We start from the raw sequence: 115,343 nt of genomic DNA on the forward strand, positions 1-115,343 counted from the left end.
AATTGGCAAGTAGAACGAAGACAACGTAGATAAACAATTCAAAGTCTGTTCATTAAGAAATTTATTTGAACCTTGACTTTTGAGTATAGACAATAAATTTTCTTTCGTTTTGCTGTATGCAGTTCATTAATGGTTACTTAAATTATTGGCAAAATTAGATAGTTAGGAGTCGATAGTTATGATTCATTTTTCTCCATCTGTCTATCTTGTGATTTATCCATTTCGCCAACGATTTATAGCTCTTAAATATGCTGCAATTGGAATTTGATAAACCTCAATACAAATCCAAAGAATAATTGCTAAATGTAACAAAAAAGTTAATATAGTCCAGATATATGGCAGCCAGGTAATAAATTCATGGGGAGTGGGGGGAAAATTGTAAGCGACTATGCCAATTAAAGTGGTAGGTAGGAAAATAAATGCGATCGCAGCTAGCCCATAGCCCCAACCGAGTTCCACACCTTCTAATTGAGCTTCTGTCCAACTAAAACCATTCCAACGCCAAATCAATGGCGGTTGTCTGGAAGGCATTTTTAGTTGCTGCTGTTCTAGATTGACAGTAAAAATTTCTTGGCAGAAGTCACAAGCCATAGCTTCCATCAATGGCATACGAGTAATTTTACCAACTCGACAGACTGGGCAAGGGTAAGCGCCTTGGTAGTCGAAAGATGTAGCTAAAATTTTGGAACGACGCATCATAAAACAGAAGTAGGCTAGTAATGTAATTGAGTTGCTGCAACAGTTAGCAGTTACGGGCTAAGTAAAGAGGCATGGGAGCAGGGAGCGGGGAGCAGGGGTGAGAATAAAAATATTCTCGGACTATATTTGGATAATTTATTTTCTGGGAGTCTTTAAGAGCGGACAAAGAAGGAGAGAGCTTCTTACCCATGCTCCACTTCTATACGAGAAGCTACGCGTAGCTTGCTTCCACGAAGTGGTACGCTCCGCACAGAGGAAAAGGGCTTGCTCCCCCTGCTCCCAGCCCCCTGCCCCTTTTCCTCTTTTGATTATTACCTCCATAGCAGAATAATATATTTGCCAGTTTTGTAAGTTGCGGAATTGTCAAATTTTTGAGACTTCAGCAATTCCCATAGCCATCACCTAAAAATATTTGTCAGCTTATCTAAATCTTAATAGTTACAAGTCGGTGACAGGACAACCCATAACCTAGGGATGATTTGGAGAGACGCGATTAATCGCGTCTCTCCAAGAGTTAAAAGTTATTCCCCTTGTCTCCTTGTCCCCTTGTTCCCTTAACGAGCAGCTTTTAACCGCACACGACAAGACGAGGTCTTGACGTAAAGAACTGTGTCTGTTATCGTGGCTCTTATATTAGGTTTACATCGGTTTACATCAAAAATTATCTAGTTAAGTACTGTAATGATTTTCAGCAGCAAATCCTATTTTTATTTTTGGCAAAAGGCGGTTCACCGGCGGTGAATAGTTTCCTAATGGAAACCGCCAGGTGAACCGCAGAGCAACCTCTGCGGTTTTTGTTTTTTCAGGAGTATCTCGTCGTCATGATCTATTGCGGTAGCTGGTTTTATAGCTTTTACTTTTGGCCCAGAGCAAGTTCCGGGTAAATAGCGTCATGTCGATTCATCACAACGCACCCGGAACTCACAAGATGAGATTCCGGGTTTTTTGTTATCCATCAACCTCATAATCCAAACACAAGGAAAATTTCACCATGATTAATGCTCAACTCGCCGCTCAATCCCATCCTAGCCACCAAACAATTGTCAAACTCTCAGAAACAGTTAGTTTCGGTGGTGAGGAATTAGTGATTATTGGTGGCCCCTGCACAGTGGAAAGCTTAGAACAAATGGAAACAGTCGCCCAAAAGTTAGCGGCTGCACCTGTACAGGCTTTGCGTGGTGGTGTCTACAAACCCCGCACCTCTCCCTACGCTTTCCAAGGTATGGGAGAAGCAGGATTAGAAGTTTTGGCAGAAGTGCGATCGCGTTACAATATCCCAGTCGTCACAGAAGTGATGTCAATTGCTCAAATTGAAGTAGTCGCGGCTCATGCTGATATGCTGCAAGTTGGTAGCCGCAATATGCAAAACTTCGACTTACTCAGAGCTTTGGGACAAGCTGGGAAGCCAATATTACTCAAGCGCGGACTGGCGGCGACAATTGAAGAATTCGTCATGGCTGCTGAATATATTTTGAGTCACGGTAATCCGGATGTGGTGCTGTGCGAGCGAGGTATCCGCAGCTTCGATAATTACACCCGCAATGTACTGGATTTAGGCGCAGTAGCAGCTCTCAAGCAAATTACTCACCTACCTGTGATTGTAGATCCATCCCATGCTGTAGGTAAACGGGAATTAGTAGCACCTATGGCTAAGGCTGCTATAGCTTGTGGTGCAGATGGCTTAATTATCGAATGTCACCCAGAACCAGAAAAATCTGTATCTGATGCACGTCAAGCCTTGTCTTTAGAAGACATGGTGAATTTGGTTACAAGTTTAAAGCCTTTAGCCGCAGCAGTTGGACGCAATATTTCCGATTTAGGGGTGGGTGTAAAATCTGCTCCTATTTTTTGCGCGGTGGCGTAAGGTGGGGAAGGGGGAAGGAGGAATGGGTAATGGGGATTGGTAATTGGGGTTTGTGAGAGGGAGCGGGAAACAGTGTATTATTTTGAATTTTGAATTTTGAATTTTGAATTGATTTGTCTCCCTCATCCCCTCATCGCCAATTAAATAGGAATTTCAATGACAAACCTAGCACCTTGCCCTAAAGAAGATACACAATTTAATTTCCCACAGTGTTGCTCAACTATAATTTGATAGCTGATGGAGAGTCCTAAGCCAGTACCGGAACCAACTGGTTTAGTAGTGAAAAAAGGATTAAATATTTGGGATAATGTGGCTTCATCCATACCCAAACCATTATCTATAATTGAAATTCTGACTGCTTTATTATCTGCGACTGGGGATTGGGTAATTGGTAATAAAAATTTCTCCTCTGCTGATCTTTCTCAGCCTACATCCCTATTAGTTCGCCAACAATTTCATAAAGTTTCCAGTTTTATCAATATAGCCACTATAGACATCTTTCTCGTCAATTTTGACGAGAGCTACTCCTTCTGAAAAAGGTTCAGCTTTGTCATATTCCATCCGGACAACAAGTTTCCCTGTGGTATCAATGTAGCCGTATTTGTAACCCATTTTAACAGCTGCCATTCCTTCAGAAAATGACTCCACCCAATCAAATTGAACCTTGAGAGTATTTTCTGTTGATGTACTTATCTCAGTATAATTATTGATGCGCCGATGACTAAATGTATTCTTTTTAATTTCTTTTGGGTCTAATTTTCCGGCGGGTTGAGAGTAAACACCAGATTTGAGAACGGTAGCTAAAGCATAATTATCTTCTCGTAAACCTTCATAGAAAAACATAACTTCTCCTTGAATACCAAGACAACGATTAGTTTTGATGGCAGTTTCTAAATATTCTGGAGTAATTTTATAGGTACTTTTCTTTAGAAGGATAGCTGGAATTAGTTGTGGCAATTTCTGTTGGGTAAATTGCTTAGATATTACCTTATCTATGCCTGTTTGATAAAGGTTCAATTCTTTATCATATATCTGTGGATGAATTAAATCGACTAATCCCCAATCAATCCAAGTTTGCGAATCTTGGAGGTAGTTTTCATAACACCAAGGATAATTATTTGGCGACATAGAAATAATTAAGTCGGGGTTGACATTAATTACTGCACGATAGAGGCGGTGTAAAAAATGGGAAAGAATATCCGCCCGCCATATTACCCATTGTCGCCATTGTTGTCTCCATTCTGAATCTTGCCAGAGTGGATCTAGTGGTTCTTTTGGATCTAGAGGATTTCTTCTTTTTGGCGGTTTTGGTGGTGATTGACCAAACTCATCTTGATAGCGTTTAATAGTTTTTTCATCATAACCACCTTCCATAGGAAAAGCAGGCAAGTGATCGTCTCCTTGTATGCCTGCAATGCCGTCACCATACTTATTTACAACTTCTAAAAATATACTTAATATAAATTCTTGAACTTCGGCATCGAGGGCATTTAACCAATAATAATCATTAACAACTAGGGGTTTACCATCAACACTATAAGCTGCCCATTGAGGTTTTGCTTGAATAATTTTTCCGCCATCTCCTTTATAAGAACTCATAAAGCCATATTCAAACCAAGGAATTACCGCAATATCAAATTTTTTGGCTTCTGTAATTAGTTCTTGTAAAGGATCTCTATTTTTAAATTCCTGCCGAGGTTTTATCTCTATGCCAAATTTTTCTTTCATTACTTGGCTAGGATAATTAGTTGAACCTTGATTCCAGACAACGGGAAATACAACGTTAAATCCAGTGTCGGCGAGAAATTTGATCGCCTCGGCAATATTGTCTTTAGAGTCTAATACTTTACTATCTGTTGTAGTGAGCCAAACGCCGCGAATTTCCATAAATGATATCGAGTTTGATGCTTGGCTTGGGGTTTGATTTTGGATATTCGTGCCAATTACCAATTACCCCTTACCTAATCTTCAAGTAGCAAATTTACCATGTTCAATACGGCGGTGTGATGAGAATTATAGAAGAACCAGCTTAAAAGATTCTAAAGATTGCACCTATGGGCATAGGGCATTGGTAATTGTGAGAGGCAAGAGAGAACAGGGAACAGAGAATTTCTGTGATATTTAAGCCCCGTCACGACCTACCACCTCTAGGCGGGAATCTCTCAAGGGTAGGTATTTTGTATTTGGCAATTTTTTGGCTATTTCAGCCGATGCTTGAATCCTGGCCGACTTGAAGGGAAGTGCCGTCGCGTTGTAGCAAGTGGCATTGCGTTATGGCTATGAAAGGATTTGGGACACAGAGACAATAGAATCGCAGGGTACCTCTGCATGGATGGTAATGAAAAAATATTTATGCAAGTGATGAACAATGAAGAATTTAAAGCACTTGTATTTGAAAAATTACTATCCAGTATTTATGAAACTCTCAACAGCGAACAGTCAGAATAGTCATATACAGATTGGCATTACCCACAAAAGTTATCTGATATTTGCAACAGTTAACTTTTCTCTAAACCAGCGTCTTTAAGCCAATAGACCTAACTTTTTACCGTTGTCTTTAGCTAAACGAATTAAGTTCTGTCTCTGCTTTGATTCAATTCCGACACGATTACAAAAATTAGTGATTGTTTGGGCGTGTAAACCAATAGCTTTACCACGTAACTGATTAAATTTAGCTTTGCCCATCCATTCACGGAACAATATTACTAATGGTGCAAACATTTTTTATCTCTCCTGATTGTCAAAGTTATTTGTAAATAGTTAGTGAATATGTAGATATATGCGGTGGCGATTAGCTAACGCCGCAAGCAACCAAAACTAATGCGGTGACTAATAAAGTAGCGACTCCAGCCTGGAAACTATAACTACGTTGTTCCTCATTTGAGGGATAGTCTGCGTAGTAGATTTGGGGTTCGTTTGCATAGTTGTTGAGAATGCCGTCTTCGTTAATGGTGGTGTACATAGTTTTTTGCGCTCGTTAACTTATGTAAATTAATGTAACGAAATTGTTACGAATTGACAAGAAGGCTTGACACAGAAAAACTTATACCTCCGATAAAAGATATTTATAAAAGTGAACAAAAAAAATCCCTAGCTGAAAGCTAAGGATTGACAAGCAACTATGTCCAATGTGCGTTGGTAGCAGCGAAGGTTAGGACAGGGGTTAAAAACCTTTACCCTTTACCCCTTACCCTGCCTTCCTTTTAAGCAAAGCGCCAGCGACCAACTGTACCATTATCTAAATCAACAAAGTATAAATTACCGTCTGGGCCTGTGTTAATTTGCACCACGATTTGAGCATTCATAGCAAAGGTTTCCACTGATGTGACATTGCCAAGGGAATCGAAGCTGATATTGCGGACAATACCTTGACCCAAATCATTGAAGAACAAGTCTCCCCAATATTGTTCGGGAAATGCAGTGCCACTGTAAACATCACCCATGACGATCGCATTAATTCCGGTAATGCTATGGTTAAGGGCATAAATGGATGGTGTTGTAGTTTGTCCACTCGCATAAAAGGCTTGGGATTGGGGTAAATCTTTGTAGCCACTAGTCTGGAGGCTAATACCACTACCACCTTCATAGTAGGGCCAACCATAGTTTGCTCCCGGGCCACCTGCATTGATTTCTTCCCACTGTGTCCAACCTACGTCACCGATATAAATCTGTCCAGATTCAGGAGAGATGGTAAACCGGAAGGCGTTCCGCAATCCATATTGGTAAACCTTAGAACGGTTACTGTTAGGATCTCCGTTGTAGAAGGGATTGTCTGCTAAACCCTCACCAGTAATCGGGTCAATCCGCAAAATTTTACCAGATAAGTTATCAATATCTTGGACACGATATGTCCGCCAGTCAACTTGGTTGTAGGAAGTTCCATCGCCATTGCTGATATAGAGTGCGCCATCTGGGCCAAATCTCACAGTCCCAACGGTGTGGGTTGTGCTGTCAGCAGCCAGGAAATCTTGGATATTTTGTCCATTTGGCAAAATACCAGCTGGGGCTGCGTTAAAGTCTACGGTGCTGTTAACAAATGCATTGAAATTGTTCCAAGTACTATTTTTACCCAACAAGACAACTTCACTACCAGGTATAGCGGTGGTGTAGTTGGTACTAGGATCAGCCGTGACTCGAATGAGGCGGGCGGCGCGATTACCTTCTTGGTCTGGCCCTGCTAAACCACCGTTTTGGTAAACTTCTGGAGGATCGTAAGTAAAGGCCAAGTAAACATAAGGATTGTGAATAAAATCGGGATGAACAGCAATATCTAACAAGCCGCGATCGCTGACATTATTAACTTGGCGAGATATATCGATAAAGGGAGTTGCCAGTAAAGCACCATTTTTGAAGACTTTGACAACTCCACTCTTTTCCGCCACAAACATGAGTTGTCCATCAGGCAATTGTCCAGCAGGTGTCCAGTCTATTGCTGTTGGTTGTGCTAACCCAGCGATTAAAGTGTCTGTATATAGTTGACGCGAATCTGGTAGCGGTTGTGCTTGGTATAGTTGCTGGATTTCTGCTGCCCCTAACGCCGTATTATAAATTCGGACATCGTCAATTTGTCCTTGGAAGTAGTTATCAACTCTGCCTATATTGAGTTGTTGCGTTGTCGTTGGTTTACGTCCAGCAAAGTCATTTGTAGAGTACACTTCCTGGCCATTCACATAAGCCTTGTATGTGGTACCGTCAAATGTAGTTACCACATGGTTCCAGGCATTGAGTCTCAACACATTTCCTGTGGTAAAGGAGTTCCAGTTATTACCATCTCCAAACCCAGCATGAATTTGTATTTGGTTATAAACCCAAATCCCTGGATAACGTTGGTTATTGCCAGTACCGGGTGGCTGATATCCTAGAACGCCATAATAGCCATTATTTGTAAGGTTAGAATAAATCCATACTGATTCTGTAAATGTGCCATTACTTAAATTTAGAGTGGGGTTGCTTGCTATATCTACGTAGTCATTAATGCCGTCAAAGTTTAAACTGTTGGGATCGTTAAAGTTCAACAGTGGTACTTTTGTAGTTGGGCCAGTGGGTGGGGCAATGTTGACGTGGCTACCGTTGTTATTAAAACCGGAGGAATCTACGACAGTAGCACCAATAGTACTTTCATCCAATTTCCAATAGCCTACTAATCCTGAGATATTCTCGTTGTCTACTATCGTAATTTGAGCAGTACGAGGTGCTAATAAACTTGCGCCACCAGTGATGTTATCAATTGCCAAACCAAAAGTTTCATTTGGTTCTGTCAAATTATCATCCAAGATAGGAATGACAATAGATTTGCGGGTTTCACCAGGAGCAAATATTAGTGTCCCTGTTTGTCTGATATAGTCTGCGCCGGGAGTAGCGGAACCATCAACTGTTTGATAGTCAACGGTGACAGTGCCTTCGCTTCCTTGTTGTCTGAGGACGGTGACAGTAGCAGTGCCATTACCTTCATTGACGGTGATCGTACTACTTTCCAATCCAATGACACCAAGTCCGGGGGTAGGAGTCGGAGGGGGAGGTGTGGGTGTAGTTTGCTGGGCCAGGGTGCTAATTTCCGCGGCACTGAGGGCGCGGTTATAAATTCGCACATCGTCAATTTGCCCTTGGAAGTAATTATCAACGCGTCCAATATTTAGTTGTTGAGTCGCAGTTGGTTTGCGTCCAGCAAACTGAGTAGTAGTATAAACTTCTTGGCCATTGACATAGGCTTTATAGGTAGTGCCGTCAAAGGATGTGACTAGATGATTCCAAGCATTGAGCTTGAGTACATCACCTGTGGTAAAAGAGTTCCAATTGCTGCCATCGCCAAAACCAGCATGGATTTTTCTTTGGTCGTAAACCCAAATACCAGGATAGCGGTCAGAATTTGAGTTACCTGGCTGATAACCAATCACGCCATGATAGCCATTATCTGTAATTTGCGAATATATCCATACAGATTGGGTGAATTTACCAGCACTTAAATTGAGGCTAGGATTGCTCGCTATATTTACATAATCATTTACGCCATCAAAGCTTAAACTGCCGGGGTCTGTAAAGCTGAGGCTAGGAACATTTGTTGATGGGCCGCTAGGTGAGGCGATATTGACATGGTTACCGTTATTCTGAAAACCAGAGGAATCAATGACGCTGGCACCAATAGTAGTTTCATCTAACTTCCAATAACCCACCAAACCGGGATTATTTTCGTTATCTATAATTGTGATTTCCGTGGTTTGGGGTGCTGATAACGTTGCACCACCAGTGATATTGTCAATGACAAAGTTAAAAGTTTCATTTGCTTCTGGCAGTGTGTCATCCAGAATTGGAATTGTGACAGACTTGCTAGTTTCACCAGCAGCAAAGGTCAGTGTGCCTGATTTACTGGTATAGTCTGTACCAGCAGTAGCATTCCCATCAACTGTATGGTAGTTAACGGTGACAGTGCCATCACTTCCCTGTTGCCTCAGTACAGTAAGAGTAGCAGTGCCATCAGCTTCATTGACTGCGATCGCATTATTTTGCAGAGTAATTACACCAGGCTTGGGAGTTGGGGATGTAGATGTTCCCATCTGTGCGAGGGTGCTAACCTCTGCAGAACTCAGGGCACGATTATAAATTCGCACATCGTCAATCTGCCCTTGGAAGTAATTATCAACACGTCCAATATTTAGTTGTTGAGTCGCTGCTGGTTTACGTCCAGCAAACTGAGTAGTAGTATAAACTTCTTGCCCATTGACATAGGCTTTATAGGTTATGCCATCAAAGGATGTGACTACATTATTCCAAGCATTAAGCTTGAGTACATCACCTGTGATAAAAGAGTTCCAGTTACTACCATCGCCAAAACCAGCATGGATTTTTCTTTGGTCGTAAACCCAAATACCAGGATAGCGTTGACTATTTCCGGTTGTTGGTTGATAACCAATCACGCCATGATAGCCATTGTCTGTAATTTGCGAATATATCCATACAGATTGGGTAAATATGCCACCATTCAAATTGAGGCTAGGGCTACTTGATACACTAACGTAGTCATCCACACCATCAAATCGTAAAGCACCGTTAACCTGGCCTGTAGACCACTGGGGATTAGGATTATTTACCAGAGTGCCATTGTTATTTTGAATAGTATCAGTTGCAGTTAAACCGCTATTTTCATTAAATTGCCAACGCGCAACTAAACCATCATCAATAGCAAGGTTAGCACCATCATAATTAGCAATAGCAGCTTTGTTTAATACATCAAGACTTTCAAGGCTACCAGTTGCTACTTCTAAATTCCAATCTCCTCCGAGTTTAGAATTACCTGTGAGGCTATTGGAAGCAGCAATATCCGCGCCAGTTAATTGACTCAACTGTTGGATAAATAACTCTCCTTCTGCACCTGCGCCCACATTACAGCCGTAGAATAATACATCAGTATCGGCAGTAAAAGCATTACTCCAACTTTTGAGCGCATCGCTATATAAGCTGAGGTTTTGGGAATTCAAATTTATATTGCCAATTAATACATCTCCTACATTTCCGTGGGAGACAATATGTACACTGACAACGTTTTGATAATGCGCGAGTACATCTGCAATTTGTGCTACACCATCACGGGTAGGGTCGAGTGTAAACAACTGTGCATTACTAAAGCTTTGAGTCAGGCTAGAATTGTTAGCCAGCGCAGCATCAATAAAAACTAAATTTTGGCTGTTAGATAACCCAGCATTATTTAAAGAAGTGTATGTTCCCTGAACCAAAGAATTTGACTCTATATTTGGAGAATTTAACATTTTATTTTTAGTAGATCTAACCTCAATGAGTCCAAAAACATAATTAATTTTTGGACTCATTGCTGTTGGGGAAGGGGAAATGGGAAAAATTTTGGATTTATTGCTGTGTTTTAAAAAAATAAAGAAGGCAAAAGAATAATGCACTCATGAAAGTTGTTCATGGTGCAATAGTATTTGAAATCAAACTTTTTAAGACATCAAAGCATTACTAAATGATAAAAATATATTAGTGGTTCATGTGCAATTCAATATCGCAGAACATGAATATATGTCATGGCTGTGCAACCAGATAATGATTTGTTAATTTGGCAAAAATAGTTTTGTAGATATACGCAGCAACAGCGATATTTAACTCATGAATTAGAGAATTGTGCTTTCAGTCCTTCTACTGATTAAGTAATTATCATTGGAACCTATGTTTATCTTTGATGTCAATTTCTGTGATGGCTTTTATTGAAACATTCACATTTATCCTACTTTTTTGCTATAAAAATTAAATTCTTTTGAAGACAAGCTCAAATTCACCATAAAAAATACGTATTCATGTTCAGCTTGTCTGACGAATATTTGTCTAAATAAAAAGATTATTAAAAGATTATTTAAAATTTAATTATTGGTGGCTATAAGATTAGTTGTATGCCAAATAAAGCTTTTACAAACATAAATTTATTTAAAAGCAAGATATGAAGATAAACTTTATGTTTGTGAGGCTATTTATACTTTTTGTAAATGATGCTTGCTATAAAGTAAGTAAGAGCAAAACTATTAGCGATCGCTTTCTGATTACTGGGTAGCTAATTGGTATTGAAGTTAAATGAGACAGGTAGGTAGGATACCCAACGACCGCAAAATTTAAGATACAGAATCTCAAGGTAACAAGAAGAAAAATCCTAAGTTGGATGTGGAATATCGCACTATCTTTTAGACTAAGGGCAGCAAACTTGTTCAAACTGCCTTAGGAAGGTGGACTTTGTGACAGAGAATCATCATTTAACCTCTAACCTTCAGGATATGTCGCGTCGGGAATTGCGAGATTTAGTGCGAACTCAGTTACAAATGCTGTTGGAAGAGGGAGATTTACGAGGGGCTAAAGCAATTTTGGTACCTGTACAGCCTGCGGATATTGCTGAGGCTATAGAAGGTTTACCAGAAGCAATGCACGCTTTAGCGTTTCGTTTGCTTTCTAAGGATGAGGCGATCGCAGTTTATGAATATCTCGACTACAGTATTCAAGAACAGCTACTGGAGGAATTGAAAAGTCAGGATGTGCGGGACATTGTCGATAGAATGTCACCAGACGATCGCGCTAGGTTATTTGATGAACTCCCTGCAAAAGTTGTCAATCGTTTGCTAGAACAACTAAGTCCGGCGGAACGCACAGCCACAGCACAACTCTTGGGTTATGAAGCTGATACTGCTGGACGGATCATGACTCCAGAATTAATCTCTCTGAAAGAGAATTTTACGGTATCCCAAGCTATTGAGCGAATTCGCCGCCTCGCTAAGGCTAGCGAGATGATTTATTACCTTTACGTCACCGATGCTGCTAGACATTTGACGGGGATTGTTTCACTGCGGGAATTGGTAACATCCCAACCGGATCAAGCGATTGGCGAAATTATGACTCGTGATGTGGTATTTGTCCACACCGATACAGATCAAGAAGAAGTCGCAAAGTTGATTCAACGATATGACTTTTTGGCGGTACCTGTGGTTGATCGAGAACAGCGCCTTGTCGGGATTATCACCGTTGATGATGTGATTGATATTTTGCAACAAGAAACCACTGAAGATATTTATGCCTTGGGTGGTGGTGTGCAGTCAGGGGGTGATAATTACTTTCAGATGAATTTAATGGAAGTGGCACGCAAACGAGTTGTCTGGTTATTTGTCTTATTAATTACTAATACTGTGACGGGGACAATTATTAAATCCCAAGAAGATATTTTGGCTAAAGTCGTTACCCTGACAGCGTTTATACCCTTATTGACTGGTACTGGCGGGAATGTAGGGGCGCAATCTTCTACGGTAGTTATTCGAGGGATGAACACCGAAGAAATCCGGATGTTAGGGCCATTGCAGGTAATTGCACGAGAAGCGATCGCGGGTGCATTATTAGGTGCCATGTTAGGTACAGTCGCCACCGTCTGGGCTTACTTTCTCCAAGGAAAATTAGAAGTTGCGATCGCAGTAGGAACTAGTTTGGTAGCTATTTCTGTTTTGGCTTCTATTTCTGGTTCCGCACTACCGTTTTTATTTCGCTTACTCCGCCTCGATCCTGCTTTAATGTCTGCACCATTTATCACCACAGCAGTGGATGTTTTAGGTGTTTTAATCTATTTCAACTTAGCGCGGGTAATTTTAAATTTATAAAATTTGAGTAATTATAGTAAATTAATTTTCGTCGCACTGTACTAAAGAAATATACCTGATTTCCTCTATTAGATATATGTATTATGTAAGTTCGTAAGTTAGCTTGAAACCAGTAGATTTTAAAGGTGATAAAAATGTTGAGAATATTAATATCAATTCTGATGTTTGTATTCTTATTCTTGTTCGTAACTTCTCCCTTTGCTGCCTTTGCTGGTTTAATGCTGATCTTGTTCATCGCAGGTGCTATCGTGTTATTAGGAAATATTTTCCAAGCGCTTCTGGGTACTGATGGGAATAGTTAGTAGAGAATTATTTCTTTTTGAGGCAGGAGACAGGATAGAAAATAAGATTTTTTATTTTTACAGCATATTTCAGGTAAATAAGGTATATGGGTCAATACGCTTGGGTTAAGCTCATTAGCAATTGATTTTTCAGTTATTCAAGAAGCCAGAAGAATTGGGGGATTCTCCCCCAAACCCCCGATTGGGTGACGGTTGCGTCCCCTAAACCCCCTCCAAAATTATTATTCGGTTTTTTGTTGAGTAACTAGTTTTTTAGTTTTGTTAGTAATTAATTTTCTATGGGTAGGAGCAAAGCAGTGCCTTATCCTGACAATTATCTGTACTTTAATTCTCTAGTTGTGTATCTTATTGAGTTGCAAAATGCTGTATATAAAAATCAGAAATTTGAGTGGATAAAGAACAGAGAAATAAAAATTTGGATAAAAAATAAATTCTCACAAAGATTGCGAAAAATATGTAGGCGCACAAAAATTTTGTGCCATCACGAATTATTTAATGTCTCGCGAACATAATTTAAATTGGCAAAAAATCCAAAATCTAAAATTGTTTGACAGATTCCTACCCTGCGGAAAGGCTGATAAAAATTTCTAAGCTTTCAATTATGATAATTACCCATTACCCATTACCCATTACCCATTACCCATTACCCATTACCCATTACCCATTACCCTTTAATCTCTCATTAATCCATCTAACAAAACAGCAATCATTTCATTAACAATAAATTCCTTTGGTGCAGCATTAGCAAATGTAGTGGCAAAAGGCAGACTTTCGATTACAGACAGAAAGAATCCTGCTAGTAATTGGGGACGTACATTGCGAATTTCACCCCGTTGTTGTGCTTGAGCAAATATTTGACAAATTGGGTCAAAAATGCATTCAGATGAGCAAGCAGATAACCTGGCAGTATTTTCTGCATCTAACAAAGGCATATCTGTATGTACCATGCTCAAAAAATGGATGGGAGGCTGAGAGATAAACCACGCACCAACTGCAGATAATTGCGATCGCAAATTATCCTCATTTTCACTGATGGTTTGCTGTAAACCCAAGCGATGGCGTTCAAACATTCGCTCGGTGACGGCTACAAAAAGTTGCTCTTTGCTGGGAAAATGATAGTACAAAGAAGCCTGACGGATACCGACTGCCTGAGCAATATCCCTCATTGTGACTGTATTGTAGCCTCGGGTGTGAAATAGGTGTTCTGCTTCATCAAGAATGCGTTCTCTTCCACTAGATGAGACTTGTTTTGGAGAGTTGCGATCGTCTGGCACTCCCAAACCTACCTAACGTTTAGTAGTCAACTTTTAAATATTATATTACACTGTCATCTAAAGGATGAAGTGTGAAGTATGAAAGCTGAAGTCAAGAGTTTTCTCAAGCATCAATGCATTAAATATGATTTTGGCATTTATTTTGTAAAATAATCAGCTGATTTTTGCATCCAAATTTCTAGATTGATCGTCTGTAGTAAAAATAGCCTGAACTAGCAAATGTGAGGGTAAATTATTGACAAAAACAACCTTAAGCCATGTATAGCAATCCTAAATGCAATATTTAGCTTTTGCATCAAGGTTTTTGCAAGTCAACACCCAAAACGAATATTTTTACACCTGCAATAGGATGGCTATAGTTTGTCCTTTCCTCACGAAATTAAGCTGCTGAGGATTAACACTGAAATGGGAAAAATACTCCATAAAAAAGGCTAGCTAATAGCCATGATTTCATGCCAGTAATTTATCATCAAGAGTTAATTCTGTAACCAAATGAGCCAATTATCGAATTTGCCAGAATCATCGCCTATTTCCCGCCGCACACTGCTCAAGTGGTTCGGTATTGGTGGTATCGCTGGAGTAACTGGATACTCTCGTTTCAGTAAGCCACAACCAACTGTTTTTCAAAGAGATACCCTAAAGTTACCAAGAATATTAAATCAACCAAAAACTGTAGTAGTAATTGGGGGTGGATTAGCAGGTTTAGCCTGTGCATACGAATTGAGTCAGAGGGGATTTATGGTGACACTTTTAGAAAAGTCCCCTCAACTCGGCGGCAAAATTGCTAGTTGGCAAATTGAGGCCGTTGGTGAAAAATTTATGATGGAACATGGTTTTCATGGCTTTTTTCCCCAGTACTATAACCTGAATGGTTTAGTGACAGAATTGGGGATTAAGGATCATTTTCAATCATTAAACTTTTATGCAGTAGTTTACCGCGATCGCAAATATCAACCCGAGGTATTTCGCCCCAGTCGTTCAGCCTTTCCTTGGAATATTATAGATTTAGCGATCGCATCTCCCAATCGTTTGCAGTGGGGGATTAATTTAGTTAATTTCAAACATTTACAAGTTTTTCAAGCGATTACGGGTTTTGAGCGAGAAAAGAATTACCAACGTTTTGATAATATATCTGTTGCGGAATGGGTAAAATCTGAATTTCCCCAAGGGTTATACGATTTATATTTTCTACCTTTTGCTAAATCGAGTTTAAATGCACCAGATTTAATGAGTGTGGGAGAATTGATGCAGTTCTTCCATTTTTATTTTTTTGGTAATCCAGAAGGGTTAGCTTTTAATGGTACTAAAGACGATATGGGAACTAGTTTAGTTCAACCTATCGCTAAGTCAATTATCAGCAACGGTGGTAAAATCATCACTGGTGCAAACGTGAGTGAAATTGCTGCTGTTGAAGAGAAGTTAAACTCTCTAAAATATTTTGTAGGTAGTAATAACAATAGCGTTCCTTTTTGGGTAAAGAAGAACTCAGTTGTTACTGATGAAAAAATCGAATATTTTGGTGCGGCTGATGAAGTATTTGCAGCAACCGTTGGGAGTAAAGAAGCGATTTCACTTACCTGTACCCATCAAGGTTGTACTGTGAAAAAAGCTGAGGATGGTAAATTCCATTGCCCTTGTCATGGTGCGGTATTTGCGGCTGATGGCAAAGTTTTAAAAGGGCCAGCGCAACGAGATTTATCTAAGTTTAAAATAGCGCAAAGGCAAGATACAGAATTACAACTAATAGCAGCTAATCAAACATCATCCTCCCCAGAGACAATTACCGCTGATTATTATGTCTTTGCGACTGATGTACCGGGAGTACAGCAACTATTTAAACGGATGAACGGGGATGTCGAGGAAAAAGTGCGATCGCAAGTGGCAAATTTAAGCATCGCCGATCCATTTGCAGTGTGTCGTTTTTGGTTTGATCGCGATTTTGAATGGGAACAAAGCAATTTTACTTCTCTATCTGGCTACCAGCTAACTGATAGCATTACCCTGTATCACCGCATTCAAGAACAATTTATTGACTGGGCACAGCGTACAGGTGGTAGTGTGGTAGAATTACACGCCTACTGCTATAAAGAAAAAGAATTTCCTACTCAAGAAGCATTGTTAACTACTTTTGAGCAGGAATTATACGAAATTGTCCCGGAATTAAAGCAAGCAAAAATTCTGCATCGAGAATTAGTTAATCAGCATAACTTTTCTGGATATCCACCTAATAGTTACGCAGAACGTCCCGAAACTAGCACCAGTGTTGCTAATTTAATTTTTGCTGGTGACTGGGTAAAAATGCCATTTCCTTGTGGATTGATGGAACGCGCTGTGAGTAGCGGTTTATTAGCAGCCAATGAGATTTTATCGCGTGAAGGGTTACAGAGGCGATCGCTTTTGTCTGTGAATCCAGAGGGGTTACTGCAAATTTAAGTTGATTTGTGAAAATTTGCGGTGTTTAGATTCCTGACTTCTGTGAGAAGTCGGGAATCTAAATTTTGCAGTCATGATTTATGACTATATCTAAATACAGTTAAGTTCAGAAAATTCATTAATCACAAAACCAAAAAGCTAGTTACTCAACAAAAAAACAGAATAATAATTTTGGAGGGGGTTTGGGGGACGCAACCGTCACCCAATCGGGGGTTTGGGGGAGAATCCCCCAATTGAGCTGGCTTTTTTAATAAGTGAAAAATCATATCTATTTAGCAGAATTTAACCCAATTACCCCAATAATTATCAACGCTATAGACATGAGTTTTATACTACTAGCAGATTCGCGGAAGAAAATAATACCAATCAGTGCAATTAATGTAGTTCCTAAACCAGCCCAAAAAGCATAAGCAACACTCACATCAATTTTTTGCAAACATAAAGTCATACAAGTAAAACAAAGCCCATAACATATAAAAATTGATACTGAAGGAACAATATTAGTAAATCCCTCGGACAACTTCATGCAAGTTGTACCTACAACTTCAAAAATTACTGCTCCAATCAAGTAAAACCAACTAATTGACATATTGATAATAAAGGCTGGGTGAGGCTGGATGATAAATAAGAGCCTTTTATTATCTCTACTAAAAAGATAAAAATCAATAAGTAAAAATATTGTGATTAATTATATAAAATCACCTGTATCAATATACTTGTAGCAATTAAATATCAAGTAGTATAGCGTAATCATTGACTGCTGTATGTATATTTTAAAAACTCAAGAGGAATACTATATATTTGCGGCTTCTTTAACCAAGATATAATTATTTAGGTTGTGCTATTTATCTGAAGGTGGAGATAAATAAGTATGAAAATCTCTCGTTTAGTCATTAGTTTAGCAAGTGCGATCGCCTTTTTAACCGCGACTGGTTACGGCTACGTGTTTATTTTAGGCGCGCCGCAATTAGATGCACCGAAAGCACAAGCAAATACAGGGTTGGAGTTTCAGCTAAAAAGCTTTAACTCCCAAGCAATGGGACAAGTCCGCAACTATGGGCTAATTTTACCGCCTGACTATCGCCAAAATACCCAAAAGCGTTATCCTGTTATCTTTTTATTACATGGTGGACATGATAACGAACGTGCTTTTGCGGATAAATATGCACTGTTAGACGTACTACATGAACTTTATCAAAGTAAAAAATTAGCCCCATCAATTGTAATTACACCTGATGGTAATGACAATCGTGGTTCTAGTCCTTTGTACGATCCAGATTATTTTGATGGCCCTAATGGCAAAATTGGTACTTTAATCGGTTCGGAATTAGTCAAAGTTGTCAAGTCAAATTATCGCACTTTAAATAATCCGCAATTTTGGGCGATGGGAGGTGTATCTTCTGGAGGATGGGGAGCATTTAATATCGGGTTACGCTATCTGAATAACTTCAATGTTTTGTTTAGCCATTGTGGTTATTTTACAGATAATAGCGGCCCCCAAAATAGCCCCGAACAAATTGTGCAAAAATTAGCTATTCCTGAGCAAAAGCGATTGCGAGTGTATCTTGATTCTGGACGTAGCGATGTGGAATTTTTAGCTTCCACTCAAGCTTTTCACAAGACTTTAGATAAATTAGGTGTTGCTAATGTATTCTATGCCTTTCCTGGCGGGCATGGTGTATCTGGTGAAGATTTTGGCTGGAACTATTTTCACAAACACCTAAAAGATTCGCTTTCGTATGTAGGGAAACAGTTTAATAATGCAAAATTTAAGAATAGTAAATAAAGAAATACTTTAACAAACAATTATAGGATTCATGTTTGAGTTTTAAAGCAACCTAAGTACGCTTTTATTTCTTCCCGGTTTCCTGTTCTCCTACTAAACAAATAATTTCTGAAATTAAGAGGTATTTATAAATCATGGATGGTGCGTTACGGCTAAATTTAATTGTCTCTGTGTGCCAAATCCTTTCATAGCCGTAACACACCCTACTGTTCTAAACACTTGAAATCCTGACAAAAGCCAAAGGACAAATGACAGCCTCAGCCATTTATCTTTAATTTTGCCGACCTACTTAACTCATCATCAATGAAAAATGACTTCTAAATTAAAAACCAAAATCGGACTGAGGATTGCAGCTTTTCTCACAGCTTTAGTCGGATTAGTCAACTTGGTTTCTGCTGTTACGCCAACATTACCTGAACGCAGTCATTGGTTAAAGCAATTATTACCCTTTGAAATTCGCGCTAGTGGACATATTTTTGCAGCTTTAACTGGGTTTGCATTATTAGCATTGGCAACAAATTTATTGCGGCGAAAACGTATCGCTTGGTTACTGACAATTGGTTTATTAGTAATTTCTATTATTAGTCATTTAGTCAAGGGTTGGGACTATGAAGAAAGTATACTTTCTGGTATATTATTGGTGCAATTAATCTCCATGCGCCATGTATTTACTGCTCAGTCAGACCGTCCTTCAATTGCACGGGGAGTTAGGGTATTATTAGGCGCTTTACTATTTACTTTGGCATACGGCACAATTGGATTTTACTTGCTGGATGGCAAATTTTCGGTGAATTTTGATTGGCAAGATGCAATATTTCAAACTCTCGCCATGTTTTTCACAGAAGATAATGCGGGATTGCAACCCAAAACTCGATTTGGCAATTTTTTTGCTGATTCAATTTATGTAATAGCAGCTTGTACGTTTATCTATGCATTAGTCATGCTATTACAACCAGTTTTTCTGCGTGATTCCGCAAGCCTAAACGAACGCCGTAAAGCTAAAGAAATTGTCGAAAAATATGGGCATTCTTCTTTAGCAGCTTACACCTTATTAAGTGATAAAAGTTATTATTTTAGTCCTTCAGGTCGCAGTATCATCGCCTATGTTCCCAAAGGTAGGGGTGCGATCGCATTGGGTGATCCCATTGGCCCCATAGAAGAACGTCAAGAGGTAATAGCCGCTTTTGGGGAGTTTTGTCAGCGTAATGATTGGTATCCCGCTTTTTACCAAACCTTACCCGATGATTTGGATATTTACATTTCCCTGGGTTTTCGGGTACTCAAGATTGGTGAAGAAGCGATAGTAGATCTGGAGACTTTTACTTTACAAGGTAAAGCTGGTCAAAAATTTCGCTCTGCAATTAATAAGTTGACAAAACTAGGATATGAAGTCAAGTTTTACCAACCACCAATTGCTGATGAATTATTACGTCAGCTAAAACCTGTAAGTGATGAATGGTTGAAGATGGTACAAGGTTCAGAAAAAAAGTTTTCTCTGGGTTGGTTTGACGAAGCCTATTTACGAGATTGTGTAATTGCTGTAGTTTACGAACCCCAAGGAAAAATTACTGCCTTTGCCAATATTGTGCCAGAGTATCAAAATAATGAAGTTACTTTGGATATGATGCGCCATCGTCCATCAATGGAAAATGGCACAATGGACTTTTTATTTAGTTCCATGCTCCAGTATTTTAAAGAGAAAAATTACGATAGTTTTAATTTTGCACTTTCTGCTTTAGCTGGTGTAGGTGAAACTCCAGAATCACGCCGTTTAGAGAAAGTATTAGGCTATCTCTACGAACATTTAAATCGCTTCTATAACTTCAAAGGTTTACACGCCTACAAAGAGAAGTTTCGTCCCCGTTGGGAACCACGTTATTTAGTTTATCCCAGTTTGAGAAGTTTACCCGATGTAGTTGTGGCATTAATTCGTGCCGATTCAGGCGATCGCCTTCTCGATTATTTCAAACCTGGTGCTTAATTTAATACAGTTCAGATAATAATTAACCGCCAATATACGCCGATAAATCCAATTTATATTATTATCATTTCTACTTCTATTTTCCCTCCTTACGCAAATATTTTCAGGAATCAAAGCTAATTTCTATATATCATTTAATTGGTGCATCAAACTTGGTTGTATCAAAAGCATATTTCTATAACTTTTGTGACCAAACTTAGAATATAAGCTCAATGAAAATTCATGAAAATTATTTACGTTAAGTTTTTGTGTGCATCTTAAGTAAACAGCAACTTCAATGAGAAAATTTGGACTTATCGTCTCAACAAATTTACTGAAGATATGGACGATCGCAAAAAAGCTCTCCAGTCTCTTGCTAATGCCCGTTGGCGAGTATCCCTGCTGCTGAGTGGAGCCATGATGGTGATTTATTTTGGCTTTATTCTGCTAATTGCCTTCAATAAACCATTATTAGGTTCATTAATCTTGCCAGGACTTAGTCTTGGCATTTTGCTAGGTGCATTAGTAATTGTCTGTGCATGGATATTGATTTTTCTTTATGTGCGCTGGGCGAATACTAAATACGACGATCGCATCGCTAATCTGACACGTAAGTAAGCGCCAATAACTCGTTCTCTATCAAAAAATCAAATTTGTAATCAAATATGGGCATCAATAGTTTGTGGTACAACTTCCCACTAGCTGTAGATAATCTTACCAATTTGGGGCACTTCAACCCGTTGGCGATCGCGTTTTTCATCTTGTTTGTGGCGACTTCCCTGGGTATTACCTATTGGGCGGCAAAGTTAACTAAAAGCACCGTCCACTTCTACACAGCCGGAGGTAATATCAGCGGTTTCCAAAATGGGCTAGCTTTAGCTGGTGACTTTATGAGTGCAGCTAGCTTTTTAGGAATTGCTGGGTTAGTCGCCCTCAATGGCTTTGACGGCTTAATTTATTCCATCGGCTTTTTGGTAGGCTGGCCGATTGTCATGTTCCTGATAGCCGAACCACTCAGAAATTTAGGTAAATATACTTTCGCTGATGTCGTTGCTTATCGCTTACAGCAAAAGCCTGTACGGATTGCAGCGGCAATTGGTACCTTAGCAGTCATCAGCTTTTATTTAATTGCCCAGATGGTAGGTGCAGGGGAACTAATTAAACTACTATTTGGCTTTGAATATGAATTAGCCGTAGTCATCGTTGGTGGCGTAATGATGGCTTATGTGATTTTTGGAGGGATGATTGCTACTACCTGGGTACAAATTATTAAAGCTGTTTTATTGTTAGGCGGAACAATATTGCTAGCGATTTTGGTACTAGCAAAATTTGGTTTTAATCCCCTGAATCTCTTCGCCGCCGCTGCTGATAAGTACTCTGGTGTATTAGCCCCAGGTAAGCAAGTTTCCGATCCCCTAGATGCGATTTCTTTGGGGATGTCGTTAATGTTTGGAACTGCGGGCTTACCCCACATTCTCATGCGATTCTATACAGTACCCGATGCGAAAGCAGCGCGGGTTTCTGTGACTTACGCCACGGCTTTTATTGGCTTTTTCTATCTCCTCACCTTTATTCTCGGCTTTGGGGCAATGGTACTAGTAGGTCAAGATGCCATCAAGCAAATTGGCACTGGTGGTAACATGGCTGCACCGATGTTAGCCGAATTTTTAGGCGGTGATGCCTTCTTAGGCTTTATTGCGGCTGTTTCCTTCGCCACAATTTTAGCGGTAGTTGCAGGTTTAACACTTTCTGGAGCAGCCGCATTGTCCCATGATTTGTGGGTAAATGTCGTGCGCGGCGGTCATGCTAACGAATCAGAACAGCTGAAAGTCGCTCGTGGTGCCACAATGCTGTTAGGTGCATTAGCCATATTGCTAGGTATTTTGTTTAAGGGACAAAACGTAGCTTACATGGTGGGTTTAGCATTTGCGATCGCAGCTAGCGCCAACTTCCCCGCCTTACTGTTATCAATGCTGTGGCGACGCTTCACTACTAACGGTGCTGTAGCCAGTATGTTAGTAGGAACCCTCTCTTCTTTAGTGCTGATTTATTTCTCTCCCACAATCCAAGTCACAATCCTCAAACACGCGACAGCACCTTTTCCCTTAAAAAATCCTGGCTTGGTGACTATTCCCCTAGCATTTATTGTGGGGATTGTCGTCTCCCTTCTCTATAGCGAACAAGAAGCAGAAGAAAGATTCGCAGAAGTAGAAAAGCGCATCGACCTTGGTTCCCAAAGTTGAAATGTTTGCTTAGAAATTCAGGGATTATTTATGAAGGGATGGGAAAAACTCTCATCCCTTTAGAATATTTGTCAATTAGCAACCAAAAGAATGCTCTCAGTTCCCATTTCGTAAATTTTTTTAGCAAACTCTTGTTTGCGATTCTTGAATAAACTACAAATCTATATATAGATAAAATACAATGCATATCATAGATTTATTCAATCATTGATGAAATATCACACCATTGATGAACTCCTGAGTAATAATCAGTCTTGGGTTGCAGAAAAACTAGCTCTAGACGCAAATTACTTTAACAAGCTGTCAAATGGGCAAAAACCTCCTTTTTTGTACTTAGGTTGTTCTGACAGTCGGTTACCCCTGACCAACTTTACCCGCACAGAACCCGGAGAGTTGTTTGTACATCGCAATATTGCTAATCAAGTTTCGCTCACAGATTTAAACTTCTTAGCGGTTTTAGAATATGCGATTTGCCATCTTCATGTGGAACACATTATTGTTTGCGGCCACTACGATTGCGGTGGGATTAAAGCTGCGTTAGAGGGAAGAACCACCGGCATTATTGATAACTGGGTAAATCCCATTCGGGAACTTTATCTGCAAAACCAAGAAGAGATAGACGCTTTACCAACCAGAGAAGCGCGTCTGAATTTTTTAGCAGAAATCAACGTCCTAGCTCAGGTAAAAAATCTCTACCACACTCCCATCTTGCGGAAAGCACTCCACGATCAAAACGCCCCTAGCATTCATGGTTGGGTACTAGACATCAAAACAGGGCTAATCAAAGACTTGCATGTCTCAACTTTACAATGGCAATTAACTTCATCTTCCTTGTTGTCTAAACTGCCTTTAGTTACTATGTCTGAGATGCATCCTACAGATGGGGTTGCGGGTTGTTGTTGCGAACAAGCCAGTGAGTTAGGTTTATCTACAGTTGAAAATTAGGTTGGAGATTGGGGACTGGGGAATAGGGATTGGGGATGAGGGGAAGCAGGGGAGAAATTTCCATTACCAATTACTAATTACCCATTACCAATGACCAATTAGCAATGACAAATAACAGTCAGATAACCTTGATATTTATTATCAAGTCTGAGTATCCCTGCTGATTTCCCACGATTTATCTACTGACAAATAGTCTAGTAACTATTGGCGATCGCTCGTCAAATTGTAGTAGAAAAACATGGTGGTAGCTTAAATGTGTGGTCTGAGTTAGGTCACGGAACTGAGTTCACAGTCCAAATTCCCATCAGTCTTCATTCTTGACTTTCAAAAATGAATGAAAATCGCTTCCTCTGGGTTCCAATCAGCACCTTGACAGAACTCATCCACCCAAGAAGAGACAGTAGTAGCATTACTAGGATGTGAAAGTTTGACTTTCTTGGGTATGGGTGGTAACTGCACCTTCAGAGATTTACCATTGCTAGGACGCTTGATAGTCACACCAAGAGATTGCAATGTTTTTTCATTGACAGATAAGTAGGTAGGCTGGAGTTGCGATCGCTCTGGTTGCTGTTCAGGTAAAATCTCATCTGTGGGTTTTTCAGCAACTAGCGTTGTAGCATTAGACTCTCCACTCACCGCCGTAGCCACTGCAACCGATGATTCCGGTTGGCGATCGCGAACTACGCTATTAGTTGTAAAAGATGGTACAGCAATGTTTGTGGGAGTGCGATCGCTCAGGAACGGTTCGGAATTGAATACTCTTGTAGGAGATTCAGAAGTTACTGCTAAATTCTCAGTAGCTAATAATACAGGCTGCAATTTATCCTGAATTTCTGCTAAAGGTTCAGCAGAAAATTGGTCAGCAACAATAGCATCCTCTTTATTAATTAAATCTAACTCTTTGTCAGGATTGAAGTTCAAACCCAATGCCCTAATTATTTCATCAGGGTTATTATTGAGTTCCATAATAAAATCAAGTATCTGATCAAACTCTGGTTCTAAAACCGATAGAGTAGCCAACATAAAACCCGATGAAGGTCGGCGCAGACCATCATAAGTAGCCCAAATCCGCATTTTTACTAACCAGGGCCGGTTTTGTTGATAGTAACTCAGCCACTTCATTTTTAACGATTGACGTAGCTGCTGAATGTTCATTGGCTTCCTCACTTAAGTCAACAAAGAGTGCAGACTTGATATTTTTAAAACAGATTTATACCTGGGGATGAAACCGATAATAAAGCATCTGCTGGACTCTTTGATCACCAATTAAATGTTGTTCTACCAATAGAGGTACTTCGCTTGGTTGAACTCGGCTATACCAAACCATCTCAGGTAATACCAGTACCATCGGCCCGCTACCACATTGTCCCAAACAGCTGCTACGTGTAACGACAACACCGGGAACGGGTAAAGCAGCAAAAGCCGCTAACACATCTGCTGCACCTTGTTTTTTACAGGTGCGGTTTTGACACACCCGCACGCATTTTGGCACAGCAACAGGATCTATTGTCGGGAACTGTGGGTGAGTAGTATTTGACATGGAAATTGGGGACTGGGGATTAGGGATTGGGAAGATAATTAATTATTTTTGACTCTTGTACAGACGCGATGAATCGCATCTCTCCAACAGACGCGATTCATCGCGTCTCTACAATTTTTAACTAATCTACGGAAAGTCCTTTAGAGGCCAGCCATTCGCGGTTGAATATGCGGGACTGATAGCGGGAACCACTGTCACAGAGAATGGTAACGATGGTGTGTCCTGGGCCTAACTGCTTGGCTAATGCAACAGCCGCAGCCACATTAATCCCTGTGGAACCACCCATTAACAAACCATCTTTTCTCAGCAATTGGTAAACTACTCGCAAAGCTTCTGGGTCATCTATCTGGATTGCATCGTCTGCGGGTGCGCCTTCCATATTAGCTGTGATGCGACTGTTACCAATCCCTTCAGTGATGGAATTACCTTCCATCTTGATTTCACCTGTTTTAATGTAGCTGTAAAGTCCGCTACCAAGGGGGTCAGCAACAACACATTTAATTGCAGGATTCTTTTCTTTTAGGTAAAGTGCGACACCAGCAAATGTCCCACCAGTACCAGTTGCAGCTACCCAACCATCAATTTTCCCGTCTGTTTGTGCCCAAATTTCTGGGCCTGTGGTTTCATAATGGGAATTGCGGTTAGCTAAATTATCAAACTGATTTGCCCAAATCGCATTGTCTAACTCCGCCGCAATTCTGCCAGATAGCTTAACGTAGTTGTTGGGGTCTTTGTAAGGAACAGCGGGAACCGGACGAACTTCTGCACCTAGTGTTGTGAGTGCGTCTATCTTTTCTTGGGACTGGGTATCAGGAATAATAATTAGGCATTTGTAACCTTTGGCATTGCAAATATGCGCCAAACCAATGCCAGTATTACCAGCTGTACCTTCAACTACTGTACCACCAGGCTTGAGTAAACCTTTCTTTTCTGCGTCTTCAATAATATACAGTGCAGCCCGGTCTTTAACGGAACCACCAGGATTGAGAAATTCGGCTTTAGCTAAAATTTCGCACCCTGTTTCTTCACTAAAGCTATTGAGGCGAATCAGAGGTGTGTTACCAACTGTGCCTACGAAGCCATGTTTGATATCCATATTTAAGCGTACCTAAATTATTTTCTATAAAAATTTTGGCGTATACTGGCGGCAGTATTTATAGTTTTTTTAAGCCTTCCATATCTAATTTTAGCTTGCAATCCTATTTGAAACTTTTCCCAATCCCCAATCCCCAGTCCCTAGTCCCCAATCCCCAATCCCCAGCAAAGTAGCGATTATACCGAGGCTTTATAAATTTTAGTAAAATAAAATACATCTATGTGACATGATTACTTAAATCATGTCATTGTCCTAGACGGAGTGGACAGTAATGGAAAGCGATCGCAATCAAGAACTGGAACAGCGCGAACGTGAACTTCGACAACGAGAAGTAGAATTAAGACTCCGGGAAATGGAAGCAGAAATTAATCCACCTGTTTATAAAACTGTTAAGCATCAGCCGGAAAAGCTATCTCAGCCGTTGTTGAAAAATATCATGCTGGGTGCAAAGTTGTTTGCTGTTGCTGTAGCGGTGCTGGTGGCGGTGAGAATCGCCGCAGCTTTGGCGGGGATGATTATGTTCGCTGCGCTGGTGTGGCTAGTTTACAAGCTGTTTCTGGAATCTTCTAAAAATAAACCTTAATTAGGGTATGAATCTGATGAGTAATCAAGTTGCAACTGATCAATTTATCAACGATTTAGAACGGGTTGCACAAGTGCGATCGCAGATGGCTGATTGTTTAAGTAAACTTGCAAATACAATTAATCAAGCTGAATTGGTTGGGGAATCTTCCTCAGGAAAACTCAGCCTAGAACGAGATATTGAAGATATTGCAGCAGCCAGTAAAAATCTCAAGCAAGGTGTATTTCGTCTGTTAGTTTTAGGCGATATGAAACGCGGTAAAAGTACGTTTCTCAATGCTTTAATTGGGGAGAATTTATTACCTAGTGATGTAAATCCCTGTACCGCAGTCTTAACTGTATTGCGCTACGGGGCAGAGAAAAAAGTCACAATTTATTTTAATGATGGGAAAAGTCCCCAAGAATTAGATTTTCAAAGCTTTAAATATAAATATACTATTGACCCTGCTGAAGCCAAAAAATTAGAACAAGAGAAGAAACAAGCATTTCCTGATGTTGATTATGCTGTAGTTGAGTATCCTTTAACGCTATTAGAAAAGGGTATTGAAATTGTTGATAGTCCAGGGTTAAATGATACGGAAGCGCGTAACGAATTATCTTTGGGTTATGTAAATAACTGTCATGCTATCTTGTTTGTAATGAGAGCATCACAACCTTGTACTTTAGGCGAACGGCGTTACTTAGAAAATTATATTAAAGGTCGAGGCTTAACAGTATTCTTCTTAGTCAATGCATGGGATCAGGTGCGGGAATCATTGATAGATCCTGATGATACAGAAGAGTTAAATGCCGCAGAGAATAGATTACGACAAGTATTTAAAGCGAATTTAGCAGAATATTGTCATGTAGATGGTCAGAATATTTATAGCGAGAGAGTTTTTGAGCTTTCCTCAATTCAAGCGCTAAGAAAAAGATTGAAGAATCCGCAAGCGGATTTACAAGGAACTGGCTTTCCAGAATTTATGGGAGCATTAAATACTTTCCTCACCAGAGAACGTGCGATCGCAGAATTACGACAAGTCAGAACTTTGGCGAGACAAACTTGTAATCACACCCGCGAAGCTATCGAAAGACGCTTACCTTTACTGGATAAAGATGTTAATGAATTGAAACAGAGAATTGAGTCTGTAGAACCGGAGTTTAACAAACTGACGAATATTCGCGATCAATTCCAAAAAGAAATTATCAATACTAGAGATACACAAGCAAGAACAATTTCAGAATCTTTTCGTAGCTACGTTTTAAACTTAGGGAATACCTTTGAAACCGATTTCTTGCGCTATCAACCAGAATTAAACTTACTTGACTTACTCAGTAGTGGTAAACGAGAAGCATTTAATGCAGCGCTGCAAAAAGCCTTTGAACAATATATCACTGATAAATTTTCGGCTTGGACTTTAACGGCTGAAAAAGATATTAATGCAGCTTTTAGAGAACTTTCTCGCAGTGCTGCACAGTATGGCGCATCCTATAGCCAAGTCACAGACAAAATTACCGAAAAATTAACTGGACAACAAGTAAAAGTTCATTCTACAGGTACGCCAGAAGATGATAAATCTCCTGGTTGGGCAAAATGGGCGATAGGATTGTTATCCTTATCACAAGGAAATTTTGCAGGTGTCGCCTTAGCTAGTGCAGGGTTTGATTGGAAAAATATCTTATTAAATTACTTCACTGTAATTGGTATTGGCGGCATAATTTCGGCAGTAACAGGGATTTTTCTCGGCCCTATTGGATTTGCATTGCTAGGCTTAGGAATAGGTGTTTTACAAGCAGATCAAGCACGTAAGGAATTAGTCAAAACTGCGAAAAAAGAATTAGTGAAACATTTACCACAAGTAGCCAACGAACAATCTAAAACTGTATATGATGCAGTGAAAGAATGTTTTGACTCTTATGAACGAGAAGTTACTAAGCGCATTAATGATGACATCACATCTCGCAAAGCGGAATTAGATAATTTACTCAAGCAAAAAGCCTCACAGGAAATCAATCGTGAAAGTGAATTGAAGAGGTTAAAGAATTTACAAGAAGCGGTGATAGAAGAATTGCGAAAGATTGAAGCTGCTTACAGCAATTTATTAGCTTACTATAGCTGAGATAATTTCCTTTGCTTTGAATTTAATTACCCAGATACCCGACTTTTTTAAGAAGTCGGGTATCTACATCCAAGGAAACGAGAAAATAGGTAAATATGCAACCACAATACCAAGATTATAAAGAGCTAATCAATTCTCTAAAATCTGCATCTACATTACTAGGTTTAGATAGTAAATCACAACTACATCAAGATATAACTGCGATTTCTGATTATCTAGCTAATCCTAACTTTCAGATTGCGGTATTTGGCCCTTTTAATCATGGTAAATCTACGCTGCTCAATGCCATATTAGGAAATCGCACTTTACCAATAGATTTAATTCCCACTACTGGCGCAGCAATTAGCGTTAAATATGGGACTGATTTACAAACTCGCATCATCTTAACAGATGGTACTGAAATCGAGCGCGATGGTACAGAAATTTTGCAGCAGTTTGCCATTTTGGATGGTAACAGACAGATGCGCCAAGATGTTGCATCTGTAGAAGTTTTTTGTCCTCATCCTTTTTTAGCAAGAGGTATAGAATTACTGGATTTACCTGGTACAAATGACAGAGAAGCACAAGATAATTTAGTCCGCGATCGCCTGCTGACTACAGATTTAGTTATACAATTACTTGATGCGCGCAAGTTAATGACTTTAGGCGAACGCGAAAACCTGCGAGATTGGCTATTGGATCGGGGTATTAAAACCGTTATTTTTGTGGCTAATTTTATTAACTTACTCGAACCAGACGAGCAGCAGCAAGTGCAAAATCGTTTGCTATTTGTTGCAGAAAGTTTTCGCGCCGAATTACCGCCAGGGTTTAGTAATTTATATCGTGTGGATGCTTTACCAGCGTTAAGAGCTAGATTAAAAGGAGATGTGGCTCTAGCTACTAGTAGTGGGTTAACTACCTTTGAAGCAGCTTTGCAAAATATTGTGGGTATTTTACAACAAAATCGCGGTAGTGTACGCTTACCCAGAGTACAGGCGATCGCATCTCAAATTCAATTAAGTTTAAAAGCTAAAATTGACCCTCTTCTTAGCGAAGTTAGCTCTTTTGATGACAAACAAACCGCTAAAATTGCAATTAAACAAAAAGCTGAAAATCTTATTCAGCAAGGTTTAAATAAGAGTATTGCTGATTTACGAACTTGGCTAAATTTAGACTCATTACTTAAAAAATATCAAACTGATGCCACAGTAGCAATTGCTGAAAATAATTTTAAAACTTGGCAAACAGATACCTTAAAAAAAGACTTAACAGAGTTACAACGCTCGATAATGAAATGGCTATATCAAGCTTATGAATTTTTTCAAGAACAAAGACCAGAAGATTTATTGATTACCTTACCCAGCGAACCCCAAATTAATCTACCTCCTAAGCCAAACAATAGCAATGATTTAAGTGAAACTGGGACGGTAGCAGTTGGTAGTGGTATTGGCTGGTTATTAGGTGGGCCTGTTGGCGCAGCCGTATTAGGAAGTATTTCTTATTTATTAAATAAAAATATTCAAGATGCTGACGATAAATCAGCCAAGGAATCCTATCATCAGCAAGTTGCTCAAATTTGCATAAATGCAACTGAAGATTATTTCACTGAATTCAGTAAGCAAGGATTAGCAATCTTAGCTGAATATGAACCAAAAGCTAAAAAAATAATCCGCTTTGTAGGTAGTCAAGAACCACTAGAAATTGCTAATAAGCGGCAAAATTTACAGCAGTTGCAAAATAATTTTAATCAATTACTGCAAGAGTTAAATAAAGCTAAGATACCTGCTAATTATCAACCTTATCGAGAAATACCAAAATACACGCCATATACCCCACCAGCAGAACCAGAACAAAAGACTTACGCAAAAAAAGTGAATGATTCTGCATCCTCTACATATCGCAGTTCTACTCACCGCGTTAATACTCCTCCCCCACCCAAGGCTTCAGCATCTCCCAATCCAGCCGAAGTAGAAGCAAAATTTCGCAATTGGGAACTCGATGAAGAAATAGCGCGGATGAAAGCAGAAATGCGTTCTCCGGGTTATCAAGCTAACAAACAAAGCAATACAAATCAAAATAACAATACATCTCAGCAGCCTAAAACTCAAGCGGAAAAAGACAAGATTACTCGCGCTTATTCAGTTTTAGGATTGCAAGCTGGTGTTTCATTAGCTGAGATAAAACAAGCTTACAAGACTTTAGTTAAAAAATGGCATCCAGATTTATTTGTTAATCAGCCACAATTACAAAAACAAGCTCAAGAAAAAATGCGGCTAGTTAATGAAGCTTATACAATTTTGTCAGAAAAATCTCAATAAAATTATAATATTTTGGATAAAAAGTTATACTACCAAACCTTACTCATATTCAAAACAAACCCAGGTAACACAGCATTGCCGCTAATAGTATTAGGATTATCTAAACATTCTGCTGGGTTACCAGGACGATAAATATAAACTTGACGATGTTTGCGATCAATTAACCAGCCTAACTGTACCCCAGGTTCTCTCATATATTCTTCCATCTTGTCCTTGAGAGGTTGAAGATTATCGCTAGGCGATCGCAATTCAATCACAAAATCTGGACAAATAGGCGCAAACTTTTCTTGTTGTGCAGATGAAAGACTATTCCACCGTTCCAATTTTATCCAAGAAGCATCCGGGGATCGATCTGCACCTGTTGATAACTTAAAGCCTGTACTAGAGTCAAAACAAATACCTGTACCATCTTGTTCTGACCATACATATAATTGACCAGCTATATTGAAGTTACGATTCCCTGATTCTGAACCCGTAGGTGGCATAATCGATATTTCTCCCAATTTATTACGCTCAATGCGTAAATCGCGATTCACCTGACAAAACTCAAAGAATTGTTCGTCTGTCATTTGCATTGATGGCGGAATTTGCAACACCAAGGGAGATGAGAACATAATGCTTACCAGACTAACTTTTATCTTTATTCTGACCTAAACAAGCAAAGGCGCAAAGTTTTACCTTCGCGCCTTGACAGCAAAAAGTTTGAAGTAATAAGACTTACTTGTTAGGCTGAGGAGTCAAGCGCAGATAGGGTTTAACTACCTCGTAACCTTTGGGGAATTTTTCCTTCAATACTTCTGGATCTTTAAGTGAGGGAACAATTACAACCTTATCCCCGTCTTTCCAGTCAGCTGGTGTCGCCACACTGTAATTATCTGTCAATTGCAGAGAATCAATTACCCGCAACAGTTCATCAAAGTTGCGTCCTGTGCTAGGAGGGTATGTGAAACTCAGGCGTAGCTTTTTATTGGGATCAATAACAAAAACAGATCGCACTGTCACTGCTGCGTTGGCATTAGGATGAATCATATCGTACAGGTCAGAAACCTTACGATCTGCATCTGCCAAAATTGGGTAGTTGAGAGTAGTGTTTTGGGTTTCTTCAATATCACCCACCCATCCGTTATGGGATTCTACATCATCAACGCTGAGAGCGATCGCTTTGACATTGCGCTTGTCAAATTCTGGTTTCAGCTTGGCAACTGTACCTAGTTCAGTGGTGCAAACAGGTGTATAGTCAGCAGGGTGTGAAAACAGCACAACCCAGCTGTCACCTGCCCATTCGTAAAAATTTATGTCGCCGTGTGTAGAGGCTTGCGTAAAGTTGGGTACTGTATCACCTAGACGGAGAGTCATGAGAACTTCCTGTAATTAGAAAGGCATTAAGTATTCTACTATGTGATCGTCACATAAAACCCCGGTTCACCAATCGGGTTAAGTGCCTGGTAAAGAAATGTGATTTTACGTAATTTCGTGTAAAGAAGCTCAATAAAAATAGGGCATGGGGCATTGGGCATAGGGCATGGGGGATATGGAACAACGTTGTTAACGCAGAATTTGCTGGTATGTCGAAATCATTTGACGAGCGATCGCATCCCAGCTGTAATGTTGTAATGCATATTGCTGGGCGTTGAGTCCCCGACGCTGGCATTCTGCGGGGTTTTGCAAGGCTGTTTGTAGTAAATTGACTATTACCTGTACATCTAACTCCCCAACCCATCCCGATTCGCTTTCACTTACCTGGTGACAAATATGCACCTGATCGGAAATTACCACAGGTATCCCGGCTACCATCGCCTCAGCCACCGCAATGCCAAAGTTTTCATAGTAGGAAGGCAAAACGAAGACATCAGCAGCTTGTAGTAAAGTAGCTTTTAACTCACCTGTAACGAAACCTGTAATTGTAGTGTGCGATCGCAGTGGAGAATTTTGGATCTGAGAAATGATACTTTGTTCATAATCTGGATCTTGGGGATTTGTCCCAGCTAAGACAAAGTGAAAATTACAACCAACAGCTAACAGCTTTTCTAGCGCAGGGATTAACAAATTCAACCCTTTTTTGGGGTCAATTCGCGACATGAATAATATTACAGGTACATCCTGGGGAATCTCCAATTTTTGCTGATGTGTTGCTAATTTTGGCGAAACCACACCCAAAGGAATCACCAAATCTTGCGTCGCTACTCCAAATCTGGCTGATATTTTTGCTTCTTGATGACTAGTAAAATGAATAGCCGCTGCACCAGCTAAATTTTGACGTTCAATAATTGCGGCATAAATCTGTTTTAATAACTTTTTCTTGCGTAAATCAGATGGATCGAGAGTGCCTAAAGGACGCAAAATATAAGGTAACTTTTGCTGACGGCAAATAGTTGCAGCCGCACTACTAACAGGAGAAAATAAAGCATGAATATGGGCTATATCATAATCACGAGCGTGACGTTTTAACCACTTAAGTAAATCTAGCGAAAACTTATAACGACGAAATGGCGCACAACGGAAATAGATAATTTCATAACCATCTTGTTTTATTGCTGCATTTAAAGGAACATCCAGAGGTTTTTGTCCAGTATCGCCATTACTATCAGTTGTAATTACCGTAACTTCCACCCCTTCCTTTGCCAAAGCAGGAGCTAACCCTAATACCATTTGACTAGGGCCGCCATAAATAAGAGAAATAGAAGGAACAATATGTAATACTTTCATAATTTTATCCTTAACATAAATAGCTCTGATAAAACCTCCGCACCCCTTTGCGTTAAAAAATAAAATTCAACAATCTCTAATAAAATACATTTCAGTTAAGAAAATTAATTAATAACAAAACTAAAAAACTAGTACAACAAGGCAAAAGTAAAAATTCAAAAGTAAAAAGAAAGAATACTTATACCACAAGCCTTTTAACAATTACAGATTGTCTGTTTCTCTTACAAAGTTTGGCGGGACGGAAACCGACACCGCCAACTTTGCGCTATTTACGCCCCAGAGTACTAGTTACTCAACAAAAAAAACAGAACAATAATTTTGGAGGGGGTTTGGGGGACGCAACCGTCACCCAATCGGGGGTTTGGGGGAGAATCCCCCAATTCTTCTGGCTTCTTTAATAAGTGACAAATCAATCGCTAATGAACTTAACCCAAGCGTATTGATCTCTAATAACTCTTGACAAGTTCTCGATAAAACTCTAATTGCTGCTGTGCCAAAGCCTTATTTGTATATTTATCCATTGCTTTCTCATAACCCATAGCCCCAACTTTCTGCCTTAAATCCGGATTATCAATTAATTGCGTTAAGCAATTAGCTAAAGCTTGAACATCACCTTCTGGAAAAATCAAACCAGCATCCCCAATCACATGAGGAATTTCGCCAGAATTGGAACCAATCACAGGCACTTTACAAGCCATCGCCTCAATAATCACATGACCAAATTGTTCTTTCCAGCCAGCCGCAGTTAAGGTTTTAAATTTGTAAGTGGTTTCTGATGGTAGTACCAAAGTATCCATTAAATTGATATATTGTGGTACAACATCGTGGGGAACACTTTCAATGATTATAACTCTATCTTGAATCTGATTTTCTGCGGCTATTTTCAGGATTTCTGCCTGTAAATTTCCTCGCCCCAGCAACAGTAATTTCCAAGGTTTATTTTTGATAGATATTAATGCTTGCAACAGAGTTAACAACCCCTTTTCTGGTACGAATCTGCCTACAAAACCAACTACAAATTCATCGGGAAAAATCCCCAATTTAGCTGCTAACTCTGGTTGACTATGGGGAGTAAAAACACGTTCATCTACACCCAACTGTGGCATCACCTTAATCAGACCCTGGTAGCCTCGCTGTCGTAAAACTTCTGCCCCATCCTGATTACCAGAAATAATACCGTGGCTATTATCTAAATTAAATTTTTCTAATAAACCAACTGGAAATTTGAGTTCATACGGCAAATTCCACCAAGTAAAAAATATATTTTTCGCCTGCAAACCCAAAATTTTATTTAAAATAATCATCTGAGTATAAGCCAGTCCCCTAGAAGCTTGCTCTACTTGAATAACTTGAGGACGAACCTGCTTTAACAAAGCGATTAAATCAGCCCCAAATGTGAGCAAGCCTTGATGATTTTGGCTAAAATTAGAAACTGGGACTATTTTAAATGTCCCTTCATCCCTATATTCAGTTTCAATAACTTTATTTTGTACACCACCAGGTCGCCAACTTTTAGGAACAACAACCGTTACTTCAATTCCAGGTTCTAATTGCGATAAAGCGCGTAACTTTTCACAGTTTAAATCTACAATATAAGTATGACTAGCAACTAAAATTTTCATATTTCATTTAATTAATAAACGTAGGGTGCGTTAGCGACAGCGTAACGCACCATCAACTATTGGAATATCGCCCTAACACACCCAACAAATTGGAGATTTTTTCAATAGGAATTCTCTATATCTGCGTACCCTACGGGAAGCCGCTACGCGTCTATATCCTCTTCCATCAGCGGTTAAAAATCACTAAAACTCCGGATCAAGCCGACTGTAAATTTGCCCATCATTCCATAATGATTGAATCACAGTCCCCACAGCCTTGAAAAAACCCAAAATATAGAAAAAGCCACGAGTCGCGATTTTGATGGGAGAACCGCTTTTATGACAAGGAGGTCGCCCTAGTACGTGACAATCAAATAAACGGGCGTAGAGACGTAAAGCTTGGCTAACGGTCAAGTTTTTCAACCCCAGTAAAAAATGATTGTGGTAGAAAGTGAGTTGATACTGGAGCGATCGCATACTAATATCATGACAGCCTCCAGTTTCTTCACCCAAATGCACTAAATCGGCTTCTGGGTCGTACCAAATCTTATACCCTGTCTGTCGCACCCGCAAACAAAAATCCGATTCTTCCCGTACCGCACTACCGCGAAACCTTTCGTCAAATCTCAGCCCATATTTAGTAAAAATTTCCCGCCGGAAAGACATATTACAACCCCTCGCGGTTAATACTTGCTGGGGTTTGATGGTGTGAACTAAATCTATGTGATACCAAGCAATTCCAGGATCCATTGCTTGGGGAGGTAAATATTCAATTTGCAAATCTCCCCCAGAATCACCTAATTTCATTCTGTCAAATACTCTGCCAGCTACAGCCCCCACCTCTGGATTTTGCACATAGTTTTTCACATGGGCTGATAAAAAGCCAGGTTTTAATTGGACATCATCATCAATAAATAAAATTATTTCACCTTCTGACCGCCGCACCCCATAATTTCGCGCGCCTGGTAAACTCGCCCAATCTAAGCGAAACCATTTAATTTTACCTGCTGTTGCCATTTCTTCCAGATAAGCTTGAATTTCTGGTTCATGCTTTGGGGTTTGGTCTACAACTATGACTTCAAAATTGCCATAATCTTGTTTGAGAACATCTGCAATACTATCTCGTAAAGCTTCTTCACGATAATAGGTAGGGATAACAATAGAAATTAAAGGTAAATCACTCATATTTTTATATAGAAAATAACCTTTTAGTTCAAAGCTGCGGCTTCTGCATACAAATTATCAAATAACTCATTTTGCTTTTCGGCATTATGGTTATTTTTCATTTGATTTAATGCACCTGTACTAATATATTCATAATGTTCTTGTTTATCTGTTCGCTCAAGAAAATGTAAGATTTTCTGCAATGCTTGCTCTGCTAAATAATCATAGGTGCTATTGACAATTTCCCAATATTCATCAGTCTTAGTTTTTTCCCCATGTAACCAATCATTCCAATGCCGAATTTCATTTAGTGGTAATTTTAAGTGATAGCCATTTTCCCCATCATGAACAAACTCTGGTAGGGCACAGATATTAGTAGTAATCGCCGGAGTTGCAACCGAAAATCCTTCGATGACACTATAGCCGTAGGTATCATGTAAGGTAGCTAAAATTTGAAAATGACTTTGGGCTAGTAAATCTAAAACTTTTTCATTGGGAAGGCTTTTGTGAAAAACCACATTATCCAAATCCAATAGTTTTAAATCTGCTGTATATTTTGACTGGTCAGGAAAATCTGTAGGTACTCCAGAACCACATCTTAAATTAGAAATGATATGTACCTTAATAGGTAACCCTAAAGACTCAGCTTTTTTAGCTAATCTTAAAGCAACAATTCCACCTTTTCTCGCCAAATGGTTACCGACAAATATCAGTTCAATTGTTTCCCCATCTTTATAAGTTTTAGGTTGACTAGCTTTAATTGCAAAATTAGGATGAATAACGGCTAATTTATTTTTTAATTCTTCGCTAATATTCCATTCTGCAACGCGATTTATAAACCTCATTTTAGCATAATCAGAGATGGCAATGATTTTTTGACAATTTTTTAGTGCTAAACGGTTATTTAAAATTGGATAAGCTATTTCTTCTAATTTATTTTTGGGATTTCTATATAAAAATCTATGGTCTTCAAAAGTAACGAACCAAGGTTTATTTGTATATTCAATTCTATTGAAAGCGTGAACAACTTGAAACTTTTTCCAGAAAGGCTGCCAATAACTAAAGCTATTTAAGGGATACCAAATTTTTTCTAAAGGATATCTTCCGGAGGGAAATTGTTTAGGGCGAATTAATATATGTTGAGATTGGCGCGGCAGGTTAGGAGTACTGAGATGTTTTTCTCCTGCTATAATTACTTTTGCCATTTTTGATATATTAAAATTAAGAATTATTAGTCAAACTGAATCTAGCCTAGTCTACAGTTAGGTATCTGCCATCAGGGAGTTTACGGGAGTGTTCTAAGTAGTTCTTCGCAGTGATTTTGAGGAGGTTTAGGAACGAACCGCAAAGTACACAAAGTACACAAAGAAAGAAGGAAAAGAAGGGAAATAGAACAGTTAACTCACCGAGTAAAATTAATGGGACAAATTACTAGTACCGCAAGGCGGAAGTCAAAAGTGAAAAGTCAAAAGTGAAAAGTCAAAAGTCAAAAGTCAAAAGTGAAAAGTCAAAAGATTTATATATCTGGGCTTTTGACTGTTTTAAACGGTAGCTTTATTTACGCTATGTTGTACTAAGTAAATTCTACCTTGACATTAATTTGGCAATTATAGAGGACGCTTTTTATTTACTTGATTCTGTGCTTCACTACTTGCTTTTTCTTGTTTATCTATTAGTGGTAATTTAAACAGAACTCCGGCATAAAACCAGTAATAAACAGCAACCGGATCGACATCTAAAGGATAATAGTAAGTGTTGTAACTAATAAATAAGACAAATACCCACAAAGCAGCAGCATGACTGCGTAAATTCCGGTTTTTGATGGAACGATATGTTTTAAAGGCTGATGTTGTAAGGGCGGTGACTAAACCTAAAAACCCCAACACTCCAACAATTCCTACTTCATACATTACTTTAGGATAGTAAGTTTCTATGAGTTTGGTAGAACCCATAGAACGAGCAGAATTAGTAGCCCTTCCCAAGCCATTTCCTAAAGGGCCAACATTTTTCAAGTTGTCTTCAAATTGCTGAATAATAAAATCTTGGGGTGGTGAAGCTTCCCAACGGCTGGTAAAACTCTCGGTTCTTTCTTGAACTACAGCCGGGTTAGTAACCATTGCAATCCCCAGAATTACAGCTAATCCTATACCAATGGGAATAAAGCGTTTGAGGTTGGCAATTTGACCAGTTAAAAATAGCAAAGCCACAAAACAAGTTGGGACTAAAGCTAAGGCAATTCTCTGCCCAGAAATCACCGCATTAATAAAGACTGATGCTAAGGAACCTAACCCAATTAATCGCCAAAAGATAGAAGGATCTGTGAAGCCAGTAGCAAAGGTAAAAAAGGTACTAGATATTAAAAACCATGCCCATTGCCAAGGGGCAACAAAGGTTCCAGGTAAACGAATAACTCCTTCTTCTGGACTATATAATAATGAGCCGCCAAAGTAACATCGAGCCTCTAACGTCGCTCTAAATAAGGAATCACCTTCAAAACCTCTGGTACCTTGGCAGACACCAGTTAGTAATAATAAATATTGAATAACTCCCAATACACAACAGATAAGTGTGAGGACAACTTGTAAGCGTGATAATAATAGAAAATCTTTTTTATTACGAATAAAATAGTAAGCGCAAGTAATTAGGGGTACATAACCTAAAAATACTTTTAATCCTAAAATTCCCAGACCTATAGGAAATTCTTGTGGTGCTTTTTGCAGCGGCCCTACAGCGGGTGGATTGAACTGTTGTCCAGCATTCACAAAAACCAAAGTTAATAAACACAAGCCCAATAAAATCAACAGGGGTGTTTTAATTGCTTTGGGAATAATGAAGGGTAATCCTTGCTTACGAGAACTTTGCCAAACTCCTATTAAAGCAGGAACATAGAAAGCGTCTTTAGCCAATTGCAGTACAGGACTATTGCCCAGGTAGTAAGTGATAGTACCGCCAAAGGGGATGTAAATGATAAAGGCAAGCAGGGCTTGACGAGGATATTTATAAGATAAAGCTAGAATAATAATTCCTAAAACACCAGGAACTGCTACCTTAATTCCACCAACGAAAAATAGCAGGATACCAAAAAAGACACCGCTAAAAGAGGCGGCGGTTAGTAAACTAGTGAACTCTTTTTTTGCGATGTTAGCTTGGCGCTTTTGGGCTAACTGTTCTTTCAGACTCAGCTGAGGTTTTTCTGATTGCGATCGCTTTTTTGATTTGGAGGATTTTTTCTTGGGTTTCGCCATGAGTTTCAGTTCTGAGTGCTGAGTTGTGAGTCTATGTAACTCAGCACTTCAGCACTGGTTATCCTAGATGTTGCTGGACTTGTGATACCAATTCATTTGTCCAATGGTTAGTCAGTTCTGCATTGGCCGCTTCCACCATAACCCTGATAACTGGTTCTGTGCCAGAAACACGGACTAAAATTCTGCCAGCATCACCCATTGCTGCTTCGGCTTGGGCGATCGCTTTTTGTAGGGGTTCGCAATCTTTCCATGCTAAACGGCGATCGCGGTCTAGGACTCGCACATTCCGCAATATTTGGGGGTAGGTTTGGAAGCTTTGGTCTACCATGTCATGTAGGGAAATGCCAGCTTCTTTAATTAATGCTGCTATATGTAAGGCTGTTAATAAGCCATCACCAGTAATGCCATAATGACGACACAAAATATGACCAGATTGTTCGCCGCCTAGCATTCCGCCATGACGCAGCATTTCGGCTTGTACATACTGATCGCCGACGGCGGTGCGAATTAATTGACCACCAATTTGTTGCCAAGCCTTTTCAAAGCCTAAATTGGCCATAACGGTAGAAACAATCAAATTCTCTGGTAATTGTTGCTTTTGCTGTAGATGGCGACCCCAAAGGTAAAGAATGTAATCGCCATTGACTTGTCTACCTTTACTATCTACAGCCAAAACGCGATCGGCATCACCATCGAAAGCAAAGCCGACATCCGCATTGTGTTCTTGAACAGCCGCTTGCAAAAATTCTAGGTGAGTAGAACCACAGTTAACGTTAATGCGATCGCCATCTGCTTGGTTATGCAAGCAAATTACCTCTGCCCCCATTTCTGTAAATACCGCCGGGGCTAACCCAACTGCTGCACCCCAAGCTAAATCTAAAACTATCTTCATCCCTTGCAGATTCACCACACTCTGTAAGGGTTGTTTTAAAGCCTCGCTATAATCCCCAATTAACTCTTTACGTGAATAATGCCGTCCGCAATGACTGACATTCGCCACAGCTGACATATTACCCCGCAGTCCCGCCTCAATTTCGGCTTGCAATGCTAGGGGTAACTTTGCACCATTTCCACCAAAAACTTTAATTCCATTATCCTCTGGGGGATTATGACTGGCAGAAATCATTACACCACCAATGGCATCACTCACACTGGTAAGATAAGCAACGCAGGGAGTAGGGCATAATCCCAAATGCCAAACTTCTACACCTGCTGCAGTTAACCCAGCACTCAAAGCCATTGCCAACATATCGCTGGAGTTTCGAGAATCCTGTCCCAGAATAACTGGCCCTGGATTAGCAGCATGACTACGCAACACAATTCCCGCCCAAAAGCCTACCTGCAATGCTAAAGGCGCATTCAGTAAGTCTCCAACTTTGCCACGAATCCCATCTGTACCAAATAAAGGATTTTTGGGCAGTACTATTAAATTACGCTCAGAATTGCTTTCAATATTCTCAGCCGCAGTCAAACCTTTTTGAATGCCGCCTTGAGTCCGAGTTATAGATGAAACCATAATTTTAAAAACTCCACACACTCACACAGGAGAATAACACTTTACACTTTGTTAAACAATTTTGGGGAATGGGGCATTGGGCATTGGGCATTGGGCATGGGTGATTGGTAATGGGTAATTGGTAATGGGTAATTGGTAATGGGTGTTTGTTATTTTCCCCCCCTGCTCCCTGCTCCCTGCCCCCCTGCTTTTTCCCAATCCCCAGCCCCCACTATATACTTCTTTCTTTGAGAGACAATTGATTTTAAACAGACTGTTATTCAGTAAAAATACTTATGAATATTCATAGCTAATTATAAAGATTTCCTAAGCGATTCATTGCCTGAAATTGATAATTAGTGTCTGCAAGCATCACTAGTGTTGATGATCGGCTTGGTTGTCAACTTAATTATTATCGCTAAGTATTAACACGTTAAACTAATGTATACTGTAAAGATATGGTAAAGAATGCTATTAGTTAGTACTCATCCCTCAATAAGACTATTTTTGCCTAAAAAAGCCGATTAAAGCCTAAATGAGACAATGCAAGCTCTACATTAAAAAGTGGGAACAAAAGTTGACTACAGCTGAGTCTGTTAACTAGGCAAAAAGTAAAACTTCTGCTTGCTTAAGAATTTTTAATATAAATTCTCATCAAATGGTTCTAATGTAACGTTTTAATGGCCTTTTTTAGCCAGTCATAAATAGACACTCCGGTAGTTGACCTTTTAAAGTAGAGAAATTTAGCATGAGTAGCAATTTAGCAAGCAAATTGCGTGTAGGCACTAAAAAAGCCCATACGATGGCAGAAAACGTAGGTTTTGTCAAGTGCTTTTTAAAAGGGGTGGTAGAAAAAAGCTCGTATCGCAAGCTAGTTGGCAATTTCTACTTCGTCTACTCAGCGATGGAAGAGGAGATGGAAAAACATCGCGACCACCCAATTGTTAGCAAAATTTATTTTACCGAACTCAACCGCAAGCATACCTTAGAACAAGACTTAAGTTTTTACTACGGTAGTAATTGGCGCGAGCAAGTACAACTATCTCCAGCAGGAGAAGCTTATGTAAAGCGCATCCGCGAAGTATCTGCAAACGCACCAGAGTTGTTAATTGCCCATTCTTACACCCGTTACCTGGGCGACTTATCTGGCGGTCAAATTCTCAAAGGTATTGCCCAAACAGCCATGAATCTGAATGATGGCCAAGGTACCGCCTTCTACGAATTTGCAGACATTACCGATGAAAAGGGATTCAAAGCTAAATATCGTCAAGCTTTGGATGAGATGCCCATTGATGAAGCTACAGCCGATCGCATTGTTGACGAAGCTAACGCTGCTTTTGGCATAAACATGAAAATGTTCAATGAACTAGAAGGCAATTTAATCAAAGCCATCGGCATCATGTTGTACAACACCCTCACCCGCAAGCGTACACGTGGCAGCACCGAACTCGCTACCGCCGAATAATACCAATTCAAAATTCAAAATTCAAAATTCAAAATAAAGAAAACTAAATTTTCTCAAAGTTTCTGAGTTTGAATCCGTTGCTGAATTTTGGAGAATTGGTATAAAAATTAAATCTTCCTAACCTTTAGGGGCAATTTCCCTGGGGTCACCTGATTAAAATTAGGCGATCGCAGAGAAATTGCCCCTCTTGTCATTTGTCATTGGGTAATTGGTAATGGGTAATGGGGAATGGGTAATGGGTAATGGGTAATTGGTAATGGGTAATTGGTAATTGGTGTTTGTTATTTTCCCCCCTGCTCCCTGCTCCCTGCCCCCCTGCTTTTTTCCCAATCCCCAATCCCCAGTCCCCAGTCCCCATTCCCCATTCCCCCACAATCAGGGAAAATGCAAATGGGCAACATTCTAATTAAACAATGGCTACAAAAATTCCTGTCACAGTAATCACAGGCTTCTTAGGTAGTGGTAAAACCAGCCTGATTCGCCACCTGCTACAAAATAACCAAGGACGCAGAATTGCGGTGTTAGTCAACGAATTTGGCGAACTGGGTATTGATGGCGAATTGTTGAAATCTTGTCAAGTTTGTCCCGAAGATGAAGATGGCGGGAGTAATATCTTTGAATTGACGAACGGTTGCTTATGCTGCACCGTGCAGGAAGAGTTTTATCCCACGATGCAGGAGTTATTAAAGCGCCGGGATAGCATCGATTGTATCGTCATCGAAACTTCTGGTTTAGCTTTACCAAAACCGTTAATTAAGGCTTTCCGTTGGCAGGAAATTCGTACTGGTGCAACGGTGGATGCAGTGATTACCGTCGTCGATTGTGCGGCGGTAGCAGCGGGGACATTTGCCAGCGATCCAGAGGCGATCGCAGCCCAACGGCAAGCAGATGATAGCCTAGAACATGAGACTCCCTTGCAAGAACTGTTTGAAGACCAGCTAGCTTGTGCAGACTTGGTAGTTTTGACGAAAACTGACTTAGTGGATGCTGAGACTAAAGCTAAGGTTGAGGAGTTAGTCAAACAAGAGTTACCCAGAGTAGTGAAGATTGTGGAAAGCGAAAACTCTCAACTCGACCCATCCATTTTACTGGGATACCAAGCTGCTGTTGAAGATAACCTAGATAGCCGTCCCAGCCATCACGACACCGAAGAAGACCACGATCACGATGATGATATTACCTCAACTCACGTGATTTTAGACCAGGCATTTGACCCCGAAAAACTGCAAAAACAGCTAGAAAAACTGACAAACCAACAAGAAATTTACCGCATTAAAGGTTTTGTGGTTGTGCCAAACAAACCCATGCGCTTAGTTATGCAAGGCGTAGGGAACCGATTTGATAAATTTTACGATCGCCCTTGGCTACCAGAAGAGGCTAGGCAAACCCGCTTAGTGTTTATCGGTCGTAATTTACAAGCTGCGGAGATCGAATCGCAACTTGTAGCATTTTGATGTTGTAAAAGAAAAAACTTGACTTTTTAGACCAAATTGTATGTCTGGATACTATTTGTTGACAAAAGTCAAGGTAGATTTAACCAGTGCAAAGGAGTGTCAAGGGTGCATTTACTAAATATTTAGCCTTTTTCCCAGAATTGTAACGAGAATTCAATAAATCAATGCGCTCGCCTGCCGAGTATACATGAACGCCAAACCGACAAGTGCGATGTCTACGACGGGCTACGCCTACGCATTAGTTTTATCACATAAAAAATCTACCTCTGTTTTGTTAATCACAACAAGAGGTAGGTTTGTGTGGAGAGGATACAGAATAAATAAGTTATCAGAAAGTAATTCAGTTACCTATCAAAGCATCTTGGTAGCATCAATGATTAACATTTCCCGCGAAAGATATTGATGGTATCTCTAGAGTAATCGAAGGAAAACTAGGGAAGCTAGGAAAACTAGGAAATGTTGGTTGAGGATTTGTTGGATTCGCTACAAAGCCAGGATCGGGATTGCTATCGTAAGTTTTTTCTTCAGTACTAACTGTTGCTATTCCACCAGCAACGTTATCTAATTCAGCTTCAGAAAGTTCAATAGTAATAATATTTGTGATTTTTGCAGACATCATTTTCTCCTGATAATTTAATGAGTTAATGTGTAATTTCCAATTTGAGGTAGACGCAAAAACCTGGTATTGATGAAATATTGAAGTGCGATGACACCAGGTTGTTAATTTTATAAATTAGTTACCAACAGTTAGTATTTGACCAGAATTGCTGATAATTTCTTGAGCATTAACTAAGGTAGTAGTACCAGCGCCACCGGGGCCTGCAATTGTTTGTTGACCTACTGCGAGATTTTTTTGTTGGAAGCTAGCACCAGTAAATAGTCCTAGATTTTGACCACCGCTGAGAATAAATTCACCAACACCGCCAGCAACGTTATCTAATTCATCTTCAGAAAGTTCAATAGCAGCGATGTTTTTGATTTCGTTAGACATGATTTTACTCCTTGCAATTTAATCAGTTAATGTGTAATTTCAAATTAGATGTGGAAGAAAGAACCTGGTATTGATGAGAATTAGTTACCAACAGTTAGTATTTGACCAGAATTGCTGATAATTTCTTGAGCGTTAACTAAGGTGGTTGTACCAGCACCACCGGGGCCTGCAATTGTTTGTTGACCTACTGCGAGATTTTTTTGTTGGAAGCTAGCACCAGTAAATAGTCCTAGATTTTGACCACCACTGAGAACAAATTCGCCAACACCACCAGCAACGTTATCTAATTCATCTTCAGAAAGTTCAATAGCAGCAATGTTTTTGATTTCGTTAGACATGATTTTACTCCTTGTAATTTAATCAGTTAATGTGTAATTTCAAATCAGATGTGGAAGAGATAACCTGGTATTGATGAGATATTAACCAGGTTGTTAATGATGAGAACTATTGACTAATAAACAAACCTTGACCAGAATTGCTGATAATTTCTTGAGCGTTAACTAAGGTGGTTGTACCAGCGCCACCGGGGCCTGCAATTGTTTGTTGACCTACTGCGAGATTTTTTTGTTGGAAGCTAGCACCAGTAAATAGTCCTAGATTTTGACCACCGCTGAGAACAAATTCACCAACACCGCCAGCAACGTTATCTAATTCATCTTCAGAAAGTTCAATAGCAGCGATGTTTTTGATTTTGTGAGACATGATTTTACTCCTTGTAATTTAATCAGTTAATGTGTGATTTCAAATTAGATGTGGAAGAGAGAACCTGGTATTGATGAGATATTAACCAGGTTGTTAATGATGAGAACTATTGACTAATAAACAAACCTTGACCAGAATTGCTGATAATTTCTTGAGCGTTAACTAAAGTGGTAGTACCAGCACCACCAGGGCCTGCAATTGTTTGTTGACCTACTGCGAGATTTTTTTGTTGGAAGCTAGCACCAGTAAATAGTCCTAGATTTTGACCACCGCTGAGAATAAATTCACCAGTACCACCAGCAACGTTATCTAATTCATCTTCAGAAAGTTCAACAGCAGCGATGTTTTTGATTTCGTTAGACATACTTTTCTTCCTTGTTAATTGTGTAATGTTTTAAGATTTAGCAGCTTATTTTAACCAGGTTATAATTTGTTTTATCTTGGTTTGTTTTCGCTGCGCTTTTCGTTTCGCTTCATGTGTTCATAGTAGGGAATTTAGCCAGGGAACGTAATCGGCAGAAAGTTCGGATTGTAAAAAGATGGATCTCAATCAAACTGTCTCCAACTAAAGTTGGATATCGAAAGATGAGGGAACTGGAGAAGCGTAGACACGCAGTGGCTTGTCGTCAGACATCGCTTTTATAGTTGCATTCCCACCAGGCGGAAAGCGGCTCAACACCCAATACTGCTCGGTTAAGGATGTTAAACTCTTAATTTAGTTTGGGGAAAAGGTGAAAGGGTAAGGGTTAAAGGTTTTTTCTTACCCCTTTTCCCCTTCCCCTTTTACCCTTAACCGACAAGTATTGGCTCAACACCTTTCCCCTTTACCCCAGTGCGAATAAAGACTTGTTGCAGAATGCTGGAAAATCTGATCGAGTGAATGGGTCTGAGATATATGAATTAAAAGAGACCGTTGATGGAATTTGCGAAAATGCTGGGACGTTTTAAACTTGCATCTCAATTTACGCTGCTACTCACGCTCATTTTTATTGCGGGAATTGGGCTGGGTGGATTTGCGTTATCTAAAGCACTGGAACAAAAAGCTTTAGGAGAGATGAATGCACGCGGACAGATGGCAATACAGATAGTCAACTCGGTCAGAAGTTACACCAGTAATGATATTGCGCCCCTAATTACTCAAATTACCGATCCGCAAAACGAATTTATCCCCGAAACTGTACCCAGCATCGCCGCTAAACGAGTCTTTGATAATCTCAAAGCCGATTGGCAGTATAAGGATTTGATTTACAAACAGGCGACGCTGAATCCTACGAATCTTAATGACCAAGCTGACCGCTTTGAGGCAAAATTAATTGAGCGGTTTGAGAGCGATCGCACTTTAAAAAGTCTCTCAGATTTACGCTCCCAAGCAGGAGAACAGTTATTTTACACGGCTCAACCATTGGTGGTTAATAGTTCTAGCTGTCTTAAGTGTCATGGTAGCCCAGAGCAAGCACCCAAAAGCCACGTCGAACGCTACGGTACTCAAAACGGTTACGGCTGGAAGCTAAATCAAATTATTGGTACTCAAATTATTTATATTCCAGCTAGCGAAGTCTTCGGTAACGCCCGCAACGCACTTTTCCTGTTCATCAGCATATTCATTGGCATTTTTGCATTAGTTCTAGTGTCCATTAACTACTTACTTAAGTGGAGAGTAATTCAACCTTTAAAACCGATGGCTCAACTTGCCCAAACAATTAGCCGCGAAACCGTTAGCGCCAGCGAAGTCCGAGATTTAGAACGCCAAGGACTCACCGAAATTGCCCAACGTACCGACGAACTAGGGCAACTGGGAAGGGTATTTCAGAAGATGGTACGCGAAGTTAGCGATCGCGAACAACAATTATCCGCACAGTTACAGCAATTACGTGTAGAAATCGATAATACTAAACGGATAAATGAAGTTCAGGAAATTGCTGAGAGCGATTATTTCCAAAAATTGCAACAAACAGCAAAAGAGATTCGCAATCAATATGGAAATCCCGAAGAATAAGCCCTAACCCACACCAATACTGCTCGGTTAAGGATTTTAAACTCTTAATTTGGTTTGGGAAAAGGTTAAAGGTTAAAGGTTTTTTCTTGCCCCTTTTCCCCTTCCCCTTTTCCCCTTAACCGACAAGTATTGTAACCCACACAGGTGAGAACTGTAATCTACAGCATCAAAGATAATTTCTATTACTAAATATCGGAGTCAAAAAAATGGCAAAAATTATTTCTATTCACTCATTTCGTGGTGGTACAGGTAAATCTAACGTAACTGCAAACCTCGCAACTGTGTTGGCGCGTGGAGGTGCGCGAGTAGGAATTGTAGACACAGATATTCAATCACCTGGGATTCACGTCCCCTTTGGTTTAGATGAAACTAAAATCAAATACACACTTAATGATTACTTATGGGGACGTTGTGCAATTGAAGCCGCCACCTATGATGTCAGTTCTGTATTTACAACACGCAAAGGTTGGTTTACCAATAATCGCGGCAAAATATATCTAATTCCATCTAGCATTAAAACTGGAGAAATATCTCGAATTCTGCGTGAAGGATATGATGCGCGTTTACTCAATGATGGATTTCGCCAACTCATGCAGCGTTTACAGTTAGATTATCTATTTATTGATACTCACCCTGGCATTAACGAAGAAACTCTACTTTCGGTGATTATTTCAGATATATTGCTGGTAATTTTACGTCCCGACAAACAAGACTATCAAGGAACAGCAGTAACCATTGATGTGGCACGTAAATTAGAAGTTCCTAAAATGCTATTAGTAATGAATAAAGTATTACCTAGCTTAAATACTCCATCTTTAAAACAACAAGTTCAAGATATTTATAAAGTTCCTGTTGCTGGGATTTTACCTGTGTGTGAGGAAATGTTTCATTTAGCTAGTAGTGATATTTTCTCTATGCGTTATCCAGAGCATCCTTGGACAAAAACTATCAGTGTTATTGCTCAAAGTTTAATGGAAAATAATCAACCTGTAAATAATAATATATTCACCCGAAATAGGAGATAGGTAAGGGATTGGGGACTGGGACTCGGTATAAAAGACAGCACATTGAAAATTAGTTAGACGCAAGTAATCGCACGGGTACAAAATTTTGTGCCCTTACCGTTTTTTTAAATTAAAAACTCTACCAGATTGGGATAGGTAGGGGCACGGCACCAGTAAGATAATTTGATGTACCAAAAGATTGTGGATGCCGTGCCCGTACAAAGAATTTATTTGCCGCCAACATTATTTTAATTAGTATATTTTTGTTTGAAAATCTGGAAATAGCGTTTTGTTCAATGTTTTAAATACAAAATAGGTATTACGCTAATGCAACGGTAAACTTAATTTTAATAAAGCTCCTCAGAGAGTCATTGAGGAGCTTCGCCATATTAAAACAGCTAATGACTCAATCCTGATTTGCGGCTGCACCTACAGCAACACCAGCTACACTACTAATTAATGCCACACCCACAGAACCTGCTGCTAATACGGCTCCTAAACTGGTCAGCTAATACGAGTTCTATTCCCAATCAAACAGCCAAAAGATTTAATAAAAGCGGAATAATACGCAGCTTACCCATTCATTTATCTCAACGATATTATTCTTTTGTAAACCACCAGGGCAACACTATAGCGATCGCACAGAATACCCACTAAAGGCGATCGCTTAGTGAGAGATAAAGCAAACTATAAGTAAGCAATTTACAACAGATATTCCAAATCCAAAATAGATATCCTCATGTTATGGAATTATATTGAGGGTGGTGAGGTTAGCTAGAGCAGAAACATCACTCACCTGCGTTTGTCTAATATCTAGCAATCTGAGGTTGGTGAGGTTAGCCAGAGCAGAAACATCGCTCACCTGCGTTTGTCTAATATCTAGCAATCTGAGGTTGGTGAGGTTAGCCAGAGCAGAAACATCGCTCACCTGCGTTTGTGTAAGATTTAGCCTTTCGAGTTTGGTGAGGTTAGCCAGAGCAGAAACATCGCTCACCTGCGTTTGTGTAAGATTTAACTCTCTGAGGGTGGTGAGGTTAGCTAGAGCAGAAACATTGCTCACCTGCGTTAGTCTAAGATATAGTTCTCTGAGGGTGGTGAGGTTAGCTAAAGCAGAAACATTGCTCACCTGTGTTTGTGTAAGATTTAGCTCTGTGAGGTTGGTGAGGTTAGCTAGAGCAGAAACATCGCTCACCTGCGTTTGTGTAAGATTTAGCTCTGTGAGGGTGGTGAGGTTAGCTAGAGCGGAAACATCGCTCACCTGCGTTTGTGCAAGATATAGCCTTTCGAGGTTGGTGAGGTTAGCTAGAGCGGAAACATCGCTCACCTGCGTTTGTGTAAGATATAGCAATCTGAGGTTGGTGAGGTTAGCTAGAGCAGAAACATCGCTCACCTGCGTTTGTCTAAGATTTAGCGATTTGAGGTTGGTGAGGTTAGCTAGAGCGGAAACATCGCTCACCTGTGTTTGTGCAAGATTTAGCTCTCTGAGGTTAGTTAAATTAGATAACGGATTTAAGTCACGTAATTTTCTTACAATTGTAATTGGAATCGGAATGTAGCTGGATTTTTCAATGACTGAGATTTTGCTCCAATCATCAACAAAGCTCGCTAGTTCTTGAGCCACTGTGACAGTCGAATCCTCTAAAAACTCTTTCAAAAGCTCGCTGGCTCTCTGATCACCAATTAATCCCAGCGTTCGCACACAGGCTGCACGTTCTGGTGCTTTCCAGCTTGCTTTCTTTTTAAGATAAGGTATGAGCGCTTCACCACAGGATGCTAAGACTGTAGCATCCGTCATATTTTGCGGTGGCAACAGTTGTTCTGATAACTTGGTAAAAGCTTGGCTAATTTCTGAATCATTTAGTTGGTAGGCATTTGTGTAACACCTAAGGAAAAAGAACTGCTGGGATCTGATTTTTGCAGCTTCTAATCGTGCTTTTTTTGACCGTGCTTTAGCGGGAGCATTTAAAGGAGTTTTTTCCAGAATTGCTCTTACAAGTTCAGTAGCAAAGCTAGAACCATCTCTTGGTAGCGCCACAGCAAACAAAATAACAGGTTGCCAGGAAGCTTCATCAGTGTGATTTGCTAATGTCTGAACATCACCGATATTAACAAAACGTTCAGCTGCGAGGAACTCTTTTAAAGTATTGTGCAGAAATTCAATTTGCTCACCTAATACTTGAAGCATCCCACTGCGCTCAACAAGTGCTTGAAGAACATTGGCAGCATTAATATTAGAAAGCTTGTAGCTTTCTAAAGCTGTACTAATTTGTTCTTTAGCTTCAGCCTCAGTAATCGCAGATACACCTGAACTAACCATGTGGTAAGCAAGTTGAGACAGCAATCCTTTGCGAACCCGAAATTCTAATTTTCCATAGGCTTCATCAATCCATTTTCGGGCTTCACTGCTCAAACGTTCCTTATCTCGGCGATCCAGCAGCATTTCACACAGCTTTTCGCATAAATCAACAGGTGTTTCTGGAAGGTTCTCATTTCTTACCCGATGAAGCGCACAAACTACTGCACAAAGCAAAGGATTACTGGTCAATCGCGCCACAGCAGGGGTAGCTTCAAGTCGCTGTTTTAAGCGTTTAGCCAAAGGTCGTAAATCAGCAGGTTCGTTCCAATTGCGTAAACGAACCTCCATTGCCTGATGCCATTTATCAATAAAGGTATCTCGGTCAGCAGGGGTCATTGGTTCAACCCGCGCAGAGACAAACCCAAGTTCAATAAACTCAACTCGTTCAACTGCTTCAGGGCGTGTTGTCACCACATAGTAATTATCTGGGTAAGTTTTCATTAACTGACGAATTTCCCGCATAGTTTCATCCCGTGCTTGCTGCGGAACTTCATCTACACCGTCAAACATCACCAAGGCACGACCATTGTTTAAGATATCATCAATCCAATTTGCAGGAGGATCGGGTAGCTCTTTTGCTAGTAAAAGAGGAAATTCACCAGGTCGGGGCAACTGACCTTTAGTGTAATCCCGCAAGCGAATAATAAAGGGAATTTTGTCTCGCCAGTCACCAGAATTATCTGGTAATTGAGTATCCGCCTCTCCATCAAGCTGACTCAATGAAGGCTTAATTAATGATAATTTTTGTTTTGCTGTGTCTCTAGAAACAGGTTCATCTTTAGCAGATTGAACAGCTGCCCAACGCAAAAGGGTGGTTTTTCCACTACCAGCGACTCCACGTATCAGCAAACGCTTTTTCACACCAAGATTATCAAAGACCTGCTCTGCTGGAAATGTATTTGAATCTTTAGCTGTTAGTTCGTTAATATCACCTTCTAATTCTTCTGCTTCTGTAATCTCCTCATCTTCATCAGACAAATTCAAAGATACATACGAAACAGTTAGTGAATATTCCTTGGACTCTCTAGGTACATCAATACCAAAAAGCTGTACATAATCTAACTTATTAACCACAGCTTTACGATAACGAACCTCATAATCTTCGGCTCGATCAACTTTACTCTCAGGATTAATCTCAATCTGAATATTATCTATTGATACTTCTACAGCAGGGTTAGAGTTTTTTTTTGCAGCTAAAGAACTACATAAATTTTCTATCCAAGGCTTTAAATGTGTTAACTTCCAACATCCTAAATCATCTGTTTGCCCATAAATAATGCGAGGAATCCAACCCGCACCTGTAGAATCATATTGGCGCAACCAAACCTCACCAGTTCCTTGTTCAAAGTCAAGCCGCACCAAGTTATAACCATTGTTTTTACTTTCAGACCATTCATGACAAGCACCTGCTGAAATAACTGTGTGTCCGGTTGCAGCATTAGTACGAACAAAATCCTGATGTTCATGCCCATGTAGAACAAAAGGAAAATCTCGTTCTAATTGCCTACCAAAGCTTGGGTTTTCTTCAGGCACTAACCAATTTGTAGGATGATGTAAAAGCGCAATAGCAAAATCATTCTTGGGAAGTTTGTCCAGCAGAGTTTCCAACTGAAACCTACCTCCCATCCATAATCGACCCATTTCTGCTCGGCCAGATCCTGATGATGACCACGCAGAATTAAAACCAGCAATACCAATACGCAAATCAGCAACTTCACGCGCATCTGCATAAATCAAATGCTCTTTTCCTGTCAGTAAATGGTCATAACCATAAGTTTGGAGAAAGTGAGCATAATCATCTAATCGACCAATAATTCGTTGCCAATCTATACCAATATCTTTGACAATACTGGTAATTTCATCAAGTGAGCTAATACTCTCTAATGCTTGTTTCTCGAATTTCGATATTTTATTTCGATTAACATCATGATTACCTGGTACAAGAAAAAGGTTCCGTTGCTCAATTACTGGATCAAAAGATTCTCGAACTGTTGTTAAGAAATCGTGAGCTTCACGAAATTGTTCAGCTATTGATTTTCCGCCACTATCCCCAATATGCCCAAACGCAGCATCACCCGTAAAAAAAATCAAATCTGGTCTTAACCCATGCTGCTTCTGCATTTTCTTAAGATCCTTGCAGAGAGTATCCGTAACTCTTTTAGCATCCCAACCAGTTCGCGGTTTACAAGCATGGAGATCTGAAAGATGTAACCAGGTCAGTGTTTGAGCCATTGAGAGAATTCCTTATTAACCAGCCTCAAATTAAGGGAATTACCTTCCAAGCAATTAGAAGAAAAACAATTTCTAAAATGTAACTGATAAACACAGTGGGATTTAGCAACCCGTCCCAAATATAACCTTTACGTTTGGGAACTGTAACCCGTTTTAATGAATAACTCCAGCTATTAAAGATGGCAGGCCCTCTCAACTTGCAGCTTTCCACAAGGATGGTTTCAATTTCGGCTACACGGGGATAAAACCCACGCTGAAAATGCTTCCACTGACTCTCTAAAACCCAAAAAAAGATGGGAATGGCGCAGCCAAGCAAAGCAATAAGACTCTTATTCTGTTGCAGTGCAAATAGAATCACGGCACCAGTTCCAGTGATACCAAGGGCTTTAATTGCCCAAATCTGCTTATTGTAATCTTCAATGGTATTTTGCAGGAAAAAATATTCCTGCTTCAATAACTCCATCTCAAAATTATCTAAAGGATTAGCGTTAGAAGAGGTAGAAGGTTGAGAATCAGACATCAGTCCTACAGTAATAACACTTATAACCTATAACATATTACTTGATAAAACTCATATATACATATAATCATTGAATTTTAGAGTTTCATTGTGTCATATCATGTCCGGTAAATGATTTGTCATTACTTAGCTGACTTCCCGCAGGGTAAGTAGCGATAGCGAAGTGAAGTAATCGCAGAGACCTTGTAATTGCTACTCTTCGAGAACACCTTCGGCGAACGCTCCACTTCGTTCTGCTCGCAATGACATATTAAGGGTAATTTGCCGGACATCTTATCAATCTAAAATCCAAAATCTAAAATTGATTCACTCCATAACTGGTTGAGTGCGCGCGTAAGAGTTTAAAAATACACCAAATAGGATTGCAAAAATCAGGTCAATAATACCCGGAAGTAAATAAAAGGGATGAAGATTATTGATTAAAGTGTGATAAAACAGCACAAGAAAAACTGAACATTGCGCGATAATTCCCAGTTTTATAATGCCATGATTGTGGGAAATATCGTTACCAACCAACCAATAGCCAATCCCGATAACGAATACTAAACCGAGAAATAAATGTGAATATTCACTATTTAATAGGGGCTTTTTTCCCACTAACTCACGAATCCATTGGTCGGATAATAGCAAAAACACAGATTCAACCCAATTAATTATGGCTTTGAGTTGAAATATATATTTCCAATTTTTTGATTATTCATGATTGCACAGAAATCCAAAATCAATTTTGAGAAAAATTTGGTTATTGTTTAAGTTGTTGCTTGCTTCTAACTGTTTTAAAATTTTTAGCTATTTACTTTTAATGTTGACGACTAAAGTTATGACGGACTCAGGATTATTTTAAGGCTAGTAGCTGATTGCTCAATTGTTGGAGTTGATGGTGAACCCAATTGCTACCCTTGGCTGTACATTGGGGACAAATATCTCCATAGCCTTTGCCTTGGTCATTGCAGACAATTAATCTCGCTGCCAAAATCTGAAAAGTTTGATGGCAAATTAAACAAACTTGGCTAGTTTTTTCTGTGTTGCATTATATTTGAAATTGCCTATTTTTTCTCTTAATTAAAGGCAGTTAAATAAATTAATTCTTGAGCAAAAGGATAAAATAACTTGCAGAAAAATGATTAACGTTTCTGACAAACCGCACCTACAAATAGATGCGGTTATTTATAGAAAAGCTGTTCTTTGAGCGATAGGTGAATCATTTTTTGGTAAAGAAAGCTACTTTATCTTGACCTTGGGTCATATAAGCACAAGCCATGTGTGATGAGTTATACGCCCAGCCTATGCGTCCTTGACGGTCTACAAGGATGCACCCAGCCTCACCTTTAACTTTAGATTTCAAAGCATCAATCGCCATCTGTGCAGCTTCGTCTGGATGTCTGTCTCCAGTTAAAAAATCGATCGCAGTTTTCGCCAAAACTACTGGGATAATCGACTCGCCATCACCTGTGGTTGAGCAAGCACCTAGTTTATTATCGGCGTACAAGCCAGAGCCAACAACCGCAGTGTCACCAACGCGACCTTGTTGTTGCTTGGTAGTACCACCAGTTGAAGTACCAGCAGCTAAAATACCGCCAGCATCTAAAGCTACGCAACCTACAGTGTTAGGGCGATCGCTTACTTTCTGATCTTCCTTCCACTGTTGCCACTGCTCTTCGGCAATTAAGTCTTCTTTTTTACACATCTCCGCCCCGCAATCTATGGCGAAGCGTTCTGCACCCCGCGCTACTAGTAGCCTGGGTTTATCATCCATAATTTTGCGTGCTACTGAAATTGGATGACGGACACCTTGAACTGCTGCAACTGCTCCCCAACTTAAAGAACCTTCCATGATCGCTGCGTCTAACTCTACTTCGCCATCGCTGTTGAGAGTGGCACCCAGACTGGCGTTAAATGTCTGGTCTGCTTCCAATACGCGAATAGCTGCTTCTACGGCTTCTGCAGCACTACCACCACTAATCAGTACTGCCCAACCTGCTGCTGCTGCTGTACAGCCTGCATTGTTAGCCGCAACTTTGTCATCAGAAATGGTTTTTGCTCCACCATGAACGATGATCGTCGGTATCATAGGATTTCCTTTAGTTAATATGAGTTTTGGGGTATGGCGATCGCCTCTAGAGGTTTGTCTATTAATTGCAGCGATCGCATTTTTAATGTTTCTAAACCTAAGCGCTCAATTGCAGATATAAACACCGCTTCGGGATACATTTGTTGAGCTTCCACCAAAGTTTGCCTATATACACGGTCAATTTTGTTAAAAACAATCACACTCTTGCCAGGAATTTCAGGCATATCTGCGAGTATTTCTTCCACACTCACAATATGGTCTTCCCAGGCTGGATGGGATAAATCTACGACATGAAGCAAAGCATCTGCTTCAACCACTTCCTCTAATGTGGCGCGAAATGCATCCATTAATGAGGGTGGGAGTTCGTGAATAAACCCGACTGTATCTGTAAGTAGAATTGACCGCCGTTGTTGTGTTTTCGGTTCTGTAATTACTATTTTGCGTGTTGTTGGGTCGAGGGTGGCGAAAAGTTGGTCTGCGGTGTAAACCTCCGCATTAGTTAGCACATTCAACAGTGTAGATTTACCTGCGTTGGTATACCCAACTAATGCTAAAACCGGAATTTCTTGCTGTTGTCGTTGTTGTCTAATCCGGGCGCGATGTGCTTGTAATTGGTTGACTTCTTGTTGCAGTTGAGCAATTCGCCGTTGAATTACTCGCCTTTCTGTCTCTAGTTTTGTTTCACCAGGCCCCCGCGTCCCAATTCCCGCGCCTAATCTCGACATTTCCTGACCGCGACCGCGTAGCCGAGGTAACATATATTCGAGTTGCGCCAATTCTACTTGTAATTTACCCTCTTGAGTCCGCGCGCGTTGAGCGAAAATATCCAGAATTACTTCTGTGCGGTCTACAACTGGGATACCTATTTCTTGCTCTAAATTGCGGGCTTGAGATGCAGAAATATCGCGGTCAAAAACAATCAAATTGGCTCCCACTTTTTGAGCTAAAAGTGTGATTTCTTCTACCTTTCCCTTACCAACAACTGTTTGCGGATGAGGGCGATCGCGTTTCTGTTGCATTGTATCTAGGACAATTCCACCAGCGCTTTCAACCAAATGCACCAGTTCAGCAAGCCCATCTTCAAAGCGTCGGCTAGAAATATCTTCTGTTTGTACTCCTACTAACAACACTTTATCTTGAGTAGATCCGATGTCTTGAGATGAAAATACCCCCTCTCCTGCATCAGTAATTTGATCTTCCCATTCCGCAACTAAAACATCAAATTCTTGTTCGGTGAGATCATCTAAAGTCAAAGGAGGTGAAACCACCCAAGGATTCTCTGGATCGGGGAAAAGATAAGCTAAAAAAGTGTCGTCTACTTGACTATCAACTACCGTCAAAAAAATTAGAGCATCTAAGCGTTGGTGTGTCATTGCTACTAATGCTGCATCATCAGGTGGTTCTGATTTAAATTGAGTAGTAATGCAACGAATTCCGCTTAAACGGTTTGCACTGCGACGAGGTAATTCATCAGCTGGAATTTGAGTTTGAATTGGTGTACCAATCGCAACTCGGATAACTTGTCCACGCCGATTGACATAACAACAAATTTGATGATGGATATCTTTACTCATCTGCGCTAAAATTTGAGCAAATTCCGGCGTAATAAATCTATCTCCTGGTTCCCGTTGCTCGTAAAGCTGCTGTAATCGTTTGATTTGGCTGGCTCTTATTCCCTGCGTATTGCCATAAATATTTTGCATACTGTTAACAGGTGAAAAACTTATTTGAATCTGGTGTTTTTAAATCAAAAATGAAGGGTAATTTCCAATACTGCTCGGTTAAGGATTTTCAACTCGGAATTTGGTTTGGGGAAAAGGTTAAAGGGTCAAGAAAAAACCTTTAACCCTTCGCCTTTTGCCCTTAACCAACAAGTATTGAGGTAAGTTCTCTTCAAAAAGGGTTATATTATGCCTACTTAATTTATAAATATCTCTCTTAAACCTTAGTTGAATCTATCAATCGGCATAAGATTGATTATGCCTCTACAACTAGATAACTTTGGGATTGAGCGACCTGTTCAATCATTTAATTCTTGAATATTCTCTGCCTATATACAGATGGCAGTTGCCACCAAGATACATGGGGATATTCGTGATGTTCTTCATGGTAACCAAAGTGATAGCAAGCGATGAATGACCAAAAACTTGGCAAGGCAATTGTTTGGCTACAATGAGGATAAATGTAACCTGTTTCTGGTTGCCGATGAGGTAAATATGTGCCGAAATAAAACAGTTGGATTGAACTTAAAATTGGCGGTATAATCCAAAATAAGATGAGATTTATTTCAGAGATATGCAAAACATATTTAGCTAAATTAAATACAATACTCAGTAATATTAATTGCTGCCAACTAGAGTATTCTAACATGAAGCGAAAATACCATGATATAGGATTTTTTTGCTTGCTATCATGAAAATCAGGGTCAAGTTCGCTAGCTGGATGACGATGATGCAACCAATGCTTTTTTAACATCTTTTGATACGGGAAGAAAGCGTAAAGTGCTACAGTTAGCGACCCAATAAAATTATTAATTTTTGGATTTCTGCGAAAAACCGACCCATGCATAGCATCATGTGCAGTAATAAATAGCCCTGTATACAGGAACATTTGCCAAACTATCGCTATGGGCATCAACCAAATTGGGAAATTGACATAGTTAATGCTAAGTAATAAAGCTAAACTACCTGCCCAAAGGCTAATAATCAGGATAGCAATTGCTAACCCATAAATACTATCTTGCTGAGTGGTAAATTCTTCAACTTCCACATAATAGCTAAGTGGTTTCTCACAAATATTCAAGCCGATACCCCTTTTGGTTCACAACTTAAATTAGAAAATTAATTGTAGTTCTTCAGCTTTTTTATAAAAAAGTTAAAGCTTTATAGCAAAACTACTGAAATCAATATCTAATTTAATGTTCTTATTTTATCGATGCCAATATAGTCTCGTTTCTATCTTTAGGTGCAAAAGTAACATCTTCTCTGTCTAACTCAAAGATAAATACATTGATAGAAAAAGCTTAATTATCTAATTAATTGGTATCGGATAATTCTAAATTATGTATGTATAAACAATTTATATCTCATTTATCAAAACTATAGTGAACTTGGTAATTGGCAATAGTGATTGGCAATGTGGAATTTTATTTCAATCTCATACCAATTTGAAAAAAGAATGCGGCAGTAGGGGCACGGCATTGCCCATTGGTGTCAACTTAAGCTAAAAGCTATATACGGCGCGTGTTATACAAATACCTCGCGCCCTCATCCCCTAACCCCTTCTCCCGCAGGAGAAGGGGAACTAAATCTCTTGCTCCCCTCTCCTGGTGGGAGAGGGGCTGGGGGTGAGGGCGAAACCTTGCAACCAAGCGGGTTTTACGTTAAGTTGACACCTATGGGCATTGCCTTGCCCTATAGAATATATTGATGTGTCGCCAACATTATTTGAATTGATATAAAATCCAAAATCTTTTAGCTTCTTGCTTCCAAGTAGCGAGAAATTGCACTATCAAGGTGTGGCATTAATTCAGCGCGACTGCTACCGAGAACACTGTAAGCTGGGCGGGGAGCGATGAAACCTAGTTCTTGGCTAGGTACAGAAATTAGACTATTGACGCTCACACCTGCTTTTTTCGCTGCTAACCGTGCTAAATCTGCCCAAGCGACAGCACCTTTATTAGCTAAGTGCCACAAACCGTTTTCGCCATCAATCAGTAAATCTAGGCTGGTATGTACCAAATCCGGTACATAGGTAGGTGAGACGATCGCATCTTCTGCGGCGACAAAAGTATTACCAGCTGCTAATTGTCTCAAGGCAATGGTAACGAAGTTATACTCATCCCAAGGGCCAAAAAATGCACTGGTGCGAATTACTAAAGATGCTGGATAAGCTTGTAATACTAGCTTTTCTGCTAAAACTTTGCTGCACCCATAGACGTTGAGGGGAGCAACTGTATCAGTTTCCACATAAGGATTAGACACAGTACCATCAAATACTAAATCTGATGAGAAAGTTAGCAGTGCGATATGATGTTGAGCGCAAGCAGCAGCTAAAATTGCTGGGCCTTCTGCGTTTATTTTTAAACAGATGTGGGGTTCGCGTTCTGCGTCATCTACCCGCACATAGCCCGCAGCGTTCACAACTGCCCAAGGTTGTAATTCGGTAAGTACTTGCTCAATGGAAGCGGGATTGGCAATATCCATATCTTGGCGTGTCAGCAGGCGATATGAAATTCCCCGCACTTCACACAACCGCGCAAAAGCCCTGCCGAGAGTTCCTGTGGCTCCAATTATTGCTAGGGGACGAGAACCATTACCCCCTCTACTCCTCTGCCCCTCTGCTCCTCTGCTGTTGCCACAGCTAACTGCTGGATACACCAAACGGGCTGGACGATGCCACCACCCTGGGGTTTCGAGTATGGGGTGATTGGGTTTGCGTCCTGCGGCTAAATCTTGCACCATTTTGGCGATCGCAGTTTTTCTGGGACTTCGCGATCGCAAATCAAATACGCCTGGCTCGTAGTATCCTACACAGCGAGTTAGTAAACTATTCCAATCGTAACTGCCCAGAAGCGACCAAACCGTTACCGCACGCACATCTGCGCCCTGGTCTTTTAGTTCTTGGGCTGCATTCCACACTTCCTGGAGCCAGCGTAATTGTTCTTCACGGGTGCAACTGAGGTGAACTTCTGTGACAGCTAGGGGTAGTTGATAGCGTTCCCATGTTTCTTGCAGCAATGTGCGTGGCCCTGCCAAACCTTCGCTGCAAACTCGCACAGCTTCCACATCTGCATAATTGTCCCGCCCATTACCGCCATGCGTCCAGGCGGGATAATTTTCTAGATGTTCATCTAAAAAGCGCTCGCTTGTTAGGTAATGGTTAATGCCGATAATGTCAGGGGGACAGGTATTTTGTAAAAATACTTCTAGTTCAGCCTCACTGATACCACAGTAGCGTAAGTAACCCCACATCGGATGATTTGGAGTAATTCGACCGCACAATAAATCTAAACTTAACCAGCGTCGCTCGTTTTCAAATTCTGCTTGATACGCCAGTTTTGGTGTACTGTAAGTTTTACCCAAATCTTCGGTTTGTACCAATTGGGCATTGGGGTTTACTTCGCGGATGGCTTGCATTGAAAGTGCGATCGCTCGACATTCCCCTAATAAAGCTCTGGCAAAAGTTAAATCGTCCCGGCCGTGAGGATACCAATGTCCATACATCCCACTGAATCTGGCGGTTGTTAGTGGCTCATTGACAGGCGTGTAATGTGTCACCCAAGGATAGCGTTCTGCTACTGCACGGGCAAAAACCGCTAATTTTTCTGGAAACTCTGGGTCTATCAAGCTGGTATCACGCGGCCCGCTACCATGATGCACTAATCCCACAATTGGACGAATACCCAGTTTCCACAAGCGTTCCAAGCGTTCATCCGCCCACGACCAATCAGCATTCTCTAAACCATTAGGCGCGATGCGTTCCCACAGTACCGGATAGCGGATTGCCTGTATACCTAGTTCAGCGAATAAATCCAGGTCATCCAAGCGCGTTGCATGACCGTTGCGTTCTAACTGATCGAAATACTCTTCACCCACACGATTAACCGTACACTCGACACCAGCCCACACTTCTAGGGGAAGTGACGATTTGAAAGCAGAAGCCATAAGTTATACCAATTCAAAATTCAAAATTCAAAATTCAAAATTAAGAATCAAGACAGGACATGCGTTTGAGGCTGTATATTTGTCGCATTCATTTTTCAAATTGGTGTTACAACTCATACCAATTTTGGATGCAAAATCATCACCATGTAGGATGCGTTATTAACGCATCCTACCCGTGTTTTCAAGCTTTAACCGCAATTTGCTTGTACACAGAAAGAGCCTGAGCTACACATTGATCCATGTTGTAGTATTTGTACGTTGCTAGTCGCCCAACAAAATATACTCCTGGTGTGCTATCAGATAGCGCCTTATACTGCTTGTACATTTCGTTATTTTCTGGACGTGGCACAGGGTAGTAAGGGTCGCCCTCAGCTTTAGGAAACTCGTACACAATACTAGTTTTATTGTGTTCCTGCCCAGTCAAGTATTTAAACTCCGTCACACGAGTATAAAGCTGTTCATTGGGATAGTTAATAACTGGCGCTGGTTGAAACACAGCGGTGTTGTGTGTCTCGTGCTTAAAATCAAGGGAACGGTAGGGTAGTTTGCCGTAGCGATAATCAAAGAATTCATCCACTGGGCCAGTGTAAACCATCTCCCGGCAAGGAATGGCTTTTTGAATTTCTTGGTAATCTGTATTCAGCATGACTTTGATATTTGGGTGATTGAGCATATTCTCAAACATCCGCGTAAAGCCGTGCCGTGGCATTGCCTGATAAGTATCTGTAAAATAGCGGTCGTCGCGGTTAGTACGGGTGGGTATCCGGGCAATTACTGACTTATCCAGTTCTGAAGGATCGAGTCCCCATTGCTTGCGGGTATAGCCTCGGAAAAACTTTTCATACAGTTCTCGACCAACTTTGCTAACTACCACATCCTCACTAGTGCGGATTTGTTCTATGGGTTCAGCAAGTGATTCATAAAATTCCTTCACCTCAAATGAATTGAGACGCATACCATACAACTTGTTGATGGTGTCGAGGTTGATAGGAATAGGAACAAGCTGCCCATCTACACTAGCAAGAACGCGATGTTCGTAAGAACGCCATTGTGTAAAGCGTGAAAGGTATTCAAAGACTTCGCGGGAGTTGGTGTGAAAGATATGCGGGCCGTATTTATGTACGAGAACTCCATGCTCGTCATAATGGTCATAAGCATTGCCACCGATGTGATTGCGCTTGTCTACAACCAGCACTTTTTTACCAGAATGAGTTGCTAGACGTTCAGCAATGACGCTACCGGAGAAACCAGCACCGACAATTAAGTAGTCGAAGACAAAATCTCTGGTGATGATATTTGGTGCTTGTGTACCTACCGCACCTTTAGAGTTAACTTTGTCTTCAGTATCACGGGTTGCGATCGCAGAATCAATCAGTTTCATCATTGCAGCCCAAGTCCGATCCCAAGAAATCTTTTCTAAAAAGGTATCTACTTCAGTTAACCATTCTGAGGTTCTGGTATCTTCTTGCATTGCTTTTTCAGCAGCGGCGACGAATTCAGGAACTGTGTCTGCAATTCGCACCAAATTTGACTCTCCATAAGGACGCACCACATCTTGAATTGATGTAGATACTACAGGCCTACCTGCGGCGAGATATTCTGGAGTTTTGGTAGGGCTAATAAAGCGTGTTGACTCGTTCAGCGCAAACGGTAGCATTGCTAAATCCCATCCCGCTAAATATGCAGGTAGCTGTTTATAGTCTCTACTACCGAGATAATGTATATTCTGGCGCTGTGGTAAAGTGGCTGGATCGATTTTGACAACTGGGCCAATAATTACTAAATGCCAATCTGGACGGCTATCAGCAATCCCAGCAAGTAATTCGATATCCATCCGTTCGTCAATCACGCCAAAAAAGCCCAGGCGCGGATGGGGAATGTGGGCTTGATCTGCTGGTTCTTGCAGATGTCTAGCTTGGGCAAAATGTGGCACATCTACACTGCTAGGAAAGGCATAAACGTTTGGGTGCTGGTTTACCTTACTTTCGTAAAGGCTTTGTCCCCCTGTAAATACTAAGTCTGCAAGGCGGAAGAGTTCGGCTTCGTAATTCTTTAAAGTTGGGGATGCGCCTTTGAATGCAGACAACTCATCCATGCAATCGTACACCACAGCTTGGGGTTGCAAGTGGCGAGTAAAGGCGATCGCCATTGGCGTATAGTACCAACAAATGTATTTGTTAACTTTCTGTTCTGTCAACAATCCATCAATTAGTACTTGTAAATCTGCATTGATTGCTTCTTGGCTGATATTTTCTGGTAGATGTGGCACAACCACAACTACTCCACTCCCATCTTCATTGATATCTAACCTGGCTAAGGGATCAGCAGAAAAAATTGGCTCTTCAATAAAGAAGACTCGCTTTCCTTGAGCGCAACGGCTTAGAAGATGTTGTGGTCTTTGATAAACAAAATTCCAACGTAAATGAGATAAACAAATTATATCGGGAGTATCTTTAAAGGTTTCTGTTGGTTGAGTTTTTTTATGGGATGAACTCGAATGTAGCAGTGATGTACCTGATGATGGCGTTTCGTCTATTTCTCTTTGTTTTGTTTTAGCTGGCTGTGCTGAAATGATATTACGGGCACTGTTGTTTTTGACTTTAGCTTTCTCACTGGGCATAAAAGCTTGCTCTCATTCCTTAAGTTTATTAATCCTGCTAGCAAATCTCTAATACCTTTTCGCTATAAGCCAGCGCCAAAAACACTTTCAGTAAAAGTTTGCAACCTATTTTGGCGCTTTTTTATCTCGAATTGGTATAACAAATATTTTGGATGCTTCTTTATAAAAGTAATATTTATACTTTGTAAGTATCATCTATCAAAGTAGATATAGGTTAAATATATTCTTAAATCTCAAGTATTAGAAATATATCCATATCAAGAGCAGAAAATAAATTATCAACACATATATTTATATATGTGTTGATGTCAGTTATATCTAGAAAATTCAAGGTTATGCTATGTAAATAGGTGTTAGCCAATCAATCATTAAAATTATTTGTAGCGTCTAGCACAAATGATTTTATTGTTGCTAGTCTTTTTCTTAATTTACTAATAAAATTAGCCTGAGTCTGTTCGCTTGCGTACATAAGCAATTTAAATTTATATCTAGATGCGTTAATACGCATCCCCTGAATCATCTGTATCGCTCGTGGGGGGTGGTGCGTTACGCTACGCTAACGCACCCTACTGGACTAACTAGAGGCGATCGCATCACTAACTACTCTCAACTTTTTTTCCTCGTAAGGGGTAAGTAATTTAAAACTCAATGTTTGGGCAATTTATAAATATTTCTTTTTAAAGTTTCCATCCCCGTGAGGGGTAAGTGATTGAAAACACCCATAACCTACAAAATTCAATTTCTCAATTATTAAGAAAGCAAAAGCAGATATTGCTTTCTCAAAATGCCCTTTTGCTTTCTCCTTTGATGATATTTAGTAAGCAAAAGCAGATATTGCTTTCTCAAAATGCGCTTTTGCTTTCTCCTTTGATGATATTTAGTAAGCAAAAGCAAATATTGCTTTCTCAAAATATCCGTTTGCTTTCTCATTTCAGTATATTCAGCAAGTAAAAGCAGATATTGCTTTCTCAAAATATCCGTTTGCTTTCTCATTTCGGTATATTCAGCAAGTAAAAGCAGATATTGCTTTCTCAAAATGTCCTTTTGCTTTCTCATTTCGGTATATTCAGCAAGTAAAAGCAGATATTGCTTTCTCCTTTGTGTCAGTGCATCACCGAACACCATCATCACTGTGTAGCCAAAGCTATTAGAGATTTGCTAAAAGTACGTTAGCCGTTCGCGCTAGCGTTGGGTAGCAAAGAGAAGGCTTTTGCGGAGCGATCGCTCTTAATTTATATGCTAACTTTTATTATTGTTTTGGCTTTTGGTTTGTCTGTAATACTGAAAATTTAATGTTTCCGGCTTTCAAAATTCTAAGTGTTTTGTTATACTATTACTCAACATTACAGTACCTCGAAAACTGAATATAACGTTTCCTGGTGAAAGTTAAAGTATTGGCTTTTACCTTTCACACGCAAATTTTTAGCGGGGGTATGCCAATGCTGGAAACCCTTATTCTTTCGTTGACCCCCGCGAATCGCTTACTGAGTAAGGCTTTAAGATGCTTGGCGTGGTGGCTTATTGTCAGTAAAGTATGCTTATTGATAGTAAAATTAGACCCCCCGCTAAAATGACACTTTCAAACCCAGTCATAGCAAGTGTTCTAAAAGGGTAGGGTTTTCAATTCATCACCCCTCACGGGGATGGAAACCTCGAGATATTATAGGGGTTAATAAAATTCCTATAACCCGTTTTCAATTCATCACCCCTCACGGGGATGGAAACCATACTTATAGGGATAGGGGGGAGGCATTCGCCATATGTGTCAACTTAAGCTTAAAGCTATATACGGCGAGTGTTGTACAAATACCTCGCGCCCTCATCCCCTAACCCCTTCTCCCGCAGGAGAAGGGGAACTAAATTTCTTGCTCCCCTCTCCTGGTGGGCTACGGTGTACACACAAATCGGAGTTATTTTGAGATCCGGGTTTTACCCCCCTTAATCCCCCCTTGCCAAGGGGGGAAACAAGAAAATCTAGTTCCCTCCCCTTTCCAAGGGGAGGGTTAGGGTGGGGTAATTCGAGGAATGGTAGTGATGCGATAACTTGTGTGTACACCGTAGCCTGGTGGGAGAGGGGCTGGGGGTGAGGGCAGAACCTTGTCGCCAAGCAGGTTTCACGTTAAGTTGACACCAATGGGCATTCGCTTCCCTCGTTTTCAATTCATCACCCCTCAAGGGGATGGAAAGTTGTTAGGGATTCCATTTAACGTAGCAGTTACTATGCACATTATCCTGTCTGCTTTGTAACTTCTTTGTCACCCTGTCGAGTATTTGATATAAAAAAATGAAGTATTCAAATTTGAACACTTCCTAAAAAGCATTGAGATATTTGGTATAGCTACTTCCGTGGTACTGATGATTGCAAGGACTCACATATATATCTGTCCTAATATTGCTCGGTTAAGAGATTTGAATTCAAAATTGGTTTTGGGGAAAAGGTTAAAGGTTAAGGGTTAAAGGTTTTTTCTTTCCCTTGAACCATTCCCCTTTCCCCCTTAACCCACAATTATTGATATCTGTCGTTACTTTTCTTTATTTGTACTTGAGCGAATAGCTTTATCTAAATCTCGCAGTAATTCTTCTTCTGCGTCTCGTTCTTGCTTGAGTTCGCGAACCATTTCTTGACTGGAGCCAATTAGCAAACCAGCAGCGCCACCGATAATGGCGTATTTTGCCGCCAAATCCTTATAAATTGGGCTTGTATAGGGGGAAGGAAGTAAATAGGCAATAATAAAACCTATTCCTGCGCCTAATAGTGCAGTGACAATTCCAGAGAAAGCGATCAGTTTGGCGTTCATTTGCTTTGCTCCGATACTTAAAACCCCTGTTATATCTTGTTTGGTTAAAGACTCATCATAAAGACTATGGGGAGCAAGGGGAAACAGAGAAACTCTGTTTTTGCACAGATGCCCGTATCATGATTAATTAACCAGACTTGATATGAAATTATTGGGGTACACTTTCATTGTCTCAGTGTATTTCTCAGTCGGATCTGAATCTTTAAAATTTTTTAATCAGCTGATATGGGTTTAGAGTTAGGTGTGTTAAGTACGGAGTCGGCATAATAGAAATTTGCGATCGCTCTTGGCTAGGATTTCAATATCATCTAGCTGGGGTTAAGCTTATTAGTGATTGATTTGTGACTGATTAAAGAAGCCAGAAGAATTGGGGGATTCTCCCCCAAACCCCCGATTGGGTGACGGTTGCGTCCCCCAAACCCCCTCCAAAATGATTGTTCGGTTTTTTGTTGAGTAAGTAGTTTTTTGGGTTTGTTAAGCTAAACCACATCTAATTTGCACAATCTGAAATTGTATTGTCAACTTAAGGTGAAACCCCCTTGGTTGCAAGGTTTCGCCCTCACCCCCAGCCCCTCTCCCTGTGGGAGAGGGGAGCAAGAGATTTAATTCCCCTTCTCCCGGGGGAGAAGGGGTTAGGGGATGAGGGCGCGAGGTATTTGTACAACGCCTGCCCAATATATGCAAGTTAAATATGGAATAGCTGATCAATTAATTTTCTTCACTGAACTGTATTTTAATATCACCAGTCACAAGAGCGATCGCAAACCATGTTTTGAGCCAATTAGAATTTTCTCCCTCTGCTTTCAATGCTTGTGGGTTAAGGGGGAAAGGGGAATGGGAAATGGGAAAGAAAAACCTTTAACCCTTAACCCTTAACCTTTTCCCCAAAACCAATTTTGAATTCAAATCGCTTAACTGAGCAGTATTGCTCTGCTCCCATTTACCTGGAATCACCGGAACCGCGCTCATCACTACTTCCTACCGCAGCCGCTACTTGTTCCTCTTGTATATCAGAGTTAGGCGATTTGGTTTGATGAGCAGGTTTGCGTTTTAAGAAGCGTTCTTCTAAATTCTTGATGATCACATACAAAACTGGCACAATTAGCAAACTTAAGACGGTTGATACTAGTAATCCCCCAAATAATGCTGTTCCTAATGACCAACGGGAGGCGGAACCTGCACCGGAGGCGACGACGAGAGGGAAGAATCCCAGCAATGAGGCGCTGGAAGTCATGACAATTGGTCGAAATCGCTCTTGGGCGGCTGTTAAGGCTGCTTGGGTAATTGTCATTCCTTGCTCAAAGGCTTGGTTGGCAAACTCGACAATTAAAATGGCGTTTTTGGAGGCGAGTCCGATCAACATTACTAAGGCGACGTTGGCGTAGACATCGTTTACCAAACCGCGCAATGATAGCGCACTCAACGCCCCTAACAAGGCTAAGGGTACGGTTAACAGAATAATTGCTGGGTCAACATAACTTTCATATTGAGCAGCTAAGGTGAGAAAGACCATAATAATCCCGAAGCCGAAAATTAGAATCCCCAAGTTACCTGCGGATAACTCTTCCCTGGCGGTTCCTGTCCAATCGCTACCTACGCCTGGTAATGCGGTGGCGGTTACTGTTTGCTGCATTGATTGGATTGCTTGTCCGCTACTGTAACCCTGCGCTTCTCTACCTTGGATACTGATGGAACGGAAGCCGTTGTAATGAGAGATCACAGATGGCCCTGTAATGGGTGTGAGTTTGGCTACTTCACTCAAGCGCACCATTTGATTGTTTGCCGATCGCACATAAAGTTGATTAATATCATCAGGCGATCGCCTATAGTTGCCCTCAGCTTGTACATAAACGCGATAGCTCTGCTGTCCCAAGGTAAAATCATTGACATACTGGGAACCGATGGCTGCGCCTAAGGTGTTGATAGCTTGTTGAAAATCAACATTGAGTGCTTCTAGGCGATTGCGATCGAAGTCGATTTGAAACTGGGGTGTACTGGCGGTAAACTGCGTAAACACACCACCAGCTAGGGATGGTTGCTGGTTGGCTTGAGCAATCACCGCTTGGGCGTTGGCGAAGAAGTCATCTATTGTTAATCTGCCATTGGTGCGGTCTTCTAGTTGTAATTCAAATCCCCCCAAGGTACTAAAACCTTGAATTGGTGGGGGATTGACTGCGGTGATAATTGCTTCTGGGATGGTTTGAAATGCGCCATTAATTCGCTTTAAAATTGCTGAGGCGCTTTGGTTTGGGTTGGTGCGTTCCTCCCAAGGTTTCAGTTTGGCAAAGAAGACACCGCGATTTGAGCCGCTACCAGCAAAACCAAATCCGGAAGTTGCAAAAACATTCTCAACTTCTGGTTCTTTTTGCAGAACTTGTTCAAGTTTGGTAATTACCTGATCTGTATAGTTGAGGGCGACTCCATCGGGGCCTTGAATAATCCCTAAGACAATACCCTGGTCTTCATTAGGTACAAATCCGGTGGGGACATGGGTGAACATAAAATAAGTCCCAAATAATCCCACCACAAACAAGGCGACGACAGCATAACGCAGGCGAATTAAAAAACGGACGATCGCCAGAAATCTATCGATAATCCATGCCAAAATCTGATTGAATTTGGTAAAAAACCAGCCCAAGGGGCCACGTTTGGGTTGCGGTGGACGCAGCAGAATTGCTGCCATACTGGGACTGAAGGAAAGGGCGTTAAAGGTGGAAATGGCGATGGAGAAGGCAATGACTAAGGCGAACTGCTGATACATTTTCCCGGTAGAACCTGGGAAAAATGCCACCGGAATAAACACCGCCATCAATACCAGCGATGTTGCAACTACCGCCCCTGTTAGTTCTTCCATTGCTTCAAAGGAAGCTTGCAGGGGCCTAACTCCCTGTTCAATTTTACGAGCGATCGCTTCCACAACGATAATCGCGTCATCCACAACTAACCCTGTGGCTAAGATTAAGCCAAATAAAGTTAAATTGTTGAGGGAAAATTTGAATATGTAAGCAAATGCTAATGCGCCAACTAGGGAAACCGGAATTGCCACGATGGGAATAATTGTGGCGCGCCAGTCTTGGAGAAACAGAAAAATCACCAAGACAACCAGAAAAATTGCTTCCGCCAGAGTTTTCACTACTTCTTCTAGAGAAGCTTGCACAAACCCCACAGTATCGTAAACTACTTTGGTTTTTAATCCGGGTGGAAACTCTTTGCTTAACTCCTCCATCTGCGCTTCAATGTTTTTCGCCACATCTAGCGCATTACTTCCCGGCGACTGATAAATTGCTAGCCCAATCGCAGGTTTACCGTTATTTCTAGCATTACTGGCGTAAGTCTCCGAGCCGAGTTCCGCACGTCCCACATCTCGGAGTTTTATTAAATCTCCATTACTCCCCGCTTTAATTACCAGGTTCTCAAACTCCGACGCATTTTGAAACTGACCATTTACCCGCAGGGGAATTTCATAGCTTTGACCTGGGGGTATGGGTGCTTGTCCGATAGTTCCAGCCCCAGCGAGAATATTTTGCGATCGCAGTGCTGTGGCTACATCTGCTACGGTTAACTGACGACTCGCCAAGGCATTGGGATCGAGCCACAACCGCATGGCATAGCGTTTTTCACCAAAAATCGTCAAATCACCGACTCCTGGCGTTCGCAGCAGTTGATCGCGTAAATTTAGGTCAATATAGTTACTAATAAATAGCGGATCGTACTCGTTATTTTCGGCATAGAATGTATACACCAACAAAATACTTGTGGAAGCCGTTTGTGCTGTCACGCCAAGTTGCTGCACGCTGGTTGGTAAGCGGGGTGTCGCCCTGGCGATGCGATTTTGGACGTTAACCTGAGCAATATTTTTATCAGTTTCTGCACCGAAATATACTGAAATTTGACTGCTGCCGGCAGAACTGTTCGAGGTCATGTATTGCATACCCTCGACACCGTTAATTTGCCGCTCTAGGGTTGTAGTAACGGCACTTTCAACGGTGGCAACATCTGCCCCTGTATAGTTCGCTGATACCTGAACCCGAATTGGGGCAATATCTGGCAGATAATTAAGCGGTAGTAGCGGAATACACAGGCACCCCAAAAGCAGAATCACTAGGGTACAAACGGTAGTTAATACCGGGCGTTTGATAAAATTGTTCGCGATCGACACGCTCAAGTCTCCTGGATTTAGGATTGGGGTTGAATGGGTGTGCCTTCTCTCAGTTTGAGAATGCCAGAGGTAACAATTGTTTCGCCTGGTTTAAGTCCTTCCAGAACTTGATAATTCGTTCCTTGAATATCACCAAGACGTACTAAACGCTGATGCACAATTTGCTGTGGCTTGTCGTTAACAGTTGTGTTTTCTGTGACAAAGACAAAACTTTGTCCACCAATCCGAGAAATAGCAACAGTGGGAATTAATATCCCTGGTTGGCGATTCCAAATAATCCGCGCCTGCACATATTGCCCATCGCGCAATCTTCCTGGGGAATTATTAAAACGTGCCTTGCTTAAAATTGATTGTTGATTAGAACTAACTGTAGGAGAAATATAGTTAATTGCCCCCGTACCAATTACTTGCTGCGTCGTTGGCTCGACTAACTGCACAGGTAAACCAACTCGCAGTTGCTTCAAGCGATTGGAAGGTACAGAGAGATTTAAATCCAGGGCATCATTTTGAATAATTGTGGTGATAGTTTGCCCAGTGGAGACATAATCCCCAATTTTTACAGGAAATTCACCGACTATGCCATTAATCGGTGATACTACACGTTTAAGATTCACATTTACTTGCGCCGCCGCCGTACCCGCTTGGGCTTGGCGAATATTCGCCTGGGCTTGCCTAATGCCAGCATTAGCAGCAGCAACTTCCTTATCTGCGGCTTGTAAATCTGCGATCGCAGCTTGTACATTATTCCTGGCAATATCTAACTGCTGTGTTGCCAATGCTCCTTCACTGACTAATTGTTGGGTGCGGTTCAATTGGGTTTGCTGGAGCTGAAGATTTGCTGCTACCTTCGTACGCTGTGCCTGGGCTTGTTGTAGCTGTGCTTGGGCTGTTTTTAACCCTGCTTGGGCAGCATTAGCGGCGGCGATGGAACTGGCAACATTCGCCTGAGTCTGATCCAAACTCAAAGATGCGATTGGTGTTCCCTTCTGCACCCTTTGCCCGCTAGATACGAGAATATTTTCAATTCGCCCCTGAATTTGCGGTTGTAGCGTCACTTTTTGCTGTGCTTCTAAGGCTCCCACAAAATTTGTACTTTCTTCAGTTGTGCTAGTGCCAACTTGCTGAACTTTCACTGGTAATGCTGCATTTTTAGCACCTGCGGCGGGAGCAGATTGAGTGGGAGCAGCTGCACGCTGATTACCAAAACGAGAAAACACAGTCATCCCGCCAATAGCTAAGACTATACCCAGCCCTAACCCTACCAGCAGCCCTTGCTGTCCTGAAAGCCTTCTGAAAGCGGAATTATTGATTTTAGGATTAGGAGTTTCCATTAGTGCAACCTTCCACTACCCAAGCAAAATTAATTAGATGTAATCGGTAACTGACAGCGTTGTTCAGATAAATGACGTACACAGGTAGGGGCACGGCATTACACAGTGGTGTCAACTTAAGGTGAAACCCGCTTGGTTGCAAGGTTTCGCCCTCACCCCCAGCCCCTCTCCCACAGGGAGAGGGGAGCAAGAGATTTAGTTCCCCTTCTCCAGGGGGAGAAGGGGTTAGGGGATGAGGGCGCGAGGTATTTGTACAACGCCCGCCCTATGTAGCTTTTAGCGTAAGTTGACACCGATGGGCATTGCAGTGCCCTTACAATTATCTGTACTTCGCCAACTTGACAATCTGCTGTATTTATTAACTAGTTATTCATCGTCAAATTTATGTGAATTTGCTGGGGTTCAGCTCCCCGACTTCTTGAAGTCGGGGAGCTCGCAGCCCAACATTATTAACGCAACAGCCTTTTAAAGCGGAACAATTAATTATTAGCTGATCTAAATAATTAATCCTCCCACCTGAGTAGGAAAATATTCACCTCAACTCTCAATACTTGTCGGTTAAGGGGAAAAGGGGCAAGAAAAAATCTTTAACCCTTAGCCTTTCTCCTGCGGAGACGCTACGCGAACACCTTTTCCCTAAACCAAATTAAGAGTTTAAAATCCTTAACCGAGCAGTATTGCCTCAACTCTGGACAACAGAATTCGCTTTTGTACTCCCAATCAGTGCATCCATACTCCAAACATCTGACGAGCCTGCAAAAGCCTTCAATCTTGGCTTGTAATCACTGGTGAGACTTGATTCCAACTACCAGAGAACACATATGTTTCTAAAGGTTTGCGGCTGCGTAACGCTAACTCTCGTTGCTGTAACCTTTCTGAGAGAGTTTGTGGATCGCCAAGATAACCAAGGGCGATCGCAGCTACAGGCTCATAACCATCTGGAATGCTGTATACTTCTTTGGCTTTAGCTACATCAAATCCCGCCATTTGGTGAATAAATAGCCCTAATGCCATTGCTTGGATTGCTAAAGTAGTCGTCGCTGCGCCAACATCATGAAAAGCGTGCCGATTTTCTGCACCGTTGCGCTCAAAGTTAAGTTTGGCTACAGAAATCATCAGAACAGGGGCATTTTTCGCCCATTCTTGATTTCCTTCTGCAAGGCAATCTAATAAACGTTGAAATTCTGTTGGATTATCTTTAGTAGCAACAATAAAATTCCACGGCTGCTCATTGTAAGAAGATGCTGCCCATCCTGCTGCTTCTAAAACTATGCATAGTTTATCTGTTTCCACTGGTTCCTCAGAAAAAGCCAAAGGACTCCACCGTTCCCGCAGCAATTCTTCAACTGGATATAGAGTATCAGCAGTTTTGTTAGTCATGAGCAGCTCTTTTCGGGTAGCAATATTCATTAGAACTTTACCTCAAACTTTTATGCGCGCAGCAATCTATTAATAGTGTGAGTCACAGCTAGCTAAAAAAACTCCACCCTGAAGGGGATGGAGTTTAAAAATAGGCATTGGGCATGGGGCATTGGTAATTTATTCTCCCCCTGCCCAATACTACTTGGTTAAGCGTTTTGAACTCAAAATAGCTTTTGGGAAAAAGGTAAAAGGTGAAAGGTTGTTTCTTTCCCATTCCCCTTTTTTCCTTTAACCGAAAATATTGGAAGTCCCTTACACGCCTTGATAGGGTGATAGGGCTAAAGTTTTTGTTTCTTCATCCAGGAGAAAGCGATCGCAAATTTTAAATAGTTCTACCTCAGTTTGTGCTTGACGCATCAACCGCAGGAAAAGCCCTTCTGTATCTACGCTTAAAGCAATGTAATTCAGGAACATTTTCAGGTAGCCCACCCGCGCCCGCTCTGGTATATTGGGTGCTTCTGGGGTTTGCCATAAACGCTCAATATAGTTGCGTACTTCTATTAATGGCATGGGTGCGATCGCTTCTCCTCGTAAAGCTTGACGAATTTGATTAAACAACCAAGGATTCCCAATCGCCCAGCGTCCCACCATCACACCTGCTGCGCCCGTTTGAGCAAGTACTTCTAGAGCTTTTTGCGCTGAGTAAATATTACCGTTAGCAAGCACTGGGCAATTTACCCACCTTACAGCTTCCGCAATCAAATCATATTTGACTGGGCCGTGGTACATATCTTTGACTGTGCGACCATGCAAACTCAGTAAATCAATGCTGTGGCGATTTATCAAATCTAGAATCTTGTAAAAAGTATCTGTATTTTCAAAGCCTACACGCATCTTGACAGTTAAAGGGCGATCGCTGACGGCTTGTCGTAATTCTCCCAAAATCCGATCCACTTTTTCTGGCGTGAGCAGCAATCCACCCCCAACTTGCTTGCGATAGATTCTTGGTGCTGGACAGCCCATATTCAAGTCAACGCCAGCAATATTATATTTGCAGAGTTCTTTTGCTGTTCTGACCAAGTCTGGAATGCTTTCGCCAATCATTTGAGCAAAAACGGGTCGGCCTGTGTCGTTTTCGGTAATTGCTGCCAAAATGCTACGATTTAGCCGTGAAGTCTCATTAACGCGAAAATACTCGGTAAAGAAATAGTCAGGGCTGCCGTATTGGGCAATGACTTTCATAAACCACAGGTTTGTCACATCCTGCATGGGTGCAAGCGCAGTGAGAGGTAAGCCTGTTTGCAGCGATTGAGGGAGCGATACCTGGGACGACATAGAAGATGAAGAGCATTCGACAAAGCATAACTCTATCAAAAAATCGTTGCTGCGGTTCTAGCTATTGTGAGGGACTTTCAAGTTGTATAGACAGAAGGCGGGGAACGGGGAAAAGAAAAAGTTGTGTTGAGTCCAGAAGTTAGAATAAATTATTTTTTGGAGCTTCCTGAGAACTATCCTCTATTTATGAAGGGAAAAGCAACAGTTATCAAGAACTATATTTGATTTTTGAAACACAATTACGTATGTAAATTCTAAGATTCTATATACAGTAGATGGCAACCAAATATCGGAAAAACTAGGGATTAAATATAAAAATATATGCTTCTCTCTCCTGCCTACTGCAATCTACCTAAAATCAAGCCAATTCGTACATCATAAAATTGAAAAATACTGGATCAAACACGCTGCTTTATGCGCTTCTCTCTACCAAGTAAAAAAACTAGATAAAAACGCTTTTTAAAAAAGGGAATGGACAGCCGCATATCAACAGCATGGTTTCTGCTCACCCGATTTTCAAATACCCTTTTTAGCTCTGCTAATTGCACAGGAGTAAAAGTAGCTGCTGTTTGAGGAGGAATACGGGCGAAAAACTTTTGTACAAATGGATCGGGTTGTGAATTAGGTTTAGTCAAACGGTTTTTTGGCATATTACTTTCCTGGTAATAATCAATTAAGCAATTCGTAATTCGTAATTACAGTTAGATTTCATGGTTTTATTAGAAATCGGGACTGTGTTGATAATCCCAACACTTACCATCACTCCAAGTTCTATTTGTGTTTTCACATTCTGATTGGTCGGAAATCCAAGGAATTGAAGTTGGATAATAAGCCTTGGATTTGGCAGTGCGATAAGACAAAGCAAAAGAAAATATAGTATAGCTAGAAGCAGAGATAATTCCGAGAATTGCTATGAGAAACAAAATATTTTTAATAGTCCAAAAAGGATATAACCCTTTTTCATAGCGTAAACGCTTTTGAGAACGGCGTTCTGAACCTCCTAGTAATACCAGATAAAATCTTAATCCGGGAATTGGTACTGAAACTCTAATGTCTAAAGAATGACGATTCCAAGAACTTGAGCCAAGACCCCTTTGTATAGCTGCTAATTGCTCTGTTGTAAAGGAATTTGCTACTTGGGGGTCAATTTCAGCGAAAAGCTGCTCAAAATTAGGATCTATATACTGAATATTTTTCATAGTTACGGTGTTGGAATATACATAGTTATTACATAAGTCCTTTCTTTCATTCCGGACAGATGCTTCGCTTCATCAGGAACATAATCAGGCTTTAAAAATACTTCACATAAGTAGAGCGATGTGATTAAAGATAGCTGGAGAGGGCTGTCATTAGTCATTAGTCATTAGTCATTGGTCATTGGTAAGTAATGGTTTCAAGACGCGATTAATCGCGTCTGTACAACTCAGCACGCTTCAAGTTCTATCGCAGGATAGATAAACACATACACCCACTGAAAGATAATCACTGTTAGCAAATGCTATAAAATCAGCGAATTTCTTCAGTTTTCAGTTCCTAATCGAACTCTTCTAAGAGCAGTTGGCTACAAAATTGAGAATCGTTGTGACGATAGTTACATTGAATCTTAATGTATTGACCGGAAGAGGCAGGGGGGAAGGGAACAGGGAGCAGGGGGGAGCAAGCCCTTCCTCCCTGGGTGGAGCGGAGCAGAACATGGGTATCAAGCCCCGCCCTTCCAGGGCGTTCTTGCTGGGGCGGAATACAAGCTCCGTCTCGGTTTCCCCCCTAGCCCCCTGCCCCCTGCCCCTTTTCCTCTTTTTGACGCTTAAGCAACTTCACACCAGAGCAAGAAATTGAACGATGTACCAGAGATTAACCCTCAGAAGTAGAGTCAGATACTACTAGAGCAGTACTTTCCAGAAACGGAGTTAAGTGTTTGATGACTGAGGCAGATTCACAATTTCTCAAAGGCGATCGCAGCAGGTGGAAGGTATTGCTCACCAAACTGTTACACTATGGCGTTGCCTTATTATCAGTTGCCTTAGCACTGGGGATCAACCTGAAGTTAAGTCCGTATCTGGATGCAACGCCAACTCCACTATTTTTCGTCGCAGTCATGGTAAGTGCGTGGTATGGAGGTTTAGGGCCAGGACTATTAGCAACTGCTGTGTCTACGGTAGTAATTCATTACTTCTTTGTTCAGCCTATCTACTCATGGAGTGTTTCTAATTCCGCCACTTTGGTGCAAATGAGCGTTTTTATCATGGCAGCTTTACTGATTAGTTCGCTGAACGAAGCACAAAGAGCAGCAAAAAGAAAGGCTGAGGCGAATTTGCAAGCATTAAGGCGAAGTGAGGCAAGGTTTGGTTGTTTGGCAGAGTCCAACATTATTGGGATTATTGTAGCGGATTTAAACGGCCCCATCCTGGAAGCAAACGATATATTTCTGCAAATGGTGGGCTACACCCAAGAGGAGTTAAGGTCTGGTCGAATGCGTTGGCGGGAGATGACTCCCCCAGAATACCTTGAAGCGAGCGATCGCGCTGTGGAGGAGCTGCTTGCAACTGGAGCCTGTACGCCTTTTGAGAAGGAGTATATTCGTAAGGATGGTTCTCGGCTTCCGATACTGCATGGTGCTGTGATGTCGGGAGAAAATACCGTTGTCGGTTTTGTGCTTGATATTACTAACCGCAAACAGGTAGAAGAAAAACTACAACGCACGAACCAGACGCTACAAACTCTTATTGATCTCTGTCCAGTTGCCATTGCTTTTCTTGATCCCCAAGGGATTGTCAAGTTGTGGAATCGTGCCGCCGAGCAAATTTATGGTTGGAGCGCAGAGGAAGTAATTGGGCAATTTATGCCCACTGTTCCCCATCGCCAACAAGAATTTCTAGCCAGTATTCAAACAGTATTGAGTGGGCGATCGCTCCATGCAATTGAAGTTCAGCATCAGCGCCAAGACGGGCAAATGATCGATGTGGAGATTTGGTCTAATTTAGCCCATGATGCTGAGGGAAATCCTGGTTGCTTGGGTATCGGTTGGGACATCACCCATCGCAAGCAAGTAGAATCGGCACTCCGCCAAAGTGAGGCTAGATACCAGGTGCTAGTTAGTAATATGCCAGGAATGGTTTATCGCTATACTCCCTGTACCGATGGTTCAGCGGCTTTTACTTATATTAGTTCCGGCGCACGGGAATTGGTGGAATTGTCACCAGAGACAATTGTTCAGGATGCAAATGCTTTTTTCCGCTTAATTCATCCTGATGACTGGCCATCCTTTACAGATTCTGTGGCGATCGCTATTGCTAATTCACTACCTTGGGAATGGGAAGGACGGCTGATTACACCATCGGGACAACTGAAGTGGGTTCAGGGCCGTTCTCGTCCTGAGCAAACTGAATATGGTAAAGCTTGGGATGGTCTATTTTTTGATATTACCGATCGCAAACGCGATGAAGCAGCTTTACGCCGCAGTGAAGAACGCCTCCGCGTCAGTCAAGAAATTTCCCTTGATGCTTTTACTATTTTAGATAGCGTGCGCGATCAAACCGGAGGAATCAGGGATTTTGTTTGGACTTATGTCAATCCCAAAGCAGCCGAAATTCTTAAGCATCCTGTGGAAGAACTGCTAGGAGCATATTTGCTGGAAGTGCTTCCTGGTAATCAATTTAATGCCGAGTTGTTTCAACGCTATGTCCAGGTTGTAGAAACGGGCAAAGCCCACGACATTGAATTATTCTACAATGCCGACGGGATTACGGGATGGTTCCGGAATATGGCAGCGAAGCTAGGAGATGGAGTAGCTATCTCGTTTGGCGATATTACTAGACGTAAGCAAACGGAGACAGCGCTGCGCGAAAGTGAAGAACGTTTGCGATTGGCTTTAACAGCCACCAATCAGGGACTTTTCGACCTCAATGTGCAAACAGGTAATGGTGTAGTTAGCCCAGAATATGCCCAGATGCTAGGTTACGAGCCAGAAAAATTTCAGGAAACCAACGCTCAATGGCGCGATCGCGTGCATCCCGATGACTTAGCATCAACTTATCAAGCCTATGAAGATTATATTGCTGGCAAAATAGATATTTATCGTGCCGAGTTCAGACTGCGAACAAAATCAGGTGCTTGGAAATGGATTCTTTCCATAGGTAAAATTGTCTCCTGGGATAGCCAGGGTAAACCTTTGCGAATGTTGGGAACCCATACTGACATTACCGAGCGTAAACTTGCAGAAGCAGAGCGAGAACGACTACTAGCACGGGAACAAGCAGCCAGAGCAGAAGCAGAAACCGCCAACCGCATCAAAGATGAATTTTTAGCGGTGTTATCCCATGAATTGCGATCGCCTCTCAATCCCATTCTCGGTTGGTCACAGCTACTCCTGGCAGGTAAACTAGATACCAAAACCAGCCAACGCGCGATCGCAACTATTGAACGCAACGCCAAACTGCAAACCCAACTAATTGACGATTTACTCGATGTCTCCCGGATTCTACGCGGTAAACTGGCTTTGCAAATTTCTCCAGTCAATATAGTGACAATTGTGGAATCTGCTTTAGAAACCGTGCGCCTAGCAGCAGAGGCAAAACAGATTCAAATTCAAACAGTTTTCACAGATGATACCTTACAAGTATCTGGAGATAGGGCAAGACTACAACAAATAGTCTGGAATTTGCTGACTAATGCCGTTAAATTTACATCAGAAAATGGACAAGTTGAAATTTTTGTAGAGCAAATTGGCAACCATGCCCAAATTCAGGTAAAAGATAATGGTAAAGGTATCAGTCCAGAGTTTTTACCTTACGTTTTTGATTATTTTCGCCAAGAAGATAGCAAAACCACCCGCAGATTTGGCGGATTGGGTTTAGGTTTAGCGATAGTTCGTCATTTAACTGAACTGCATGGCGGAACCATTTATGTAGATAGCCCCGGAGTTGAACAAGGAGCAACCTTTACAATTCAACTACCCCTAATATCTAGTTCCGTTGCTATTAATCAGGATGGTGAACTATCGCCACAAGTTTTCAGTTTAAAAGATATCAAAGTTTTAGTCGTTGACGATGAGCAAGATGCCCGTGAATTTGTCGCTTTTTTATTAGAGCAGGAAATGGCAACAGTCGTCATGGCAGCTTCTGGAAATGAAGCTTTAACAGCTTTAACCCAATTTCAACCCAACATCATTCTCAGCGACATCGGAATGCCAGATATGGATGGCTATATGTTGATGCAAAAAGTGAGAGCCCTACCACCAGAACAAGGCGGATTAATTAAAGCGATCGCTCTCACAGCTTATGCAGGAGAATACAACCAAAAACAAGCTCTCAAAGTCGGCTTTCAAAAGCATATTGCCAAACCAGTAGAGCCAGATATTTTAATTAAAGCTATTTGTGAAATGATTAGGGTATAGGGCATTGGTAACATAGTTCACGTAGTAGACTGACACAGCCCACTACATTAATTTAATCTGAGACAAAAATCATCCCATCCATCAGCAATGCTGATTATTTAAATATTTTTTGTAAGTCTAAAGCTAAATATTTAGAAAATTTTATAAATAGTAATTTACTTAATATAACAATATGTTGAATTTATTAACTAAAACAAATAGTGCTTAATTCTCAAAACATTTGTGGTCTTACAGCTTGATGTAAAACTTGCTGCAAGACCACTATAAATGAAATCTCAACGAGATTAACCAGTAATGGAGATGACCCTAAATTTAACATGCTCACCAATTCACGAGAATACCCAGAGAATCAATTTTTGATTATTTTTTCCTATCTCCCTGGCTCTTCATCATCAATAAATTTGATGAGTTGGATAATTTCCAGCAAACTTTTCCAAAAACCTAGTCTTGGCTGTTCTTGATCTGGTTCTTCATTGAGTTTTGGTAGTTCAGGGTTTTCGAGCCTTTGATTCTGAAAAACGAGATTACTATTACTCATTTCTTCATTAGCAAAATTCTCTTTGAGATGTGTTTTCAAGCCTTTATCTTGAATATTCACTATATTTCACCTCTTCTCTTCTATAGTTTTAGTCTACCGTTTTATGACATTAAAATTTATTGTTTTTTGATTATATTTTCCACGTAAGTGCTAAACATCTTCCCGTAGTTGGAGCGTAAAGCTCAATAGCCATCCCTAATGAGTTCTAAATGAGACAAAGAAGAATCAGCAATTCTCCAATCCCAGTTTTTCAAATCTTGTCTCTGATATGGGAATACTAGCTATGTAATTATCAAAACACATACCTGGTTGTGAATTATACCAATCTTCTAAAATTCAGCAACAGATTCAAACTCACAAACTCTTGTTGTATGTGAGGTTCCTAATTTTGAATTGGTATTACCTGTACTTGGGAAGGCAAATACTTACGCAGGATCAAAATGGTAAAAGATATCAAAAAGCAGAATGCAAGCACAGTTAAGGCTTTCCCATTACAGATGGTTCTGATTGTTCCATTTGTACTGCAAATTTTCGCCGCAGTCGGTTTGGTAGGCTATCTATCATTTAAAAATGGACAGAAAGCAGTGCAAGAGTTGGCAGATCAATTAATGGATCGAACCAATAGCATAGTTGAGCAGCACCTCAATTCTTATCTAGCTATTCCCCACAAGGTTAACCAAATTAATGCTGATGCTATTGCAATGGGGTTATTGGATGTGCGCGATCGCCAAACCCTGAGCAAGTATTTTTGGAAACTTATGCAAGCTTACGACCTCAGCTATATCGGTATCGGGTTGACAACAGGTGAAGGAGCCGGAGCCGCCCGTTACGATGGAAAAACAGTCACCATTGATGATTGGGGAGCTAAGTTACCGAACAACGGCAAAAACTATAGTATCGACAAGCTAGGTAATCGCACTAATATTAATAGCAATTTTGATTACAACAATTTTAATGAAAGTTGGTACAAAGAACCAATCAAAGCAGGTAAACCTATCTGGTCGCGCATTTACAGTTGGAATGGGGCTAGCGAGCCATATATTACTGCTGCTACAGGTCGCCCCATCTACGATGCTCAAAACCGATTGCTAGGAATGGTTGGTGCAGACATTCACCTGTTGAAACTCAGTGAATTTTTGCGGCGTTTGGATGTTAGCCGTTCGGGACAGGTTTTCATTATGGAACGGAATGGAATGTTGATTGCCAACTCCAGCAATTATCAACCATTCACCGAAGTCAATCATCAAATTAAACGCTTGCAAGCTACTGACAGCCCAGACCCTGTAATCAGAGAAATTGCCAAACAAATTCAGCAAACAGGGCATAGGTTTGATGCGATTAATGAACCTAAAAAATGGGAACTGGAATGGCAAGGAGAACGTAATTTTGTCTATGTTAACCCTTGGCGCGATCAATATGGATTAGATTGGTTGGTGGTGGTGAGTGTACCAGAAAGAGTCTTTATGACTAGCATTAATGCCAACAACCAATCTACCATCGCGCTTTGTGTAGGGGCATTAGCTGCAGCAGTTTTCATCGGTTATTTCACCTCAGCTTGGATTACTCAGCCGATTTTACGGATGAAATTAGCCAGTCAGGCGATCGCATCTGGTAGATTAGACCAAAAATTTGCCACCAGCAATATTCAGGAACTGAATATTCTGGCCCAATCCTTTAATTACATGGCCGAACAATTAAGCGAATCTTTTACCGCATTAGCAGCTAGTAAAGCAGAACTAGAAGACCGAGTAGAAGAACGTACGGCTGAACTGAAAACAGCCTTAACACAATTGCAACTCACCCAAGCCCAAGTCATTCAAGGAGAAAAAATGTCTAGTTTGGGTCAGTTAGTAGCAGGTGTAGCCCATGAAATTAATAATCCAGTGAACTTTATTCACGGCAATATTACCCACCTAAACGAATATACTCGAGATTTACTGAGGATGATTCACCTCTACCAAGAACGTCATCCGGAAGACGATCCAGAAATCCAAGCCCTGGCGGAAGAAATCGATTTAGAGTTTTTGACCGAAGATATGCAGAAAATGCTATCTTCCATGAAAATGGGAACCGATCGCATTCGCAGCATTGTGCTATCACTACGAAACTTTTCTCGCATAGATGAAGCGGAATTTAAAGCCGTGAATATTCATGATGGAATTGAAAGTACATTGTTAATTCTGCAACATCGTCTCAAAGACAAGCCAGAACATCCAGCAATTGCAGTTATTCGCGACTATGGCGACCTACCGCTTGTAGAATGCTATCCTGGGCAACTCAATCAAGTTTTTATGAATATTTTGGTGAACGCCATTGATGCTTTAGAGGAAGTCAACAGCAAGCACACCCAAGAAGAGAATCAGCAAAACCCCAGCCAAATTACCATCCGCACTTCTGTTAGCAATACTCAATGGGTAGAAATTGCGATCGCAGATAATGGCCCGGGAATACCAGAACAGGTAAAAAACCGCATTTTTGACCCCTTCTTTACCACCAAAGCTGTAGGTAAAGGCACAGGTATGGGCATGGCCATCAGCTATCAAATTATTAAAGAAAAGCATAGTGGTAAATTAGAATGTTTCTCAACCTTTGGTCAAGGAACAGAGATGAGAATACAAATACCAATTCAACAAAACATTGTCAATTAAATAGAAAAGTGCCAATAATTAAAGGTTTAAGGAAATACTTGGCTGTATATAAATTTCTTCACGCCTCACAAGATGTATTTATACTGCAATACAGTGCAGTTAAGCTCATTAGCGATTGATTTGTCACTGATTCAAGAAGCCATCTCAATTGCAATACTTGTCGGTTAAGGACAAAAGGGGAAGGGGAAAAGGGGTCAGAAAAAACTTTTAACCCTTACCTTTTCACCTTTTCACCAAACCAAATTCCGAGTTGAAAATCCTTAACCGAGCAGTATTGAGAGCAATTGGGGGATTCTCCCCCAAACCCCCGATTGGGTGACGGTTGCGTCCCCCAAACCCCCTCCAAAATAATTCTTCTGTTTTTTGTTGAGTGACTAGTACCGCCGTGAATTCCAAATTAATACAGAATAAGCGTTTTGTTGATTTTGTAGACGCAAAGTGGTTTACCGTAGGGTATGGTCTATTTATTTACGCCTTGCGGTACTAGGTTTTTAGTTTTGTGATCAATTAATTTTCTTAACTGAACTGTATTTATTGATAGGTCTATTATCTTGATACCAAGTGTTAGTCACGTTGATTTTTATGAGATGATTGTCATCAGTTAACTTGACATTGTATATAGTAATTTTTTTAATTTCTAAATTAATTAAATTTCCTTTTCCAAAACGGATTTGTAGAAGCTCATCTTTTTCTAAACGTTACAAATTACTCAACAACCAAGGCACAACATCTTCTACATTACTTACTTGTTCACCTGGCGGTATAGCTGGACGCTTTACCATCACAACTTGGATACCAAGTTCTCGCGCCGCAATAATTTTGGCATAAGTGGCATCACCACCACTATTTTTGCTAACAATGGTATCAATTTTGTGTTGAATGAGAATTTCTCGTTCATTATCTAAAGCAAAAGGGCCGCGATCGCACAATACTAAACCTGGTGGAGTCAATGCATCAGGGCTAGGCGGATCGATTACCCGCATCAAAAACCAAATCCCTTCTAGGTGTGCAAAAGCGCTGAGTTCTTGTCTACCAACAGTCAAAAATACTCGCTGTGCTTGATTTGATAGTGCTGCGGCTGCATCGATAATGCTATCAACTTCAATCCAGCGATCGCCATTTACCTTTTCCCAAGCAGGACGATTGAACAGCAACCGGGGGATACTAACCTCAGCCGTAGCCGCCGCCGCATTCCAAGAAATTTGACTAGCAAAGGGATGAGTAGCATCTATGACAAAATCAATACTCATCTCTTGCAAATAACTAACTAATCCCGCCACACCACCAAACCCGCCAATTCGCACATTACCAGATGGAATTGACGGTTGACGAGTACGACCCGCTAAAGATGCGATCGCCTCAACTCCTGGGATAGTAGCAACTCTTGCAGCTATTTCCGCTGCATCTCCCGTCCCACCTAAAATTAAAACTTTGGCATTTGTCATTTGTCATTTGGTCATGGGTAATGGGTAATTGGGTGTTTGGTGTTTGGTGTTTGGTATTGTCCAGTGGTGTCAACTTAACGTGAAACCCTCTTGGTTGCAAGGTTTCGCCCTCACCCCCAGCCCCTCTCCCACCAGGCTATCCATTACCCGGATCTTTCTCAACAAAACTACAATTTACTTAAAAATAGCTAGAAAGCTGAGTAGGTATAGTTTTGTCATGGGAAGTAAAAACGGGTAATGGAAGATGGAAAAGTGGGCATCAGAAGAATTGAGACAAGCAGACTTAGGAGATGCAAGAAGAAATAAACGTTTAATAAGGATAGTGGAAGATTTAGCAGCACAACCTAGTGCGAGCATACCGCAAGCTTGTGGAAATGTAGCAGCAACCACAGCAGCGTATGATTTTTGGAATTCACCATACTTTGAAGCAGATGATATTAGGAATGCCCATATCAAAAGTACAGTCTCTAGAATCAAAGAACATGAGACAGTGTTGATGATTCAGGATACAACAAATATAGATTTGACAAAACATCCAGCGACAAGAGGAATTGGTTATCTAGATCATAGAAAAAGCTTGGGATTAAAAGTACATACAGCGTTTGCAGCCAGTACAAACGGAGTACCACTGGGAATCATTAATCAACAAGTTTGGACAAGAGATATAGAAGATTTAGGAATAGCGAAAAAACGCCGTCAACGACAAATACAAGAAAAAGAAAGTCAAAGATGGTTAGATGGATTAGAGAGAACACAAGAGTTTGTGCCCACAGAAACAACAGTTGTCACTATGGGAGATTCCGAAGCTGATATATTTGACTTATTTCGGAAACAACGCCCGAGAAATTCACATTTACTCATCCGGGGAACCCACAATAGAAAAGTCAATCACACAGCCAAGTATTTACATCAAGCAATCCGTGCTACCTCAGTAGGGGGAACATTATTAGTAGAAGTAAAACGTAATCCAGAAGCGGCAGCTAGAACTGCAAAACTAATCATTAAATATGCAACATTTGAAGTAGATGTACCACGGCATCACATAGCACGTTCACAACTTAAACCAGTAAAATTACAGGTGATTTTAGCAGAAGAAGAAAATCCACCAGTAGGTGTTAGCCCGATTAGTTGGCTATTATTAACGACCCTAGAAATTAAGAATTTTTCCGCCGCCATACGTTGCGTCAAATGGTATACCTATCGTTGGTTAATTGAACGCTACCACTATGCTTTAAAAAGCGGTTGTCAAATCGAAGAATTACAACTCGAAACTGCAAAGCGAATCAATATGGCATTAGCTACATATTCAATTGTCGCTTGGCGTTTATTATGGCTCACTTACGAAGCCAGACATAATCCAGATATTAGTTGTGAAACTGTTTTAGAGATATTTGAATGGCAGTCGTTATGCGTACATTTTACTAAAAATCCGATTCCACCTCAAAAGCCACCAACTCTTAGAGAAGCTGTACGTATGATTGCCACTCTCGGTGGTTTTTTAGGGCGCAAAAGCGATGGCGAACCTGGAGTTAAGACTATTTGGCGTGGATTGCGACGATTACATGATATCGCTGCTACTTGGAAATTAGCCCGGCTAACCCACTAGCCAAATCAACAAAATCCGCAAGGGTATGTCAACAACAATCCATATGGATACATATTTTTCTCACTCTGTCAACCACAGCTAAGAATCCTCAACGTGAAATTACTCCTATAAATGGCTTTCAGCTTTGTTAAGAAAGATGTGACTAATGGATAGCCCACCAGGAGAGGGGAGCAAGAGATTCAATTCCCCTTCTCCTGTGGGAGAAGGGGTTAGGGGATGAGGGCGCGAGGTATTTGTACAACGCCCGCCCTATATAGCTTTTAGCTTAAGTTGACACAAATGGGTATTGTCCCCCCTCATCACCCTCATCCCCCTCATCACCCTCATCTACCCAGTCCCCAATCCCTAGTCCCCAGTACCCAATCTCCTCATCTCCCAATCGGGGGAATCTTCGCCAAAATCCCCTTTTTCAAGGCTGTTGGGCGTTCTGACCAAGGTAGTAAACCATCAGGCTTGCTGTAGTATTGACTAGCGCATTCCAACACAGCAGATGCACAATCATCCACAGCCAAATCACCAAACAGATATGTAGTTTTACCTTGTGCAGCCAAGGCGACAACGCAGGAACGGTTACAAGCACTCATGCATTCCACTTGCTGAATGGGAAACTGATCTCGCAACTCCCAATCTTGTGCCAGAAATTCCAGTTTTTGTAATAGTTTTTCCCCACCACTTTCGCCTACGCGTTTCCCATCTTGCCAAACACTGGCACAGGTTTTGCAAACAAAGAGAGTATGGGAAGACTCACCCAAATTACTAGTCGCAGAAATATTCACAGCAGTCATCTGTACCTCGCAGATGTGAGAACAAAACAATCAACATTGGTGGGCGTTCTGACTTACACAATTGAGAAATTTCGACTACTAATCTCAAATTGCTTCACAGTTGCGGGACAGTGCCGGATTTACACCGAACTTTCCCCGTTACCTCTGATGGCTGATCCCCACCAGAACCAAGTGACCTGTTCGATCATACACAACTCTGCGTCCCTGTGTGTTCACTCTTTGAAAGTGCTGAGTGCTGAGTTCTGTAAAGCCCTGCGGACATAGCTTTAGCCCATACATCAATACCATTCAGTTAAGAAAATTGATTGACCACAAAAACAAAAAACTAGTTACTCAACAAAAAACCGAAAAATTATTTTGGAGGGGGTTTGGGGGACGCAACCGTCACCCAATCGGGGGTTTGGGGGAGAATCCCCCAATTCTGCTGGCTTGTTTAACAAGTAATAAACGCTAATGATCTTAACCCAAGCCTATTTGCCCATACTGTTCATAGGGACTGTAAAAACATAAAAAAATCCCACGCCTTCAAGACTTGGGAATTTAGGTTTTATATTCAATTCAGGCATTAAAATCTTAAACCTACACCACCTTGCAAAGAAAAAGCAGTACCACCACCATTGCGGTAAGCATCAAAAGCGATAATTGCGTTACCAAAAAGTACAGTGTTGCTATTAGGAACGGTGTAATCAATTCCTGGTTGCAAAGCAAAGCTAATCTTATTCCCCACCGGAGATGGATCGTCACCACTAGCTAACGCCAATCCTGCACCCAAATAGGCATCAGTTTGCCAGTTAATGGGGACATCGTAAGAAACCGTAGGCACAATTGCTGTACCATGACCAATCAAAGCTTGGGCACGAAAAGAAATCGGTGATTCCAAAAGCTTATAACGAAAAGCCACCACCCCGCCAATTTGAGCCCCATCGCTCAGTCCCACAGAAGGGCCAACACCAACATAACTACCATAAGCAACTTGAGCTTGTGCTGGTTGAATGCTTGTAGCCATATTTAACAGCGAACTAGCCCCCAGAACTACAACCAAAGACCGGAGATGCTTCATTGCCCGTTTCCTCACACCATCTGAAATTGTAATGGTTCCTTTTAATACCTATGTTATCGCTGATGTTGGGCATTAGGCATGGGGCATTGGGTAATGGGTAATTGGTAATTGGTAATTGGCATTTTTTATTTCTCCCTCATCCCCAATCCCCATTACCCCTTATCCCCAGAGGGGGCCCCGAGTTCCCCAATCACCAGTCCCCAATCCCCAACCCTACGGACAACGAGGATGAATCCCGCCTTGAGTACAAATGTAAGCAAGCTGTTTGGAATCTAGGTTTTTAGCTTGAGAAAAATCAACTCCTTGCACTACAGCGGAAACGGAACCTTTAGATGGTGTTTGGACAAATTCATCTGCTGGGTCTTGTTTGCTGGGTGAAAGAACTGCATTCTTAAAATCAGCGCCAGCAACGTTTGCTCCCCGTAAATCAACAAGGCTCAAATCAGCATTTTGCAAGTTGGCGTTTTCCATTTGAGCAGAACGCAAAACTGCACCAGTCATCCGAGTAGCACTTAAGTTCGCATTGCTAAGATTAACACGTTCTAAATCAGCACCAGATAAATCTGAGCCTTGCCAATCGGTTTTGGTTAAGTTGGCATAGGACAACTGAGTGCCTATAGCTACTACACGACCTAAACGAGCTGCATATAAATCAGCTTCGTTTAATTTGGCATCACCTAAATCTGCTCCAGTTAAGCTGGCATTTTCTAATACTGCACCACGCAAATCGGCTCCCACTAGCTGGGCACTGCTGAGGTTAGCATTAATTAAACGGGCATCAGCTAAATTAGCTCTGTTGAGAGTGGCGCGGCTCAAATCGCTACGGTTCAACATTACACGGCTGAGATTAGCATCGGTGAGATTGGCTTGCTTCATCTGCACCTGAGTTAAATCAGCAATGACATCGTCGTAGGTGTCCCAACGACCATCTTCACCCACACTGCGAAAACGACTGCCTTTAAAGCTAGCTTGATTGAGGTTGGCAGATTTGAATTTAATTCCAGATAAATCAACGTTTTCTAAGACTAAGTTGAACGAGGAATTTTCTCCAGAACCGACGACACCTAATTGGCTGCGACTCAAATCAATGCCGTTGCTTTGACCACTGTAAACAGCGAGAATTTTGTTGATGGCTTTTTGATTGAGTTGTAATCTCTGGATTGCATTAGTACCTGCAGCCCCCATTTCCCCAGCAATAATTTGATTTTGAGTTTTTAGCTCAGGTAAAGCTTTAATCCCAATATTTGCCAAAGCTTGTTGTATTGTATCCACTAGCATAGGGTTGGTTTCTTTAACTAGTAGATCTGCTAAAAATTTAATTGCTTGGGGATCGTTGAGAGTACCCATAGCTACAATTGCACTGCGGCGTTCTTCAACAGTAGCAAATGAGCTAGAGTTCAGCTGTTTTACGAGTTCTAGAAACTGTTGTCCGTTGATTTGCTGCGATTTACGCTGTGTTTCTTGAGTTTGGATGTAGACTTGAGTGCCCACTAAAGTGGTTAACACGGCTACCATACTCACCAGTGTGACACCCATCAATGTGAGATTAGGATTACGCCGAATCAGTGCCACGAGGGGATGTGCTGGTGTATTGTCTGATGCTGTGGCTCCTTCTTGATCGTCCGCCAATGACTCAGCATCACTGCTGACAGCGGCTTGACTTTCGCGGCTAGCATCTGAGAAGGAAGCTGGTAAAGGGCGAGTAGCATCTACTGTATAAGTACCTGCCAAAATATCATGTATTGCCCGCCGCCCATTTTTTGCAGGTAAGCCAATTCCTTCAGAGGCGATCGCTAATAAGGCCAAAACTGCGAAAATTCCTAAGTTAGGAAAAGCTAAACTGTAGCGCCACAGCAGATAGGCTACAGATAACGGTACAGTCCAACGCCCTAATCCTTCGCGGATGACAACTGCGCCAAAACCCGGCGCTTTTCCTTGCTCGTTCACCACTTTAATCCCAAATCGACGTTTGGGAATGGTGCTACCTGTTTTTGCGAGTAGAAAGAACTGCCATGTCGAAAGTGTCACAGGCCCTAATAAAGCCAGGCTCCACAAAATATTAGTTGGCCAAGCTACGTTACGAATACCATAGCTCACAGGTAAAGCCAAAGGTCTAGCGATCGCTCTTTCTGTTACCACTAAAACAGGATTCAGAGGTACACGGTTCAAATCACTTCTGGAATTGGCATACACTCCCAAGCCGAAGGGAACCAAACCACTGGCAACCACCAGCGTCATTTCTGTCGCCCAAGCTGCAAAGCGCTTGCTTAATAATGGCAGTGAACTCGATTTTTCTGGGTCTTTTGACCTACTAGATTGATTATTACTTCTCCTAACAATTGGGGTCGCCATCGTATAATTCCCTTTAACTTTATTTCACACCACTACGGGATCGTTACAAATAGACTATTTTTTCTGCTGAAAACTATTAGACACAAAAAATTTGTATCCAACATACACCAACACTGCCAACACTGCCAGGCTAATTACAGAAGCTACAAGTTTTAATACTGTTTGCAACATTGCAATACCTACTACAGCCGTCACGCCTAAAAATACTATCTTTTTAGTTCCAGACAAGGTATTGAACCAGCTTTGCAATTTTGTTAGTTGCGAGTTTAAACTCTCAAAACTAAACTCAAATGGCTGTTTTTGTGTTTCTGGCTGGGAAACCTCTCTTGGGGAGGAATTAATCTCTGCCTCTAGGTTTTGGAGACGACGTTGCAAATCTTCATCAGGTTGAGGATTCATCTATCTTTTCTACCTCAGCTTATAAGCGGTTTTGTCTGTGATTCTAGCTAATGTATGTGTTTGCTAGACATTTTTAGTCAAGGCAGAGTATCTTTTTCTTAAAAAAGTACAGGCATAAATTTTTCAAACAGCTTCATGGCAAGGATTTCATGATTTATCATTGCTAATCCGGAAATTCCGAAATAGTACGGGACTTGCTATAAAACAAAGATTGATCAAGAAAAATCATACTGGTAACTTTGGTATATCACTTACCAGCAAGTGTGATTTATTTACAAATACTTACTATGCAACAACTTTATACTTTTTTCATCTTATTGAAGGTATATTTTTTTCTTTGAAAGATAAAATTTTATACTCTGTATTAGGGAACACAAATTTATTAGCATCGTCTCAAAACTTAGATTATGTTTAACAATATCGCTCGATCACAGTCGGGAGCATTAATTTAATAATATGAAAATGCACAGATTATTTACGGTTGTTCCCGCAGCTTTGGCGATGAATTTAGTTTTTACTGATGCTAATTTCGCCAAGAATCCCCCCAGCGTCATTAATGCCAAATTCCGGACAGAGCCGCTAGTTTTAAATGGCAATTCTGGCGGTTCTGTGGCGAGTAATTGTGGCAATATTCCCGCTGAACCCAGCCAAGTTATTAAGGTGGAAGAGTCACTACCTTATTTGCGCGTTACAGTTGAGAGTCAAGGACAACCAACGCTGCTGATTAATGGCCCTGGAGGACGCTTCTGTATTCAAGCAGATAGTTACTCCGGCGGAAAAGCAGAGATGTCTGGTTTCTGGCCAGCAGGAGAATACTCTTTTTACATCGGTGAATCATCAAAACGACAGTATAACTACACCCTCTCAATTTCGCAACAAAGACCGTCTCAATAAGACGGTTTTACTCACTGTTAGGATGTAGTTACGAGTGCTGAGTTTTGAGTAAATTAAGATTTGATTACAGAATAAAGCAGAAGGGGAACAGGATTTGTCGTTGACTTTTTCCTGTTCCCCTTCATCATTGAGAATTTATAAATAACCTGTTAATGGCTGTGGCTTAGATATAGTACATGAGTTCTTTCTCTCTGTGTTTGAGCCGTCGCTCACATAGGTCTTGCAGGGTATATTTTTCTAAAACCGCATTAGCCGCTTGACGTGCTTCCTGCCAAACTTCATTAATGATTTGAGTCTCTAGAGTTTTGGAATTTTGCTCAACAGTCGGTACAGCAGCATCTACTCCTTCAATACTGCTCCAAGCTTCTAGCAATGTAATTTTTCGCGGATCTCGCGCTAAAACATAGCCACCTTTGGCTCCGCGTATGCTCTTAATTAGACCTCTACGCCTTAAAGTTGCTAGCAATTGTTCTAAATAGCGGTTCGGTATATCTTGCAGCACTGCCATCTGCCGAATTTGTAGAGATTCACCACTAGGGTAACAACTAGCCAACTCTAACAGAGCGAGAAGTGCGTATTCAGATTTGTTAGAGAGTTCCACAGGCGTAATATCTTAAATTTTATAGGATGTTTACTTACTGTTGACTTTTTTCTCTATATGTGAATCTAGAAGCTTAAAAATCAACTTTTAGTTGACTATTTTAATTTTAAGTTTAGAGACTCCCAATGATAGAAGCAATTATTTTTAGTTTTTATTTTAATAAATAAAAGTGATTGATAAATTTTAGGCTTTTCCAGTATAGCCGATTGGTGGAGTGGTAATTGGTCATGGGTAATTGGTAATGGGATTTGTCGTTATATTATTTTTCCCACATCTTCCTCATCTCCCTTATCCCTAGTCCCCAATCCCCAGTCCCCAATTTTGTTAAGATTGCCTGTTCTCGTTACAATGTATTTTTGAAACAAAATACAACAGAATGTTACAAAGCGGCGAGGAGTTCGGTAAGTCCTCCTTGTATTGATTAACTTACCCTCTTCAAAAACTTTGTGGTTGAGTCAGTGATTTTCAGGCTCATACACCTAATTGATATGATTCTGAGAGCATTTTCAGGTTGCTATCAGGGTTAATTCAGGGTTATGGCTGATATTAGTGAATCAACAGGCGAAGTTGGTAACAGGGTAATGAAAAGGCGATATCTTCTAGAAGCTGGTGCCGTTATGTTTGGCACCGTATGGTTATCAAATTATCTACGTAGGAAACCAAAAGTTATGACAGCTGCAAAGAATAATGAATTTGAAATCGCCAAAACTGAGGAAGAATGGCGCACAACGCTGACACCAGAACAGTTTCGGGTGCTGCGTCAACATGGTACAGAACGCGCTGGTACCAGTCCTCTCGATAAGCAATATGCGGCGGGGGAATACCTGTGTGCAGGGTGTGATTTACCCTTATTCACCTCAGACACCAAATTTAACAGTGGTACTGGCTGGCCCAGTTTTTACGCTCCTATTGAAGGCGCGATCGCTACCACTATCGATAAATCGTTTTTTATGACGAGAGTTGAAGTGCATTGTAGCCGATGCGGTGGACACCTGGGCCATGTATTTAATGATGGCCCTAAACCCACTGGTAAGCGCTACTGCATGAATGGTGTATCTTTAAAGTTTGTTGCTAGCTAATCGGCAATTTTGATACAAGAACCGAAATAGAGCAAGCATTAGGGCTATTTAGTGGTCACACAAGTGTCGCCACTAATTATAATCAAGTCGCTGAGTACTGAAGATTTAATATTATGTGCCGTTTACTTGCTTACCTCGGTTCGCCGATTTCTTTAGAACGTTTACTATACACACCAGAACATTCCTTGATTGTGCAGAGTTATCAGCCTCAGGAAATGATTTCTGGAGTGGTAAACGCTGATGGCTTTGGGATTGGTTGGTATCATGCTCAAAAGGATACCGAACCATTTATCTACAAACATATTTTGCCGATTTGGAATGACCAAAATCTGCCATATCTGAGCCGCTATGTGGAATCAGGGCGGATTTTAGGCTATGTGCGTAGTGCGACAACAGGCCAAGCTTTAGATTTTAGTAATTCTCAGCCATTTCAGTATCAGAGGCTGTTATTTACTCATAATGGCAGAATTGAGAATTTCCGCCAGACATTATATAGACCGATTCGCAATCAACTGAGCAATGAGATTTACCAATCAATTAAGGGAAGTACAGATTCAGAACATATCTTTGCTTTACTGTTAAATCAGTGGCAATCTCACCCGGCTAAGAGTGTAGAACAGGCTTTACACATCACATTATTTCACTTGTTGGAATTAGCAGCAGAGTATGAAAGTGATGTTTCTGCCAACATCATTTTAAGTGATGGCGATCGCCTAATTGCTTGTCGCTTTAGTAGTAAATCACCTGCGCCTTCTCTTTACTGGTTAGAGAATGATTCAAATTTCCCAGATTCGGTAATTATTGCTTCTGAACCGATATTTAATGGTAATTGGACAACTTGCCCAGAAAATAGCATCATCAGTGTGGGAGAAGACCGTGTTATCCAAGTTGAGCATATCTAGTGTCAGAGAAGATATTATTCTTGTATTTATTGAATGTCGCAAAAAAACTCTGACACTGTTTGAGGGTATGGATAGACAGACATTCTGTCATCAACCCCATCCAGATTTTAGCCCTGTTGGTTGGCACTTAGGTCATATTGCTTACATTGAATCTTTGTGGTTGCTAGAACACATCGCAGGTTTACCATGTTTGTTTCCGCAATACTGTCAGCTGTTTGCAGCTGATGGTTTACCCAAAGCCAAGCGTGTGGAATTACCTGATTTAGGGGAAATTCTTAATTACCTAGATACAGTCAGAAGCAAAGCTTTAGATATCCTCAAAGTTGCTGATGTTGAGCAACATGAACGGCTGTGGCGCTTTTTAATTCAACACGAAAGCCAACACTGTGAAATTATTAGCATGGTGTTGGAATTAACAAAACTTCCTTTAAATAACTTACACCCTGATGCTGTTAGTCCAGCTGCGCCTCATAACCTGGAAGAAATGATTCAAATTCCTGCAGGTGAATTTGAACAAGGTAACAACTCTATTGAGGCGCTAGATAACGAATCTTTGGCACATAAGGTATATTTAGACACCTATTATATTGACCGCTATCCTGTAACTTGTAGACAATATCGCGCATTTATGGAGGCTGGCGGCTACCAAAATCCTCAGTGGTGGTCAAAGGCTGGCTGGGATTGGTTACAAACTGAACAGGTAACTCAACCGCTATACTGGCAGGGAAATATTACTTGGGATAATCACCCAGTTTGGGGTGTTAGTTGGTACGAAGCAGAAGCCTATTCACGGTTTATCGGGAAGCGCCTACCCACAGAAGCAGAATGGGAAAAAGCAGCTAGGCGGAATCCCCAAACAACAGTAATAACTGAGAATTGTAATTGCGATCGCCTAATTGGTAAAACTACCCCTGTTGATGCTTACCCTGGTGGACAAAGCGCCTATGGTTTATACGACACCTTAGGCAATGTTTGGGAATGGACAGATTCATGGTTTGATAGCTATCCAGGATTTAAAAGCTATCCTTATACAGGTTACTCGCAAGTTTATTTTGACCAGAAGCATCGCGTATTAAAAGGCGGAAGTTGGACAACTCGTCCTTGGGTACTGCGCCCAAGTTTTCGTAACTGGTATTATCCAAGTGTGCGTCAGGTTTTTACAGGGTTTCGCTGCGCTGTTAGTAATATATAAAAATAAATTTGGTTTGGGGAAGAGGTTCTTTTTCAATACTGCTCGGTTAAGGATTTTCAACTCGGAATTTGGTTTGGGGAAAAGGTGAAAGGGTCAGGGTTAAAGGTTTTTTCTTGCCCCTTTTCCCCTTCCCCTTTTGCCCTTAACCGACAAGTATTGGGTTCTTTTTTCTCTATTCCCTAAACAAAATCTTTGATTGTTGAAGAAATTCCGTACATTGATCGCTGAAGTTGAGGCTAGGGAATGCCCATTAAAACTATGATATAGTGGGCATTTCTCACCTCATGAATATTTAAAACACCAAAATATTCATCCTATATAGTGATTCTAAACCCTTCAAAAAAATCACTATGAGTCAAGTATCTAATAGTGAAATCATTGACCAAATTGTTGCAGGTGCTGTTCAGGATCAAGCTGCTAAAGCACCAGGCTTACGTCAAGCTCATGCGAAAAGTCATGGTTGTGTCTGGGGTGAGTTGGCGATCGCAGATAATATTCCTGAGAATCTGCAAGTTGGTATTTTCAGCAAGGTTAAAACCTACCCCATCTGGGCAAGATTTTCTAATGCATCTGGCCCCTTAAGTCAAGGACAACTCCAATCTGACAAGAACCCTGATGGTAGAGGCTTTGCAATAAAAGTTCTCCAGGTGGAAGGGAACAAGGTGTTAGAAGATGAACCAAACACCCAAGATTTTGTACTGATCAACCATCCTGTTTTCTTTGTGCGAGAGGCTCAAGATTATATTCGTCTAGCAGAAGTAAAGGCTGGTAAACTTTCCCCAGAATCTTTTGCGTACGAGTTTGGGATTTTGCAACAAATTGCTGGTAAGAAAACTCTCAATCCTTTAGAAATTCAGTATTGGAGTGCTACACCCTACCGTTTGGGAACCCAGGCGATTAAATTTTCTGCAAAACCGCAAGTTATAAATACTGCTGATTTACCTATCCCAGATTCTGATCACTATTTGCGCCAAGCTTTAGTCAATACTCTGACTATAGAAAAGCGGGATGTTTATTTTGATTTCTTGATTCAACTACAGCCTGATAATGATCCCAAATGGGTTGATGATCCTACCCTCCTCTGGGATGAAAATATCTCTCCATATATTAAAGTAGCAACTATCAAAATTCCGGCTCAGGAATTTGATAATAGCGATCGCAAACAGTTCGATGAAAGTCTTTCTTTTACGCCTTGGCATACTCTACCGGAACATGAACCGTTGGGTAGCGTCAATGCTTCTCGGTTGAAGTTATATAAAACTATTGCCCAGAATCGCCGGGAACACAATCAACAGGTGATTACTGAGCCACAACCCTACGCCATACAATCATAAATTTCCGCAATAATACTGGGTTTTCCCAAAAAGTGATTACTCTTAAGATAAGGGTAATCACTAACAGTTACTGCATACAAAAATAGCCCCTTTTGGGGGCTTTTGATTTGGTACATGTTCTTCTGAGAGAATTTGACGATAATTCAGGTTTCGGTATAAGTAGTTCTGTATATGTCCCTATAGTAGCAGCTCAATTAGGAGATGCTAAGGGCGATCGCTTACTCTTCAAATTTACTTCATCAAAACTGCACAAGAAGAATACATACCGCTAAACTAGACGACATTGAGCCAAAAATCAGCAGTAATGATTTTGCCATTGCGATTAAACTGGCCCCAAAGCTTGTACTTTCCTCGTTGGGGAAAGCTAGTCATAAAATGAACCTGTCCAGTTGGGGTAGTTTTGAGTGCGTGAGCATGGATGTAATCTGCTGCTGTTAGCTGCTTGGATTGTCGCACGATAACTAAATGTCCGTTCTCTCCCAAGTAAGGTTGTAAATCTGTTAGCGGTTGCTTGCTAGCAGCGTCTTGTAATTTAAACATTAAAGTAACTTCTTGACCTGCTTTTACAGTAGGTTCAGAAAGAGCGAGATTGACTTGAGTATCGTTGAAAGTTTTACTACGCTTAATGTCAATTTCTGGAGCCGGAATAGTATTACCTGAAACTTGTGCTTGCAATACTGAGACTTGTTCTGTTTTTCCAGTGGGTTTGTAATCGCTGAAAAATGTGTAACCACCCGCTTGTGGAAAACTAGCTGCTACTTCAAATTGTCCATTATTTTTATATGTGGGATGAATATGGCTAAAAAATTGCAAATCATCACTGACAACAATTAAGTGCATCAGCTTTTCTTGGAAAGTGTCAAAATTGGTAATTGCCTTACCATTTAAATCTTGCACATCAATAGATATGGGAATCGTTTGATTTGGGGAGATGTGACTAGGAACTTTGAGTTTTGCTTGAGTTAATATTTTCTTCTCTTCATGATTTTCATCGTGATGAACAGTGTCATGGTTTGAATGTTCTCCATAATGCTTATCAGTCATTGAAATATCCTGATGTTGATGCGTGCTTACAGATATTGCTTTTTCATCAACTTTAGTTAATGATGAGCAGCTTTGAGCTAGCACTAAAGTAGTAGTTATAGCAATTGCATTTATAAATCTCTTCATTGATTTGGCTCCATTTCTTAATTACTCAAGTCATCTCAAAAGGTTTAGCTAGAGAGTTAGTACAGAAATCTAAGTGAATTTTTAAATTATCTACTTAACTCAAAATCACTTTACATACTCTAGTTAACTGGAGAGTCAAGAGGTGATATGTTTTTTGATTTAATGAGCCAAGAAAAGAGCGTCTATTTTGAATGCTTAAAAAGAGAAATTTAGTAACGCATAATCAATGCGGCGGCGGTGCGTTAGGCGCTAGGATAGTTTTTGCATGACCAATAATATTGGAAACGAGCGCCTAACACAACGCCAGTTCGCTCAAGTCGAGGCAGCCGCTTGCGGGGGTTCCCCCCGTTGTGCGGACTGGCGTGGGAAACCCGCCCATGCGACTGGCTCCCCTACAATAATTAATAATTACAGCAGATTGCAAGTTGGCAAGGTACAGTAAATGTTAAGTAGGATGTGTTACGGCTTTGAAAGTATTTGGGACACAGAGACAATGAAATTTAGCCGTAACGCATCATCAATGCGACGGTGCGTTAGGCTTGATAAATAATCTCTAAATTTATTTATTGATGTTCAATAATTGGACAAATAGTTGCATGATTATTATCAGGTTTAATTTCCCAACCAGACAGCAATCCTGATAATTCTTGTCTCAAAATCATTAATTGTTGAATTTGTTCATCAATGGCTTTTACCTTTTGCTCTAGTTTAATTTTGATATGCTCACAAGGTAAGTTGCCGCTATCATGAACATTGAGAAATTCTTTAATTTCCGATAAGCTTAATCCCAAGCTTTGAGCGCGTTTAATAAAGTGTAGTCTTTCTAAAACATCAACGCTAAATAATCTAAATCCGCCTTCTGTTCTGCCTGATGATTGGAGTAAGCCAAGTTCTTCATAGTAGCGAATGGTTTTAATTGGTACACCACTTTCCTTGGCAACTACACCAATTTGTTTTCCTTCTGCTTGGGCTAACATACTTACCAAATCCTCAGTGAGATGTGATTGCTGATTTTATACTAAACTCTCCATTGAACTGGAGAGTCAAGCATCAAAAGTATCATTTCATCAAGCTCATGAGACACTAACTGGAGTTGAAGCAGTTTCTTCAGTTGCTTCTGCGGCTTGAACTGCGATCGCACCCCGAAACATATTCATTCCACAAGTGAAAATATACTCACCTGGTTGTTCGGGTGTAAATTCCACAGTTGTAACTTGATTCAGGGGTAAATCTGCGGCGATGCGAAAGTCTGGAATCAGGACTTTTTCTAAACAACTGCTGGGATCTGTGCGTGCAAATTTCAGTTGGACTGGTTTCCCGGCTTGGACTACAATTCGGCTGGGATCATATCCGCCATCAACAGTCACAGTTACTTCCTGAATATTCTCATCCGTTGCAACTGCTTTATGAGACTTGGGTTTACTTAGCAAGAACCACCAAAGTTCTAAGCCAATTAATCCCAAGCCACCGAGAGTGACGGCTATTTTATTTCCTAAAGGCTGATCGATACGTTGAAATTGATTAGTTTGGACTGTTGGTGATGAATGGCTTTCATGAGATGTTTGGGCAACAGCTTTACCTGATGCGATTCCAAATACAATGCCTAAGCTGGCTATAGTACTGATGAGGGTTGTTTTGTTCATAATTATTGGTAATGGTATTGGTAATGGGTAATTGGTAATTGGTAATTGGAATGAAGAATTTCTCCCCTGCTCCCTGCCCCCTTGCCAAAAAAGCGATCGCATATTTTATTAGTTGGAAGTCCCTTAGCTGAGGGTTTTAGGTTGGAAGTTGCGTAAACGCAGGGCGTTGGTGACTACGGAAACTGAGCTAAAAGCCATTGCTGCACCGGCGATGATGGGGTTGAGTAACCAACCGAAGAAGGGGAAGAGAATTCCGGCGGCGATGGGAATACCAGCAACGTTGTAAATGAAGGCGAAGAAGAGGTTTTGCCGAATGTTGCGAATTGTGGCGCGGCTGAGTTGAATTGCTGTAACTATGGCTTGTAAATCACCAGAAATTAAGGTGATGTCACTAGCTGCGATCGCAACGTCTGTTCCTGTGCCAATTGCTATTCCCACATCGGCTTGTGCTAAGGCTGGTGCATCATTAATACCATCACCAACCATTGCCACAATTGAGTGCTGAGTTTTTCTTCTGCTCCTCTGCTCCCCTGCTCCCCTGCTCCTCTGCTTCTCTGCTTGCAATGACTTAATCACCGCCGCCTTTTGATCGGGGCGGACTTCGGCTAAGACTCTGGTAATACCGACTTCACGGGCAATGCTTTCGGCGGTGCGTTGGTTGTCGCCTGTGAGCATGACTACTTCTAAACCGAGTTTTTGTAATGCTCTTACAGCTTGGGGTGATGTGGGTTTAATGGCATCAGCTATCCCCATGACTCCTTTGATTTCGCCGTCTACTGCTAACCATACGGCGGTTTTACCCAGGTATTCTAAGCGTTCTTTGTCTGGTTGCAAGGCTTGAGTGTTAATACTCAATTCTGCCATCCAGCGTTGTGTCCCAATTTGCACCAATCTGTTAGCAACCCTACCTTGGACACCACTACCTGCGATCGCAGCAAAATCCTGTACAGAGGCAATTAATTGCATTTCTTGAGTTTCAGCATATCGTACAACTGCTTCTGCCAACGGGTGTTCGGAATAGCGTTCTACTGAGGCGGCTAGTTGAATCAGCTGCATTTCGTTGCCGTTAGCTGTGCCGTTGACTGTGACAAAATCTGTGACTGTGGGTTTACCTTGGGTAATTGTGCCTGTTTTATCTAAGACAATGGTTTGAATTTGGTGTGCGAGTTCTAAGCTTTCCGCGCCTTTAATTAAAATGCCGTTTTCTGCACCTTTACCAGTACCAACCATGACTGAGGTAGGTGTGGCTAAACCCAAAGCACAAGGACAAGCGATAATTAACACCCCCACTGTGGTCATCAACGCCAAGGTAACATTACCCATGATGTTGTACCAAATTATGAAAGTGAGGATGGCGATCGCAATTACTGCTGGCACAAACCACCCGGTAACTTGGTCTGCTAGTCTTTGGATGGGGGCTTTTGAGCCTTGAGCTTGCTGCACTAGTTGCACAATCTGCGCCAGTACGGTATCTGCACCTACTCTGGTGGCGCGAAACTTAAAACTACCAGTTTTATTGATGGTTGCGCCAATGACTTCATCCCCTGGTTGCTTTTTCACAGGTACACTTTCACCAGTCACCATCGCTTCATCAACGGTGGATGTCCCGTCAACTACCTCACCATCAACGGGAATTTTCTCCCCAGGACGCACCAGCACCACATCACCAATTTGCACTTGCTCAATCGGTACATCAACTTCTCGCCCATGACGAATTAACCGCGCAGTTTTCGCCTGTAAACCAATTAACTTGCGGATAGCTTCGGAAGTTTGCCCTTTAGCGCGATTTTCAAACAGCCGCCCTAATAAAATTAAGGTAATGACAATCGCCGCAGTTTCATAATACACATCTGCTCTCAAACCCTGGGCAATGAAAAAGCTAGGAACTAAGGTGGCAAATAGGGAATAGAAATATGCGGCACTAGTACCTAAAGCAATTAACGTATCCATTGTCGCAGCATGGCGCTTTAAGGCTTTCCAGCTATTGACGTAAAAGGAATAACCACACCAAAACTGTACAGGAGTTGTCAGCAATAATTGCAGCCAAGGGTTATGCAACCATGTAGGAATTAAAGGCAGGTTTAACCCTGTCATCATTGGTAGCGAACCAATTACCAACACAGCGCTAATAATCCCGCCTAATATCACCTTACGTTGCAAATCGCGGGATTCCTGCAGGCGATGTTGCTTTTCCTCATCATCTTCTCCCGCCATCAAGTTTTGTTCTTGTAGGGGAAAAGCAGAATAACCTGCTGCATCAACTGCATCTTGGATAGCTTGTAAATCTGTTCTTTTGGGGTCATAATCAACAGTTGCCTGTTCTGCCCCAAAATTCACACTACATTCATTCACCCCAGGGACAGAACGAATTGCATCTTCTACACTTCTGGCACAAGAAGCGCAACTCATCCCGCGCAACTTCAATGTGGTATTCTTCATTTGCAGACTCCAATGATCAGGTTCAAGACTGCTTTTATCTTGAATCCTCCAGTGAACTGGAGTGTCAAGCCCCTGGGGGGAATTCAAAATTCACAATTCACAATTAATAGCGACTGTAGGATGTGTTACAGCTATGAAAGGATTTGATACACAGAGACAATGGAATTTAGCCGTTCCTGATCGCGATCACTGCGATAAAAAGATAACGGGAAAAGTCAGAAGCCCCTTCTCTTGCAAAGACGCTACGCGTAGCTTGCTTCCCCGTAGGGGTAGACCTTTTCCCGACTTCTGCAAGTCCATTTACCATAGATGTAATCTGGCTGAAAGTTTGGCAGGAAATTTTGCTGATACAAAACCGTTATCGTTTACTCCAGGTAATTGGGAAGGGAGGATTCTGTAAAACCTACCTTGCTGTAGATGAGAATCAATTTCCTCCTGTTCCGTGCGTTGTGCAACAATTTTCGCATCGCCATCCAACACCAGAAAGCTTTGTACAAGTAGCACAGCAGCTAAAACTACTAGGCGAACATCCTCAAATTCCGGCTTTACTTTCCCATTTTCAAGATGACCAATATTGCTACTTAGTACAAGAATTGATCGCAGGCAGTAATTTGGCTACCATACTGGAAGCAGAAGGAACTTTCAGCGAAAATCAAATTTGGCAACTGTTAGCAAGTATATTACCTGTTCTCAAATTTATTCGCGATCGCAATATCATCCACTGCGATATCAAACCAGAAAATATTATCCGCACTGCTGCTGGAGAATTAGTCCTAGTTGATTTTGCCGCAGCTCAACTGGTGAGCGTAATTGACCAGTTGATCAGTAAAATTTGTATCGGTAGCCCGGAATATATCGCACCAGAACAAGCGAGGGGAAAAGCAGTTTTTGCTAGTGATATTTATAGCCTAGGTGTCACTTGCATTTACCTACTCACCGAAGTTTCGCCCTTTGATTTATACGATGTCGCCAATGATTGCTGGGTTTGGCAAGATTATCTGAGACATCAGGTAAGCGAAAGACTCACAAAAATCCTTAACAAACTGCTGCAAAAATCCCTCAGCCGCCGCTTCCAATCTGCTGATGAAGTCTTACTAGCAATGGGAATTACATACAAAACCAATAATCTGCGTTCATCTGCGTTTATCGGCGGTTGGCAATGCATACATACCTTCAGTGGCATTCCTAGCGCCTGTGCAGGGATAAACTGTGTTAGCTTCAACCCTGAGGTCACAACGTTAGCCAGTGGCGATGACAAAATTATTAAATTTTGGGACGTAAATAGTCAAAAACCCTTAGCTACCCTATCTGGACATTCCCAAGCAGTAAAATCAGTTGCATACAGTCCTGATGGCAAACTATTAGCCACAGCTAGCGATGACCAAACTATCAAATTGTGGGATGTCAATCAATTACAAGAAATTTATACCTTAGCTGGACATTCACACGCCGTTAAATCAGTGGCTTTCAGTCCTGATGGGCAAATTTTGGCTAGTGGGAGTTGGGATAAAACAGTCAAACTGTGGGATGTAAATACAGGCAAAGAAATTTCTACTTTGAGTAAACACCAATTACAGGTAAATTCCGTAGCATTTAGCCCTCAAGGGCAGCTTTTAGCCAGCACCAGTTTTGATCGCACAATTTGCTTGTGGCAGCTTTCGGAAGCGAGAGAATTTAAAAACCGCCCAGATTACACCTTGTTAGGCACCCTTTCGGGTCATGCATGGGCGGTTTTGACTGTCGCTTTTAGTCCCGATGGAAAAATTTTAGCGACGGGTAGCGACGATAACACCATTAAATTGTGGGAGGTAAACACTGGTCAGGTAATTACCACACTGTTAGGCCATTCTTGGTCAGTTTTAGCCTTGGCTTTCACATCGGATGGCACAATGTTGATTAGTGCCAGTCGCGATCGCACTGTTAAACTTTGGAATGTTAGCACAGCAACAGAAATTGCTACTCTCTCTGGCCATGCCGACTCTGTATCTACTGTTGCTGTCAGCCCTGATGCACAACTGATTGCTAGTGGCAGCAGGGACAAGACCATCAAATTGTGGCACCTTGTAAAACAGCAGGGCAGCTAATGCGGCAATATCAGGCGCTACCTGTAAATGCCACTTCGGGAAACTTCAGTTGCGCTTCTGCCATCGGACGGTTTCTGCCTTCCTCTTGCCAGTAGTTAATCACTTCTGTGGCTTTGTTGAGTAACTCAACACGATCCAAGTCACTAATCCAGTGTTTAGATTCTAGTTCCTTCTTTAACTCTTCCCAAGCATCATTTCTGGGCCAGAAAAAGTACTTGGTTAAAGGACTGGTGCCCTTACCTACAACTTGGTCTACTGCGAGAGCAACGTTCTCGTCTAACCAAAGAATTTTCAAAATAAACTTGGTCAATCACACCTCCGGAGTATATCCCAGCATTACTTACTAAGTCAGCGATCGCTTATTTTAACGCAATACCATACCAGATGGGTAAATAGTTTGGGCATTGGGGATGGGGCATGGGGCATTGGGCATTGGGCATTAGTTATGAGGAAATTCTAGAAAATAAATTATTTTGCTTAAATTCGTTGGCTGTGAACTGTCAATAATAACTATGGAATATTTTTTGAATTGGCAAGTCCCTTAATTTAGAGGAATTGTGTGAGAAGGCCTGATTTTGAAGATTTAGAGGTTTATCAATTAGCTGAAAAGCTAGCGAATCAAATTTGGCAGATTGTGAAGGTATGGGATAATTTCTCTCAAGATACTATGGGTAAGCAAATTGTTCGCTCTGCTGATAGTATTTGTGTCAATATAGCAGAGGGCAGAGGTAGGTATAATGACCAAGACAATCGGCGTTTTGTCAAAATTGCTAGAGGTTCTTTATACGAAACTATCAGCTGGTTGCGATTAGCCTACACCAGAAAGCTATTGACAACTGAACAGGTAAGCATATTAAAGCCATTTCTAGATCAACTATTACCCAAACTCAATGCTTATCTAAAAGCTATCGGCAATAGAGAATAGAACAAACTTCTTTATGCCCTATGCCCTATGCCCCATGCCCCATGACCCATGCCCTATATTTATGACAGAAAAATTCTCACCAAAAGCGATCGCAGTTTTTGATATTGATGGTGTGATTCGTGATGTTAGTGGTTCCTATCGTCGCGCGATCGCAGACACTGTTGAGTATTTTACCAATCAAGCGTATCGCCCCACACCATTAGAGATTGACCAATTGAAGTCTGAAGGTGTTTGGAATAATGATTGGGAAGCATCCCAAGAGTTGATTTACCGTTATTTCCAGAGTCAAGGACAGCCGCGAGAACAACTACAACTTGATTACAACGATATAGTTACCTTTTTTCAATCCCGTTACCGAGGTACAGATCCCAACAATTTCACTGGCTATATTTGTGATGAACCCTTGTTATTACAACCCAGCTACTTAGAACAACTCACGCAAGCGAATATTGCTTGGGGATTTTTTAGTGGTGCTACTCGTGGTTCGGCTAACTATGTTTTGCAAAAACGTCTGGGTTTACAGTCCCCAGTCTTGATTTCAATGGAAGATGCACCAGGTAAACCCGATCCCACAGGACTTTTTGCGACTGTACAAATCTTAGATAATGGCTGTGATGCTTTACCTACTGTGGTGTATGTAGGAGATACCGTAGCTGATATGTACACAGTAGAAAAAGCGCGCAATCAGCAACCGCACCGCACTTGGATTGGTGTAGGCGTTTTACCCCCTCATGTGCAGGAAACCGCAGCGCGTCGTGATGCTTATGCTGAAACCCTCAAAAAAGCAGGCGCAGCTATAGTTTTGAGTAATGTGCAAGAATTAACACCAGAGCAAATTCAAAAATTAGACGGTTAAGCTTTTGCATCTGACTTTTATAATTTCATAGGTAATACCAAAACTATGATTTTGCGCGAATCGGGAAGCCCTTATGGGATCAGGAACATTTTTGATTCATATCCGGCGTAAATTACGAATTACGAATTGGTATTACCCATGATTAAAAGTTTCCGCCGCCGTTAGAAAATAGTAGCCCTAGCCCTTTGATTTCTGCTTACTGTATGCTTAACGCTGGTAAGCGTGCATTCATTTGGGCAAACAATTATGACATCAGCACCGCAATTGCTGACTGATCCATTTTTGCAACTACCAACTGAAAACTCAGTGCGAGTAGTTTGGTTTACAGAGTTCGCTGGTAGTAAACATACAGTCAATTATGGGGAAAATCTCGCTCAGACTGCCCGAGCAAGTACAATTAAACTGAGTCGCACCAGAGAAGATCAGCGATCATATATCGGCAAGCAAGCTGGAGATGGCCAAGTTTATCAACAACCTGTTTGGCGTGATATTTGGCGACATGAGGCGGAAGTAACTGGTTTAACTCCTGGTGTGCGGGTGAATTATCAAATTACGAGTGTGCGGGAAGATGGGGAAAGCGTCAGCAGCGAGATTTTTACCCTTGCACCTAACCCCAAACCAGGGACACCATTGAAAATTTTACTTACCTCAGACCATCAACTCAAACCAATGACAGCAGCAAATCTGCAAAAGGTGGTTGAGACAGTAGGCAGAGTAGACGCTGTGTGGTTTGCTGGTGATTTAGTTAATATAAGCGATCGCGCTTCCGAATGGTTTGATGATCATCGCGGTGGTGCGTTCTTTCCTGGGTTACAAGGACGCGCTAACTATGAAATGAACCACGATGGCGTAAAAACTTCCTATACTGGCGGTAAAATCATTCAACACGCACCCTTGTTTCCCTGTATTGGCAATCATGAGGTGATGGGAAGATTCCAAAGAACTGCAACATTGGATGATGAATTTAATGATACGATTCCCCGCGCTGTAGCTCAAAGATTATATAGCGATAAATCCCTAAAAGATAATTCTTTTAATACCGATACTTACGAAGAAATTTTTACTTTACCAACAAGTAAAACAGGCGGAAAGCGATATTATGCTGTTACCTTTGGTGATGTGCGCTTGGTCGTACTTTACGCAACTAATATGTGGCGCAGTCCTTACTTGAATGGTAAGTATAAAGGTAGATATGACGAAATTACCCAAGATTTCAATAATCCTGAAAATTGGGGTTATGGACAGTTAATTTATGAACCAATTGCTAAAGGTAGCCAGCAATATAATTGGCTAGAAGCAGAACTGAATAGCAATGAATTTAAACAAGCAAAATACAAAGTAGTAATGTTTCATCATCCACCCCATACTTTGGGTGATAACATCGTTCCAGCTTACACAGATCCAGTGCAAATAATTGAACGAGATAATTTTGGCAATATCAAAGCAGTGCGTTACGAATATCCTAAAGATGCTGATTACCTCATCCGCGATGTCATGCCTTTACTAGAATCTGCTAATGTGCAATTTGTTTTATATGGGCATTCTCATTTATGGAATCGCTTTGTTAGTTCTAGTGGAATGCACTTTTTAGAAACATCCAATGTTGGCAATTCTTATGGTGCAGCTTGGGGTGAGAGAAAGCGAGAAGTCCCATCTGGATATCAAGAAGAATATGTTATATCTGGTGACCCAAATGGTCTAGAGCCAATAGTACCAACAATCTCTCCCTTATTAGGAGAAGATGGTAAAACCATGCCTTATATTGCAAGTAACGACATCACAGTTTTTAGTATTTTCGATACAGCCACAGGTACAGTTAGCAGCTATCGTTTTGATACTCGAAAACCGGATTCTCAGGTAATTAAGTTTGATGAGTTCACGCTGAAAGCCTGATGTAGGGTGTGTTGTCGCGCAGCGCAACGCACCAAAATTGTTTTGTTTCGCTACAGATAATATCTTCTATATTTCAAATAAACAACCCAATTCAAAATCTAATCCAATTTTGAAAAAAGAACGCAACAGATGAGTAGGGGCACTGCACCAGTACGATATTTGATATGCCAAAGAATTGTGGATGCCGTGCCCTTATAAAGAATTTATCGGTTACAAACATTATTTGAATTGTTATAAAATCCAAGATTGAAAATTATATCATCTTGTCGGTTGGACATCTTTTCAACCTTCCCAGTTCAATTTAGAACAGCTAATTACCACAGGTAATTGCACGCTAACATCAGTTCCAATTAACGGCTGAGACTGAATACAGAATTGACCACCATGAGCATTTACAATGCGTTTAGTAATAGCAAGTCCCAAACCCGTACCCTCTGGTTTTGTTGAGAAAAATGGTTGAGAAAGCTTGCAAATAATTTCTGATGGAATATGATTGCCATCATTATGTACATTAATACAAACTTCCCCAGGTAGCGCAGTATTTACTTCCCACCTGATAATATCTCCATCCGCAACAGCTTCACAAGCATTGCGGACAATATTAATAAAAACTTGTTTCAGCTTGTCTTTATCCCCAGAAATTGTAACCGCAGAAGATGCAGGGATAAATTCAATTTTTCGGTTTAACGCTTCTGGCATTTCCTGGATTGTTAACAGCAAATCACGAATAAAATCATTCACATCCAATTCACAAAGCTGCAATACTTGAGGTTTAGCGTAGAGCAAAATTTCACTTAGTAGCCGTTCTAAACGACCAGCTTCGCTTAATGCTAAAGATAATCTCTCTTGAGCAGCTTCCGTCAACATAGTTTTCTTAAAATACTTCAATCCCATCACCATAGTAGTTAAGGGATTGCGAATTTCATGGACAATAATCGATGAAAATTCACCAATGGCAGCTAATCTTTCTTGTTCCACTAACTTAGCTTGTGTTGCTCTCAATTCTGCTGTACGTTTTTCCACTTCTGCTTCTAATTTTTGATTAAATTCACATTGTTTTTGATATAAATGATAGTGATCGATTGCCGTGGCTGCACGTTCCGCAAATAGTTCTACAATTTGAATCTCATCAGATGTAAATTCACGTGCTTGTTGATGAAAAGAGCAAATTGTCCCAAATACTTGACCTTGAGAAGTTTGCAAAGGTATGCCTAAATATGCTCTATAACCTTCAGCAGGTTTGCCATATTTGGGATTAGTAATAGCATCCTCAACGGCTAACGTCCGCTTACTTTCCATGACTGTACCAATTAGCCGACCATGTAATGCATAAACACGCGGTGCATCTTCAGGTATTTCAAGACTACTGGCTAAAATAGTTTCAAAACCTTCTTGGCAAAAGGTAACAACAGTCCAATCAACTGCTATTAACTCGCTAACTCCGCAAGCAATATTATGCAAATAGCTGCTTAATTCACCAGTCCGATAATTTAAAGAAGATAAAAGCTCAATTATTCTGCGTTCACGCTGCCAAGATTGGTGTTGTACCAATATTTGGCTATTACTGGTGTTGCTCATGGATATAAGTTACCGGATTTATGAAAAAGAATGAAAAAATTAATGAATAAATTTCCTCTACTCAATAAAAAGTAGAGATTACAGGGATTTTATAGCCAAATTCTACTAGAGATAGATGCCGTGCGTATACAGCACAGTTATGAATATTTGCTTAAATTAACTTAAAAATATGCAATGCCAACTCAAAATTGAGATTTTGCTGAGAAAACTATAAGAAATTTCAGGGTAAAATTTCAGCTTCAGCCCTGAAATTCCTTAGTTAAGCATAATTTTTATCTTGAGTAACAAAGCAATAATTACTTTAAAGGTTAAGCAACAGGATTTTGAGTGATGCAATTCAAACCTTTATTAATAGTTAGTGCTGTTTCTCTAATCGTAGTTAGCTGTGTAGGAAATGTCTCGAAAAATCAGGATATTGTTAATGCATCTGTGAGTCCAACAGCAACTGCTCAAAATGTCTCTGCAAATAAATCTGGTGCTTTTATTTCTGGTGAACACACAACTCAAGGCATAGTTCGCATTACTACCAAAAATGGCAAATCTGTTCTGGAACTAGATAAGTCTTTTAAAACTTCTACTTCCGGCCCAGATTTAGTAGTCATCTTACATCGTTCAGATAACGTGCTGAAATCAACTCAGCCGCCAGCATATCCTTTAAAAAAAGATGATTATGTGATTATTGCACCTTTACAAAAATATAGTGGTGCTCAAAGTTATGCCATTCCTAACAACATTAATTTAGCTGATTATAAATCAGCCGCTATTTGGTGTCGGAAATTTAATGCCACTTTTGGCGTAGCGCGGTTGAGTGGTTAAAACTTACCTAAAAAATTAGAATTGCTGACAAGGAAATAATTATGAAATTAGCAGGAAAAGTTGCTTTAGTTACTGGTAGCAGTCAAGGAATCGGTCAAGGAATTGTACTGCGTTTGGCTCAAGAAGGTGCAGATGTTGTGATTAATTATCGCTCTCATCCAGAAGGAGCAGAGGAAACCCTAGCAAAGGTAGAAGCTGCTGGTGGTAAGTGTTATATGGCTCAGTGTAGCCAATCTCACGGTTACACAGTTCAAGCAGATTTAGGAAGTGTAGATGAGGTACAACAATTAATTACAGAAAGCATTCAGCATTTTGGTAAATTAGATATTTTGGTAAATAATGCCGGAATTGAAAAACACGCACCATTTTGGGAAGTCTCAGAAGCCGATTATGATGCTGTAATGAATGTCAATTTAAAAGGAGTTTTCTTTGCCACGCAAACTTTCGTAAAACATTTACTTGAAACTAAAAGAACGGGAAAAATTATTAATATTAGTTCCGTCCATGAAGAATTACCATTTCCCAACTTTACGGCTTACTGTGCCAGTAAAGGCGGGATGAAAATGCTAACTCGCAACTTAGCAGTTGAATTGGGTTCTCTGGGAATTACAATTAATAATGTTGCGCCCGGAGCAATAGAAACTCCAATTAATACTAAACTTTTAAATAACCCTGAAAAATTGGGCGCACTATTACAAAATATTCCCCTTGGACGTTTGGGACAACCACAGGATGTTGCTTCTCTAGTTGCATTCTTAGCTTCTGCTGATGCTAACTACATTACAGGTAGCACCTTCTTTGTTGATGGTGGATTGTTATGGAACTATCAGGAACAGTAGATAAAAAACTATGTTAAATTCATCTTTATTTATTCCAGTCATCCTTGGCACTCCCCGTCAAGGTCGCCAAAGTGAATATGTCGCTAAATTTATTGTGGAACAAGTTGCCACACGCGATCGCCTGGAGACTGAACTGATAGATATTAGAAATATAGCGATCGCAACTGATGATGCAGGTGAATCAATCAAAGATCCGCAATTTTCCGCCACCATTGAACGCGCCGATGGCTTAATCATTGTCGCACCCGAATACAATCATGGTTATCCTGGTTTGCTAAAGCACGTACTTGATACCTGTCTTAAAGAGTATATCCATAAAGCCGTAGGGATATGTGGTGTGTCAGCAGGTGCTTTTGGCGGTACCAGAGTCATTCAAAACCTTTTACCTGTAATGCGGGAGTTGGGACTGGTGACGATTTTTTATGACCTTAACTTTAGCGAAGTTCAGACTTTATTTGATGAGTCAGGTAATTTAATTGACAAACCAACATACATTCGTCGAATGTCAAGGTTTATGGACGAGTTAATTTGGATGTCAACAGTTCTCAAATATGGACGGGAAATAATGAATTTGGAATGAGGAGATTGGGGATTAGGTAATGGGTAATGGGTAATTGGTAATGGGTAATTGGTAATTGGTAATGGGGAAATCACTAAAAACCCAACACCAAACATCATAGGAGGAAATAAGCATGACTATCAATTTACAAGGAATATTACAGCAGCCAGGACAAGGTTCTGCTTACTGGGTGCTGGGGGATTTATATACTTTTAAAGCGGTGGGTGAAGATACAGGTAAAGCCTACACTTTAGTTGAGATGATTGTTCAACCCCAACATGGGACACCACCCCATATTCACACTCACGAAGACGAAGCTTTTTATATTCAAGAAGGTGAATTAGAATTTCAGTTGAATGAACAAACCTTAATAGCAACAACTGGTACTTTTCTGCATTCTCCTAAAGGTCAACTGCATAGATTTACAAACCTTGGTACACAACCTGCAAAATTATTATGCTGGGTGACACCAGCTGGTTTAGAGAAATTTTTCATGGAAATAGGTGTACCTGCAACAGAAATGTCGCAATCACCTACTGTTACTCCTGCAGATATCGAAAAAATTATGGTATCTGCACCAAAATACGGTTTAGAAATTATTCCTCCACAAACGGAGAATCACTAAATTTGCGAGTTTGGATTTTGGATTGGTATTTAATAAAACTATAGGGATACAAGGGAGAATAAAAATTTTTATCCTGTGTATCCCTAGCCATCTCAACTTGTTAAATTCATGGCGCTTTAAGCTTGCTGATATTGCACGCTGTCATCAAATCCATATTTAAGTTGCATCATTTCCCACTTAATATTTCCACCATAAAATATTTTAAAATATTTTATAAATGCAAAATAGATGTGGGTTAAATGAATCAAACAATCTTATATATTTTCATGCTGACTTACACCTTTCACTGATGATAAATCTGAGTAAGAAAAATTGCGTAGAGATAACATCATGGAGTTAATGCGTTCAGCTTGTAGCTTCATTGATAACAAAATTTTAGGTAAGTGATTAGTCAAAAAATCCAAATTGATTGTTTCTGTCTGATAACAAATTTCCCCAGTAGGGTGAGGGTAATACAACTGGTAAAGACGGATCAGTTCTAGCAGTTGATGAGTATAGTCACTGAGATCAGAAAGTTGAGCATAAATAAAATTAACGGGGTTTCTAATTTCTTGTGCTACACCTAAGGCCCATAGCCCTAAGCTAGACATTTTTTCGCTTTTAATTAATTGTGCTTGTGTTTGTTGGATTTGCTGTAGGGCTTGTACTAACTCTTCAGCTTGGGCTTTCGCAGCAGCTTCTGCTGTGCGACTGCTTTCATATAATTGTGCTTGTTGAATGGCGAGTACTGCTTCATCTGCAAGATGTTGCATTAAATCCATTTCCTCATCTTGCCAATTTCTGGGAGCAAAACATTCATGGGCAATAATTAACCCCCATAATTGGTTATTCATCGTAATTGGGACAATCAGATTTGCTTTAATCTGCAGGCTCTGTAAAAACTCTCGATGACAAGGAGCCAAATCTTCGGAAGCTACATTGTTGATTGCTCTAACTCTTCCCCTGACGTAAAGACGAGCATAGTCTTCAGGGAAGCATTCTAATGGGGTTTTCATCCCCAAAATAGAACGCAAGTTATTATCTGCATCTTCAACAATGACTTCACCTTCTAATTTTTCTAGAATCTTGTAAATTAACACCCTGTCTGTTTTCAGCAGTTTCCGCACTTCCCGCACAATAGTTTGCAAGGTAAGCTTATAGTCCAAATTACTACGTATTTGATTGGCAACTTGCTTAACTACCCTAGTCAGTTCTAAAGATTTTTGCAGTTGGGCGGTGCGTTCTTCTACTAAACTTTCTAGATTTTCATTTATAGCTTGTACCTGTTGGTACATTTGCTGTTGTTGGATAGCGATCGCAAATTGATCAGCTAAAGCTTGTGCTAAAGTAATTTCTTCTGGCTTCCATTGGGGTGCTTGTCCTTTTCTTTGCTCTAGCCAAGCTGCAAATGAAAGTTGGGGTAGCTTTTGCTGCTCATTAGTGTCGCGGTGTCCCGCCCACATAATTTCTATCTCAACTTCCTTGCGGAAAATACTTAGAACTCCAAGAAAATTTTGACGGTAGTTTAGGGGAATTAATAACATACCCCTAATTTGAGTAGATTGGAACGCAGGAGCTAACTCTTCCCAATGTGGCTCTTTATATAAGTCATTAATCGCCCAAATATTCCCTGTTTTGCTCTCATTCATCCAATCTTGCCATAAAAGATGTTCTTCCATGACCATCCTGGCTGATTCATCTGGTAGTGATGGTTGCTCACCGATGGTATATGACTCTTTAGTTGACTCGATATAAAGTCTGCCACCTACCCCACCCAAAGTATTAATTGTTGCTTCTAGGGCAGTTTGCAATTGAATTGTGGGTTGGGAATGTAAGAGATTGGTAATGCGGTTAATGACTACTTCTCGCTGTTGTTCTGCACGCGCTTGACTGAGTAGGGTACTATGAGCGATCGCTACTGATATTTGATCGGCAGCTTGCTGTACTATTTGTAATTCCTGCTTCATATCTGTTCGCGGTGTGCTGTGGTGCGATACCAACAATCCCCACAGGCGAGGTCTTGCTGTTTGCTCTTGGGGATCGTGGTGTAAAATTGGCACCACTAGGGAAGACTGCACACCCATTGCTGTTAAATATTGAATATGGCAAGAGTCTACTGCTCGATAATAAATATTTTCGCTACTCAAGGATTTACCAGTATCGGGACTATCTAGCGGCGATAGC

At 40.9% G+C, this 115,343-nt stretch carries 86 protein-coding genes, 1 pseudogene and 1 riboswitch (1 of these 88 cut by a window edge); of the genes and pseudogenes, 34 read left to right on the forward strand and 53 right to left on the reverse strand.

Features of this window, described 5'->3' with window-relative positions:
* Positions 1-213: 213 nt before the first annotated feature.
* Positions 214-696, reverse strand: a complete 483-nt coding sequence (locus AACU25_RS15920) for a hypothetical protein (protein WP_096583806.1) — start codon at positions 694-696, stop codon at positions 214-216.
* Positions 697-1,690: 994 nt separating this feature from the next.
* Between AACU25_RS15920 and aroF the strand changes: the two genes are divergently transcribed.
* Complete coding sequence (aroF, locus tag AACU25_RS15925) at positions 1,691-2,563, forward strand: 3-deoxy-7-phosphoheptulonate synthase (protein ID WP_096577175.1); 873 nt, start codon at positions 1,691-1,693, stop codon at positions 2,561-2,563.
* A 140-nt stretch (positions 2,564-2,703) separates the two neighbouring features.
* Here aroF and AACU25_RS15930 read toward each other — a convergent pair whose 3' ends face one another.
* The 5 genes from AACU25_RS15930 to AACU25_RS15950 all read right to left on the reverse strand — a co-directional run bounded on the left by AACU25_RS15930 (position 2,704) and on the right by AACU25_RS15950 (position 10,323).
* On the reverse strand, positions 2,704-2,952 hold the full coding sequence (locus tag AACU25_RS15930) for an ATP-binding protein (protein WP_190445696.1): 249 nt from the start codon (positions 2,950-2,952) through the stop codon (positions 2,704-2,706).
* Positions 2,953-3,001: 49 nt separating this feature from the next.
* On the reverse strand, positions 3,002-4,450 hold the full coding sequence (locus tag AACU25_RS15935; RefSeq protein ID WP_096577177.1) for a family 10 glycosylhydrolase: 1,449 nt from the start codon (positions 4,448-4,450) through the stop codon (positions 3,002-3,004).
* Between the two features lie 636 nt (positions 4,451-5,086).
* Positions 5,087-5,284 (reverse strand): cyclic electron transport protein PGR5, encoded by a 198-nt coding sequence (pgr5, locus tag AACU25_RS15940; protein WP_045872762.1) that lies wholly within the window; start codon positions 5,282-5,284, stop codon positions 5,087-5,089.
* Positions 5,285-5,354: 70 nt separating this feature from the next.
* Positions 5,355-5,525: a photosystem II assembly protein Psb34 gene (gene psb34, locus AACU25_RS15945; RefSeq protein WP_045872763.1), complete on the reverse strand. Its 171-nt coding sequence runs from the start codon at positions 5,523-5,525 to the stop codon at positions 5,355-5,357.
* Between the two features lie 241 nt (positions 5,526-5,766).
* A complete protein-coding gene (locus AACU25_RS15950) occupies positions 5,767-10,323 on the reverse strand; it encodes a LamG-like jellyroll fold domain-containing protein (protein ID WP_199347232.1) in 4,557 nt (1,518 codons plus the stop codon).
* Positions 10,324-11,334: 1,011 nt separating this feature from the next.
* Here AACU25_RS15950 and mgtE point away from each other — a divergent pair.
* Positions 11,335-12,696: a magnesium transporter gene (gene mgtE, locus AACU25_RS15955; RefSeq protein WP_199347235.1), complete on the forward strand. Its 1,362-nt coding sequence runs from the start codon at positions 11,335-11,337 to the stop codon at positions 12,694-12,696.
* Positions 12,697-13,669: 973 nt separating this feature from the next.
* Here the strand turns inward: mgtE and AACU25_RS15960 are convergent.
* Positions 13,670-14,272, reverse strand: coding sequence for a TetR/AcrR family transcriptional regulator (locus AACU25_RS15960; RefSeq protein ID WP_096577179.1), 603 nt, complete (start codon positions 14,270-14,272; stop codon positions 13,670-13,672).
* 492 nt (positions 14,273-14,764) lie between these two features.
* Here AACU25_RS15960 and AACU25_RS15965 point away from each other — a divergent pair, with 492 nt between their 5' ends.
* Positions 14,765-16,705 (forward strand): FAD-dependent oxidoreductase, encoded by a 1,941-nt coding sequence (locus tag AACU25_RS15965; protein WP_096577181.1) that lies wholly within the window; start codon positions 14,765-14,767, stop codon positions 16,703-16,705.
* Between the two features lie 268 nt (positions 16,706-16,973).
* Here the strand turns inward: AACU25_RS15965 and AACU25_RS15970 are convergent, their stop codons facing one another.
* On the reverse strand, positions 16,974-17,294 hold the full coding sequence (locus tag AACU25_RS15970; RefSeq protein WP_096577183.1) for a DMT family transporter: 321 nt from the start codon (positions 17,292-17,294) through the stop codon (positions 16,974-16,976).
* 282 nt (positions 17,295-17,576) lie between these two features.
* Between AACU25_RS15970 and AACU25_RS15975 the strand changes: the two genes are divergently transcribed.
* The 6 genes and pseudogenes from AACU25_RS15975 to AACU25_RS36955 form a co-directional block, all read left to right on the forward strand.
* Complete coding sequence (locus AACU25_RS15975; RefSeq protein ID WP_096577184.1) at positions 17,577-18,491, forward strand: alpha/beta hydrolase; 915 nt, start codon at positions 17,577-17,579, stop codon at positions 18,489-18,491.
* A gap of 310 nt (positions 18,492-18,801) precedes the next feature.
* Positions 18,802-20,472, forward strand: coding sequence for a phosphatidylglycerol lysyltransferase domain-containing protein (locus AACU25_RS15980; protein ID WP_096577186.1), 1,671 nt, complete (start codon positions 18,802-18,804; stop codon positions 20,470-20,472).
* A 321-nt stretch (positions 20,473-20,793) separates the two neighbouring features.
* Positions 20,794-21,069, forward strand: coding sequence for a DUF485 domain-containing protein (locus AACU25_RS15985; RefSeq protein ID WP_045870937.1), 276 nt, complete (start codon positions 20,794-20,796; stop codon positions 21,067-21,069).
* 47 nt (positions 21,070-21,116) lie between these two features.
* Complete coding sequence (locus tag AACU25_RS15990) at positions 21,117-22,694, forward strand: sodium:solute symporter family transporter (protein ID WP_096577188.1); 1,578 nt, start codon at positions 21,117-21,119, stop codon at positions 22,692-22,694.
* A gap of 210 nt (positions 22,695-22,904) precedes the next feature.
* Entirely contained in the window at positions 22,905-23,639 is a 735-nt protein-coding gene (locus tag AACU25_RS15995; protein WP_096577190.1) for a carbonic anhydrase, read from the forward strand.
* A 204-nt stretch (positions 23,640-23,843) separates the two neighbouring features.
* A pseudogene (locus tag AACU25_RS36955) lies at positions 23,844-23,960 on the forward strand (ATP-binding protein); the annotation flags it as partial.
* A 3-nt stretch (positions 23,961-23,963) separates the two neighbouring features.
* On the opposite strand, the gene AACU25_RS16000 reads toward AACU25_RS36955, so the two are convergent.
* The 3 genes from AACU25_RS16000 to AACU25_RS16010 all read right to left on the reverse strand — a co-directional run bounded on the left by AACU25_RS16000 (position 23,964) and on the right by AACU25_RS16010 (position 26,275).
* Positions 23,964-24,794, reverse strand: coding sequence for a DUF5331 domain-containing protein (locus tag AACU25_RS16000; RefSeq protein WP_096577192.1), 831 nt, complete (start codon positions 24,792-24,794; stop codon positions 23,964-23,966).
* A 55-nt stretch (positions 24,795-24,849) separates the two neighbouring features.
* On the reverse strand, positions 24,850-25,179 hold the full coding sequence (locus AACU25_RS16005; protein ID WP_096577194.1) for a (2Fe-2S) ferredoxin domain-containing protein: 330 nt from the start codon (positions 25,177-25,179) through the stop codon (positions 24,850-24,852).
* Positions 25,180-25,300: 121 nt separating this feature from the next.
* Positions 25,301-26,275: a cysteine synthase A gene (locus AACU25_RS16010; RefSeq protein WP_096577196.1), complete on the reverse strand. Its 975-nt coding sequence runs from the start codon at positions 26,273-26,275 to the stop codon at positions 25,301-25,303.
* 271 nt (positions 26,276-26,546) lie between these two features.
* On the opposite strand from AACU25_RS16010, the gene AACU25_RS16015 reads away from it, so the two are divergent.
* The 3 genes from AACU25_RS16015 to AACU25_RS16025 all read left to right on the forward strand — a co-directional run bounded on the left by AACU25_RS16015 (position 26,547) and on the right by AACU25_RS16025 (position 31,253).
* Positions 26,547-26,858 (forward strand): hypothetical protein, encoded by a 312-nt coding sequence (locus tag AACU25_RS16015; RefSeq protein WP_096577198.1) that lies wholly within the window; start codon positions 26,547-26,549, stop codon positions 26,856-26,858.
* A gap of 16 nt (positions 26,859-26,874) precedes the next feature.
* Entirely contained in the window at positions 26,875-28,956 is a 2,082-nt protein-coding gene (locus tag AACU25_RS16020) for a dynamin family protein (RefSeq protein ID WP_096583811.1), read from the forward strand.
* Positions 28,957-29,051: 95 nt separating this feature from the next.
* Positions 29,052-31,253: a dynamin family protein gene (locus AACU25_RS16025; RefSeq protein WP_096577200.1), complete on the forward strand. Its 2,202-nt coding sequence runs from the start codon at positions 29,052-29,054 to the stop codon at positions 31,251-31,253.
* A gap of 29 nt (positions 31,254-31,282) precedes the next feature.
* Here AACU25_RS16025 and AACU25_RS16030 read toward each other — a convergent pair whose 3' ends face one another.
* The 8 genes from AACU25_RS16030 to glmM all read right to left on the reverse strand — a co-directional run bounded on the left by AACU25_RS16030 (position 31,283) and on the right by glmM (position 41,485).
* Entirely contained in the window at positions 31,283-31,867 is a 585-nt protein-coding gene (locus AACU25_RS16030; RefSeq protein ID WP_096577202.1) for a Uma2 family endonuclease, read from the reverse strand.
* Positions 31,868-31,970: 103 nt separating this feature from the next.
* The gene (locus tag AACU25_RS16035; RefSeq protein WP_045870923.1) at positions 31,971-32,609 is read right to left on the reverse strand and encodes a peroxiredoxin; all 639 of its coding nucleotides are present in this window, start codon (positions 32,607-32,609) and stop codon (positions 31,971-31,973) included.
* 189 nt (positions 32,610-32,798) lie between these two features.
* The gene (gene hpsP, locus AACU25_RS16040) at positions 32,799-33,959 is read right to left on the reverse strand and encodes a hormogonium polysaccharide biosynthesis glycosyltransferase HpsP (RefSeq protein ID WP_096577204.1); all 1,161 of its coding nucleotides are present in this window, start codon (positions 33,957-33,959) and stop codon (positions 32,799-32,801) included.
* Between the two features lie 446 nt (positions 33,960-34,405).
* A complete protein-coding gene (gene hpsO, locus AACU25_RS16045; RefSeq protein WP_096577206.1) occupies positions 34,406-35,581 on the reverse strand; it encodes a hormogonium polysaccharide biosynthesis glycosyltransferase HpsO in 1,176 nt (391 codons plus the stop codon).
* Positions 35,582-35,764: 183 nt separating this feature from the next.
* Positions 35,765-36,745, reverse strand: coding sequence for a hormogonium polysaccharide biosynthesis glycosyltransferase HpsN (hpsN, locus tag AACU25_RS16050; protein WP_096577208.1), 981 nt, complete (start codon positions 36,743-36,745; stop codon positions 35,765-35,767).
* Between the two features lie 23 nt (positions 36,746-36,768).
* Positions 36,769-37,929: a glycosyltransferase family 4 protein gene (locus tag AACU25_RS16055; RefSeq protein ID WP_096577210.1), complete on the reverse strand. Its 1,161-nt coding sequence runs from the start codon at positions 37,927-37,929 to the stop codon at positions 36,769-36,771.
* Between the two features lie 402 nt (positions 37,930-38,331).
* Positions 38,332-39,969 carry a hormogonium polysaccharide biosynthesis protein HpsL gene (gene hpsL / locus AACU25_RS16060; protein WP_096577212.1) on the reverse strand — a complete coding sequence of 546 codons (1,638 nt, stop codon included), beginning with the start codon at positions 39,967-39,969 and terminating at the stop codon, positions 38,332-38,334.
* A gap of 58 nt (positions 39,970-40,027) precedes the next feature.
* Positions 40,028-41,485 carry a phosphoglucosamine mutase gene (gene glmM / locus AACU25_RS16065; protein WP_096577214.1) on the reverse strand — a complete coding sequence of 486 codons (1,458 nt, stop codon included), beginning with the start codon at positions 41,483-41,485 and terminating at the stop codon, positions 40,028-40,030.
* A gap of 727 nt (positions 41,486-42,212) precedes the next feature.
* On the opposite strand from glmM, the gene AACU25_RS16070 reads away from it, so the two are divergent.
* Together AACU25_RS16070 and cobW are read left to right on the forward strand one after the other, a co-directional pair.
* On the forward strand, positions 42,213-42,929 hold the full coding sequence (locus AACU25_RS16070; RefSeq protein ID WP_096577216.1) for a biliverdin-producing heme oxygenase: 717 nt from the start codon (positions 42,213-42,215) through the stop codon (positions 42,927-42,929).
* A 413-nt stretch (positions 42,930-43,342) separates the two neighbouring features.
* Positions 43,343-44,383 (forward strand): cobalamin biosynthesis protein CobW, encoded by a 1,041-nt coding sequence (gene cobW, locus AACU25_RS16075; RefSeq protein WP_096577220.1) that lies wholly within the window; start codon positions 43,343-43,345, stop codon positions 44,381-44,383.
* Positions 44,384-44,753: 370 nt separating this feature from the next.
* On the opposite strand, the gene AACU25_RS16080 is transcribed toward cobW, so the two are convergent.
* The 5 genes from AACU25_RS16080 to AACU25_RS16100 form a co-directional block, all read right to left on the reverse strand.
* Positions 44,754-45,002, reverse strand: coding sequence for a hypothetical protein (locus AACU25_RS16080; RefSeq protein ID WP_190445694.1), 249 nt, complete (start codon positions 45,000-45,002; stop codon positions 44,754-44,756).
* 114 nt (positions 45,003-45,116) lie between these two features.
* Positions 45,117-45,374, reverse strand: coding sequence for a CTB family bacteriocin (locus tag AACU25_RS16085; RefSeq protein ID WP_096577224.1), 258 nt, complete (start codon positions 45,372-45,374; stop codon positions 45,117-45,119).
* A gap of 80 nt (positions 45,375-45,454) precedes the next feature.
* Positions 45,455-45,712: a CTB family bacteriocin gene (locus tag AACU25_RS16090; RefSeq protein WP_096577226.1), complete on the reverse strand. Its 258-nt coding sequence runs from the start codon at positions 45,710-45,712 to the stop codon at positions 45,455-45,457.
* 106 nt (positions 45,713-45,818) lie between these two features.
* Positions 45,819-46,076, reverse strand: a complete 258-nt coding sequence (locus AACU25_RS16095; protein WP_096577228.1) for a CTB family bacteriocin — start codon at positions 46,074-46,076, stop codon at positions 45,819-45,821.
* Positions 46,077-46,182: 106 nt separating this feature from the next.
* A complete protein-coding gene (locus AACU25_RS16100) occupies positions 46,183-46,440 on the reverse strand; it encodes a CTB family bacteriocin (RefSeq protein ID WP_096577230.1) in 258 nt (85 codons plus the stop codon).
* A gap of 552 nt (positions 46,441-46,992) precedes the next feature.
* On the opposite strand from AACU25_RS16100, the gene AACU25_RS16105 reads away from it, so the two are divergent.
* Both AACU25_RS16105 and AACU25_RS16110 read left to right on the forward strand, forming a co-directional pair.
* Positions 46,993-48,072 carry a Tll0287-like domain-containing protein gene (locus AACU25_RS16105; protein WP_321206633.1) on the forward strand — a complete coding sequence of 360 codons (1,080 nt, stop codon included), beginning with the start codon at positions 46,993-46,995 and terminating at the stop codon, positions 48,070-48,072.
* 206 nt (positions 48,073-48,278) lie between these two features.
* Positions 48,279-49,097 (forward strand): MinD/ParA family ATP-binding protein, encoded by an 819-nt coding sequence (locus tag AACU25_RS16110; RefSeq protein ID WP_096577232.1) that lies wholly within the window; start codon positions 48,279-48,281, stop codon positions 49,095-49,097.
* Between the two features lie 721 nt (positions 49,098-49,818).
* Here the strand turns inward: AACU25_RS16110 and AACU25_RS16115 are convergent.
* From AACU25_RS16115 to AACU25_RS16185, 15 genes are all read right to left on the reverse strand, one after another.
* On the reverse strand, positions 49,819-53,664 hold the full coding sequence (locus AACU25_RS16115) for a leucine-rich repeat domain-containing protein (protein ID WP_096577234.1): 3,846 nt from the start codon (positions 53,662-53,664) through the stop codon (positions 49,819-49,821).
* 25 nt (positions 53,665-53,689) lie between these two features.
* Positions 53,690-54,184 (reverse strand): hypothetical protein, encoded by a 495-nt coding sequence (locus tag AACU25_RS16120; protein WP_096577236.1) that lies wholly within the window; start codon positions 54,182-54,184, stop codon positions 53,690-53,692.
* Positions 54,185-55,385: 1,201 nt separating this feature from the next.
* Positions 55,386-56,255, reverse strand: coding sequence for an isoaspartyl peptidase/L-asparaginase family protein (locus tag AACU25_RS16125; protein WP_096577240.1), 870 nt, complete (start codon positions 56,253-56,255; stop codon positions 55,386-55,388).
* Between the two features lie 14 nt (positions 56,256-56,269).
* Positions 56,270-57,958 carry a GTPase HflX gene (hflX, locus tag AACU25_RS16130; protein WP_096577242.1) on the reverse strand — a complete coding sequence of 563 codons (1,689 nt, stop codon included), beginning with the start codon at positions 57,956-57,958 and terminating at the stop codon, positions 56,270-56,272.
* A 325-nt stretch (positions 57,959-58,283) separates the two neighbouring features.
* Positions 58,284-59,057 (reverse strand): beta-carotene ketolase CrtW, encoded by a 774-nt coding sequence (gene crtW / locus AACU25_RS16135; RefSeq protein ID WP_096577244.1) that lies wholly within the window; start codon positions 59,055-59,057, stop codon positions 58,284-58,286.
* A 671-nt stretch (positions 59,058-59,728) separates the two neighbouring features.
* A complete protein-coding gene (locus AACU25_RS16140; RefSeq protein ID WP_096577246.1) occupies positions 59,729-61,921 on the reverse strand; it encodes a family 1 glycosylhydrolase in 2,193 nt (730 codons plus the stop codon).
* Between the two features lie 181 nt (positions 61,922-62,102).
* Complete coding sequence (gene glf, locus AACU25_RS16145; RefSeq protein WP_096577248.1) at positions 62,103-64,541, reverse strand: UDP-galactopyranose mutase; 2,439 nt, start codon at positions 64,539-64,541, stop codon at positions 62,103-62,105.
* Positions 64,542-65,291: 750 nt separating this feature from the next.
* Positions 65,292-65,669 (reverse strand): hypothetical protein, encoded by a 378-nt coding sequence (locus tag AACU25_RS16150; RefSeq protein WP_190445695.1) that lies wholly within the window; start codon positions 65,667-65,669, stop codon positions 65,292-65,294.
* A gap of 1,394 nt (positions 65,670-67,063) precedes the next feature.
* Positions 67,064-67,339 (reverse strand): hypothetical protein, encoded by a 276-nt coding sequence (locus tag AACU25_RS16155; RefSeq protein WP_096577250.1) that lies wholly within the window; start codon positions 67,337-67,339, stop codon positions 67,064-67,066.
* 940 nt (positions 67,340-68,279) lie between these two features.
* The gene (locus AACU25_RS16160) at positions 68,280-71,504 is read right to left on the reverse strand and encodes an efflux RND transporter permease subunit (protein WP_096577254.1); all 3,225 of its coding nucleotides are present in this window, start codon (positions 71,502-71,504) and stop codon (positions 68,280-68,282) included.
* A gap of 11 nt (positions 71,505-71,515) precedes the next feature.
* On the reverse strand, positions 71,516-72,829 hold the full coding sequence (locus AACU25_RS16165; protein WP_321206907.1) for an efflux RND transporter periplasmic adaptor subunit: 1,314 nt from the start codon (positions 72,827-72,829) through the stop codon (positions 71,516-71,518).
* A 765-nt stretch (positions 72,830-73,594) separates the two neighbouring features.
* Positions 73,595-74,209 carry a nitroreductase family protein gene (locus AACU25_RS16170; protein WP_096583817.1) on the reverse strand — a complete coding sequence of 205 codons (615 nt, stop codon included), beginning with the start codon at positions 74,207-74,209 and terminating at the stop codon, positions 73,595-73,597.
* A gap of 294 nt (positions 74,210-74,503) precedes the next feature.
* Positions 74,504-75,526, reverse strand: a complete 1,023-nt coding sequence (locus AACU25_RS16175) for a tRNA-dihydrouridine synthase family protein (protein ID WP_096577256.1) — start codon at positions 75,524-75,526, stop codon at positions 74,504-74,506.
* A 398-nt stretch (positions 75,527-75,924) separates the two neighbouring features.
* Positions 75,925-76,176, reverse strand: a complete 252-nt coding sequence (locus AACU25_RS16180; protein WP_096577258.1) for a hypothetical protein — start codon at positions 76,174-76,176, stop codon at positions 75,925-75,927.
* Positions 76,177-76,245: 69 nt separating this feature from the next.
* Entirely contained in the window at positions 76,246-76,725 is a 480-nt protein-coding gene (locus tag AACU25_RS16185) for a hypothetical protein (protein ID WP_096577260.1), read from the reverse strand.
* 719 nt (positions 76,726-77,444) lie between these two features.
* Between AACU25_RS16185 and AACU25_RS16190 the strand changes: the two genes are divergently transcribed.
* A complete protein-coding gene (locus tag AACU25_RS16190) occupies positions 77,445-80,918 on the forward strand; it encodes a PAS domain S-box protein (RefSeq protein ID WP_096577262.1) in 3,474 nt (1,157 codons plus the stop codon).
* A 370-nt stretch (positions 80,919-81,288) separates the two neighbouring features.
* Here AACU25_RS16190 and AACU25_RS16195 read toward each other — a convergent pair whose 3' ends face one another.
* Positions 81,289-81,516 carry a hypothetical protein gene (locus AACU25_RS16195; RefSeq protein WP_096577264.1) on the reverse strand — a complete coding sequence of 76 codons (228 nt, stop codon included), beginning with the start codon at positions 81,514-81,516 and terminating at the stop codon, positions 81,289-81,291.
* Between the two features lie 380 nt (positions 81,517-81,896).
* Between AACU25_RS16195 and AACU25_RS16200 the strand changes: the two genes are divergently transcribed.
* Positions 81,897-84,104: a sensor histidine kinase gene (locus tag AACU25_RS16200; protein WP_199347533.1), complete on the forward strand. Its 2,208-nt coding sequence runs from the start codon at positions 81,897-81,899 to the stop codon at positions 84,102-84,104.
* Positions 84,105-84,802: 698 nt separating this feature from the next.
* Here AACU25_RS16200 and AACU25_RS16205 read toward each other — a convergent pair.
* A complete protein-coding gene (locus AACU25_RS16205) occupies positions 84,803-85,549 on the reverse strand; it encodes a cobalt-precorrin-6A reductase (RefSeq protein WP_096577266.1) in 747 nt (248 codons plus the stop codon).
* Between the two features lie 244 nt (positions 85,550-85,793).
* Between AACU25_RS16205 and AACU25_RS16210 the strand changes: the two genes are divergently transcribed.
* Positions 85,794-87,155, forward strand: coding sequence for an IS4 family transposase (locus tag AACU25_RS16210; protein WP_096573981.1), 1,362 nt, complete (start codon positions 85,794-85,796; stop codon positions 87,153-87,155).
* Between the two features lie 368 nt (positions 87,156-87,523).
* Here AACU25_RS16210 and AACU25_RS16215 read toward each other — a convergent pair whose 3' ends face one another.
* The 4 genes from AACU25_RS16215 to AACU25_RS16230 all read right to left on the reverse strand — a co-directional run bounded on the left by AACU25_RS16215 (position 87,524) and on the right by AACU25_RS16230 (position 91,751).
* A complete protein-coding gene (locus AACU25_RS16215) occupies positions 87,524-87,940 on the reverse strand; it encodes a DUF1636 domain-containing protein (RefSeq protein WP_096577268.1) in 417 nt (138 codons plus the stop codon).
* A gap of 21 nt (positions 87,941-87,961) precedes the next feature.
* A riboswitch (cobalamin riboswitch) is annotated at positions 87,962-88,125 on the reverse strand.
* A gap of 380 nt (positions 88,126-88,505) precedes the next feature.
* Positions 88,506-89,000, reverse strand: a complete 495-nt coding sequence (locus AACU25_RS16220; protein ID WP_096577270.1) for a hypothetical protein — start codon at positions 88,998-89,000, stop codon at positions 88,506-88,508.
* A 213-nt stretch (positions 89,001-89,213) separates the two neighbouring features.
* Complete coding sequence (locus tag AACU25_RS16225; RefSeq protein ID WP_096577272.1) at positions 89,214-91,352, reverse strand: pentapeptide repeat-containing protein; 2,139 nt, start codon at positions 91,350-91,352, stop codon at positions 89,214-89,216.
* 54 nt (positions 91,353-91,406) lie between these two features.
* Positions 91,407-91,751, reverse strand: a complete 345-nt coding sequence (locus AACU25_RS16230) for a hypothetical protein (RefSeq protein WP_096577274.1) — start codon at positions 91,749-91,751, stop codon at positions 91,407-91,409.
* A 456-nt stretch (positions 91,752-92,207) separates the two neighbouring features.
* On the opposite strand from AACU25_RS16230, the gene AACU25_RS16235 reads away from it, so the two are divergent.
* A complete protein-coding gene (locus tag AACU25_RS16235; RefSeq protein ID WP_096577276.1) occupies positions 92,208-92,645 on the forward strand; it encodes a hypothetical protein in 438 nt (145 codons plus the stop codon).
* Between the two features lie 163 nt (positions 92,646-92,808).
* Here the strand turns inward: AACU25_RS16235 and AACU25_RS16240 are convergent, their stop codons facing one another.
* Positions 92,809-93,246 (reverse strand): RrF2 family transcriptional regulator, encoded by a 438-nt coding sequence (locus tag AACU25_RS16240; protein ID WP_096577278.1) that lies wholly within the window; start codon positions 93,244-93,246, stop codon positions 92,809-92,811.
* A 581-nt stretch (positions 93,247-93,827) separates the two neighbouring features.
* On the opposite strand from AACU25_RS16240, the gene msrB reads away from it, so the two are divergent.
* From msrB to AACU25_RS16265, 5 genes are all read left to right on the forward strand, one after another.
* Positions 93,828-94,325 carry a peptide-methionine (R)-S-oxide reductase MsrB gene (msrB, locus tag AACU25_RS16245; RefSeq protein WP_096583821.1) on the forward strand — a complete coding sequence of 166 codons (498 nt, stop codon included), beginning with the start codon at positions 93,828-93,830 and terminating at the stop codon, positions 94,323-94,325.
* Positions 94,326-94,438: 113 nt separating this feature from the next.
* A complete protein-coding gene (egtC, locus tag AACU25_RS16250; protein WP_096577280.1) occupies positions 94,439-95,227 on the forward strand; it encodes an ergothioneine biosynthesis protein EgtC in 789 nt (262 codons plus the stop codon).
* Positions 95,202-96,419: an ergothioneine biosynthesis protein EgtB gene (gene egtB / locus AACU25_RS16255; RefSeq protein ID WP_096577281.1), complete on the forward strand. Its 1,218-nt coding sequence runs from the start codon at positions 95,202-95,204 to the stop codon at positions 96,417-96,419. The genes egtC and egtB overlap by 26 nt, the downstream gene beginning before the upstream one ends.
* A gap of 350 nt (positions 96,420-96,769) precedes the next feature.
* Positions 96,770-97,753, forward strand: coding sequence for a catalase family protein (locus tag AACU25_RS16260; protein WP_096577283.1), 984 nt, complete (start codon positions 96,770-96,772; stop codon positions 97,751-97,753).
* Positions 97,754-97,860: 107 nt separating this feature from the next.
* Positions 97,861-98,025 (forward strand): hypothetical protein, encoded by a 165-nt coding sequence (locus AACU25_RS16265; protein WP_190445903.1) that lies wholly within the window; start codon positions 97,861-97,863, stop codon positions 98,023-98,025.
* Between the two features lies 1 nt (position 98,026).
* Here the strand turns inward: AACU25_RS16265 and AACU25_RS16270 are convergent, their stop codons facing one another.
* A complete protein-coding gene (locus AACU25_RS16270) occupies positions 98,027-98,923 on the reverse strand; it encodes a hypothetical protein (protein WP_096577285.1) in 897 nt (298 codons plus the stop codon).
* Between the two features lie 265 nt (positions 98,924-99,188).
* On the opposite strand from AACU25_RS16270, the gene AACU25_RS16275 reads away from it, so the two are divergent.
* Positions 99,189-99,365, forward strand: a complete 177-nt coding sequence (locus tag AACU25_RS16275; RefSeq protein WP_339382038.1) for a hypothetical protein — start codon at positions 99,189-99,191, stop codon at positions 99,363-99,365.
* A 121-nt stretch (positions 99,366-99,486) separates the two neighbouring features.
* Here AACU25_RS16275 and AACU25_RS16280 read toward each other — a convergent pair whose 3' ends face one another.
* The 3 genes from AACU25_RS16280 to AACU25_RS16290 form a co-directional block, all read right to left on the reverse strand.
* Positions 99,487-99,900: a heavy metal-responsive transcriptional regulator gene (locus tag AACU25_RS16280; RefSeq protein ID WP_096577287.1), complete on the reverse strand. Its 414-nt coding sequence runs from the start codon at positions 99,898-99,900 to the stop codon at positions 99,487-99,489.
* 96 nt (positions 99,901-99,996) lie between these two features.
* Positions 99,997-100,566 carry a cupredoxin domain-containing protein gene (locus AACU25_RS16285; protein WP_199347425.1) on the reverse strand — a complete coding sequence of 190 codons (570 nt, stop codon included), beginning with the start codon at positions 100,564-100,566 and terminating at the stop codon, positions 99,997-99,999.
* A gap of 123 nt (positions 100,567-100,689) precedes the next feature.
* Positions 100,690-103,005 carry a heavy metal translocating P-type ATPase gene (locus AACU25_RS16290; RefSeq protein WP_096577289.1) on the reverse strand — a complete coding sequence of 772 codons (2,316 nt, stop codon included), beginning with the start codon at positions 103,003-103,005 and terminating at the stop codon, positions 100,690-100,692.
* 341 nt (positions 103,006-103,346) lie between these two features.
* On the opposite strand from AACU25_RS16290, the gene AACU25_RS16295 reads away from it, so the two are divergent.
* Positions 103,347-105,089 carry a serine/threonine-protein kinase gene (locus tag AACU25_RS16295; protein ID WP_096577291.1) on the forward strand — a complete coding sequence of 581 codons (1,743 nt, stop codon included), beginning with the start codon at positions 103,347-103,349 and terminating at the stop codon, positions 105,087-105,089.
* Positions 105,090-105,099: 10 nt separating this feature from the next.
* Here AACU25_RS16295 and AACU25_RS16300 read toward each other — a convergent pair whose 3' ends face one another.
* On the reverse strand, positions 105,100-105,399 hold the full coding sequence (locus AACU25_RS16300) for a 30S ribosomal protein PSRP-3 (protein WP_045870192.1): 300 nt from the start codon (positions 105,397-105,399) through the stop codon (positions 105,100-105,102).
* A 249-nt stretch (positions 105,400-105,648) separates the two neighbouring features.
* Between AACU25_RS16300 and AACU25_RS16305 the strand changes: the two genes are divergently transcribed.
* From AACU25_RS16305 to AACU25_RS16315, 3 genes are all read left to right on the forward strand, one after another.
* A complete protein-coding gene (locus AACU25_RS16305; RefSeq protein ID WP_096577293.1) occupies positions 105,649-106,014 on the forward strand; it encodes a four helix bundle protein in 366 nt (121 codons plus the stop codon).
* A 61-nt stretch (positions 106,015-106,075) separates the two neighbouring features.
* A complete protein-coding gene (locus AACU25_RS16310; RefSeq protein WP_096577295.1) occupies positions 106,076-106,870 on the forward strand; it encodes a TIGR01548 family HAD-type hydrolase in 795 nt (264 codons plus the stop codon).
* Between the two features lie 246 nt (positions 106,871-107,116).
* Positions 107,117-108,763, forward strand: coding sequence for a purple acid phosphatase family protein (locus AACU25_RS16315; protein ID WP_096577297.1), 1,647 nt, complete (start codon positions 107,117-107,119; stop codon positions 108,761-108,763).
* Between the two features lie 282 nt (positions 108,764-109,045).
* On the opposite strand, the gene AACU25_RS16320 is transcribed toward AACU25_RS16315, so the two are convergent.
* A complete protein-coding gene (locus AACU25_RS16320; RefSeq protein ID WP_096577299.1) occupies positions 109,046-110,341 on the reverse strand; it encodes a GAF domain-containing sensor histidine kinase in 1,296 nt (431 codons plus the stop codon).
* A 330-nt stretch (positions 110,342-110,671) separates the two neighbouring features.
* On the opposite strand from AACU25_RS16320, the gene AACU25_RS16325 reads away from it, so the two are divergent.
* The 4 genes from AACU25_RS16325 to AACU25_RS16340 all read left to right on the forward strand — a co-directional run bounded on the left by AACU25_RS16325 (position 110,672) and on the right by AACU25_RS16340 (position 113,180).
* Entirely contained in the window at positions 110,672-111,157 is a 486-nt protein-coding gene (locus AACU25_RS16325) for a DM13 domain-containing protein (protein WP_096577301.1), read from the forward strand.
* Between the two features lie 41 nt (positions 111,158-111,198).
* Complete coding sequence (locus AACU25_RS16330; RefSeq protein WP_096577303.1) at positions 111,199-111,996, forward strand: SDR family NAD(P)-dependent oxidoreductase; 798 nt, start codon at positions 111,199-111,201, stop codon at positions 111,994-111,996.
* Positions 111,997-112,006: 10 nt separating this feature from the next.
* Positions 112,007-112,576, forward strand: coding sequence for an NADPH-dependent FMN reductase (locus tag AACU25_RS16335; RefSeq protein ID WP_096577305.1), 570 nt, complete (start codon positions 112,007-112,009; stop codon positions 112,574-112,576).
* A 112-nt stretch (positions 112,577-112,688) separates the two neighbouring features.
* Complete coding sequence (locus AACU25_RS16340) at positions 112,689-113,180, forward strand: quercetin 2,3-dioxygenase (RefSeq protein WP_096577307.1); 492 nt, start codon at positions 112,689-112,691, stop codon at positions 113,178-113,180.
* A 254-nt stretch (positions 113,181-113,434) separates the two neighbouring features.
* Here the strand turns inward: AACU25_RS16340 and AACU25_RS16345 are convergent, their stop codons facing one another.
* On the reverse strand, positions 113,435-115,343 hold the 3' portion of the coding sequence (locus AACU25_RS16345) for a GAF domain-containing protein (protein ID WP_096577309.1). 344 nt of this gene lie beyond the right edge of the window; the window shows 1,909 of its 2,253 coding nt (coding positions 345-2,253); its start codon lies off the right edge, out of view; it ends in the stop codon at positions 113,435-113,437.

The organism is Tolypothrix tenuis PCC 7101 (assembly GCF_963874875.1).
Taxonomy (GTDB): Bacteria; Cyanobacteriota; Cyanobacteriia; order Cyanobacteriales; family Nostocaceae; genus Aulosira; species Aulosira tenue.

Coding starts and splice junctions, on each gene's coding strand:
- hpsP (WP_096577204.1), bottom strand. CDS start 33,959: ATGAAAGTATTACATATTGTTCCTTCTATTTCTCTTATTTATGGCGGC.
- AACU25_RS16275 (WP_339382038.1), top strand. CDS start 99,189: ATGACCAATAATATTGGAAACGAGCGCCTAACACAACGCCAGTTCGCT.
- AACU25_RS16285 (WP_199347425.1), bottom strand. CDS start 100,566: ATGAACAAAACAACCCTCATCAGTACTATAGCCAGCTTAGGCATTGTA.
- hpsN (WP_096577208.1), bottom strand. CDS start 36,745: ATGAGTGATTTACCTTTAATTTCTATTGTTATCCCTACCTATTATCGT.
- AACU25_RS16150 (WP_190445695.1), bottom strand. CDS start 65,669: ATGATGGTGTTCGGTGATGCACTGACACAAAGGAGAAAGCAATATCTG.
- AACU25_RS16155 (WP_096577250.1), bottom strand. CDS start 67,339: ATGAACGCCAAACTGATCGCTTTCTCTGGAATTGTCACTGCACTATTA.
- egtC (WP_096577280.1), top strand. CDS start 94,439: ATGTGCCGTTTACTTGCTTACCTCGGTTCGCCGATTTCTTTAGAACGT.
- hpsO (WP_096577206.1), bottom strand. CDS start 35,581: ATGAAAATTTTAGTTGCTAGTCATACTTATATTGTAGATTTAAACTGT.
- AACU25_RS16320 (WP_096577299.1), bottom strand. CDS start 110,341: ATGAGCAACACCAGTAATAGCCAAATATTGGTACAACACCAATCTTGG.
- AACU25_RS16140 (WP_096577246.1), bottom strand. CDS start 61,921: ATGGCTTCTGCTTTCAAATCGTCACTTCCCCTAGAAGTGTGGGCTGGT.
- AACU25_RS16000 (WP_096577192.1), bottom strand. CDS start 24,794: ATGAACATTCAGCAGCTACGTCAATCGTTAAAAATGAAGTGGCTGAGT.
- cobW (WP_096577220.1), top strand. CDS start 43,343: ATGGCTACAAAAATTCCTGTCACAGTAATCACAGGCTTCTTAGGTAGT.
- AACU25_RS16080 (WP_190445694.1), bottom strand. CDS start 45,002: ATGATGTCTGCAAAAATCACAAATATTATTACTATTGAACTTTCTGAA.
- AACU25_RS15965 (WP_096577181.1), top strand. CDS start 14,765: ATGAGCCAATTATCGAATTTGCCAGAATCATCGCCTATTTCCCGCCGC.
- AACU25_RS15920 (WP_096583806.1), bottom strand. CDS start 696: ATGCGTCGTTCCAAAATTTTAGCTACATCTTTCGACTACCAAGGCGCT.
- AACU25_RS16290 (WP_096577289.1), bottom strand. CDS start 103,005: ATGAAGAATACCACATTGAAGTTGCGCGGGATGAGTTGCGCTTCTTGT.
- AACU25_RS16310 (WP_096577295.1), top strand. CDS start 106,076: ATGACAGAAAAATTCTCACCAAAAGCGATCGCAGTTTTTGATATTGAT.
- AACU25_RS16020 (WP_096583811.1), top strand. CDS start 26,875: ATGAGTAATCAAGTTGCAACTGATCAATTTATCAACGATTTAGAACGG.
- AACU25_RS15950 (WP_199347232.1), bottom strand. CDS start 10,323: ATGTTAAATTCTCCAAATATAGAGTCAAATTCTTTGGTTCAGGGAACA.
- AACU25_RS16070 (WP_096577216.1), top strand. CDS start 42,213: ATGAGTAGCAATTTAGCAAGCAAATTGCGTGTAGGCACTAAAAAAGCC.
- AACU25_RS16315 (WP_096577297.1), top strand. CDS start 107,117: ATGACATCAGCACCGCAATTGCTGACTGATCCATTTTTGCAACTACCA.
- AACU25_RS16105 (WP_321206633.1), top strand. CDS start 46,993: ATGGAATTTGCGAAAATGCTGGGACGTTTTAAACTTGCATCTCAATTT.
- AACU25_RS15975 (WP_096577184.1), top strand. CDS start 17,577: ATGAAAATCTCTCGTTTAGTCATTAGTTTAGCAAGTGCGATCGCCTTT.
- AACU25_RS16225 (WP_096577272.1), bottom strand. CDS start 91,352: ATGGCGACCCCAATTGTTAGGAGAAGTAATAATCAATCTAGTAGGTCA.
- AACU25_RS16180 (WP_096577258.1), bottom strand. CDS start 76,176: ATGCCAAAAAACCGTTTGACTAAACCTAATTCACAACCCGATCCATTT.
- AACU25_RS15990 (WP_096577188.1), top strand. CDS start 21,117: ATGGGCATCAATAGTTTGTGGTACAACTTCCCACTAGCTGTAGATAAT.
- AACU25_RS16110 (WP_096577232.1), top strand. CDS start 48,279: ATGGCAAAAATTATTTCTATTCACTCATTTCGTGGTGGTACAGGTAAA.
- AACU25_RS15995 (WP_096577190.1), top strand. CDS start 22,905: ATGAAATATCACACCATTGATGAACTCCTGAGTAATAATCAGTCTTGG.
- AACU25_RS16025 (WP_096577200.1), top strand. CDS start 29,052: ATGCAACCACAATACCAAGATTATAAAGAGCTAATCAATTCTCTAAAA.
- glf (WP_096577248.1), bottom strand. CDS start 64,541: ATGCCCAGTGAGAAAGCTAAAGTCAAAAACAACAGTGCCCGTAATATC.
- AACU25_RS16190 (WP_096577262.1), top strand. CDS start 77,445: ATGACTGAGGCAGATTCACAATTTCTCAAAGGCGATCGCAGCAGGTGG.
- aroF (WP_096577175.1), top strand. CDS start 1,691: ATGATTAATGCTCAACTCGCCGCTCAATCCCATCCTAGCCACCAAACA.
- AACU25_RS16015 (WP_096577198.1), top strand. CDS start 26,547: ATGGAAAGCGATCGCAATCAAGAACTGGAACAGCGCGAACGTGAACTT.
- AACU25_RS16210 (WP_096573981.1), top strand. CDS start 85,794: ATGGAAAAGTGGGCATCAGAAGAATTGAGACAAGCAGACTTAGGAGAT.
- AACU25_RS16165 (WP_321206907.1), bottom strand. CDS start 72,829: ATGGAAACTCCTAATCCTAAAATCAATAATTCCGCTTTCAGAAGGCTT.
- AACU25_RS16220 (WP_096577270.1), bottom strand. CDS start 89,000: ATGAAGCATCTCCGGTCTTTGGTTGTAGTTCTGGGGGCTAGTTCGCTG.
- AACU25_RS16175 (WP_096577256.1), bottom strand. CDS start 75,526: ATGTCGTCCCAGGTATCGCTCCCTCAATCGCTGCAAACAGGCTTACCT.
- AACU25_RS16095 (WP_096577228.1), bottom strand. CDS start 46,076: ATGTCTCACAAAATCAAAAACATCGCTGCTATTGAACTTTCTGAAGAT.
- AACU25_RS16325 (WP_096577301.1), top strand. CDS start 110,672: ATGCAATTCAAACCTTTATTAATAGTTAGTGCTGTTTCTCTAATCGTA.
- AACU25_RS16185 (WP_096577260.1), bottom strand. CDS start 76,725: ATGAAAAATATTCAGTATATAGATCCTAATTTTGAGCAGCTTTTCGCT.
- glmM (WP_096577214.1), bottom strand. CDS start 41,485: ATGGTTTCATCTATAACTCGGACTCAAGGCGGCATTCAAAAAGGTTTG.
- AACU25_RS16230 (WP_096577274.1), bottom strand. CDS start 91,751: ATGAATCCTCAACCTGATGAAGATTTGCAACGTCGTCTCCAAAACCTA.
- AACU25_RS15985 (WP_045870937.1), top strand. CDS start 20,794: ATGGACGATCGCAAAAAAGCTCTCCAGTCTCTTGCTAATGCCCGTTGG.
- AACU25_RS15935 (WP_096577177.1), bottom strand. CDS start 4,450: ATGGAAATTCGCGGCGTTTGGCTCACTACAACAGATAGTAAAGTATTA.
- AACU25_RS16100 (WP_096577230.1), bottom strand. CDS start 46,440: ATGTCTAACGAAATCAAAAACATCGCTGCTGTTGAACTTTCTGAAGAT.
- AACU25_RS16330 (WP_096577303.1), top strand. CDS start 111,199: ATGAAATTAGCAGGAAAAGTTGCTTTAGTTACTGGTAGCAGTCAAGGA.
- AACU25_RS16215 (WP_096577268.1), bottom strand. CDS start 87,940: ATGACTGCTGTGAATATTTCTGCGACTAGTAATTTGGGTGAGTCTTCC.
- msrB (WP_096583821.1), top strand. CDS start 93,828: ATGAAAAGGCGATATCTTCTAGAAGCTGGTGCCGTTATGTTTGGCACC.
- AACU25_RS16205 (WP_096577266.1), bottom strand. CDS start 85,549: ATGACAAATGCCAAAGTTTTAATTTTAGGTGGGACGGGAGATGCAGCG.
- AACU25_RS16340 (WP_096577307.1), top strand. CDS start 112,689: ATGACTATCAATTTACAAGGAATATTACAGCAGCCAGGACAAGGTTCT.
- AACU25_RS16280 (WP_096577287.1), bottom strand. CDS start 99,900: ATGTTAGCCCAAGCAGAAGGAAAACAAATTGGTGTAGTTGCCAAGGAA.
- AACU25_RS16120 (WP_096577236.1), bottom strand. CDS start 54,184: ATGTCTGATTCTCAACCTTCTACCTCTTCTAACGCTAATCCTTTAGAT.
- hpsL (WP_096577212.1), bottom strand. CDS start 39,969: ATGGCGAAACCCAAGAAAAAATCCTCCAAATCAAAAAAGCGATCGCAA.
- AACU25_RS16055 (WP_096577210.1), bottom strand. CDS start 37,929: ATGGCAAAAGTAATTATAGCAGGAGAAAAACATCTCAGTACTCCTAAC.
- AACU25_RS16260 (WP_096577283.1), top strand. CDS start 96,770: ATGAGTCAAGTATCTAATAGTGAAATCATTGACCAAATTGTTGCAGGT.
- hflX (WP_096577242.1), bottom strand. CDS start 57,958: ATGCAAAATATTTATGGCAATACGCAGGGAATAAGAGCCAGCCAAATC.
- AACU25_RS16200 (WP_199347533.1), top strand. CDS start 81,897: ATGGTAAAAGATATCAAAAAGCAGAATGCAAGCACAGTTAAGGCTTTC.
- AACU25_RS16170 (WP_096583817.1), bottom strand. CDS start 74,209: ATGACTAACAAAACTGCTGATACTCTATATCCAGTTGAAGAATTGCTG.
- AACU25_RS16270 (WP_096577285.1), bottom strand. CDS start 98,923: ATGAAGAGATTTATAAATGCAATTGCTATAACTACTACTTTAGTGCTA.
- AACU25_RS16235 (WP_096577276.1), top strand. CDS start 92,208: ATGAAAATGCACAGATTATTTACGGTTGTTCCCGCAGCTTTGGCGATG.
- mgtE (WP_199347235.1), top strand. CDS start 11,335: ATGTCGCGTCGGGAATTGCGAGATTTAGTGCGAACTCAGTTACAAATG.
- AACU25_RS16335 (WP_096577305.1), top strand. CDS start 112,007: ATGTTAAATTCATCTTTATTTATTCCAGTCATCCTTGGCACTCCCCGT.
- AACU25_RS15980 (WP_096577186.1), top strand. CDS start 18,802: ATGACTTCTAAATTAAAAACCAAAATCGGACTGAGGATTGCAGCTTTT.
- psb34 (WP_045872763.1), bottom strand. CDS start 5,525: ATGTACACCACCATTAACGAAGACGGCATTCTCAACAACTATGCAAAC.
- pgr5 (WP_045872762.1), bottom strand. CDS start 5,284: ATGTTTGCACCATTAGTAATATTGTTCCGTGAATGGATGGGCAAAGCT.
- AACU25_RS16030 (WP_096577202.1), bottom strand. CDS start 31,867: ATGTTCTCATCTCCCTTGGTGTTGCAAATTCCGCCATCAATGCAAATG.
- AACU25_RS16125 (WP_096577240.1), bottom strand. CDS start 56,255: ATGATACCGACGATCATCGTTCATGGTGGAGCAAAAACCATTTCTGAT.
- AACU25_RS16115 (WP_096577234.1), bottom strand. CDS start 53,664: ATGGCTCAAACACTGACCTGGTTACATCTTTCAGATCTCCATGCTTGT.
- AACU25_RS16090 (WP_096577226.1), bottom strand. CDS start 45,712: ATGTCTAACGAAATCAAAAACATTGCTGCTATTGAACTTTCTGAAGAT.
- AACU25_RS16035 (WP_045870923.1), bottom strand. CDS start 32,609: ATGACTCTCCGTCTAGGTGATACAGTACCCAACTTTACGCAAGCCTCT.
- AACU25_RS16005 (WP_096577194.1), bottom strand. CDS start 25,179: ATGTCAAATACTACTCACCCACAGTTCCCGACAATAGATCCTGTTGCT.
- AACU25_RS15970 (WP_096577183.1), bottom strand. CDS start 17,294: ATGTCAATTAGTTGGTTTTACTTGATTGGAGCAGTAATTTTTGAAGTT.
- AACU25_RS16085 (WP_096577224.1), bottom strand. CDS start 45,374: ATGTCTAACGAAATCAAAAACATCGCTGCTATTGAACTTTCTGAAGAT.
- AACU25_RS16010 (WP_096577196.1), bottom strand. CDS start 26,275: ATGGATATCAAACATGGCTTCGTAGGCACAGTTGGTAACACACCTCTG.